Here is a 115,343-nt window from a genome sequence, read left to right as displayed (position 1 = left end):
GGGCGCCGGTTTCTTCGATGGAACAATGTCGCCGGCACCAATGACGTCAAACCAGTCAATTGATTCTTCACCTAATGTGGATTTAAGCAGGGAAGTGACATTTTCCATAGTTGTTGTGGTTGCGATTGCAAATTTTATTTTTTTCTGCCGTAATTCTTGAATTAACCGTGCAACACCGGGACGCAATGGAATATTGCCAGTTTCCATCAGTGATTCAAAGTATTTGGTTTTAGCTTTGTGCAGACTGGCAATCCAATTCGTCAGATCGTTTTTATTGAGCTCGGAAGGGACAAAATTTTCCATGAAATAGCGAATTCGTTCTTTTCCGCCAGTAATTTCTAATAGCTTACCATAAAGATCAATATCCCAATTCCAATCGAGATTAAATTGTTGAAATGCGGCATTGAAAGCAACGCGATGGCCATCTTGCTCAGTATCTGCAAGCGTGCCATCAACATCAAATAGTACAGCTTGCAACTTTTTTTGATTTTTCATTTTCTTGGTTAATTTCAGTTGTTGTCAGGTGAATGGTAACTGGCACGTTGCAAACGGTCCGCTATGGCTAACCAGTTGGGATGATCAGGAGGTGATTCTATCAGCATATAATCAAATTCTGCTTGATCAAACTGGCGTAATTTAGCATAAAGTTGTCGACCATAAGCGACCGGATCTTCCGGCATGGAGAATTGCTCGATAAATTGATTTGAGAATTCCGGTTTATTGGTATTCGACCAGGTGATGACCATGACGCGTAAATTCTTTTCAGCCAGTATAAAAGCCTGCTGCCATATTTGTGTATTCGAATACACCCTTAATGGTGTCATTGGCGCATAGTGGGCTGGTAATGACCCAGAAGTTCGGATTGACTGATTATTGATATGATGTGCAAGAATGACAGAGTTATTTAAGGCTGCTTCAAGTTCTAATAATGTAATACTGCCTGGCCGCAGTATTTGCGGTATTTCATCGTGAAAGCTGACAATGGTGCTTTCCAAGCCTACATTACAAGCTCCGCCATCGAGAATCATATCAACAGTGCTGCCTAATTCTTGATGCACATGCGCTGCCAAGGTTGGACTAATGCGTCCAAAACGGTTAGCAGAAGGTGCTGCCAAGGCTTTTTCCGGTCCTAATGCGCGTAATAAAGCCAATGCAACAGGATGCGCTGGGAATCTGATCCCAACGGTGCCTTGCCCGCCGGTAACACTATCAGGAATGCGATTGCTGCGCGGTAGAATTAATGTTAAAGGTCCGGGCCAGAAGTGATTGGCTAATTTCCATGCTGAGTCCGATATAGCTTGTGCCCAATAGTGAAGATGGGAAATATTGCCAATATGAACGATCAGCGGATGATCGATAGGGCGTTGCTTTATTTTGTAAATCTTCTCTATGGCGACTGGATTTGTCACGTCGGCGCCAAGTCCATATACAGTCTCAGTCGGAAAGGCTACTATGCCCCCTGTACGCAAAATTTGAGCGGCTGCAGTAATTTGATCCAGTTGTACTGGAGATAAGTCAGATTGTGTGAATGCGTACTGTGTATGTTTCATTCGTGTGATTTGATTGTTAGATGCAAATGAGAGCTGATGGGATTGATAAGGAATTATAGTTTGCTGTCATGCCGATCATAACCTAGCATACCTTGCAACAAGCGTACGATATAGAAACATAACCAATTTACTGCATAATTCCATCTGGAAAAAATTTTTTTGTCTGTTGATGTGATTAAGGTGGATTCTTGTGAAATTGCAGTTCTTAGGCTGGTTCGCAGCTTGCTGGCGAACTGAGGGTCTGCAATGAAAACATTGGCCTCGCGTGCAAGAAGTAAACTGAAGGGATCAATATTGGATGAACCTACTATTGCCCAATATTGATCAATAACGGCTACTTTGGCGTGTAGATAGCTGCGATTATATTCATAAATTTTTATGCCGGCTTGCAATAGATCCTCATATAACGCCTGAGTGGCATAATGTTGCAGAGGGTATTCAATTCTACCTTGCAATAAGAGTTCGACATTGACACCTCTTCGAGCAGCATTTTTCAACGCATTACTGAATTTTCTTCCAGGCAGGAAATAGGCGTTGGCAATAATAATTTCATTATTTGCTTGATTAATACCTTCCAGATAAGCGTGCTCAATATCATGGCGATGGCGCCAATTATCGCGGATAACAAACGCAGCTTTCTGGTTTCCGCAAGAATTGTTTGCCGGTTTTATAGTGTTGGGAGTGATCCAGCGTTTCTTAAAGTGTGCCCATGCAACTAGGATCCATAAATGTTTCACAGCCTTATGGATCTGAATCAATAACGGCCCTTTAATAACAACTGCATAATCGAAGCGTGGTGTCAATTTCTCGGGATTGTCCTGATCGTCAATGATGTTAATCCCACCGATATAGGCGATTTGAGCGTCGATAAGTGTCAATTTGCGGTGCATTCGACGCAGACGGTAACGACGTGGCATTGAGAATATAAATTCTGGACGGAATATGAGTACCTTAATACCGGCTTGCAGCATAGGTTTTATTTCTGCCGTGGGAAAGTTTTGTGAGCCAAATCCGTCAAATAACAGATGTACAGATACGTCACGTTGTGCTGCGCGTTTTAAAGCAGCTATGATCTTTCTGCCAACGGCATCGTATTCCAAAATATACGTTTCAATATGTATTTCAAATTGCGCCTTTTCGATTGCGGCCTCTAGCTCAGGAAAATATTCCTCACCATTATGCAAAAGAGTAATGAGGTTGCCTTCAACAAAATCAATATCTTTCATTGATGAATAAGCTTCGTTGTGAATGCAACAATCGGGTTTCCAGATTTATACTACCGATATTGGGACGCACGATTATGAAATCTTCAACATTCTATCCAATGCTAATCTTGCTTGCTTTGCTTCTTCCAGAGGTACTTTGATCTGATTCACGATATTGCCATTGACCAGATTCTCTAACGTCCAGGCCAGATGCTGCGGATCAATTCGTGCCATGGTTGAGCACATACATACCATGGGTGACATAAATTGAACGATCTTACCTTGGGATTTGAATTCTTCTGTAATCCGGCTGACCAGATTCAATTCGGTGCCAACCAGCCAGCGCGTCCCGCTTTTTGCTGCAGCGATGGTTTTAATAATATACTCGGTTGAGCCGACATAATCCGAAGCTTTGCAAACTTCATAATTGCATTCCGGATGCGAAATGACAATGCCGTCGGGGTATTGATTGCGAAAACGGATAATATGCTGTGGTTGAAACATCTGGTGAACGGAACAATGTCCCTTCCACAAAAAAATCTTTGCCTTAGTAATTTGCTCTGGAGTTAATCCACCCATAGGTTCATCAAAATTCCACACGGGCATTTCTTCTAATGGAATGCCTAACTGATGTCCACTCCAGCGGCCCAGATGCTGATCAGGAAAGAACAGCACCTTTTCTCGCTGTTTAAAAGACCATTGCAATACTTTGCTGGCGTTGCTGGATGTGCAAACAATACCATTGTGTTCGCCGCAAAAGGCTTTAAGATCGGCGGCAGAATTGATATAGGTGACGGGGGTAATTGTTTCGTCAGGATTTATAATTTCTGAGATTTCCCGCCATGCTCGTTCGACATTCGAGAGATTGGCCATATCTGCCATTGAGCAGCCGGCCGCCAAGTCGGGTAAAATTGCAACTTGTTCTGGGCTTGAGAGTATATCCGCAACTTCAGCCATAAAATGAACCCCGCAAAATACCAGATAATCGGCATCGGTCTGAGCGGCCAGAAAAGAAAGTTTCAAGGAATCGCCCGTCAGATCGGCATGTCGATATACATCCGCACGCTGATAGTGATGAGCCAGGATCACGGCACGCTTACCTAGATTCTTTTTGGCTGCGATAATGCGCTGCGCGCACATTTCGTCCTCTAATTGATCATATTGCTCAAATTCAAATACTCTTTTGGGCATTGTCATGTGGTATTTTCCTAAAGATTTATTAAGTAATGTACAGCATTCTATTTGAATATGTGGATCCATCGATCAAATTAGAGGGTTTCTAGCGTAAAAGTTTCTAGAGTCAATACATTAAATGAGAATTAGCGTTCTGATATAATTTTGCAAGAGTATGTTATTAAAATTAATAATAGAGATAATCCATATTCAGAATTCTGGAACTAAGCGCGAGTAATTTTTAATGAGTAAGCAACCCTATTTTAGCTCACCCTTAATTTTTTTCATTATCCTGATTTTGCTGACATTATGGTTAGATGTATTAACCAGGCCGCCTGAGAAAAATAAAAATGATAATACTTACTTCAATCCAGACTATATTGTAGAAGATTTGTCGGGTATTCGAGTGGATCATAATGAAGGCATTCAACGTGAATTTTCAGCGCAAAAACTGCTTCATTATCTGGATGAAAAAGTTACTCAATTGGAGCAAACAAATTTTATTAATATTGATCCGGGAAATCCTCTCATGCGCTTGCATGCTGATCAAGCTGAGATAAAAAATAAAGGAGCAGATATTTACTTGACAGGAAATGTATCAGCAACGAGAGGTGCTGATGACGACAAAAATAAAATAACGTTGAGTACCGATTTTTTATACCTCATGCCGGATGAAAATTTGGTAAAGACAGATCGGGCGGTGACCATTACAAAATTGAATACTATAATTCATGCGACTGGCTTGGAGTTCAACAATCGCATTGGAAAGATACAACTACTGTCGAAAGTAAGCGCTGTTAATAACTAATTGATAAAATTATGAAACTGCTGATAACTATGTGTTTTTGGGGTGTATTCTCTATTTCTGCTGCTTGGGCTGAGCGCGGTGACCGTGAGAAGCCCATTCATTTGGAAGCGGATCGTGCAACCGTAGAGGATGTGAATCGCAAAGAGGGAACACGGATCAGTATTTTTACCGGAAATGTAATCCTGACGCAGGGAACCTTACGTATTAATGCTGATAAAGTAATTATGAAAGAAGATTCGCAAGGGTTTCGGCATGCAACCGCCACGGGGAGTCTTGTCAGCTTCCGTCAAAAACGTGATCGGATGAATGAGTATGTAGAGGGTTGGAGTGAGCGGGCTGAATACGATAGTAAAACAGAAAAAATCGAATTATTTCGTCAAGCGCGATTAATACGCGGTGAAGATGAAGTGCTGGGCGATTATATTTCCTACGATATGAATAGTGAGTTTTTTCAGGTGATTGGCAGTAAAGAACGGGGTGTTGAGACAGGACCCGATAAACGGGTGCGGATAATCATTCAGCCTAAAAATAAACCCGAATAGTTTAAGCTGCCCAGTTAAATACGGATGTAATTGCATGGTATGAGCGAGTTAAAGGCAAATAATTTAAAAAAACGGTATAAGTCGCGTACGGTCGTGGAGGATGTTTCCTTTTCACTCAGTAGCGGAGAGGTGATTGGTTTGCTTGGGCCCAATGGTGCTGGAAAAACAACCTGTTTTTATATGATTGTTGGGCTATTGCCTCTTGATGGCGGTGGAATCTATTTGGATGATCAGGATTTAAGCCTGTTGCAGATTCATCAGCGGGCAAAGCTGGGATTAAGTTATTTGCCACAGGAAGCATCTATTTTTCGGCGCTTGACGGTGGAAGAGAATGTTCTCGCAGTATTAGAGTTGCAAAGCCTGGATGAAGATACAAAACAGAGGCATTTAGATGACTTATTACACGATTTGCATATCAGTCATTTGCGTAATAATCCTGCTATTAGTTTATCGGGAGGTGAGCGCCGCCGAGTTGAGATAGCTCGTGCTTTGGCATCGCAACCTCGTTTTATTTTGCTCGATGAGCCTTTTGCTGGGGTTGATCCCATTGCGGTTCTGGATATCCAGAAAGTGATAGCCTTTCTTAAGGAGCGAAAAATCGGTGTGCTGATTACCGATCATAATGTCCGCGAAACATTAGGGATTTGCGATCGGGCTTATATCATTAGTGAAGGGCATGTGCTGGCAAAAGGTCGATCGGAAGAAATCATAGATAATGAAAAGGTCAGAGAAGTTTATTTGGGAGAGCATTTCCGATTATAAGAAAAAGGTGGGATTGATGTTGCATCAATTAGTAACAGTTGTTTTTTCGGGATTATGAAGCCAACACTCCAACTCAAGCTGACTCAGCAACTGAAACTAACTCCTCAGTTACAGCAATCCATCCGACTGCTACAGTTATCAACACTTGAGCTGAATCAAGAAATCGAGCGTATTGTGCAGGAAAATCCATTGTTGGAATTGCGCGATGACTGGAGTTCATCTGAGGCGAATAATTCATCTGAATCTGTAGAATCTCCCCGTTCCGTAGATTCTGAAAGTGCTTCAATCGAAGGGAGCGAATCTGAAGCCGATATTGTATCGGAAGAAAATTTTGAACCGGATTCTGAATGGTTACAAGAAAATAGTTCTGCTCATAATACCTTTGAGAATGATGATTGGGAAGCATTGCAGGTTCCTGATAAGCCACTAAGTTTGCGAGGACATTTGAATTTTCAAGTGTCCTTAAGCTCAATCTCCGAGTATGAAAGAAAAATTATTGGGTTGTTGATTGACAGTTTGAATGACGATGGTTATTTATTGCAGGACTTGGGTGAACTGGTGGATTTGCTACCAGCAGAACTGGGGATTGATTTGCAGGATTTGGAAAGTGCGCTCATGCACTTGCAGCAATATGATCCACCTGGTGTGGGTGCGCGTGATCTAAAGGAGTGCTTAGTATTGCAGCTGCAGGCATTACCAGGTGAAGTGACATACCGCGCCCAGGCTATAAAAGTTGTACAAGAATATTTAGGGATTCTGGCGTCACATGATTTCGCGCAAGTCAAAAAGTTATTAGGATGTGATGATCTAACCCTAAAAGCTATCCAGAAACTGATTACCAATTTGAATCCTAAGCCTGGTATTCAGTTTAATTTCCAGAGTGAACGCTACATTATTCCTGATATTACAGTTGTAAAAAGAAATGGAGTTTGGTTGGCGAATCTTAATATGAGCGCAATTCCACGTCTCAATATTAATCATCTATATGCTAATATATTGAAACAAGAACATCATTCTGCACGTGGTCTCATAAGTCAGTTGAATGAAGCGAAATGGCTTATTAAAAATGTTCAGCAACGTTCAAGCACTATCCTTAAAGTTGCTGGTGTAATTGTAGAACGTCAGCAGCAGTTTTTTGAACATGGAGAAGTTGCGATGCGCCCGCTTGTGCTAAGGGAAATTGCAGAAACATTAAATTTGCATGAATCAACAGTATCCCGGGTAACGACGCAAAAATATATGTATACTCCGCGGGGTATTTTTGAGCTTAAATATTTTTTTGGAAGTCATGTTTCCACCGATTCAGGAGGAGCTTGTTCAGCTACGGCCATTCGTGCATTAATCAAGCAATTGATACAGGAAGAGAATTCAAAAAAACCACTCAGCGATAATAAAATTTCAACTATTCTTGAACAACAAGGGATCGTTGTTGCGCGTCGTACCATTGCGAAGTACCGGGAATCATTACAGATTCCTGCAGCCAATCTTCGTAAATCAATTTAATTCGAATAAAGGAAAAATATGAACCTTAAACTTACTGGTAACCATGTAGAAATTACTGATGCAATGCGAGATTATGTGACCTCAAAAATCAGCAAGGTTACACGTCATTTTGATCATGTGATCGATGTCAGCGTCATTCTATCGGTAGAAAAGCTTAAACAAAAAGCTGAAGCAAATGTACATGTGCGCGGTAAAGATATTTTTGTTGAAACCGACAGTGAGGATATGTATGCATCTATAGACAGTTTGGTGGATAAATTGGACCGGCAAATTCTCAAGCATAAGGAAAAGAACCTTGAACGACGGAATCATGGTTCATTGAAAGATCAAGATTTCGGATAATTCGAGCTGATTCAGGTATCCAGTTTCTCCAGATAGAATTAATGTATTTTCGTGAACACTATTAATTGCGTTCAAACCTTGCATTCTGTGCTACCGTTTGGATGAAATGACTCTATTCCCTATGAATCAAATTTCACAACTGTTATCCGTTTCAAATGTTATTGTCGATTTAGATGTTACTAGTAAAAAACGTGTTTTTGAGCAAGCTGGTTTATTGTTTGAGAATACAAATCAGATTGCCCGTAGTCAGGTTTTTGATAGTTTGTTTGCACGCGAGAAACTTGGTTCAACTGGCCTGGGGCAAGGTGTAGCTATTCCGCATGGACGTATAAAGGGATTGCGTGAAGCGGTAGCGGCTTTGGTGACGATGAAAGAAGGGGTGCCTTTTGATGCACCTGATGGTCTACCGGTTAATATCGCATGTATTTTACTGGTTCCGGAAAAAGCGACTGACAAGCATCTGCAGATTTTAAGCGAGCTGGCGCAAATGTTTAGTGATAAGTCATTTCGTGAAAGTATCTTACATTGCAGAGACGCTGCAGCAATTCATAAACTTATTGTTGATTGGGAGCCGAATGTCGCGAATTAGTATTGCTCAACTCTTTGACGATAAGAAAGAAAAGCTTAAGTTGACCTGGATCGCAGGACAAAATGGCGGCGCTATTGAATTGAGTGATGAGAAGATTGCGCAATCGGGTCAGGGTATGATTGGCCATTTGAATTTTATTCATCCGGACTGGATTCAAGTAATTAGCATCGATGAGATTCATTATTTAAAAAAACTGGAAGCCGCTTCTCTGGAGAAAAAGATTAATCAACTTACTCAACAGAGTAACGTGGCTTGTATTATTGTCGCGGATAATGCCGAAGTGCCTGCACCTATTTTCAATATGGCCAGCACATTCAATATTCCGCTGCTACATTCACCTTTTCCCGGCTTGGAAGTAATCTGGTTAATACGTACTTATCTAAGTAGCGTGTTGGCACCGTCCTGTAGTTTGCACGGTGTGTTTCTAGACGTACTGGGCGTGGGGGTGCTGATAACAGGGGAAAGTGGCGTCGGTAAAAGTGAATTGGCTCTGGAATTGATTAGTCGTGGCCACGGCTTGGTAGCGGATGATGTCGTTGAATTACGACGCATTGCCCCGGAAACATTGGAAGGCCTCTGTCCCCCAATGTTGAGAGATTATTTGGAAGTGCGCGGATTAGGTATGCTGAATATCCGTACAATTTTCGGTGAAACCGCAGTGCGACGGCGGAAAAATATGAAACTGATTGTACATTTGCAAAATTGTGGCGGAGCCGGTTCTGGTTTATTGGAGCGATTGCCGATTAGTGATCTTACTGAAAAAATCATGAATGTTGATATCCCTAAGGTAATTATTCCTGTTGCAGCGGGTCGTAATTTGGCTGTTCTGGTGGAAGCAGCAGTGCGAAATTATGTCTTGCAATTACGTGGAATAGACGGTACGAAAGAGTTTATCGAACGGCATGAACGAGAAATGAATCACCAATTAGAGAATAAGGATCCGCATTAAGTACCTTTTTCTTTAGTTTTTTGTAGCTCGTCCAGTTTTTCAAATCCATGTACATTTCGATGAAAAATCCTCACACGATTACCTTGGCATTGACCGGAGCATCTGGAATGCCTTACGGGATTCGTTTGCTCGAGATGTTGTTGCAAAAGGGTAAGCAGGTTAATCTGCTGTACTCAAAAGTGGCACAGATTGTTGCGCAACAGGAGATGAATTTTACGCTGCCTGCCAGTGCCAAAGAAGCAGAGGCTTTTTTTAGTCGTCAATTCCATGCGCAAGATGGACAGTTGCGCGTTTTTGGGCGTGAAGAATGGTTTGCGCCAGTCGCTTCGGGATCAAATCCGGCTGATGCAATGGTTATTTGTCCTTGTACCATGGGAACTTTAGCTGCCATAGCTGCAGGTATGAGTCAGAATTTGATTGAGCGTGCTGCTGATGTTGCGTTAAAGGAAAACCGGTTACTTATCATCGTTCCCAGGGAGATGCCGTTTTCAGTAATTCATCTGGAAAATATGCTCAAGTTGGCACGGGCAGGCACAGTAATTCTGCCGGCTAACCCGGGTTTTTACCATCATCCGGAAACGATACAGGATATGGTGGATTTTGTTGTGGCCCGAATTCTTGATCATCTAGGGGTCGATCATGCTTTGATTACCCGTTGGGGAGCAGAAAGATAAAATCTTCGTTACTCTACAGGATTATCGATTAGCATTCTGAAGTGTTGCAACGCGTGATAATCAATAGTGTTTGGTTTGAAAGCTTCCCGCCTCTGTAATTACATAATGCATTGCGATATCATGCGCTTGCGGATAAGTATCTTCTAATCGTTGTATTTCAAAAGCCACGCCAAGACTGAGAGGTTGTCGCTGATAACTAGCTAGTGTGCGATCGAAAAAGCCACTGCCATAACCTAACCGATAGCCTCGCTGATCAAATCCCACCATGGGTATTATCACTGCATCCGGCCGGACAATTTGGGTGTCTACTGGTATCGGAATACCGTAAGCACCATTTTTCATCGGTGTATCCATCGACCATTCGCGGAAGCATAGGGGTGTATCCTTGTCGATGATTTCCGGCAATGCAAGTGTAGCGCCATTCTGGATAAAATATCGGGCTATGGATCGCGGATCGTATTCACCACGGAATGGACAATATATCCCGATAATCATTTTATGCGGGTTGGGCAATTTTTGCATAAGATTACCTGAAATTGCCTGACTCCATTTCCAATGCGTTTTTCCCGGAATATTTTCACGAGCAGAGATCAATCGCTTTCGTTGATGTTTTTTCCATTCAAATAAGTTTTCCACAGTTTCTAATTTAAATCCCAGGCGAAGAGTGACCAGACAAGAAAGTTTGTTTAATTAATTTTCTGACAGGTGCCGGAATACCTTTCGCAAGCGCATTCATTGGTTTGGTCCAAATAAATTTGGATAGTGTAATCAACGAGTCTGAGGAGGTTACCTGTAGTAATTGCGGGTGTATGCGTAATTTGAAATGTGTGAATTGATGGTCTAATGTTGGCAATTTAATCGGTGCTTTTACTTCAATATTTAAATTGCGTTGACAATGATTGATGACATCTATTCCGACGCCAATTTCAGGCGGACACCATAATCCTCCCCAGATACCTGGAGATGGCCTTTGTTCCAGCAGTATATTGTGTCGTTCCATCAACAGCAAAAAAATGGCTTCTTTCTGTGGTAATGGTCTGCGAGGTTTTGCGGTAGGGACTTGATTCACGCGGTCTTCTTTTAATGCTACACATTCCGATTGCAGTGGGCAAATTTTACACCGTGGAGCATGCCGAGTACAAACGCTAGCGCCTAAATCCATCAATGCTTGAGTATAGGCTTCGATTTTGCCGTTATGATAATGAACGGGTAATGATTCTTCGGCTTTCTTCCATAGCAAATTCTGTGTTTTGTTTTCTCCCGGGTAACCGGAAATACCATAATAACGTGCAAAGATTCGTTTAACATTGCCATCCAAGATTGCTTCTCTCTGACCAAAGGAAAAAACTGCTATTGCGGCTGCTGTTGAGCGTCCAATTCCCGGTAATTTTTGAATAGTCTCCCGTGTGCAGGGAAATTGTCCTTGATAGTAGTGCATTACTTCGCGGGCTGTTATGTGTAGATTACGTGCGCGCGAATAATAGCCAAGACCACTCCAAAGACTTAGTACAGTGTCAAGCGAAGCTTGTGCGAGGCTATCAATTGTCGGGAATTCCTGCATGAATCGCGCATAATATGGAATGACCGTATTGACCTGGGTTTGTTGTAACATAATTTCTGATAGCCAGATTGCATAAGGATCACGACTTTTTTGCCACGGTAAATGATGACGGCCATGTTGACCATGCCAGATAATTAAGCGTTCTGAAACGATTGACATAATGGCAAAGATAGTTTTCTTCGATAAGTTGGGTTTTGGAAATAAGGAAATAAAAGTTCTTTTGCAATATTCTACTCGAAGATAACTTCACGAAACTTGGCGTTAGGGGTCAGTACTTCCATGCTGACGAGCTGTGTTAACTCGATTTGTATTCTTGAGTCGTTATCGATAACAAGACATTCCTGTTTTTCTGAAGAATTGACTATATCAATTGCTGTACCTTCGATTATTAGTCGGTTTTTTAAAACGAGCCTGAGCCGGTAACGATACATACAAGCAACTTCCACGAAATCATGTTGCTCACACGAGATTGCATTCTCAGTCATATTACTAATCCTTTTAGTGGCTTTAAGACAGCATAATATACTCGACTAATTGCAAAAATAATTAGCCTTATACAATGTTGGATTTGTACCCTAAACGGCATCTTCAGAAGTGGATCATAAAGTTATTGTGTTACATATGGTTATCATTCATTCATATAGATTTATCAGAAAAATATTACAGAATCATTGACATGGGATTTTTTCCCACGTATAGTTCATTTGTGTGTGGGAAATGGTTACACATAGATCTGCTCGGTGTAACCAGGATTTATGTTCTCTGACACATCAAGTAAGAAAACAGCCCTAAGGCATTTTTATCCCTCTCAATGCCTTCTGGGCTGTTGATACGTAATAAGAATTTTAAGAAAAGTTAAGTTGAGAATCAGTTTATTTTTTTATCACTAAAACTTTTGTGCTGATAAGGGGAATTAACATGCCAGATACTGGTTACTTTTTCTCTTATGGAGCATGTGTGTATTAACTATTAAGGGTATTTTACTTATTCGTTTATATACGCGAGTTTGTCTTTATTGCACAGAAAAAGTTGTAGTGTCATAAAACTCTTTAAAGGCAAAGATCAATGAATAAAAAAACAGAATCGGCATTGGAGAGAATTTCTCATAACAAAATAGAAGTTCCGCGGGTTTTAATCCTAATTCACGATTATATTTCTGGCGGGAACCTGGAATATATAGTTAAAGGGTGGGAATACGACATCACCGGCATCTACAATTCAAATAAAGCAGCCTTGTTCAGAGTAAAAATTGATAAGCCGGATCTTATTTTGACCGATATGGAGCTGGATGATGATAGCTTGTGTGTAAGTCATCAGCTCAACCTATCAATCGGAAACTCCAAACTTTGTGTTTATTTTACAAGCTATACCACTCAATCAATCATGCAGCGCACCATGACATTAGTTTCAGTCTTGGGCAATAGAGTCCGGGAATGTAATAATGAAAGGAACTGCCAAAATGCTGAGTCTGATTTTAATCGACATGATGCTGGGATCAGCAAGTCGTTAAGACCGGCAAAACAATCTTCTTCTTCTCTCAACCCAATCCGGGTATTGTTAGTTGATGATCAGCAAATAGTGCTTTGGGGATTGGAAAAACTGATTAATGGTCAGAAACCAAGAATGGAAGTTGTTGGATCAGCAGAAAATATTTTTCTTGCCAAACGACTGATTAAGGAAAAACGGCCAGATGTTTTGATACTTAATATCTATTTGGGTGATATTAATTGTGTAAATTATATTTCTGAGTTTGCCAATAACGGAGATACAAAGATCGTAATTTTTTGCAGAATACGCGATCAAGAAGTAATCGAACAAGCAGTACTTTCAGGTGCCCGAGGGATCGTATATCAGAAGGAATCCATTCAAACGATACTTAAAGTGATTGAGAAGGTTCATGACGGAGAACTGTGGTTTGATCGGGAAACGACCAGCCGTGCCTTTCTACAAAACTTCCATATGAGAAAGACAGCTTCTCCTTCTATTAATACTAGAAAGATCAGTGCACTTACACGGAAAGAATGCGAAATTCTTAAAGTGTTCTCTCAAGCCAGTGGTAGCGAGCAAAATAAACAAATTGCAGCACACTTACAAATGAGCGAATATACATTACGGAATCATTTATCCGCAATTTTCAAGAAATTAGGTATAAATAACCGATTTGGTCTTTTCATGTATGCCAGACGACATTTTCGGCGATCTGGATCCTCTATCAATAAAGTCCTTCAGTGATTGAACGTTAAAATCTACCGGTTCATTTTTGGGACATACAGAGTATACCGCGTGATCTGAATAATCGATCGAATCGAGTTGTGATTGGTTAGTCTACTCAGAGATTATTTCAGTAATTTTAGCTTCGATGACTGCTGTCAATGTAATTCCCAGTATTTCCAATGCGCTTTTAACAACAAGCTTCTAAGCCCTGGCTTATTTGCCGGATAAATACACTTTTGTCTGACACCATAGTGATTTCTTGATTCATGGCAAGATTTTTGAGATCAAGTTACAATCTTTTTCGCTTGTTATGTTTTAGAAATAATTGCCTTTATTTGGATAGTAGTAATGGAAATCATAAAAACAATGGGTTTATTTGTTGTGACTGCTTTGGCGGAGATAATCGGTTGTTATTTACCCTATCTTTGGTTGAAAGAAGGTAAGCCTCTTTGGCTGCTTTTCCCCGCAGTTATCAGTTTGGCATTGTTTGTTTGGTTGCTCACACTTCATCCTCAGGCTGCAGGACGTGTTTATGCAGCGTATGGCGGTGTCTATATTTGTGTGGCATTGATGTGGTTGTGGGGGATAGATGCAGTTCGTCCAGCCATCACTGATTGGATTGGTGTAGGCATTTGTTTGACTGGGGTAATTGTCATTATGTTTGGAGCACAGGTTATCAAGCCTGCCTAGCTTGCTGTCAGATTTTACTGATCTTTTGCTCAAGGTTTGCATCAACAATCTCCAATAATGAATTCGATAAAGCAGTCTTAGCGATCTTCGTTTCTCTAAGGGACGTGCTAATCCACCGCAGCGTATCTTAGGATTCCAGGAAACGGAATTATCGAGTCTGGGCGGCTGGGTATTGCTTCCATATAAAGGTGAGTACCAAGGAAGAATATGCGCTGGGGTGCATGAAGTGTTACGAGTACAGGCGTTTTGATGCAGGAATATAGAGTTCTCGATTTATTCATCTTACTCATGAAATAAGAACAATATTACCGCCGGTGGCAAGCTGAAGGCGGTAAAATGATATGTAGTCTCCGCATATTCGTATATTGAGAAATGTTTTCAAGTCAATTGCCCGGTCAGGAATCTCAGGGCGCTTTTTAATTATAAAACTTAGGGCAACTGGAGCTAAAGTTAATTGAATTTCACCTGCAACAAACCGGTAACAGCAGTCATCGTCAACTATAATAGCGGTCCGCTTCTGGCAAGTTGTGTTCACGCAGTATTGCAACAGGTTCGGCAAGTTGTTGTGGTTGATAATGCATCTTCTGATACGAGTTTGACAGAATTGGAAAATAAGCTTTCATCCGAGAAACTATTACACATTGTCCGTCTGCATAATAATGTAGGATTCGCTGCAGGTTGCAATGCCGGTCTTAAATTGTCCACTCAGTCGCTTATTCTTTTCCTAAACCCTGATTGTATTTTGCAGGGAAATTCAATGCAGCGTATGGTTCAGGTAATAGAATCAGATACTCATATTGGTATGGTCGGTGGTTTTCTGGTTAATCCTGATGGGTCCGAACAAGGAGGGGGGCGGAGAGCCATACCGACTCCTTGGCGTGCTTTTGTACGTGCTTTTGGATTGTATCGCTTAGAGAAATTTTGGCCCCATTTGTTTTTTGATTTTCACCTTAATAACAAGCCATTGCCCCTTGTACCCATTGAAGTCGAAGCAATTTCCGGTGCACTGATGCTGGTAAAGCGTGAAGCCATCGATGATGTGGGTCTGTGGGATGAAGATTATTTTCTACATTGCGAAGATTTAGATCTTTGTATGCGGTTCAAGCAAAAGAAATGGAAAATTGTTTTCATACCGGATGCTCCGGTTGTCCATTTTCAAGGAACCTGCAGCCACTCCCGACCTTTCTTTGTTACATGGCATAAGCATAAAGGAATGTTACGTTTTTATCGGAAATTTTTTCAGCGACAATATCCGCCGATGTTGATGGGATTAGTTTCTTTGGCAGTATGGTCTCGCTTTGGAGTTGCCGTGATGTTTCTTTCTGCACAATACTGTTACAGATTATTAAAAATAAAAATATGAATGAACAGAGTGTCGGATTGCTGGGTGCAACCAGCTTGGTTGGCCAATGTTTACTACGCCAATTAGTACATAACGATTATCGTATTTCCGCCTTCTCACGTCGTTTATTCACAGAAAATCATCCACAAATCATTTGGCGGCAGCTTGATAGGAAAGATTATTTTAGCGATCCTACAGAAAATAAAACTATTCCTCTTTGGTTATGCGTCGCTCCCATCTGGATATTACCAGAGCATTTTGATCTCTTATTAGCCTATGGCGCTCGCCGGATTGTTGTATTATCTTCCACCAGTCGTTTCACTAAAAACTTATCTACGGATTCCAATGAGCGAGAGATCGCAATGCGACTGATCAAAAGCGAAGAGAGGGTGCAGGCATGGATGACTGCGCATAAAATAGAATGGATATTTCTGCGGCCAACAATGATTTACGGGTATGGACGGGATAAAAATATTACTGAAATGATGCATTTTATTCGTAGGTTTGGATTCTTTCCGCTATTAGGATCAGCTCAGGGTTTGCGGCAGCCAATTCATGCCGAAGATGTCGCGACTGCATGTTTTAAGGCACTTACCACTTTTAGTTTAGCAAATCGTTCTTACAATTTGGGAGGAGGGGAGACTTTAACGTACCGTGCAATGGTAAATCGCATTTTTGCGGTATTGCATCAACCACAGCGCATATTGACGATACCACTGTGGCTTTTTCAGAGCGCTACATGGGTGATTCGATGGCTACCCCGTTATCGTCATTGGACGTCAGCGATGGCCGAAAGAATGAATCAGAATTTAAATTTTGATTGCTCAGACTTACAACAGGATCTGAATTTTTTTCCTAAAGCATTTGAGTTGACTGCAAAAGATTTGCCTGGTCAAGAATGATCATCAACAATTATAATTTATTCAATAAATTGCATATTTGTAATCGGGTAACACTTAATCATGGCGTTATATAGATGAAATTCAAATTTCGAGCTCCTCAGAATGAGGTTGCACAAGTATTGGTTAGTTTTAAGAAAGCTTTTAGAAACATTGGAGTTTTCAGTGCGGTCATTAATATGCTCATGCTTATGCCGGCCATTTACATGTTGCAGCTTTATGACAGTGTCCTTACCAGTCGCAACGAAACAACTTTGTTAATGCTAACGTTGATTATGCTAGGTGCTTATATTTTTATGGGTGCATTAGAATATATACGCAGCTTTGTTTTAATCCGGGTCGGTGCGCAACTCGATATGAAGTTGAATAAACGTGTCTATACTGCCGCTTTTGAAGAAAGCTTGAAACAGGGCGATGGCAATGCCGGGCAAGCTTTGAAAGATTTGACGAATTTACGGCAATTTCTAACGGGTAATGCCTTATTCGCTTTTTTTGATGCGCCGTGGTTTCCGATTTATTTGTTCGTGATATTCATGTTCCATCCCGGTTTGGGCATTTTTGCATTATGCGGCACGGCTATATTAATCGCACTTGCTTACATTAATGAAAAAATATCACATAAACCTTTGGCCGAGGCCAATTCAATGGCTGTAGCATCTACCAATGTGGCATCAAATAATTTACGTAATGCTGAAGTAATCGAAGCTATGGGTATGTTGCCCAATATACAATCCCGTTGGTATAAATTACACAGCCGTTTTCTTAATTTACAAGCTGAAGCCAGTGAAAAGGCAGGTGTTATGACTGCACTGTCCAAATCTTTCACTGTAGCATTGCAGTCGCTTATGTTGGGATTGGGCGCGTTACTGGTTTTAGAGAATAGCATTACTCCCGGAATGATGATTGCAGGCTCGATACTATTAGGTCGAGCTATCGCACCGGTTCAGTTATTAATCAGCGTGTGGAAGCAAATAGGGAGTACACGCAGTGCTTATGAGCGCCTCACTCAATTACTTGAACATAATCCGGCGCGTGAAGCGGGAATGGCATTGCCGAAACCAGTAGGTATCATTAACGTCGAAAGTGTTACTGCAGCTCCGCCTGGTGGGAAAGTTCCTGTTATTAAAGGGCTTTCGTTCTCTCTGAATGCCGGTGAGGTTCTCGGAATTATTGGCCCCAGTGGATCGGGGAAATCCACGCTAGCCCGGTTATTGGTTGGAGTATGGCCGGCTGCTTCGGGAAAAGTAAGATTGGATGGCGCAGATGTTTATCTTTGGAATAAAGATGAATTAGGTCCGCACATTGGGTATTTGCCTCAAGATATTGAGCTATTTGCAGGCACCGTCTCAGAAAATATTGCGCGTTTTGGAGAAATTCAAGCAGAGAAGGTTATTCTCGCAGCTAAACGAGCAGGTGTTCATGAGATGATTCTGAATATGCCTGAAGGTTACGATACAGTACTGGGCGGTGGTGGTGCGGGACTTTCCGGCGGACAAAAGCAACGCATTGGTTTAGCGCGTGCAATGTATGATGATCCATCATTAATCGTTCTGGATGAGCCAAATTCAAATCTGGATGACGTAGGTGAACAAGCGCTCCTGGCTGCCATCATTGATTTGCGTAAACGTGGGAAAACTATTGTCTTGATTACACACCGAACCAGTATTCTTGGTGCGACCAGCAAGTTATTACTATTGCAAGATGGCATGGTAAAAATGTTTGGTCCTACCAAAGAAGTGATCGAGACTTTGACAAAACAACAGCAAACTCAGCAGGCATTACTGGCACAAAAGAAAGCTGAAAATCAGACTGCCAACCAAGGTACTCAAACTGCTGATGTAACTGATACGAAAACTAGTTAAACGGAGTGTCACTCCGTTCTATCACGTATTGAGAATACTTCGATCAACGAATAGGAATAATGATGAAGCTTGTTGCTGAAGAAAAAGAATCAATTATTGAGAGTGTTCCAATGGTTGATCTATCTACTCAAGTCAAAACAGATGAAACAACTTATACAAAACTTGGCTGGTGGATTGTTTTGGCAGGGTTCTGTGGATTTATTCTGTGGTCATCTATTGCCCCTTTGGATAAAGGGGTGCCTGTTATGGGTACGGTTACTGTGGCGAGTCACCTTCAGGCAGTGCAGCATCAAACTGGCGGTATTATCGATGATATTCTGGTTAAAGAAGGCGATCATGTAAAACTAGGGCAGATCCTGGTACGCATGAATGACGTTCAAATCAAAGCTCAAGCTGAAATAACTCGTAGTCAGCTCTATGCGGCGCGTGCAATCGAAGCAAGATTATTGGCCGAACGTGACGGAGCTAATGAAATCACCTTTCCAAAAGAATTGCTTGCGTCTCAGGATGATCCGCGTGTTGCAAATAATATCAGCATTCAGAATCAGTTATTCTCATCACGTAAGCTTGCTTTACAGCATGAGATCGCTGCAATTGATGAAAGTACTGCCGGCCTGAAATTACAGCTGCGGGGATTAGAGGCATCAATGACGAGTAAAAAACAGCAGCTCAAATTTCTTGAAGAACAACTTTTTAGTTTGCGTGATCTTGCAATGGATGGTTTCGTTCCCCACAATCGCGTTCTGGAGCTTGAGCGAGCTTATACGCAACTTACAGGAGATATTTCTTCCGCCACTGGAGATATTGGACGTACGCAACGCCAGATTACAGAGCTCGAACAACGCCGCATTCACCGGTTGCAGGAATATCAGAAAGAAGTTAGGCAAACACTGTCCGATGTGCAGCGCGAAGCTGAAGCTTTAAGTAGTCGCTTGATCGGGCAGGATTTTGAATTGGCAAACGTAGAAGTTAAAGCTCCCGTTGACGGCATTGTTGTCGGTATGAACGTGTTTACAAAAGGGGGTGTAATCAGCCCAGGATTCAAACTGATGGATATCGTTCCAAGCGATGATATGCTGATCATTACAGGCCAGGTGCCTGTGCATTTAATTGACAAAATTCATGTTGACCTTCCGGTAGATCTGATTTTTTCTGCTTTGAACCAAAAGAAAACACCCAATATCCCCGGTATCGTCACTCAGGTTTCAGCAGATCGTCTTGTTGATGAGCACAGTGGGTTTCCATTTTATAGTATTAAAGCTAAGGTAACGCCAGAAGGTATGAAACAATTGGCCGATGAACAAATACGGGCAGGCATGCCGGTAGAAATTTTCATTAAAACAGGCGAGCGTTCACTTATGAATTATTTATTTAAACCCATTCTTGATCGTGTGCATTCATCTCTAAGTGAAGAGTAGCTGCGATGATTACTTTTTATTCTAAGATCGTAATAATTGTTTTTTTACTTTTCTTTAATGTAACTAATTTCGCTCATGCTATGAGCCTTTTGGATGCTTATGAGGCAGCATTGCAGCACGATCCCATCTATCGTTCTGCGTTGCACGAAAATGAGGCGGGACAGCAGGCGGAAATCATCGGGCGTGCCAGTCTTTTGCCTAGTTTGACTGTAACGCATGCCCAAAACAAGAATTCAGGTACATTGGATACCGGTACGGGTACCCAGCCGCTGAATTTTGATGGGCAGGTGAGTACCTTAACCTTACGTCAACCCTTATTCAATCTTGAAGCAATAGCCGGCTATCAGCAAGGGAAAGCCAGAGCTGATTCTAGCCGTGCAAAATTTCTTGGGCATGGTCAGCAACTTCTCGTTCGAGTTGTAGAGGCTTATGTCGAAACTTTGCTAGCACAAGACCGTGTAAGAATTGCCGAAACAGAGCTTGCAGCCCTTGAAGAACTGAAGCGTGTTAATGAACGCATGTTGCAAAAAGGAGAAGGAACGACTACCGATGTTTTGGAAACACAATCTAAGCACGCGTTAGCACAAGCGAAAATAATTGAAGCAAAAGATGAACTGGAAATTGCACAACTTAAGTTGGAAGCACTGATCGGGCAGAAAATTACACAACTGGTCCGTCTAGCTGATACTTTCAGTTCACATACAATACAGCATCCGGATGGCTATGATACCTGGCAAGCTTTGGCCTTGGAACAGAATGCTGAGTTGGTCACGCAACGTCATAATGTAGTTTCCGGGAAAGAAGAAATTAAGAAAAACCACGCAGGTCATTTACCTCGAGTTGATTTAGTTGCCAGTTTACAAAAGAATAAAAGAGGTTCTTTTGTTACGCAAGGTTTGGATGCAGAGTTCGGAACGATTGGAATTGAAGTTAATATGCCGATATATTCAGGGGGGCGCGTAAATGCTCTAACTACACAAGCAGTTGCAAACCACGCGCGCGCTGAGGCTGAGTTAGATGCAGCGACTGATAAAGTTTTGGTCGAGCTACGCAAGCAATACAATCTGTTAATCAGTAGCGTAAAAAGAATTGAATCCTTGGAACTGGCAGTAAAATCAGCAGAGTTGCTTGTGGAAGCCACGCAGAAAAGCATTCGTGGCGGTATTCGTATTAATTTAAATCTTTTGGATGCTCAACAGCAATTGCATACATCACGGCGTGATCTTGCTCAGGCACGATATAATTATCTGTTGGCTTATCTTCGATTGCAGCTCGCTGCTGGCACATTGGCATTTGATGATTTGAGGAAAGTCGCAAGTTACTTCACATCGTACCGGAATTAATTTTTCTCACTCACAATTGACATGAATCAGTAAAAGCCTGCAAGATTCAATAAATACAATTCATAACCAATCAATACAGTATAACCAAAAAGAATCAAATACTTGATATGCCACACGCGTATTTTTTCGGTTAATCGCACATTATGATGAATAATCAGTAGCATCAGCGCCGTTGACGTCAGTGCCAGCTTAAAACTGATAAATTTTTGTGTGCTATCTTCAATCAGTTGTGCCATGATCCAATTAAGTTCCTCTCCACCTCTGGCTAGAATATTGAGTGTAAAAAAAGCATCTAATACACCTAATAACAAAATAGCAATCGCACAAAACATCAGATGCCCGGCATAACGATCTACATATTCCGGTTTTCCTTTCTCAGGAATTCTACGTTCACCTAATCTTCTGCCAGTTTTAATTCCCATGTGATAGATGCAAAAGAAGGGCATAGCCTGACGACGATTCTGGTTTCTCATGTTTGGAATTGAGATTACTTGGGTCATGAAATGCTCCTTCTGTTTTTGTTTTAAATAATAGAGAAGTTTATTTTTATTTGTATAAGATAGCAGTTAATTTTATTTTTTTCTATAAGTCTCAGCGCACATCTATTTTTGTGTTCTTAAAATCAATTGCTTGTTGAGATATGAAATGAAATTGAAGAGGGCGCATTTTCAATTAATGAGATACAGCATGGATTGGATGAAGCAGAGCTGGAAGCGGTGGTTCTAATTAAATGTTCCTGAAAGATACACCGAAAATTGTATTTTTGGTTTTAAGGCCGGGTATGGTAATTCTTTTAACACCCTGATGGATGCATTTCATTGATAATTTCCGGTATAGCAATCAACGTAGATACCGGAGGGAAGAAGCATTCCGCGAGCATATTCCTTTGGGTAAGCAATCATAAGACGTCATTTTAACTGTTCATGCAATAGTTTCAGGATACGATTGGATGTAGCAGAATTTACCGCTGATCCGTCATCATTTAAGAAGGTTACTTTGCATGCATTGGCTCCGGTATTATGAACTTGAATGCGGAATTTTGCCGCTTTGGCGGCATCCTTGTCATCGCTGCGCCAGAACATTATATTTGATAAAATGCCTTTATCGTCGTCTTTCTTCTTGCTATCAATATCGGGATTAACATAACGTACAAAATAAATGCCTTCTTCACGATTCCGATCTTCAACGGTAAAGCCGATTCGATCAAGGGCCAAGCCAACACGTCGCCAGGACCGGTCGAATGCCTCATTAATAACAAGAGTTGTTCCTTCTTGATCGATATAAGCCCGTTCAATAGAAGTATTATTTTTGCTGGTGGCTAATTCCAGTTTGGCCTTTTGCTCCTCAACGCCGAAGCGCATCATTAAACGCGAGAGCATTTCAGCTTCCAGATCAGGGTCTGCTGGGCGTGGTTGCCAGATGGTGCGGTTCAGAGGACCACCCTCCATGACTTCGATCATGCCGCGATGACTGATATACACTTCCGTGTTTCCTGTCTCGTTTCGCTCTAGGCGGGTACGAAATTTATCGCGCTCGGCAGTAGAATAAATGCTATCGAGAACGGTGGAGAGTAAAGTGCGCACAATATCTTGTGGAATCTTGGCTCGATTCTCAGCCCAATCCGTTTCCATAATTCCAGCCTCCGGAATTTCTGTTTTGATTAGAAAACCGAGTTCTTGCCAAAATTCTTTAATTACCGGCCATACAGTTTCAGGTTTTTGGGGAATAACTAACCAGCGCTGTGTTCCTGAACGTTCAATATGCACATTCTGAAAGGAGGACGGTAATAAAGACGATGAGCCGCTATTTTGTTGTCCTCCCCGCTCATTGCTATAACTGGAAAACGTTGTACTTCCGGGTGCGCTTAGTTCAGGAATGGAGTAGCGCTCATCAATGTCAGGCTGAACCAAATCAGGCGGTACATCCAGGGCGGGTACCTTACCGGCCGACTTATAATCGATATTCTTGGTTTCAGGAAACATAGTGCAACCTGCGTTTGCCATCAAAAATATTAGCATCAGGCACGACAAGATTATTTTTCGCCACTTCATGGTTGATGTTTTACCTCTTTAAGTCGTGGATATCCGCTAATTGCATTGCTTCGCGTATAAGTTCATGGTACTGAGCGGATAATGGTGTTAGTGGCAAACGGATTCCGGAATTTATTAAACCCATTTGTGTAACGGCCCATTTCACGGGAATAGGATTGGCTTCGACAAATAAGTCTGTATGTAAGCGCAGAAGTTTATTATTTAACGATCTTGCAGTATTTATCTCACCCGAAAGTGCAGCCATGCACATTTCATGCATCATTCTGGGGGCCACATTTGCAGTAACTGAAATAACACCGTGACCTCCTAACAGTAACAGTGCCAATGCGCTAATATCGTCTCCACTATAGATGAAAAATTCGGAAGGTGCGCGCAACAAAAGATCGCAACCTCGCCCAATATCGCCTGTTGCATCTTTAATACCGACAATATTAGGAACCTGTGCTAAGCGAAGTGCGGTATCGTTGTGAATATCGGCAACGGTTCTTCCAGGGACATTATATAGAATATGCGGAATGTCAACAGCTTCAGCAATTGTTTTAAAGTGTTGGTATAACCCTTCTTGGGTGGGTTTATTGTAATAAGGAGCGACTGAGAGACACGCATCCACGCCTGAATTCTTGGCAAAAATGGATAGATCGATAGCTTCGCGCGTCGAGTTTGCGCCGGTTCCTGCAATTACCGGTATGCGTCCTGCGACATGATCGACTGCTGTGCGCATTAACAGATGATGCTCATCAAAATCCACTGTTGGAGATTCACCCGTGGTGCCAACAACCACAACGCCATCAGTACCCTGATTGATATGAAAATCTAAAAGAGAGCGGAAGCGATCCAAATCTAACCCGCCTTCTTCATCCATGGGAGTGACGATAGCAACCAAGCTACCTTTGAACATGACGATCTACCCAGTAAAAAAGTCTTATTTTACCTCAAACTAATATTGATTATTGAGTTTCGCGATGGACTGCAGCATATTTTGCCTTTGCCGTATGCATGACGAATAGGATTCATTGACATACATACGGAAAGATTATTTCTACTTTTTGCTAAAGCTGATCATGCCATCACTGTAGTCGACCTGAATGATATCTTTTGCAACAAATTTACCTTCCAAAATTTCTTTGGCCAGAGGATTTTCAATTTGTGTTTGGATAGCTCGTTTTAAAGGGCGTGCACCAAATATCGGATCGAATCCTGCTTGAGAAAGGGCGGTGAGTGCTGCTTCACTAACTATCAGCTGCATTTCCAGTTTAGCTAGCCTTGCTTCAAGGTAATGCAATTGTATCCGGGCAATCGAGTGAATGTGTTTCTCACCCAAAGTATGGAATACAACGACTTCATCAATGCGATTAATAAACTCGGGACGAAAATATGTTTTCACTTCATTCATGACGGCCTGTTTGATCGCCTGATACTCATTTCCTGACATTTCCTGGATCATTTGGGATCCCAAATTGGATGTCATGACGATCACTGTATTTTTGAAATCGACAGTGCGTCCCTGACCATCCGTCATTCGTCCGTCGTCCAGAACTTGCAGCAAAACATTAAATACATCCGGGTGTGCTTTCTCAACTTCATCCAGCAAAATAACCGCATAAGGTTTTCTGCGCACGAGCTCGGTTAAGTAACCGCCTTCTTCATAACCGACATAGCCCGGTGGAGCGCCAATCAGTCGTGCGACAGAATGTTTTTCCATGAATTCAGACATGTCGACGCGAATGAGATGGTCCTCGGAATCAAACAGAAAACCAGCCAGTGCTTTGCATAATTCCGTTTTCCCTACCCCGGTTGGCCCCAGAAACAAGAACGATCCATAAGGACGATTGGGATCAGCCAATCCGGCACGGGAACGTCGGATCGCATCCGAAACCAGGCGTACGGCTTCATCCTGACCAACGACCCGATCATGAAGTTTTTGTTCCATGAGAAGCAATTTTTCCCGTTCACCTTGCATCATTTTCGATACAGGGATACCGGTGGCGCGAGATACCACTTCTGCAATTTCTTCAGCGCCTACTTGAGTCCGCAACAATCTAGGCGTAGGTGCAGAATTTGATTCATTTCCTGCAGTTTGCTGCAATTGTGCTTCCAGCTGCGGTAGGCGGCCATATTGCAATTCTGAAACTTTTTGCCAATCTCCTTTACGAGTGGCGGCTTCTATTTCCAGTTTAAGTTTTTCCATTGCTTCCTTGAGTTGCTGAGAGCCGTGTACCTGAAATTTCTCAGCTTTCCAGATCTCCGCTAAATCGTCATATTCGCGTTCTTTCTGTTTGATTTCCTCTTCCAATAATTGAAGGCGTTTTTGTGACGCTTCATCTTTTTCCTTTTTAATTGCTTCACGCTCAATCTTAAGCTGTATCAATCGCCGATCCAGCTTATCCAATATTTCGGGTTTAGAATCTATTTCCATGCGAATTCTTGCCGCAGCTTCGTCTATCAGATCAATGGCTTTGTCAGGCAGGAAACGGTCGGTAATATACCGATTGGATAATTCCGCAGCAGCAACAATGGCGGGATCAGTAATATCAACACCATGATGTACTTCGTACTTTTCCTGTAAGCCGCGCAATATTGCAATGGTAGCTTCCACAGTGGGTTCTTCTACAAGGACTTTCTGAAAACGCCGTTCTAGCGCAGCATCTTTTTCAATGTACTTGCGATATTCATCGAGGGTTGTTGCGCCAACGCAATGTAATTCTCCGCGTGCTAAGGCTGGCTTTAACATATTGCCCGCATCCATGGCGCCTTCCGCCTTGCCAGCACCTACCATAGTATGCAGCTCGTCGATGAATACAATGGTTTTCCCTTCGTCTTGTGCCAGTTCTTTCAGCACTGATTTGAGGCGTTCTTCAAATTCACCGCGATATTTTGCACCGGCCAGTAACGCCGCCATATCCAGGACAAGAACACGCTTGTCTTTCAAACTTTCAGGTACTTCTCCATTGATGATGCGTTGTGCCAAACCTTCCACAATCGCGGTTTTACCCACTCCTGGTTCACCAATCAGAACGGGATTATTTTTGGTGCGCCGTTGCAACACCTGAATTGCCCGACGGATCTCATCATCACGTCCTATAACCGGATCCAGTTTGCCTTGGCGCGCACGTTCGGTAAGATCCAAGGTATATTTTTTCAATGCTTCACGGCTACCTTCAGCTTCAGCGCTACCAACCTGTTCGCCTCCCCGTACTGCATTAATTGCTTTCTCCAAAGCTGCGGTATTGGCGCCATACTGTTTTAACAATGCGCCTATTTCGCCTTTATCTTGCAACATTGCCAAAAGAAACATCTCAGATGCAATAAACTGATCATTGCGTTTTTGCGCTTCTTTATCAGCTACGTTGAGCAGATTATTCAAGCTACGGGAAATCGTCACCTCACCACCGGAATTCTCAACCTTCGGCAAGCGGTGAATACTTTGCTTGATACTATCCAGCAAGGGAGTGGTATTAACACCAGAGCGTTGCAATAGCGAAAGCGTACTGCCATCACCCTGCTGCAATAATGCCAGTAATAAGTGTTGGGGTTCTATGGTTGGATTGTCCTGGCCGACAGCGATGCTTTGTGCATCAGCAAAAGCTTGTTGGAATTTGGTGGTCAGTTTGTCAAAACGCATGAAATTCTCCTATCATAGGTTATTAAATGCCTACGTGGGGGAGAGGTGGCAATTTTCAAGAGTAGATTATTTTGCCGAACCGATAGCGCGAATCTTGTTCGACTGAGCTACCGAGTTCATTAGCATCAGCTCAATTTCAGAAACAGTTACCGGTTTGCTGAAGTAATAGCCTTGATAGTGATTGCATTTTTGTGTTACCAGGAAATTTAATTGCTCTTCTATTTCAATGCCTTCCGCAATGACTTCCATTTCCAGGCTGTGCGCCATTGCAATTATTGCGGCTACAATGGTGCGGTCATTTTTGTCGGTTACGAGGTCACGCACGAAGGAACGATCTATTTTAAGTGTGTGAATGGGGAATTGTTTTAGATAACTAAGGCTCGAGTAGCCTGTTCCGAAATCATCAATCGAGATGTGTAAGCCCATTGCATCGAGGCGATTAAGCGTTTCCACCACTTTTTCAATATTGTCGATCAGCATGCTTTCGGTTATTTCCAAAGCGATATATTTGGCTTTAACGCCGGTTTCGCTCAATATACGTGAGATATTCTTGATTAGGTCCTTGTCGCGAAATTGCCGCGCAGACAAGTTAATGGCGACTCTCGGCACATAGAAACCTTGATCTTGCCAAGCTTTTATTTGCATGCAGACTGTCCTTATAACCCATTCACCGATAGGAATAATCAACCCTGTTTCTTCTGCCAAGTTAATGAACTTATCGGGAGTAATCAGTTTCTGCTCAGGGTGCCGCCAGCGTAATAGTGCTTCCACGCCATATAAATTATGATTGGGCATATCCATGACAGGCTGATAATATAAAAGCAATTCATTTCGTTCCAATGCATAACGTAAATCAAGGCCAAGGATATGTCTTTCGTATGCTGATTTATTCAGTTCATCGGTGAAGAATTGATAATTATTGCGCCCGTTCTTCTTGGCATGGTACATAGCATTATCGCTGTTTTTAAGTAGTGTTTCAGCATTAACACCATCGTCAGGAAACACTGCGATACCAATGCTGCCGTCAATATGTAACTCATTGTTATGAATATAGAAAGGTAGTGCAAGTGAATCCAGAATTTTTTGGGACACTTTTGCGGCATCGAGTGATTCTGCGATAGAATTGAGCACTACAATGAATTCATCGCCTCCTTGACGGGCGACAGTATCTTCGTTGCGAACGCATGATTTTAGTCTATTTGCCACGGCTTTTAACAGCAAATCACCCATTTCATGGCCGAGTGAATCATTAATGGTTTTAAAATGATCCAGATCAATAAACAGTACGGCCATTTGTTTTTGTAGGCGCGTATCATGAACCAATACTTGCTCGATACGATCACGCAGTAAGTATCGATTGGGAAGGCCTGTTAATGCATCGTGCGTTGCCATTTCAATAATGCGTTTTTCCGCTTCTTTTCCTTCATACCATCGACCCAGGTCGTGCGCAATGGTATCAACCAGATTTTGCTGATAGGTTAATGTCGATGGGAAGTTACGAATGTAAGCCACTTGTAGCAAACCGCATTGTTGTCCATTAGAGATAATGGCTGAGCTTATGCAATTGGATAAGTTTTCTTGATATTTGGGAGTGAAGTATTGTTTATCTTCAAGCTTAATCTTGGCGACGGCCATTTCTTGAAATTCAAAAACTGGCAGCAAGAATTTTAAAATATTTTTGCATGTATCTTCGGTGCTTTGATCCAGTGCCAGATAGCTTCTGATTTTCTGTAAGCAGGTATTCTCTTTTAAACGCTCATTCAGATAAGATTCTTTTTGGTTAATTAATTTCTGGATCAGTGGTAATGTAAGCCAGCTTATAATTGCAATGCCAAAGAAAAGGATCAAGATCAGATAAAAAATAATTGTTCTGATCTGATCGGTTGAATAATTATTTAACTCATCCTTATTTATTTTAAGAACCGCTCCAAGATCATAAACCACAGGGGAATGGGCGGCAACAACCTCGATTTGCCGATAATCCTTGGTAAATTTAACCCCGGTTTGGCCTTCTAATGCAAAATGTACCGGCAGTGGTTGATTGTTCATGATGCGCTGGATACGCTTAAGCTGATTATCGTCAAAGTTACGCAGGAAGCAATCCATTTCATGGTTATTGCCTTTGACAGGTGCGCAAAGTAGGAAATCGCTGGTATTACCGATGAGAGTTGCCTCTGTAAAAATCCTTGTGAGATTGGGCATGCGTTCTTCTGTGATGACACGACCAATAGGCTTGCCGTATTCATTTACAAGCTGAATTGAATTTCGAACGATAAAGTCATGATTCCAAAATAAGATCGTATTGATACCCGATCCAGTATTCAACTCAACAGCAAGTTTCCTGTGCTTGGAAAGATTACCTGCACTTAAAATCAATTGATCATCAATATCATAAATCTCAATACCCGAGAAATAAGTCGACAGTATTCTTTCTATTGATTGCGCAATCCCTTCAATACCTTCCTTTTGCGAGTGATCTGAATAAAATTTTTCCAGGCTTTGCGTGAGAAAGATGCGAGTTGATATTGCTCGGGTATTCGTCACGGAATGCATGATCTGTTTTTGAATATGTTTGACCGTATTTTCTAATGCAACTTCGAGGCCTGAAGTGGCGATTGCTTCGATCTGTCTCTGCATCACGCTATATACCGAAAGACTTGTAAACAGGATCAGCATAATCAGAGTCAGGCTGCTGATTAATAGTATCTTTCTGTTATATTGATTGATCACGGAACGAAGCATTATTTGTCTTTGGCTACATGCGATTATGAAATTTCCAGTTCATGCATTATCGACAATAGAATACTTTGTTGAAATATATATCTAAGAGGTTTTTCTCCCTTAATTCTTAGGATGATGCAACATCATGGATTTTCTCATTAGTGGCTGGAATTCGAGAAAATGATGAAAATAGTTTGTCAATACGAAGTGATCCTTGGATTGATTAATCCAAATTTATTTTTCTGGGTACCTCAGGGTAGGGGTAAAGAATGTTTAAAGCCACGCTTTTCCCGGCGGTCTCAACAATACGTACATGCTCGCGTTTAAACTGACGGGCGTGGTGTAGACCGCATGAATGAGCGATCATGTTAATTTCTTTATTAACATTTCTGGCATAGTTCGCAACCCGCAGATATTTTTCTTCCACCACCAATCCATTCTGCAAACGCTCATCATGCGTTGTGACACCAGTAGGGCAAGTGTTGAGATGACAACGCATTGCCTGAATGCAACCCAATGAAAACATGAAGCCACGTGCTGTATTGACAAAATCTGCGCCAGCACAGAGTGCCCAAGCGCCCTCCGCAGAAGTTACCAATTTCCCCGCAGCCACAACATAAATTCGATTTTTCAAGCCGGATTGTAATAAGGCATCCACTACGCGTGGCAGGGCTTCCGAGATTGGCAAGCTGACGTGATCCATCAGTGTTTGAGGCGCTGCGCCGCTTCCACCTTCGCCACCGTCAATAGTAAGAAAATCCGGCGCATACTCCAATCCGCGCCGGTTGATGTGGTCGCATACTTCATTAATGAAATTCCATCCGCCAATGGCTGTTTTAATACCAACGGGTCGTCCCGTCAGCTCGCGGATAAAATGGATCTTGTCGAGCAGCTCATCAATATTGTTAATATCTTTATGGCGATTCGGGCTGATCGAGTTCTGATTTTCCGGAATGCCACGGATTGCAGCAATCTCGCTATGTACTTTATTAGCCGGTAGTAATCCACCTTTACCGGGTTTGGCACCCTGTGATAGCTTGATTTCAAAAGCTTTGACCACCTTACTCAATTCTTTTGCACGTTGCGGTGAAAAATTGCCATGTTCATCCCGGATGCCATACTTGGCGGTACCGATTTGCATGATCAAATCACAACCACCCTCGAGGTGATAGGGAGATAGACCACCTTCACCCGTATTTAACCAGCAATCAGCTTGTGCGGCACCCAGAGATAATGCACGCACTGCTGGTTTGGAGATGGCACCGTAGCTCATTCCGCTAATATTGATAATTGATTTGGCTTCGAATGGGTGCTCGCAGTATCCTTTGCCAATCTGCAGCGAAGGGGTTGGTAACTGATCTTCCTCCTGAATGGGGAAAGCGGCATTGACAAAAATAACCGAGCCTGGTTGTCGCAAATCATGGGTGGAGCCGAAGCCGACGAGGCTCCCTTTGTTTTTGGCGTTTTTGTAAATCCAACCACGCGTTGCGCGATTAAACGGCATTTCATCACGATCATTGGTAAAAAAATACTGCCGAAAGTATTTACCTTGTCGTTCGAAAATATACCGCAATCGACCAATGACAGGATAATTGCGTAGCACGGAATGCTTTTTCTGCGTGATATCCTGAATAAACCAAGTAACGACAATGCCGATGAAGGCAACACCCAACATCGCAGCAATACTGTAGCTAAATAGATCGATTACACTGGACATACAACCCCCTTATCCTGTATCGCAATGAGCCTGAAAATCTGCCGAACTTAAAAATTGATTGATTGTATCAATGAGAATAGCAGCTCATTACAATTGTTTTATATCTGATAGATAGATTGTAAGACTTATCCCGGGTGGATGTATTCCAGCAATTGTCCGCAAGTTACTTTGTCGCAGAGCGTGCGAATTTTTTATTCCACATCAATAAGTGGATTGATGTCGGAACGAATTACCGATTCACTTAACGTGGGCATACATAACTCAATAAACCGGTAAGCATAACCCCGCAGAAAATGATTACGACGAACTGAAATAAAGGTTGTATTCTTTTCGAACAAGTATTCGCTATCCAGTTTAATGAGCGTTGTATCCCGTTCGGGTGAAAAAGCGACGGAAGCAATGATTCCGATACCTAATCCCAACTTTACATAGGTTTTGATGACATCTGCATCCAGTGCAGACATGGCAACATCCGGAATCAGCCCCATTTTGGCGAAAACTTGATCGATTCTAAACCGGCCCGTCATTCCATGGTGATAGGTAATGATCGGAAACTCTGCAATAGCCTCGAGTGTGAGGGGATAGACAGACTGCAAGGGATGCCCCGCAGGAACGATAACTGCATGTTGCCAGGTATAATAGGGAAAAGACACCAGGTCCACCGCGCCTTCCAATGCTTCAGTCGCAATACCGATATCGGCCTCGCCATCAATCAGCATGGATAAAATTTCATCCGGCCTGGATTCATGCAGGATCAGCTGAACTTTTGGAAATATCTTTTTAAACTCCGCCACCACAGGGGGTAACGTGTACTGCGCTTGCGTATGCGTTGTCGCTAGGGTTAAGTGTCCTTGATCATGATTACTAAATTGCTCGGCTAAGCGTTTGATATTTTTCGTGTCAAATAAAATGCGCTCGACAATTTTGACCAGCTCTTTTCCCGGTTCGGTCAAGCCGATAAATCGTTTACCCTTACGAATGAATAATTCGATATTCAGCTCATCCTCCAGGTCTTTGATATGTTTGCTGACGCCGGATTGCGATGTGAATAAGGCATTGGCAACCTCGGTCAAATTATAATTCCGCTTTACGGTTTCATTGATAATGCGCAATTGTTGAAAATTCATTGCCTTTCCTCAGATATTTAACCTAATAAAATGACTGTAATCTACTTATTCGAATCCATTGTCACATTGATTGTCGAGCTTCATCATAAGCATCTTAGATGATCCGTAATCAGCTTGTCGTAATAGTCACCTTGTACCAGGTCAAATTTTGCAGAAGCGGCAATATCAGCCTGTTTCTCATTTTTAACTTGTTGTAGAATGGTTTTTCCTCCCTGTATATTTTGTAGCTCTGTCAACGGCTTAAGCGTTTCTGGCCAACTCATGTCTGAATACTGGTTTGTTGCTGTATCAGGTGCATTAATGCGCAAAAAATCGGCTGATAATTTTGTGATTATTTCCCGAATCCCGTCAGCAACGTATAACGAGCCGATATTTAGCGCGATCTGATAGCTACGCTGACGATAATTGTTTAACCCATCCAGCAATTGAGTATGATGTAAAGCATAAAAATTATTGATTGCCATTGAAATAACCACATTCTGTGTCGCCAATCCGCATTTGATTATACTTTCCTCAAAGTAAGCTCCATGACCCTGTTGAACGCCAAGGATATGCCTAGGATCAACATCCAGAAAAAGCACGCCACCGTTTTCAGAGTAGTTGAGGTAGTTCAACATGTGAACCGTGCGGCACAGACGATCCAGGTTGATAATGGATTGAAAGTCGGCGGGTTGCGTAATAACTTCGGTGAGCAGGTTCCCGATTTCTATAAGCTGTTCGCTGGGTTGATTGTGAGTATAGGGTGTGACCGATATCTGTGCGATATGACCGACAAGTTTTTCGTTATCATGTGTCTGCCGAACAGATTCGAACACGCTACTGATCTGAATGGGTCCAAAAATACCGCTCACAAGATCAATTTTTATCGTGAATGGTCGAATATTGGAATGGTGCTCGGTTGCAAAGCGATCGTTAAAATAATCCACCAGTGGTTGTAAATGCATACTTATTTCCTTTTTTTATCTTTTACGGGTTTAATTCCTCGTTTTCTTGTCGCGATTGCAGTGTCTCAGGTTGCTTGTACTGTATTATTTGCGCTATTTTTCTGACTTGGAAACAAATCAAGACGACGAGGTTTGATAAATACTTCATCGCCTTTTGTCAGCTGTAACTCGCGAAAGCGCTCCTTGCTGATTTCGACTTGGATCGGGGTTTTGTCCTCATCATTGTTGCGGACCAACTCCAATCGGACAATTGGGCCCACCGAGAGTACGTGAATCACACGTGCCGCCATTGCTGCTTCGCCTTTATAAGCACGTTCCACCTCGATCTCGTGCGGACGTACATAGGCAATTGCGGCAAGTTCGTTAGCATCCGCGTGCTCTGGTGCAGCGACTTCAATATCGCCAATCCAGGCGCGCCCGTGATGCAGTCGGCTATGGAATAGATTCACATTTCCAAGAAATTCATAGACAAATGGACTGGAAGGCTGTTCATACACTTCATCCGGGGTGCCGATTTGTTCAATTTTGCCTTCATTCATGACAACCACCCGATCAGCAACTTCAAGCGCTTCTTCCTGATCATGTGTGACGAATACGCTGGTAATGTGCATATCGTCATGCAAGCGTCTGAGCCACGAACGCAGCTCCTTGCGTACTTTGGCATCCAGGGCGCCAAAAGGCTCATCCAGCAATAATACTTTGGGTTCTACAGCAAGTGCACGTGCCAATGCAATACGTTGGCGCTGACCGCCCGAGAGTTGGTGCGGGTAGCGATCCGCCAACCAATCCAGCTGCACCAGGTGTAATAATTTCATCACACGATCACGGATTTCTTGTTGGGTAGGGCGGAATTTCTTCGGGCGCACGTTTAAACCAAAAGCCACATTCTCAAAAATAGTCATGTTGCGAAATAGCGCATAGTGCTGAAATACAAATCCCACTTGACGTTCGCGTACGTGTTGATCGGTTGCGTCTTCGCCGTGAAATAGCACCTGACCGCTATCAGCTGTTTCAAGCCCTGCAATTACACGCAGTAACGTAGTTTTGCCGGAGCCTGACGGTCCCAGTAGCGCCAGTAATTCGCCGGAGTGTACTTGCAGGCTGACATTATGTAGCGCAGTAAACGTTCCGAATTGTTTGGAAAGACTAATAACTTCAATGCTCATTCATCACCTCGTTGTGTCTGATGTTGTTTGTTGCGAAATTCAATTAGCGTTTTTAGCGCCAGTGTGACTAAAGCCAGTAAAGCTAGCAAAGAAGCTACTGCAAATGCAGCGGCAAAGTTGTATTCGTTGTAGAGAATCTCGACATGCAACGGCATGGTATTGGTACTGCCGCGAATATGTCCTGAAACAACCGATACTGCGCCAAATTCACCCATCGCCCGCGCATTACAAAGAATGGCGCCATACAATAGTCCCCATTTGATATTGGGTAAGGTAATTTTGCAAAAGGTTTGCCAGCCGCTTGCACCCAATACCACGGCCGCTTCCTCCTCTTCGGTTCCTTGTGCTTGCATTAATGGAATTAATTCCCGCGCGATAAACGGTACCGTAACGAAGACAGTCGCTAATACGATGCCTGGAACAGCAAAAATAATTTTGATGTCATGCTCTGCCAACCAAGGCCCCAGCCACCCTTGCAATCCAAACACAAGCACATAAATGAGCCCGGAAACCACCGGAGAGACAGAAAAAGGCAAATCAATCAACGTGATTAGCAGGTTTTTGCCGCGAAACTCGAATTTGGCGATTGCCCAGGCAGCAGCGATACCAAACACTAAATTCAGTGGTACCGCTATCGCTGCCACGGTTAGGGTCAGTTTGATAGCGGAAACCGCATCAGGATCGGTGATTGCCGCCAGATAAACATCTACCCCTTTCTTGAAAGCTTCATAAAAAACTGAAATCAATGGCACGAAAAGGAATAATGTTAAGAATGCCAACGCCAATCCAATCAAGAAACAACGTACCCAGGAGGGCTCTTGCGTAGCGCGTTGCTGGAAAGTTTTACCGGATAAAGGAAATGTAATGGTAGTCGTCATAATTGTTCTCAGGCCCGTGCACTGCGGCGCCGGCTCCACCATTGCAGCAGATTAATAATCAATAACAGAATGAAAGAAATTACCAACATCACAACCGACAATGCTGTGGCGCCCGCATAATCGTACTGTTCCAGCTTGGTGACAATCAGTAGCGGCGTAATTTCAGAAACCATCGGCATGTTTCCGGCAATAAAAATAACCGATCCGTATTCACCGATTGCACGCGCGAAGGCCAGTGCAAAACCGGTCATCAAGGCGGGAAATAAGATAGGAAAGATCACATGCGCGAAGGTTTGCCAGCGATTGGCGCCAAGCGTAGCCGCTGCTTCTTCTAATTCGGCCTCAATATCTTCGAGTACCGGTTGTACGGTACGCACGACAAACGGCAATCCAATAAACGTCAGTGCTACAAAAATTCCTAACGGCGTGAAAGCCACTTTGATTCCCAATGGCTCGAGATACTGACCGATCCAGCCATTACGGGAATACAGCGCGGTTAGAGCAATTCCGGCCACGGCGGTCGGCAGTGCGAAGGGGAGATCGACTAAAGCATCGATTATTTTTTTACCGGGAAAATGATAACGCACCAATACCCACGCCACTAACAGACCAAAAAATGCATTGACAAGAGCAGCCGCAAACGAAACACCGAAAGTCAGTCGATAGGAGGCCACCACTCGCGGTGTCGTAACGATGGTCCAGAACTCGGACCAGGTCAGTTCGGCGGTACGGATGAATGCCGCTGAAAGCGGTATCAAAACGATTAAACTCAAATACAGCAGCGTAAATCCGAGCGCCAGATTAAAACCCGGCAAAATGCTGTGTTGCTTAAAATTGTTCAAATCGGACTCCTTTGTAGGTTATTCCATTTGCAAGGGTTAACTGTTTCTATTTGCTGCATTAGATACGATGTAAAAGATCGCGCGTGTTGATGGCCTGCTCAGGTTGGCGGAGTAAATTTCCCTGCAAATAATCCGCGTTGGCTTTGAGGGCAGTCGCAAATTGAATCGATGTTTCGATTTCTCGCACCAGTAAGCTGGCACCCGCATTATGAATGGCGTCCACCAGTGAGGGGATGTCTTCCTGCTGAATCAGATCATTGGCAGTAATGCGCACGATATTGGGATACAGGCTCCCTAGTTTTATCATCCAGTCACTGCAACCAATGCTGTAATTGGCTGCAATCAAATAACTGCGGGAGCGATAGTTGGCGATCACATGCCGGAGTAATTTCCAGTTGCGATTAACCGTGACGGGAATCTCGATCACTACCCGGGAAGTTCTTACGCCGATCAAGTCAAGAAAGTTTTCAAATGCCTGTCCGTGGTCGTCTTTGACACTCTCGAGCAAACGCGGATGAACTTCGACAAACAAGTTATCCGATGGGTAAGGATGATTGAAATAATAATTCGATGCATGAATTGCGCGGCACAAACGATCCAGCTCAACCAATTGCTCATCTTTCGAGGCTAATGAAAATATCTGCCAGGGCCAGAGCACTATTTCTCCATCCGCTTTTGCACGGATATACGCTGCATGACCCATCGTCTGGCCTTGGGAAACGCTAAAAACGGGTTGAAAAATACTGATCAGCTCGTGTTGAAAGAAACGTCCGCTGATCCACCCTTTTTCATCGCGTTGAAGATAATAGTCGGTGGCGGATTGGATGAGCTCAAACTCATCTTTGATGGTATGAGGATGTTTTACCGATGCATTCATGGAATTTTCTCTCTACAAATTTAAGTAGCGCGCTACAATGTGATCACTTCAAGTAAATCTGATCGAAATGTGCGCCATCGGCGAAATGGATTTTGTGTGCATTCTTCCAGCCGCCAAAAGCGTCATCGATTTTGAACAATTCAATTTTTGGAAACTTCTGGGCATATTTCTCCGCTATCTTTGCATGAGTAGGCCGGTAGAAATGTTTGGCGGCGATTTCCTGCCCTTCTTCCGAATAGAGGAACTGCAAATAAGCTTCGGCAATCTGGCGTGTGCCACGCTTGTCGACCACTTTGTCCACCACTGCAACGGGTGGTTCCGCCAGAATACTCAAAGAAGGAATAACAGTTTCAAATTTGTCTGCCCCATATTCCTTGAGGGCGAGGAATGCTTCGTTTTCCCATGTAATCAGAACATCACCCACACCTCGTTCCACAAATGTTGTCGTTGAGCCACGTGCACCGGAGTCCAGCACCGGTACATTTTTATAGATATTGCCGACAAAATCTTTGGCTTTATCTTCACCGTAGCGTTGTTTGCCATACTCCCATGCCGCGAGGTAATTCCATTGGGCGCCACCGGAAGTTTTTGGATTGGGCGTAATGACGGCTACGCCGGAACGCGCAAGATCATCCCAATCTTTAATGCCTTTGGGATTGCCTTTACGTACCAGGAAAATGATTGTTGAGGTATAGGGGGTGCTATTCAGGGATAAACGCTGCTGCCAATTTTCCGGCAATAATTTGGCAATTTCTGCGATGGCATTGATGTCGTTGGCCAGGGCCAGCGTCACGACATCGGCTTCCAGTCCATCGATGACAGAACGGGCCTGTTTGCCGGAGCCGCCGTGAGATTGCCGGATGACTACTTTCTCGTGGTTTTTTGCCTGCCAATGCTTGACAAAAGCTGCATTGAATTCCTGGTACAGTTCACGCGTCGGGTCATAGGAAACATTTAAGAGTGTTTTTTCCGCCAGCACGCTGCCGCTGATGATGAGACTTGTTGCCAGAATGCTTGTTGCCAGCCATGTTTTAGTCTTCATGATTTTTTCTCCAGAGTAGAAATTTAAAATGGTTTATAAGAGACTGATGAGTACTTCAAAGTACAAGAAATCCGTATCTCCTGAGCGATGATCCACGCAAGGATGGGAATGCCCGTTAGCGCAAGACGGGCTTGCTGCAATGCGGTTCCTTACGAATTCACCCGCAGTAAAATGGGTATATCCCAGTATGGTGTTGATTCTCGGGGTAGGTTGGTAGCGTATGCGTCCTTCAAAGGCATGGCCGCCGAAATCACCACTTTGCCCGGTACGGTCACGATTGAATCCGGGATCCCTGACGGTATTACTGATATTGCCATCGAGAATATCGAACATGCGATCGGTTTTACTGGCCAGCCAGTAGGCACCATAACCCAGCTCAAACCCGAGTTTCTGGGTCGGAGTAAATTCAAATCTGATTTTTGGAGCCTTAAGATTCTCATAAATTACGTAGTGATCCGCTGACCAAGGCCGTGCAAATCCAAAGAAACGATCAAAACGGTTGTCGACATTGTCAGTAGGATCTTTGTCACCGCTGGCATACCCATAAAATAAGCCAACACGGGGTTTCCAAGAATGCTCAAATGTTCGTCCTACTTCGATGGTATATCCATTCGCATCCACGCGATTGGGGCCGGAGAAACCCAGCTGGTGGTTGTAGCTGACATCGAAATCAACAATATTGCCTGCCTTGCCATAAACACGGAACCCTGGCATATGAATTTCCCGATCCAGCCGATTGGTGGCTGTAAAACCATTTGGATCACCTTGCTGCTTCTGCCCCATGTAGTATGTCTGGATGGTAGCGATGTCAGACCACTTGCGCCAAGTGCCGATCCCGCCAAAAAACCACAGATTGCTATTAGCCTCGTCAAATTTGGTTTGCAAGCGTCTAACCGGTTGCATGCCAAACAGATCAAGTTCCCAGTCATTGGCTTCACGCCCCAGATTCAGCCGGAAACCTTCAAACGTATTCGTGGTGTTGCGCCATTCATTACGTGCGATAAATCGCCGATCGGTGGTCTCGTAAGCCATGCGTCCAACCCGGAATCGGATTGGGCGATCGTTACCCCGGTCATCGGCACCGAGTGCTTTTTTGAAATTTAATTCGCCATAAGCATTGAGCAGATCGAACTCATTTCTTTCCTGATCAGTAATGGCATGCTTATTGTTATAGACCCTCGAATCTTGAAACTCCACCGCAAACCGGAAAGGATCCAATATATTCTTTATTCCAATCCATGCTCGGTTACGCAAGAAGAATGGATTATCTTCTCCTCCTTCAACCCGGCGTATGTCATTGTTGCGCCACTCATAGCGCGTGCGATGTTCCAAACCGACGTCCAGCCAGGTAATATCTTTAAAAGCCGGAATGCCGATATCGCTTAATTGCCGCACATACCGTGGCGGATCGGAATCCGGATTGGTGGCATAGCTATTGGAACGCTGATGATAGCTGGTTGATTGCGCGGCAACCGGTGTTGTTGGTGGGGATTTAACTTGTGGCTCGATCGTTGGCAAAGTTTTTTCAACTTCGGATGCTTTTCCCGTTGGTTTGGATTGGTCCGGTGTGTTATTTCCCAACGGCCTGCCCATATCCACCGCAATTTGTTGCGCCAGCTGAACGATAGTTTGCTGCATGGTTTCAAAGTTTATTGAGGGCTTATTATCCGAAGCTGCGTATGCCGGACGGATAATCAAGGTGCTAAGAAACGCAGCCTGTAGAAAAAAATGAAATGATTTCAAGGTATTCTCCTGAGTGCACCTTCCGAAACTTCGGCTAGGTCACTGATTTTGTTTTTACGTTCTCACCTCCTTGTGTGGGGTCGGTGTTATTTTTATTTGTTTGGATTTAACTCGCTATTGCCCGCACAAACCCGGGAGTTGTCCGGCTTAGTCATGGTTCCAGCGTTTTCCGGGTAGGCTTGCTTTGACTTAAACGAATTTTCTTACGGCATTCTATTTGCACAACCTTGCCATCGTGAATCACAACCTCAACTGATCCATATTCGATACTGGTTACAGCGCCCAGGATTTCTTCGATAACATCCGTATTAAGTTGATTACTCTTGTGTGTTGTTGTTAGTTGTGTCATTGCTGAAATAATCGTTGTTGCGAGAGCCGTGAATTTACTAGTCTTACTTTATTCTTGGAACTAATAAAAATTCATTTACTTATCATTTTTTTGCATATGGCAATATTGGCGGTACTGAAGGTATGCATGTCATAGAGGAGTCAATATGATATTTTTCATTCCTGATTAACAATTAGGGAAAAGAAATTGCAAGATTTACATAATGAAATACACGCTAACGTGCAATGTGCATTGAAAGAAGATATAGGTGCCGGTGACTTAACGGCATCACTGATTCCTCGTGAAAGTGTATTGAGTGCTGCGATAATCAGTAGGGAAAATGCCGTATTGTGCGGAGTACAGTGGTTTGAGGCTTGTTTCCTGGCATTATCGCCTGAAACGCTCATCACATGGTTTGCCAATGATGGGGATCTTGTTCAGTCTGAACAAAAGCTTTGTGAGATTCAGGGAAAATCCCGCGATTTGCTGACTGCAGAACGTTCTGCGCTGAATTTTTTGCAAATGTTATCCGCCGTAGCGACACAAACAAAACGTTTTGTCGATGCCATTGCGGATACTGAAACTGTCATTGTGGATACGCGTAAAACACTTCCCGGATTGCGGTTGGCGCAAAAATATGCCGTGACATGCGGCGGCGGCGTTAATCATCGCTTAGGTCTGTATGATGGGATTTTGATCAAAGAAAATCATATCATTGCGGCAGGCAGTATCCGATCCGCCTTAAGCAGAGCATTGGCGATTGCCCCTCCGGGAGCTGTTATCCAAATTGAAGTGGAATCCCTGTCGGAATTACAAGAAGCGCTGACGGCCGGAGCTGCCATGGTGCTGCTGGATAATTTTACGTTGAAGCAGTTATCGGAGGCAGTTATTCTGACGCATCAGCAATCTGAAAAGCGGGTAATTCTGGAAGCATCCGGTAACATAACACTGGATAACGTGCGTCAGGTGGCCGAAACCGGTATTGACCGAATTTCAATCGGTAGTTTAACTAAAAATATTCAGGCGATTGACTTGTCGATGAGATTCAAGGCATCGAAGTAATATACTAATAAATCAGTGCCATTTTCTTATTTAACCATTTGATTCCATATCAATCAAATGGGTCTTAGAATTTTCAAGTGCTGGCTCAAACCATGCAAGATTTTTGTGCAGTTTGACAACTTCTCCAACAATAATCAGCGTGGGAGGGGACAAATGCGCCGTTGCGGCCAAGTTAGGTAGTGTTTGCAAGGTTCCGATCACGATCTCTTGTTGTTGCGTCGTACCTTGTTGAATGATTGCTGCGGGCATAGAACTCGGCAAGCCGTGGGAGATCAGTTGCCGGGATAACACGGGTAATCCAAGCAATCCCATATAAACCACAATGGTCTGGTTGGGGCAGGCGAGGCGTGGCCAATCGAGATCAATCGTATTATTTTTTAGATGACCGGTCACAAAAATGCATGATTGCGCGTAATCACGGTGTGTCAGCGGAATTCCTGCATATGCGGAAACACCCGATGCAGCCGTAATACCTGGTACAACTTGAAAAGGAATATGGTTTAAAGCCAGAGTTTCAATTTCTTCACCACCCCGGCCAAAAATAAAAGGATCCCCCCCCTTAAGTCGCAACACTCGTTTACCTTCCTGCGCCAACCGTACCAGCAGTTGATTGATCGATTCCTGTTTCAGTGTGTGGCGGTTACGTTCCTTGCCAGCGTAAATACGTGTGGCGTCACGGCGCACCATATCCAGAATTGCAGTTGAGACCAGACGGTCATAAACGACTACATCGGCCTGCTGCATCAGACGCATAGCACGAAAAGTCAGTAAATCAGGATTACCCGGTCCGGCACCGACCAAGTAAACCTCACCTTGCGGCGGTTCATTTTTTTCCTGTTGCAGCGATTGCAGCAAATAATTTTGAGCAGTTTTATCTTTACCAGCCAATATCATTTCAGTAAACGGACCTTGTAGGATTGTTTCCCAGAAAATGCGCCGTTTCGCCGGGTGGGTGAAGTGTTGTTTTACGCGCTTACGAAACTTTCCTGCAATGGTAGCGATGCGTGCGTAAGCGACAGGTATCATGGTTTCCAGTTGTGCACGCAGCAATCGCGCCAAGACCGGTGATTGCCCGCCGCTGGAGACCGCGATTAGGAGTGGGGAGCGGTCGACGATGGATGGCATGATGAAAGTGCATAATGCCGGGTTATCAACGACATTAACCGGAATCCGTCTCTCTTGCGCCGCTTCGGAAACTTGCTGATTAATAGCATGATCATTTGTTGCAGCGATTACCAGGGCAATATTGTGCAGATGTTCGGGTTGAAAGCACTTAGCCCGATGATTGATAGTGCCGTGAGCAGCGTACTCATCTAAAACACTCTCCAGTTCAGGTGCTACCACTGATACTTGCGCACCGGCCTGGAGCAACAGCATAACCTTGCGGGTGGCGACTTGACCACCACCTACGATCAGACAAGTTTTGTTTTTAATATCTAAAAAGATTGGCAGGTAATCCATTACTTACGCAGTTTATCCCATTTATGAATGGCAAAGAAGTGCTGTTCAATTCTAAGCCAAATAATGGCTTATACTTTGAACAGCACTTCCTTGTGCGCATTAATTACAACAGGTATCGCTGAAAATAGAATATCTTATGGCAAGTAGCGGTTTATAAACTAGATTCCAATTTAAGGATGTCTTCCAGTTTTATGTTGGTTCCGGTGCCTTTGAACACAGTACCTACTTTTTTCTTGTTTAAGTGTTCGAGATTAAGATCATATACTTCTTTGGAGAGTGGGAAATATTTCACTTCTGTAACCAGCTCTGTTGCGTTCTGCATATAGAAATTAATAAATTCATTCACTGCCGGTTTTTCTGTGGATTTAGCATTAACGTAAATGAATATCGGGCGCGATAATGGTTTATAGCTGTTGTTTTCTACGGTTGCCGCAGAAGGAAGTACACCGCCATCCCCACTATCAATTGCAACGGCATTAATTTTTTTACTATTTTCGATGTAATAGGCAAAACCGAAGAATCCTAATGCATAGAGATCACTTGCAACGCCTTGCACCAGGACGTTATCATCCTCTGATGCCGTAAAATCGCCACGGCTTGATTTGGCCTTACCAACAATAGCTTCCGTAAAGTACTCAAAGGTACCAGAATCCGCTCCTGGACCATAAAGTTTGATTTTTTTGTCCGGCCATGCCGGGTTTATTTGATTCCAGCTGGTGATTTTGCCTTGTGCGGAAGGTTCCCATATTTTTTGCAATTCTTCGACTGTGATGGTTTTGCTCCACGTGTTTTTTGGGTTAACAACCACAGTTAAAGCGTCAAAAGCGATGGGCATTTCAACAAATTGCACACCTTCTTTCTTACACGCTTCCATTTCCAACTCAGTAATGGGGCGGGATGCATTCACGATATCGATTTCATTCCGGCAGAATTTCTTGAATCCGCCGCCTGTTCCAGAAATGCCGACAGTGACTCGAATTGCGCCGCGTTTGGCTATTTGAAAATCTTCCGCAACGGCCTCAGTAATGGGAAAAACAGTGCTTGAGCCATCAATTTTCACGATCGGCGTGGCGCTGGCGAAGCCTGCATAGAAGAGCGCACTCAGGAAAGCTGCTGCAATGGGAGCTCTGAAGTTCAAAGAATTCAACATATTTATACGTGCTCCAAATGAATAAAGTAGAGGATGAGCGTTTTAAAAAACTACGCGCTATACTATTTCAGAATTGTTACAGGATTATGACAATTTTTATGTTTTGTTGCTAAACCTGATCCTGCAGCGCGTATAGATTGTTCATCGTATCAGCATGCGAAAAATGATCACGCGTTATGCGCTGGCAATTTGAACGACTTTAGCGATGCGCTCAGTCCAGTAATTAACTTTTTGTTTGGATTGACTCTCGACCATTACACGAATAAGGGGCTCCGTTCCCGAGGCCCGAATGAGTAGACGCCCGTTACCGTTTAGATCAGCTTCGGCTTCTTTGCGCACAGTATTAATCGCTTTATTGCTGGTAAAATTAAATGGCTTGGGGATTTTTACATTGATCAGTCGTTGCGGGTATAGAGAGATGCCACGCATAAATTCTGCCAATGTCTTATCGGCATCCCGAAGTGCATATAGAACTTGCAAAGCGGATATTATGCCATCACCGGTTGTATGTTTGTCCATGCAAATGATATGCCCGGAATTTTCGCCGCCAAGGTGCCACCCTTGCTCTTGCAGCAATTCGAGTATATAGCGGTCACCGACATTGGTTCGGAGAAAAGGAATGTGCAGTTTCTTAAATTGATTTTCAATTGCTAGATTTGTCATTAGGGTGCCTACGACACCTCCAGTGAGTATTTTTCTCTGTTTCCGATGCTTAGCGATAATATAAATCAGTTGATCGCCATTGTAAGATCTACCTTGTTTATCCACCATCATGACCCGATCACCATCGCCATCCAACGCAATGCCCAAATCAGCATGATAGTGTTTAACCGCTTTTTGCAATGTGGCGCCATGAGTAGCGCCGCATTCAAGATTGATATTTAATCCGTTGGGTTGTACGCCAATGGTAACGACATCGGCGCCCAATTCATGCATAACGTGACCGGCAATATGATATGCAGCCCCATGCGCACAGTCGATTACAATGCGAAGTCCGCGCAGATCCAGGTTATAGGGGAAAGTACTTTTACAGAATTCGATATAGCGACCAGCGGCATCGTCAATTCGTTGAACCTTACCTAACTGTGCGGAAGGCTTGGTTACTATGGGTGTATTTAACTCAGCCTCGATTTTGTGCTCCATTTCATCCGGAAGTTTGCAGCCGACTGCGGAGAAGAACTTTACGCCATTATCTTCAAACAGATTATGTGAAGCTGAAATAACAATACCAGCCTGCAGCCGCAATGCACGAATCAGATAGGCAATGGCTGGAGTCGGCATTGGTCCTGACAGGAGAACATCCACGCCCGCTGCACATAATCCGGCTTCCAGAGCAGATTCCAGCATATAACCGGATACTCGCGTGTCTTTGCCGATTAGAACTGTGGGACGTTTTCCTTCCATGAGATGCCAGTCGGCGGCTGCCAAGACTTTTCCGGCCGAATAGCCTAAGTGCATAATAAAATCAGGCGTAATAGGAAATTGTCCTACCCGGCCTCGTATGCCATCTGTTCCAAAATATTTTTTAGTCAATTTATGAAGTTATGATTGAGAATAAACAAAACGCCACATACAGTTTACTGATCAAACTGGCTATCGCAATCTCGCAGGGCATTGTAGATAGCAAGAGCTGCTTTACTTGCTTTGACATCATGCACGCGCACAATTTTGGCACCTTTGATTACGGCAAGCAAGGCTGCGGCAACACTCTCATGCAGCCGCTGATCTATATTGTTTCCGGTAATTGCGCCCAGCATGGATTTGCGGGACAAGCCTGCCAATATTGGAGTACCAAATGTGGTGAATTCATTGAGCTGATTAAGTAATGAAAGATTATGTTGCAATGTTTTGCCAAACCCAAAACCGGGATCGACAACCAGCCGGTTAAGTGCAATACCTGCTGCGTTTGCCGCTTGGATTCGCTGTTGTAAAAAATATTTTACCTCAGAGACCACATCTTTGTATTGCGGATTGGTTTGCATCCTTTGGGGCGTGCCTTGCATATGCATCAAACAAACCTGCACATGCCTATGCGGTGCTATAGCTTCCAGCGCTCCCGGGTTGCGCAGTGCATTGACATCATTAATCATAAAAGCTCCCGCTTCGATTGCATGCTTCATCACCTCAGGTTTGGAAGTATCTATGGAAATAGGAATACCGGTGTCTGCAAGAGCCTCCAGTACGGGTATAACGCGCATTAATTCTTCATCGGTATTGACATACTGGCTTCCGGGTCGCGTTGATTCTCCACCTATATCAAGAATATCAGCGCCTTCGTCAATGAGGTTTTTTGCATGCGCAATGGCTTTCCGGGTGGACAAAAAGAGCCCGCCATCTGAAAAGGAATCAGGGGTTACGTTAATTATACCCATTATCAACGGTTGATTGGATGAAGCGATAAAATCGATAAAATCGTGAGGAAATGAAGGCACAGTAAGAAATGAACGAGTAATTAAAAACGGGATACGATTTTATAAAATCGTATCCCGTTAGTTAAAAAAATTAGCAATGGTTAATCAGTTTCTTTGGCGACCTCTCGCGGTGCCTGGGATTCGCTTTTCTCTTCAGTCTCTTCTGTTGAAGACTCATCACTCGCAGTTGAAGATATGATTTGCGGTGGTTTGGGCGGGCGAGGTGGGCGACCTTCCATAATATCTTTGATCTGATCGCTATCAATCGTTTCCCATTCCAGTAAAGCTTGGGTCATGGCCTCAATTTTGTCTTTGTTTTCTTCAATGAGTTTGCGTGCAATAGCATATTGTTCATCGACTATGCGGCGAACCTCTGCATCAACTTTTTGCATGGTTGCTTCACTCATGTTTTTATGAGTAGTTACTGAGCGACCAAGAAAAACTTCGCCTTCATTTTCACCATAAACCATTGGGCCAAGCTCGTCAGACATCCCCCACTGGGTTACCATTTGACGTGCTAAGTCTGTCGCGCGCTCAAAATCATTCGATGCACCAGTGGTCATTTGCTTCATGAAAACTTCTTCAGCTATACGCCCGCCAAACATTACCGAAATCCTTTGTAGTATTTCCTCACGTTCCATGCTGAAACGATCTTCTGTCGGCAGTTGCATGGTTACACCCAAAGCGCGGCCCCTTGGGATGATTGTTACTTTATGTACGGGGTCAGTTTTGGGTAGTAATTGAGCTACTACTGCGTGCCCTGATTCATGATAAGCAGTATTTCTACGTTCATGTTCCGGCATAACCATTGAGCGTCGTTCTGCACCCATAAATATTTTGTCTTTAGCACGTTCAAAGTCATCCATATCTACCAGACGTTTGTTACTTCGAGCCGCAAACAGCGCTGCTTCATTGACTAGGTTCGCCAAATCAGCGCCCGACATACCGGGCGTACCACGCGCAAGAATATCTGCTTTTACATCAGGTGACAGCGGAACCTTGCGCATATGGACATGCAGAATTTGTTCGCGTCCCCGTATATCAGGTAATGGCACCGTTACTTGACGGTCAAAACGACCGGGGCGTAACAAAGCTGGATCCAATACATCGGGGCGGTTGGTTGCAGCGATTACAATCACGCCCATGGCACCTTCAAATCCATCCATTTCTACCAATAACTGATTAAGTGTTTGTTCGCGTTCATCGTTTCCGCCACCTAGGCCAGCACCACGCTGACGACCTACTGCATCAATCTCATCGATAAAGATAATGCAGGGCGCATGTTTTTTGGCTTGCTCAAACATATCACGAACTCTGGATGCGCCTACGCCGACAAACATTTCAACGAAATCTGAGCCGGAAATGCTAAAGAACGGTACCTGAGCCTCTCCAGCAATAGCCCGAGCAAGCAACGTTTTTCCGGTTCCCGGACTACCTACCATCAATACACCGCGTGGGATTCGTCCCCCAAGTTTCTGGAATTTTGTAGGGTCGCGTAGGAATTCAACCAGTTCAGCAACTTCTTCTTTAGCTTCCTCGCAACCGGCAACATCATTAAAGGTTACGGTATTGGTTGATTTGTCGAGCATGCGTGCTTTACTTTTGCCAAATGAGAATGCACCACCATTACGCCCGCCACCTTGCATCTGGCGCATGAAAAATATCCATACGGCTATCAGCAGAAGCATTGGAAACCATGAAATAAAGATACTCATCAACATAGAGGGTTCTTCTTCCGGTTTTGCTTCAACAATAACACCAGCTTTCAACAGATCACTTACCATCCAAGGATCGGATGGCGCATATGTGGTGAAACGCCGCCCATCAGACTTTGTCCCTTTAAGTGTGCGTCCTTCGATAATAACTTTAGCGATTCTGCCTTGATTCAATTCGGTTATAAATTGCGAGTATTCCATAGGCACTTGCGTCGGTTGACGAACGCTGAATTGATTAAATACAGTCATCAACACTAGTGCAATTACCAGCCAAATGGCCATGTTTTTAATTAAGTTATTCAAGATAGCTCCTTGGTTTGCACCTAAAAATCATCAATTAGTTACTCTAACTTCTCTTTACTATAACAGAATAGTTCGTTTTTAATAATAAATGTGCTATCGGATTCTCATCCTACTACTAACTTTTATTGTAATCACTGGGGGGATCCATTCATTTCTGATCGATTTTACTGATTATTTTTTCCCTAACCCCAATAAATACAATTCATTGCTGCGATCACGCGATGCTTTAGGTTTTCGTATAATTACGTTTTTAAATCCAGCACGCATATCGAAAAGGAATTGATCAAAATCCCTGCCTTGAAAAACTTTGACTAGAAAATTTCCGCCATAGTTCAGTTGTTCCATTGAGAAAGCTAACGCCAGTTCTGCTAAATACATACTTCTGGCTTGGTCGCTGATAACGATTCCACTCATATTGGGTGACATATCCGAAATGACAAGATCGAGTTGATCATTTCCTAAATTTTTTTTTAATTCAACGATGACATATTCTTCTCTAAAATCACCTTGAATAAATTCTACACCGGGTAACGACGTCATCTCAAGAATATCAACCGCAATAACTTTGCCACCGCGACCTATTTTATGGCTGGCTACTTGAGACCAGCTGCCGGGTGCTGCGCCTAAATCAACAACAGTCAATCCTGGTTTTAGGATTTGATCTTTTTCAGTAATTTCAAGCAACTTATACGCAGCACGTGAACGATATCCCTCTTTCTTTGCTTGTTTGACAAAAAAATCATTGACATGCTCTTTCATCCAAGCTTTACTGGTTTTGGCCCGTTTCATCAAGTAGAATAATGCGTTTTAAGAGAATTTATGTTAACACTAACTATTGCTCATCGGCGTGAATTAAAGGCACAAGCGCATGCGTTGAATCCGGTTGTGATGATTGGAAAATCAGGATTATCCCCTAGTGTTATAGAAGAATTAAATCGTGGGCTTTCAAGCCATGAATTGATTAAAATCAGGGTATTGATAGATGATCGGATTGCCAGAAATGAATTGTTTGAAAAGATATGCCAGCTGTTAAATGCTGCACCTGTGCAGCATATTGGTAAAATTTTTATTATTTATCGACCTCGGCCAGAAGAGGCTGAAAAACAGCAGGAGCGTTCATCACAAAAAAAGACCAGAACACCTTTTCGCACCAAGCGAAGTTTCCAGAACTAAATTTGATAGCAACATTTAGATGTATTTGACATCCAATATTTCGTATTCACGAATACCGCTAGGCGCATGAACTTCTGCAATATCCCCTGCATATTTACCAATAAGTGCACGTGAAATGGGAGAGCTGATGGATATTTTTCCATCCTTAATGTTAGCTTCATCATCTCCTACGATTTGATAAGTCACCACCTCGCTACTTTGCAAATCTTCCAATTCAACTGTGGCACCGAAAACACAAGCACCATCCGCATTGATGAGAGCCGGATTAATGATCTGTGCGCTAGAAAGTTTACTTTCCAGTTCGGCGATGCGCCCTTCAATAAATCCCTGTTTTTCCTTGGCAGCATCATATTCAGCATTTTCTGAAAGGTCGCCATGAGCACGTGCTTCTGCAATTGCGGCAATAACGGCAGGGCGGTGAATCGTTTTCATATCATGCAATTCTTTACGCAATGCTTCAGCTCCAGCCACGGTTAACGGAATAGTACTCATTGTAATTTTTTACCTTTCATTTTTATCCTGTTTCAAAAAGTCGAATCCAATTTCATCTACGCTTGGAGTTGTATATGCAATTTCTGCAGATTATAAACCTGCAATTCACGTTTGTTAGTGATGCCTACACAGGCAGCACGTGCACCGGCTAAAGTTGTATAGTAAGTTACTTTCGCCTGGAGTGCAGCATGGCGAATTGAATATGAATCCCGTATTGCACTACGCTGATTTTTTACAGTGTTAATGATCAAACTGATTTCACCATTTTTAATCATGTCAACAATGTGCGGTCGCCCCTCAGCAACCTTATTGATGATAATCACCTCTATTCCAGCTTCTGTAATGGCAGCAGCAGTGCCTCGCGTCGCATAAAGCGTGAAGCCGAGTTCTGCAAGGTTGCGTGCGATTTCGACCGCATGCAATTTATCCGAGCGCCGCACGCTAATAAAAATTTTTCCGGAAGCAGGCAGGCGAACATCGGTTGCTAATTGGGATTTAACAAAAGCTTCCGCAAAAGTGGATCCCATACCCATTACTTCTCCGGTAGACTTCATTTCCGGACCTAATATCGTATCAACACCGGGAAGTTTTATAAAGGGAAAAACAGCTTCTTTGACAGAATAATAAGACGGAATCACTTCTTGGGTAACATTTTGCTCGATTAAAGATTTTCCCGTCATACAGCGTGCCGAAATTTTGGCGAGTTGAATGCCGGTTGCTTTGGAAATGAAAGGTACAGTACGCGAGGCCCGGGGATTGACTTCAAGTACATAAACCGTATCATCTTGAATCGCAAATTGTACATTCATCAGTCCAACGACATTTAGCATGCGTGCCATTTCAGCAGTTTGCCGACGTAACTCATCCAGTATCTCAGGTTGTAAATTAAATGTTGGCAGCGAACACGCAGAATCACCGGAATGTACGCCTGCCTGTTCAATATGTTCCATGATGCCGCCAATAAGAACTGTTTCGCCGTCACAAATCGCATCGACATCGACCTCGGTAGCGTGCGTGAGAAAATGATCTAACAATACCGGTGAGTCATTGGAAACTTTAACGGCTTCACGCATATAGCGTTCCAGATCGGCTCGCTCATGCACGATTTCCATAGCGCGTCCGCCTAATACATAACTGGGTCGTACCACTAATGGATAGCCAATTTCTTCCGCGGCGATCAGAGCCGCTTCGGGATTGCGTACGGTGCGGTTAGGGGGTTGGATTAAACCTAATTGCTGGAGCATTTTCTGAAAGCGCTCGCGATCTTCGGCGCAATCGATCATGTCCGGGCTGGTGCCAATAATCGGTACGCCATTGGCTTCCAGGTCGCGGGCGAGCTTAAGAGGCGTTTGCCCGCCATACTGTACAATTACGCCATCAGGTTTTTCCACGGCGACGATCTCGAGTACATCTTCTAATGTCAGTGGTTCAAAATATAATCGATCTGAGGTGTCATAATCGGTTGAGACGGTCTCCGGATTACAGTTAACCATGATGGTTTCAAATCCGTCCTCTCGTAACGCTAAGGCGGCGTGAACGCAACAATAATCAAATTCTATCCCCTGGCCGATACGATTAGGGCCGCCACCCAAGACCATAATTTTCTTTTTATCCGTGGGGTAAGATTCGCATTCATCCTCGTAGGTTGAGTACAGATAAGCTGTACTGGTAGCAAATTCGGCCGCACAAGTATCAACGCGTTTGTAGACCGGATGCAAATTAAACTGATGCCGTTGTTTACGAACTGCGGTTTGATCAGTGCAGAGTAATTTTGCCAATCGCCGATCGGAAAAACCGCTGCGCTTTAGTTTACGTAACGCCTGTTTATCGAGTGTTTCCAGCTGAATTTTTGTCAATGCTTGCTCTTGTTTAATCAGGTCTTCGATTTGTGCCAGAAACCAAATATCGATATGCGTCAACTGATGAATTTCTTCCAGTGAAAGATTTTGACGAAAAGCATCGGCGACATACCAGATTCGTTCTGGGCCAGGGTTGGCCAGCTCAGTTTGGATGGTTTCCAGGTTGTCGGTTTTTTCATCTAATCCGTCAACACCGGTTTCCAGTCCGCGTAAGGCTTTTTGTAGGGATTCCTGGAATGTTCGGCCGATTGCCATGACTTCACCGACGGATTTCATTTGTGTTGTCAGGCGATCATTGGTTTGTGGGAATTTCTCAAAAGCAAAGCGTGGTACTTTGGTAACCACGTAATCAATCGTCGGTTCAAACGAGGCGGGTGTAATTCCCCCAGTAATGTCATTACCCAACTCGTTCAGAGTATAGCCAACCGCGAGCTTGGCTGCGATTTTGGCGATCGGAAACCCGGTTGCTTTAGATGCCAAGGCGGAAGAACGTGAAACCCGTGGATTCATCTCTATTACCAGCATGCGACCATTGTCAGGATTGATGGCAAACTGCACATTGGAACCACCGGTTTCGACGCCAATTTCACGCAATACTGCAATCGAAGCATTGCGCATCAATTGATATTCTTTATCCGTCAGTGTTTGTGCGGGCGCTACTGTAATCGAGTCACCGGTATGCACACCCATCGGGTCGATGTTTTCAATGGAGCAGACAATAATGCAATTATCGTTCTTGTCCCGTACTACTTCCATTTCAAACTCTTTCCAGCCGATCACGGATTCTTCGATCAGTAATTCCTTGGTAGGGGAGGTTTTCAACCCACGTTCGCAGATATCGAGAAATTCTTCTCGATTATAGGCAATGCCGCCGCCACTGCCACCCATGGTGAAGGAAGGGCGAATAATCGCTGGATAACCCAGCATAGCCTGAACTTGCAACGCCTCTTCCATACTGTGCGCCACCGCAGAGCGGGCGGAGCCTAAGCCGATGCGAGTCATGGCTTGCTTGAATTTTTCGCGATCTTCTGCCATATCAATGGCTTCACGCGAAGCGCCGATCAGTTCAACATCATATTTTTCCAATACACCGTGCTTGACCAGATCCAGCGCACAATTCAGCGCAGTCTGGCCACCCATCGTGGGTAATAAAGCCTGTGGTCGTTCAATTGCAATGATTTTTTCGATCATGTTCCAGGTAATGGGCTCGATATACGTGGCGTCGGCCATTTCAGGATCAGTCATGATGGTGGCAGGATTGGAATTGACCAGAATGATACGATAACCTTCCTCTCGCAAAGCCTTGCAGGCTTGCACGCCGGAATAATCAAACTCACAGGCCTGGCCGATAATGATGGGGCCGGCGCCGATGATGAGTATGGATTGAATGTCGGTACGTTTAGGCATGCTTTCTAACGTGGTATCAGGTAGTGGTTATTGGGGGTTATTTTTATGACGCTGCATCATATTGATGAATTTATCAAACAGATAATCAGCCTCGTGCGGACCTGGGCTGGCTTCCGGGTGTCCCTGAAAACAAAACGCCGGCTTGTCGATTAACTCAAAGCCTTGCAAACTGCCATCGAACAGGGATACATGCGTGATACGTGCCGTGGCGGGCAACGTATCAGCATCGACTGAAAATCCATGATTCTGACTGGTAATGATAACTTTCCCGCTGACGATATCCTGTACCGGGTGATTAGCGCCATGATGGCCAAATTTCATTTTTACGGTGCGTGCGCCGCTAGCCAATCCCAATAATTGGTGACCCAGGCAGATGCCAAAGATCGGGATATTGCTTTTCAATAGGGACTGGGTTGCAGAAATGGCGTAATCGCAGGGTTCAGGGTCGCCGGGGCCATTAGAGAGAAATACGCCATCAGGTTGCGTTGCCAGAATTTCATCGGCGGATGTTTGCGCGGGGAAAACCGTTACCTTGCAGCCACGTTGCGCCAACTTGCGCAAAATCGTGCGCTTGATACCAAAATCAAAAGCTGCAACGTGAAACTGGAAATTTTCCGGAGTCTGAAAACCGGATTCTAACGACCATTCACCTTCTGTCCAGGTATACGATTGATGGCAACTGACCACTTTGGCGAGATCCATGCCGGACAATCCGGGAAACTCTCTTGCAGTTTGTAATGCTTTTTCCTCATCTATCTCTCCCGTCATGATGCAGCCTGATTGTGCGCCTTTTTCGCGCAAGATGCGCGTCAGCTTGCGGGTATCAATTTCAGCAATGGCAACGACCCCTTGTTCATGAAGAAACTCGGATAAATTATGGGTTTTGCGAAAACTGCTTGCCATCAACGGAAGATCGCGAATCACCAAACCTGCCGCATGAACCTTGTTGACATTGCCGGATTCGAAATCTTCTGGATTGATCCCGGTATTGCCGATGTGTGGATATGTTAAGGTGATAATTTGCTGACAATAAGACGGATCAGTCAATATTTCCTGATAACCGGTTATGGCGGTATTAAACGCCACCTCGCCTGCTTTGATGCCGTCAATGCCAATAGACACGCCACGAAAAATTGTTCCATCGGCGAGCGCTAGGATGGCATGCGGTCGTTGTGACACAGAAAAACTCCTTGGAAACTGACAAAATCTGGAAAACAGAACCAGGACTGACTCGTTTAGATGCCTTGGTTATTGAAGAAAGGATTATACGTGAAAAAGGTTTATTTTTCTATTTGTGAAACTTATGCTGCCGGATTAATTCTCAAAAGGGATGTGATGAGAAATTGAAATAAATAGATACTTATAATCGATATATTGCTGTATCAAGAAGCCTGGATGTGTAATTCCCCTCCGCAGCGCAAAACATCCACAGATAATTTCCCCATAGTTTTTACTGTTGATAAATGATGTCCGGAGTGAAAAAGATGCGGCAACACTGGAGTCCGTAAGAATCCTTGGTTTTCCCACGCAGATTGCGGACCTCGTATTCGATATTCTTGTTTCCGGTTCCAGCTATGCAGTGTTTGGCAAAGCTTCAGGTTTAAATGCTGCAACAGATATATCCAGTCTCAATTGGTAATAACGGTTTTCGTTTAGATGGTGTGTTAGGAGGGAGTTACTCGAGCTTCTCGGTCAACAGAGCGGGAAACATCAATGGAAATGAGTTTGATGATGTGATTGCGGGAGTTCCTGGCACCGACCCGAATGGTAATAGTTGGGGCTCCAGTTATGTGATCTTTGGCCGCGCAGCAGCTAAGTCGATAAAGTATATTTTCAAGGTACGTCTGGAGATGATAATTTTATTGGCACCAAAGCTCCAGAGTGCTTCAGTGGCGAGGCAGGCAATGGCCGGATGATCGGTCGAGGCGGTGCAGATTCGTTTGATGGTGGTGCCGGTAACGATTACATTCGCATATCGAGTGGTGATTTCGAGCTTGTCGACGGTGGTACAGGTACCGATACTTTAGGATTGACCGGAAGCAACTTTAATTTGGATCTATCGGGTGTGATCGACAAAATTCACGGAATTGAGGCCATCGCCTTGTATGGTAATGGCGACAACACCTTGACGCTGATGGCGCAGGATGTCATCGATTTATCAGATAACGCAAACACTCTAAGGAACATCTGGACAAGGTTCTGCAGGATGCATGAATTGACTCTTATGCCGTGCTCAACTGCCCGTCAAAGATCATCACCATACGCATCAAATTGTAAAATATTAGCGTGAAGAAGCACCTTCACCTTCGAGAACGCCAAGCTGACCAAGTTCCACCTCGGCAATGCTGGCAAGCAAGGCAGTACAGAACTATTAATAAGTAAAATTTTTGGATTGAATTTAACCTGATAATCACGCAAAGTGAAAACGGGGTATTTTCACTTGCTTAATCCATGTGCAACGCGTTGAACAAAGAGGGAATTCTGTTGCTGGCCTGCCTGAGTTTTCATTAGAATGGACCGGATCGATATAAGTACAAGTACATAAAGAGGATGAACTGATGAAACATAAACCACAAATGATGAAAATGTGTTGGTTGGGCGCGGTAGTGATGTTGGCCCTGCATGCCTCGTCGGCTTGGGCCTTTACCATCGATGATGTCGCAAAACAGGCTCAATCACTAGCCGAAAAAAGCTATGAAGCGCCGAAAAGCAACTTGCCTTCCCTTTTCCGCAATATGAAATATGCGGATTATCAGCAGATTCAGTTTAATCATGATAAAGCTTACTGGAGTAATCTGAAGACTCCATTCAAGCTTGAGTTTTACCACCAGGGCATGTACTTCGATACGCCCGTCGAAATTAATGAAGTAACCGCCACGTCGGTACATAAAATCAAATACAGTTCTGATTATTTCAATTTCGGCAATGTCGAGTATGACAAAGACACGGTGCAAGATCTTGGTTTTGCCGGCTTCAAAGTGCTGTATCCGATCAATAGCAAAGATAAAAACGACGAAATTCTCAGTATGCTCGGCGCCAGTTATTTCCGCGTGATTGGCGCAGGCCAGTTTTATGGTCTTTCCGCACGCGGCCTCGCTATCGATACCGCTCTGCCTTCCGGCGAAGAGTTTCCCCGATTCCGAGAATTCTGGATCGAGCGGCCTAAACCGACTGACAAGCACTTGACAATCTATGCGCTACTCGACTCTCCGCGTGCGACGGGCGCTTACCGCTTTGTCATGATTCTGGATCGCGATATCGTGGTCGACGTCCAGTCGAAAGTTTATCTGCGCGACAGGGTCGGCAAGCTGGGCGTTGCGCCGTTGACGAGCATGTTCCTGTTTGGCTCTAACCAGCCTTCTCCGACGACAAACTTCCGTCCTGAGTTACATGATTCTAACGGCCTCTCCATTCACGCCGGCAATGGAGAGTGGATCTGGCGTCCGCTGAACAACCCGAAATATCTGGCCATCAGCAGTTTCTCCATGGAAAATCCGCAAGGCTTTGGTCTGCTGCAACGTGGCCGCCAATTCTCACGTTTTGAGGATCTGGATGACCGTTACGATCTACGTCCGAGCGCGTGGATAACGCCGAAAGGGGAATGGGGCAAAGGTAGAGTCGAGCTGGTGGAAATTCCGACCAACGACGAAACCAATGACAACATTGTCGCTTTCTGGACGCCGGATCAACTGCCGGAAGCTGGTAAAGAGATGAACTTCAACTACACCATCACTTTCAGCCGTGACGAAGACAAACTGCATGAGCCGGGTAACGCGTATGTCATGCAGACCCGTCGTTCAACGGGTGATGTAAAACAGTCCAATCTTATTCGTCGACCTGATGGCACGATCGCCTTCGTCGTCGATTTCACTGGCGCGGAGATGAAGAAGCTACCGCAGAATACTCCTGTTACGGTTCAGGCCAGTATTGATGACAACGGTGAGATCGTCGAGAGCAGCGCACGTTACAACCCGGTCATTAAAGGCTGGCGCCTGATGTTGCGCATACAAGTGAAAGATGTGAAGAAAATCACTGAGATGCGCGCTGCGCTAGTCAACGGTGATCAGACGCTAAGTGAAACCTGGAGCTATCAGCTACCTGCCGATGAATAAGGCAACTGAGTATATAGACGCGCTACTGCTGACTGAAGCTGAGAAAGCGGCGCTGCCGGCAATGGATATCCGCACCCTTCATGAGGCGCTGGATCCTGATCATCATCACTATGCGCGTGAAGATGATTCGCCGCTAGAGTCTGTGAAAGCGCGACTAGAACAGAGCTGGCCTGATTCTCTGGTTGACGGGCAGCTGATTAAAGACGACGAAGAGCGCACGCAACTGAAGGCGATGCCCAAAGCAACGCGTTCATCGATGTCACCGGAACCGTGGCGCACCAATCCGATTGGGCGATTCTGGGATCATCTGCGTGGGCGTGATATCACGCCGAGCTATGTGTCGCGACTGACAAAGGAAGAGCAGACTCACGAACAGCAATGGCGCACCGTCGGCACCATTCGCCGCTACATTTTGCTGCTGCTGACGTTGTCGCAAACCGTGATTGCGACCTGGTATATGAAAACCATCCTTCCTTACCAGGGTTGGGCGCTGATCAATCCGGTCGATATGATTGGCCAGGATGCGTGGGTATCGTTTATGCAGTTGCTGCCTTATATACTGCAAAGCGGCATTCTGATCCTATTCGCTATTCTCTTCTGCTGGATATCCGCCGGTTTCTGGACGGCGCTGATGGGTTTCCTGCAACTACTGATCGGTAAAGATAAGTACAGTATTTCCGCATTGACGACAGGGGATGTGCCCCTCAATCCCGAGCACTGTACTGCGTTGATTATGCCTATCTGCAACGAAGACGTGAATCGCGTATTCGCCGGATTGCGTGCGACCTGGGAATCTGTGAAGGCGACGGGTCAACAACAACACTTCGATGTCTATATTCTGAGCGACAGCTACAACCCTGATATCTGTGTTGCGGAACAGAAAGCGTGGATGGAGCTGATTGCAGAGGTTCAAGGTGAAGGCCGGATCTTCTATCGCCGCCGCCGCCGCCGTGTGAAGCGTAAGAGCGGCAATATTGACGATTTCTGCCGCCGTTGGGGTAACCAGTACTCCTACATGGTGGTGCTGGACGCGGACTCGGTGATGTCAGGAGAGTGCCTGACCAATCTGGTACGCCTGATGGAGGCTAATCCGAATGCCGGCATCATTCAGTCATCGCCGAAAGCCTCAGGCATGGATACCCTTTACGCGCGTTGCCAGCAGTTTGCGACACGCGTTTACGGGCCGCTGTTTACTGCCGGCCTGCACTTCTGGCAATTAGGGGAATCACACTACTGGGGGCACAACGCCATCATCCGTGTGAAACCGTTTATTGAACACTGTGCGCTGGCGCCTCTGCCGGGTGAAGGTACTTTCGCGGGCTCCATTCTCTCTCATGACTTCGTGGAAGCGGCATTAATGCGCCGTGCAGGGTGGGGGGTGTGGATCGCTTACGATCTGTCGGGTTCATATGAGGAACTGCCGCCGAATCTGCTGGATGAGCTTAAGCGCGACCGCCGCTGGTGTCACGGTAACCTGATGAACTTCCGCCTGTTCCTGGTAAAAGGCATGCATCCGGTACACCGTGCGGTGTTCCTGACCGGCGTCATGTCCTATCTTTCCGCGCCCTTGTGGTTTATGTTCCTTGCGCTTTCCACCGCGCTGCAGGTGGTGCATACGCTCACGGAACCGCAATATTTCCTGCAACCGCACCAGCTGTTTCCGGTGTGGCCGCAGTGGCGACCGGAACTGGCGATCGCGCTGCTAGCCTCCACCATGGTGTTACTGTTCCTGCCCAAGCTGTTGAGTATTCTGCTTATCTGGTGTAAGGGGACGAAAGAGTACGGTGGGTTCGTTCGCGTCACGATCTCCCTGTTGCTGGAGGTGCTTTTCTCGGTGCTGCTGGCACCGGTGCGTATGCTATTCCACACCGTATTCGTGGTCAGCGCGTTCCTTGGCTGGGAGGTGGTGTGGAACTCGCCACAACGTGACGATGATTCCACGCCGTGGAGTGAAGCCTTTATGCGCCATGGTTCTCAGTTGTTGCTGGGGCTGGTATGGGCCCTAGGGATGGCGTGGCTTGATCTGCGCTTCTTGTTCTGGTTGGCGCCTATTGTCTTCTCGTTGATTCTGTCACCGCTCGTGTCGGTCGTTTCCAGCCGCGCGTCTGTTGGCCTGCGCGCTAAGCGCTGGAAGTTGTTCATGATTCCGGAAGAGTATTCGCCGCCTCAGGTACTGGTGGATACAGACAACTATCTGGTGATGAATCGCAACCGCACGCTGGCCGACGGCTTTATGCACGCCGTGTTTCATCCATCTTTCAACGCACTGGCGACAGCGATGGCCACCGCGCGCCACCGCGAAAGTGCAGTGCTTGAGATTGCCCGCGATCGTCATGTTGAGCAGGCGCTGAATGAAACCCCGGATAAACTCAATCTCGATCGCCGTCTGGTACTGTTGAGCGATCCCGTCACCATGTCTCGTCTGCATTACCGCGTATGGGCGGCGCCGGAGAAATACTCTTCATGGGTGAATTACTATCAGCAACTGACGCTAAATCCGTTAGCGTTGAAAGCGAAATAAGCCGGGAATTAACGAAACGCTGAATAGTTAACGGCTTTTATATTTTTCGGTACTGCTGCTGTTTTTTCTGAACACGGATTCCCGGTTATTCCTAATTTGCATTTTGCCATTTTCTTTTCAGGTCCGGAGGAGCACTGATTTACGAAGTTACACAGGCGCGGGTGCGGCTGTATCGTGATGAAACGGATGGAGGAGATGCGGGTTATTGGTGTGTTGAAAAGCGTGAAGAAACTCTTGGATTGCTTGCGACGACCGACATTCGCATCAAGATTAAGCAAATTACATGCGCTATTTTGCTAAGAATCTTCAAAGTACTTTCTGGCATGCCGATATCATATTTTTTCATGTACAGCCAATGCTCAGTTATGAACATTATTACAATTTTTACCAAGACATTTACATTATTTAAATTTCGCCACAAGTCTAAACATTTTAAATATGAATCTCTCGAGGAAATTCTTTCCAGTACCGAGTATTCTTTTTTTCTGGCATTGAAAGAATCTCTATCCAAAGACTATGAAATATTTGCGAAGGTGCGTATTAATGACGTGCTTACGCCTGATGAGATTTTTACGATACAAAATTGTAAGGCTGCGATATACCGGATACCTCCTAAGCATTTTGATTACATTCTATGTGAGAAGCGTACACTTTCAGTGGTTGCGGTTATAGTACTGGACGATCGAAATCATATTCGGCGCATAGCACGTGCCAAAAGCAGTTTTGTGGAGAAAGTATGCATAACTGCCGGGTTTAAGTTGTTGCGCTTCCCAAGCCGGGCGAATTATTGCTCTAAAGCGGTCAGAGAAGTGATATTAAATTCCCTGAATACCTCATCCATCTGATTTTATATTCGTTTTTTGAAGATGGTTGGTTCTTCCTGTGCAGTGATTCTAGCTTTCTATTTTTCAGTTGGTAGAAGCGGGACGTTATTTTTCATACTGTGTGCAAACCCACGCACGGGATAAGTCAATCATTGCGTTCTTGCCGCGAAACATTGATAGACACCAAAACTGCGCCTTCCCTCAGTAATTTCTGAAATGGGCACAATCGTATCGCCTCCCATCAAAGCTGCTTCGTTACGTGCAAGGTCCGCAAGTTCAGCTGAAACTTTATCTGCATCGCGGTTAAACACTATTACTTTACTTTCAACTTTGGTATTAACTTGTCCTAATTTTTTGCAGGATTCGACTGTCCTGACTGATTGCACCAGACGTACACCTTCACCTTTTGAAGTAACCTTGACCCATGTACAAGAAGACAGTATTAAGCCACCGCAAATCGCAATAAAGATTTTTTTCATTGGATAATTCCGTTGTTGAAGGATATTGCCTGCATACAATACAACGACTTAGTCATAAAAGGAGTGCTGCTTATTTCTTCGATTGGATTTCTGGGAAATATCGAAGAAATAAATTTTGTCGCTAACAATATGAAAATAATTAGCATTATTTTCTAAAGAAAAAAGATTAGTGTGTCAGATTCATCAGGCTGCCACATAAAAACCATAAATATCCCAAGGCAGATAGATCATCATGGCTGCTTTACCTTGCGCAGGTAGGGCTTTACTGTTTCCCAGCCTTGCGGATAAATCTTCTGTGCTTCCTCATTGCTGATTGAAGGGACAATGATGACATCGTCGCCTTGTTGCCAGTTCACGGGTGTCGCGACTTTGTGTTTTGCGGTTAGCTGCATTGAATCAATAACGCGCAAGATTTCGTTGAAGTTACGACCCGTAGTCATGGGATAAGTCATCATGAGCTTGATGTTTTTATCAGGGCCGATGATAAATACTGAGCGGACGGTTGCATTCGTGAGGGCCGTTCGTCCTTCCGCTGAACCTGTTTCGTCGGCAGGAAACATATTATAAAGTTTGGCTACATGCAGATCCGTGTCTGCAATCACCGGGTAACGAACCGATGAACCGCCGACATCTTCAACGTCTTTTAGCCATTTCTCATGATCATGAAGCGGATCAATACTCAGCCCGATAAGTTTGGTATCGCGCTTGTCAAACTCGGCTTGAATACTGGCCATATATCCCAGTTCCGTTGTGCAAACCGGGGTGAAATCCTTGGGGTGAGAAAATAATACCGCCCATTTATCGCCGATCCACTGATGGAAATCGATTTTTCCATGAGTGGTTTCTGCCTGAAAATTAGGTGCTTGATCATTTATACGCAGTGACATGGTATCTCCTTAGCTTAATTTATTTTTATATTTTTGCATGAAATGACTACAACAGGGAAACTATGTGTCTGCTAACCGAAGATTGATCAGTTAATCACCCCATTCTTAATGGGAGCATGTAGTAGAGGATTCAGTTTAAAAGCCTCTGCCAGCTTCAGAACTGGCAGAATTTTCTGACGCTTTCGGCGCATCCTCGCCGATCATTACCGGTTTGCCATCCTGCCAGATCACGGCATAATGGCCCAATCGACGTTTTCTTTCAAGCGCCAGCGTTACAGCTTTTTGCAACGAATCCAGGATTACCTGACCTTTTTCTGAGAGCTTTGCTTTTGAGGTTATCTTCATTTCGTAACTTCCATTAATAACTGCTGATAATAAACTTCGTGAAGAATATCACGGTTATCGCTCGTTTGTTCAAACACGGGAATCGGCATTTGACCATTATTCATAAAACAAATGCAGCGATCAACCTTTTGGCTGAATACATTGAGTAAATTAGCTAAACTACGAGTGAAACGCCGCTTAATATCGCACAACGGAATATTGTGACCACCATGTGCGACCCTTTCCGCTACACGCATTTCCGATATTCTGACACTGGGCAAGGCAAGATAGATTAATTCCACTTGCCAGCCATCGCTCTGCAGCCGATCGATCAGGCGTAAATAACTACGACCTGAAAGCGTGGTTTCGAATGCAAAATTTTCTTGGCGCTTGATGTTTTCTTCGATCTCGTTCAGAAAGATACGGCTTGCCACAATAAGTTCCCGTTCCGGTGCCAGCGGAGACAGGCCTGCCGCGATCAGATCGGCATTAACAAAATGAGTACACTCCGCCACCTTGGACAGATATTCCAGAGCGAATGTGGTTTTGCCTGCGCCGTTGGGGCCTCTTGATACACCTGAAGCGAATTTTTCACCAGACACGCATAATCTCAAACTCCCGGACATGTGCTGGATGCTGAGAAGGTAAAGCCCGAATTAAATACAAGAGCCAAGAGAAGAAATGGGGTTATCGCATGGGGTTAACGTGCAAGCTTAGGCCGCGGCCCAACAGGGTCGTCGCGCCTGCAGCGAATTGTTATGGCGCACCGTACGGGCCTAGAAACCGTTCACCATTGAAGTGAATGAGATGCGTGGGATCGCTTGCGCACCATACTTCAGTTTCCCAAGCGACTACGGACAGGAATTTTCTGAATACTTCTCTGCGGTCTGGAAAGGCAGTGACATAGACAAGCCCAGCATCTGAGCTCTCGAACAATTCCGACAACTCAACGTGACGTCCGGCATCTACGGGACCGCTGCTTGCAACGGCCTCAACCAAAACTAACCAATGCCTCTCACGATCATAGATGACGACATCCGGCATTTTTCCATGTTGTCCGACTTGTACGCCCAATGCAGTCAGCAACTCACGGTCAAAGTACCTCCACTTAGCGCCTGTATCTCCGACATAGACCAACTCACCACCTGGAACGTAGTTGACACCAAACTCTTCAATGATTGCCCTAATGAGATCTGAATGAGGCCCTGCACTGAGAGTGATTTCATGACCCTCCCGCACTCTCAGGGAGATTCGATGCCTATCACGTGCGCGTGCGTATTGTGCCGCCAATGTTTCTCGTGTTGCTAGATATGCCGAAAGTAGCTCTGTCCACTGTGGGGTGCCATGATGTTTAAGCAGATTAAGCGCTAATGTTTCGATTTGATAGCAATTGTCTGAGCTATTGACCGGTCGATCCGGTTTGTCTGGGTTATGCAGCAATATTCCAGCAGAAACAAGCTGCTTCACGCTGTACTTGCGAACGCTTTCGCGCGTATTTTCAGCGTAATTTACGGCCAGCTTCTCACGTGCAAAGTCCAAAATGTCTCGAATTCCCAACATCGGGCTCTCAGCCTGATTCCATCGCTTTTCTGGTGACAGGTTGAGAAGAGCAAGAAGGCAGATTGCCGTTCTGCCGTTCAATTGCTCGGTGGGCATGCCAAGCTGGCGAAGCACTTGCAGCGCTTCTGAAATCCGTTGCTCTGCGGCTGTCATTGTTTAAGCACCTTCAATACGGCTAAATCAATTTGTTCTTGTGAATTTCCAATATCACTTGCCACTTCTCCGAGTGCAGTCAGCTTTTCACGGCTAGGATACTTCATGAGCTTTAGGTCAGTAGCATTGACTTGGGTATGTCCGCTGAACTGCCGGAAGTGCTCATCAACCATGGTGGTGTTCAGGTATAGCGATAAGCCCTTTGCCAACTGCTCAGACATTCCGCGGCGTCCCTCATGAAACACATTGAGGTGATTCTCAAATCCAATGACCTGTGAACTACCAAACTCTGATGGATTGACCACGCAAGCCACAATTCGACGCTTCTCCTCTTTAGAGGAGAATCTACGAATAACACAGTAATTTCCGCTCGGGTAGAACCATTTTTCTGTTTTAGAATTGAGAACCATTGCATTGGGCTTCTTTATCCCGTCTTTTGGCCATTCAACGTGAGTAGATGAGAAATGTGCGGGATAAAGCAATGGCGCCGTACCCTCACCAGGCATGGCACGCAAATATTCTTTCAACCTAAAATCAACCACTGGGCCAGTAGACACCGCAATTCCCACCTCAGCCAGTGAACAGTGCGCGATGCTATTTATTTCATCACGCTGCTCAGGCGATGGAATATGAATAAATTTCTCTTGGTCATTCGGGGGGACGATTCTTTCAAACGGGTAGTTTCGAGATACCAGATCATTGAATTTGTCATCGGTTGATGTTGTTACCTCTACACTTCCCTGAACGCCGCAAACCTCTAGGTGAAAGATAACGTTTTCCTGAAGAACGCCATCATCTTTGAAGGCAGTGCCGCGAGACTCAAATAAATGTATTTTTCTGATCGCACTATTAGAAAGCAGAATCTCACGAAATGGTTTGTAATATGGGCCGTTGCAGAAGCTTCTCGGTATGATAGCTACGATCTGGCCACCTTTTGCCATGAGTAGGACAGCCAAGGCGACAAATGCCGAATATAGATTCACTGTTTCAATGCCAACGTTTTTCAACATGAAACGATAGCGTGATGAGCTAGATATTTTTTTGTACGGTGGGTTGAGGATGGCGTGAGTGAACCCGGCTTCTGATTCAAACTGAATTCGATTCACTGAACTTTCAATAAAGTCTTCGCTCTTTATTTCATAGCTTAGGTTGATGCTCTTGGCGTACCTTGAAAGCGTTCTATTCAGTTCAGAATGAAGCGCTGGATCAATCTCATACGCGATCAACGAGATATTCTTGAAGGCCAGATCGCCCGGCGCGATCCGCTCAAAGAATGCGCAGGATAGTGAACCAATTCCTGCCCCGGCGTCCAATAGGCGGCATTCGGTATGGCTAGCGCTTGTAAACATGCCAGCCATGAACCGGGCTGTAGTTTCAGGTGTCAGGAACTGACCGAGCTGCGATTTGTGTTTCGCATCAGTTGTCCCAGACACTCGAAGCCTAGATTTTTCGATTTCTTTCAGCAAAGCATCAACTCCTGCTGTGCGCTAAACGTAATATATAAGACATTTTGTCGAATAATTTTGCCGATTTTGTCGTGTAGTCACAAAAAAGATTATCTATCATCATGCATTTAAGAATGAATTAATAAATTGATTAAAGTCAGCATGATCGTTTAAGCATGTAAAAGCTAATATTTCATAGGGTAACACCCTATTATTTTTGATGACAAGCTTTCTTGGGCGACTCGGTTGCAGCTTCGACAATTCCAATCGATTCGGATTCAGCAATTAGGCTGCTACCGTTCCACCAACACCACTTCAGCCACCATTACCGCATCATCTCTCCGAAACTGCAATTCTACTTTCTCCCCCGCCTTCAACGTGCGCAAAATCGCCGTATATGACGCCAAATCGCTGATCGGTTGCCCGGCCAGTTGAATCAGAATATCGCCGGTTTGTAGTCCGGCTTGTTGTGCCGGGGAGCTGGGGAGGGTGTTGTCGATGCGCACACCTTCGCCTGGGTAGGAGAAATCCGGGACGGTGCCGAGGCTGGCGGTGCGTTTTTCTTTGGATTCTTTTGTTGGTGCGGGAGTTGATGATAACGTGACCGTGAGCGGTTCGATACGGTTGGCGAGGTATTCGGTGGCTTCCTTGAGAATTGCGGCGACTTTGACCAATCCTGCGGAATCAATCTTATCGGCGGTGTCGCCGGGGGCGTGGTAGTCCTCGTGCGCGCTGGCGAAGAATTGCACCGCCGGGATGCCGGCTTGGATGAATGCGGCTTGGTCGCTGGAGCCGAAGTCGTCTTGCACGGCGTTGACCGGGACGCCGGTAAAAAACCCGGCGCCGCGGAAAACATGCACTAGTTCGCGTGCGGTTCCGGTGCCAAATATCGTGACCGGATTATTCTCAAGCCGTCCGACGGTATCCAGATTAAGCATGGCGATAATTTTTTCGGCCGGGAATGATTCGTTGTTACGGACGTAATGTTTGGAGCCGAGCAGATTCGCTTCTTCTCCGGTGAATGCGACGAAAATGATGGTGCGCTCCGGTTGCCATTTGCCGACCACTTGACGCGCCAGCTCCAGCATCACCGCGATGCCGCTGGCGTTGTCGTCCGCGCCGTGATGGATTTTGCCCTGATGCGCGGCGCGTACATCGGGCCAGCCGGTGCCGAGATGATCGTAGTGTGCGCCGATCACTAGGCTTTGTCCGGCGAGCTGCGGGTTGGTGCCGGGTAGAATACCGACGACGTTACGCAAGGTGATGTTGCCTTTCGGTAGGCCGACATCCTGTTGCCAGGTCTGGAAAAAACTGCCGCTATCGCTGCCCGGCAGCAGGCCGATTTGCTGGAATTGTTTGGCGATATAGGTGGCTGCTTCGTCCAATTCCGGGGTGCCGAGTTCGCGGCCTTTGTACGATTCATGCGCCAGATGATGAATATCCGCCATCATGCGGTTTTCGGAAAAGGCCGGCGGCAGTTCCGCCAATGCGCGGCGTGGCTTGGTAATGCCGGCATGTGTGGTATGTGCGTTATGAAGAACGTAGCCGTCTTTTTGCTGCACTGGTAGTGATAGCGGCGATTGCGTGATCGGCCATTGTCCCTTGTCAATATTGACCAGTTCGTCGCCTTTAAACACCAAATAGCTGTATTTGCGGTAGTGCGGCAATTTATTGGCCAATTCGGCAATTGCCTTGGGATTATCGGCAGCGACCCATAGCAGTGTTTTATCCGCATTGGACGGTTGCCGGGTTGTCAGCACTACAGCATGATCCGTCAGCGGATAGTTTTTTTGATTCAGCTGCAATTGTTTGTTCTGATAGGTAACACCGCGATCCGCCAAGGTTTGGGTAACGGAATCGGTAAACTTATTTTGCCACCCCATGATCCAGATGGTACGGTTTGCAGGTAACGTTCGCAGTTTATCGTCAGTGATGACTTCCAGGGGGCTCGATTGCGTTTTCTGCCAGTTTGTGGCCAGGCTGCGGTACGCTGCCAAAATAGACGGATGCTCCCGTGCGGGCAAAATCAGCAAGGGTTTTTGCGCACCAAAACCTTGAGATAACGCCGAGGGAATTTCGCGGCTATCCAGACGGCGGAATACATCGAAATGCGGATCAAGGTCGATTCGCACCGGACGGTGAGCGAATTCCAGGACGACGGTTTGAGTGCGCTGGTCGACGAGAATATGCGATTCCACTGCCATGTCATCATTTTCCAGCGTGATGGAGAGCGGTATTTTCAATCGATATGGGTTGCCCGCTTGGGTTTGTTGGATCGTTAGAATAAGCTTGAATCCTTGCGCAGTAGGTTCGGTTTCCGCATGGCGCAGCACCAGATCCGGTGCACCGGCGCGGTGTACCCACTGGTCGAATTGCTGCGAAAAATCCTGATCGGTAGTTGCATTGAATGTTGCGAGCAAATCTGCAAAAGTTGCCTGTTTGAATTTGAACTGCTTATAAAATTGCCGCAATACGCGCGTGAAAGCTTCGTCGCCCAATTCCTGGCGCAGCATGTGGAAAAACATCATGGTTTTTCCATATCCCACCGCTTCCGAGCTGGCGCTATGGCGCGATACAAAACGGATGATCGGAAAATCTTTCTCCTTGCTGACAAAATCCGCGTACTTTTGCAGCACATCACGGCGGTATTCATCGCCTTTGCCGCGTTGTTCGTTAATCAGATGGTCGGCGAGGTAAGCGGTCAATCCTTCCGCCCAATTGCCTTTGGCGTAATCGACGAACACACCGTTGCCCCAGTAGTTGTGCAGAATTTCATGCGGATACGACGAATGCAAAATGAACGGAAAGCGAATCACCTTGGAGCCGAGCAGCGTGAACGACGGCATGCCGTAGCCGCTTTCCCAGAAATTTTCGACCAGCGCGAATTTGCTGTAAGGATACGGACCGATCAGTTTGTTGTACATGGCAATGTATTGCGCCGTTGCATCCAGATATTTTTGCGCCAATGCTTGATCGGGGTTGCGCAAATAAACCAGGGCATTCACCGCGCCGGCGGATTGCGTGTAACGCTGATAGCGTCCGGCGACGAGATAGATATCATCTTGCGGCTGTTTTTCCTCCCACACGACATTTTGCATCGCATTCGTTTGCTGCTCGCGCAATAACGTGCCTTGGCTTACCACATCCCAGTCGGCCGGCAGTTGAATATCCAATTGAAACGATACCAATGCATCGCCAAACCGCGGATACCATGCGCTGGAATTGGCCAGAAATACACCTTCCGGTGAAATCACACCCGGTGTGGAGCCGAAACTACGCGAATACTCTTGCCCTGGCCCTTGAAGCGCGTGATGGATCTTGCCATTGAATTGCAGCGTGAATGTCTGTTGATCCGGCGGTAATGTGACCGTGTAATGGCGGATTGAAATGGAACGGGATTTCAGCGCGACTGGATTTCCATTTGTCCTGATGGTCGCACCCTGCACATCAGTAATCGTCAAGCTCGCATGAAGAAAGAATTCAAGCTGCACCGGGTCTTTTGCATTGCGTACCTGATCAGGGATTTGAATCCGATCTTTGACACGGATCTCGGAAGTATCCGGCGACAATTGGATTTTCATCTGGTGATGGAAAGTTGAGGCGCTAGCGGATGCGATCATGCTGCAAAACAGGTAACCAACAATAAAAATACATGCGATGCCGAAGTTAATTGATTTTTGCATTCTTTATTTAAATCTATGGGGTGGTTTATAAATTTGAGCTTTGGATAAAGCGATGTGTTACCGCTCATTGCATTCTATCGCATTGAGGGTTTACTTTCCTTTTGTGCCTATGTTTAAATGTTTTCTATTTATTCGGTTACAAGGTATTTTTAATTTTATGAGAAATTTTATACAAATTACATTTTATAGTTTGTTGTTATTCTTGTTTTTTTTGACAACAGCCCATGCCGGTGTATTTGATTTCATCACCAATGAACACCAGCTTTCCGTCAAGGAGAAACGCGCCGGGGAGGCATACTACCGCGCGGACTCGAAGTGGATGATTTACCAAGCGGAAGTGGCGGATGATAATCCGTTTTATCAGATTTTTCTGAAAAATATTAACAGCGGTGCAGTACAACAGGTATCTCCAGGCACGGGCAAAACCACGTGTGCGTGGGTACATCCGGTGCAGGAGAAAGTATTGTTCTCATCGACTCACGAGGATGCGGAGGCCAAAGCTAAGATGGTTGCGGAGATTGAACGCCGCAAATCCGGCGAGCAGAGGTCTTATTCGTGGGATTATGATGAATTTTACGATATTTACGAGACCGATTTTTCCGGGAAAAACATGCGGAATCTGACCAACACGCTGGGTTACGATGCCGAAGCGTCATGGTCGCCGGACGGTAAATTGATCGCGTTTGCTTCTAATCGCCGCGCCTATAGCGGCGAGTTATCCGACGAGGAAGCTGCGTTGTTTAAAGCCAATCCAGCTTCGATGATCGATATTTACATAATGAACGCCGATGGTTCCAACGTCAAAAGGCTGACGCACACACAAAGTTACGATGGTGGTCCGTTCTTCAGTCCCGATGGAAAACGGATTGTATGGCGGCGTTTCTCGGAAAGCGGTCGCGAAGCGGAGATATTCACCATGAATATCGATGGTACCGATCAGAAGCAAATCACGCGTCTGAATGTCATGTCGTGGGCGCCTTTTTATCACCCATCCAGCAAGTACATTATTTTTGCGACCAATTTACACGGGCATCGCAATTTTGAATTGTATATTGTCGATATCGACGGACAGAAAGAACCTGTTCGCGTGACCGATAAGGAAGGTTTCGACGGTCTGCCGGTGTTCACGCCGGATGGCAATCATATCACCTGGACCAGTGATCGCACCCCGGAGAAAAAGGGATTGTTGTTTCACGGCCAATGGAATCACGCAAGAGCATTGGAAAGTTTATTGTTGAAATAGTCAGTGCTCAGAGCTTCGTAAGAAAATAGTATACGGACCCGGTACAGTGAGAAGTCTTTGGAATCAGTGCTACAGATTTTCTTACTGTGCTTTTAACAGGCCGTTGAAAAATTATCTGCGTTGCCGCTGCGGTGTTAAAGATAGGCTCAAAATGCTCATTTATTAAGCATACACTACGCTTTTAGCCTGTTTTTGCCTTGCATCAGCTGCCTCGAGAACGTTTCTCAACGGCCTGTTAACTGGCTTCTGATGTATCAGAGAAAAACTTTTCTCGGCGTTTTTGTTCATCAAAATAAAGCGATTCATTAGGTTCGAGCCGATTTCCGAGGGTCTGAATTTGCCGCCATATGTCAGGAAATATTTTCATTCTCTTGAAGCGCCGTGCGTTTTTCTTGAAATCCCGTTTATTGTTTGATTTGTACAGTACTTCGAATAACATCAACCAGGTAGGTATGTCATGTTGATTGGTTGCCAATTGTTTTTGTAATAATTCAATAGTAACCTCGGGTGTTTCCTGCTCGGTGAATGCATGTGCCGCAGATGCTGTCTGATCGCGCGTATCAGGAGAATTTTCTGCGGATTGAATAATTTTTTCTGTATGCTGCAGTAAAACTTCTGCATAACGATGCCGTGCGCTAGTCAATGATTCATCCGGGGAGGGCATAAATCTTTCTTTAATCTTTTTATGACTGCGTAACATCATAAGGATGATCAATAAAGTTAGTAAAACCCCAAAAAGGAAAGTGGTGTCCGAAAATAAATCCACATCTAATGAAACCGCATTGAAGTCATTCGAGGGTACTGAATTTTCAATCGGCTGCACGATGTCTTCCGCCGTGACAATGACGGGATTTATCTGAGATGTGTTGTCTTCGGGTTGTATTATTGCAATTATTTGGGGTTCTTGCTCGGTCTCCGCAATAAACTCAACGTTTTCGATTTGCTTTTCTTGCGCGCTCGCGACTTTCAATAACAACAAAGATTGTATTGCGGCAATCTGCGTTTCCATTGATTCAACGTGCCGGGTCAGCAGATTGAGTTGATTGACTTCGCCATCAGCAATTCGTTCTAATTGGGTAATCAGAGTGAGGGTCAATTGGTGATCTTTGTGTTGGTACTGAGCGGATTCTTGGGTTGTTTCTTGCGATTCGCGTTGGGTTGGATTTTTTTTCGATCCACTTTGTCGTGATTGAGTTGCAGGTTTGGCATAGGCGCTGATCGTTCTTAAATCCGGGATGTGGAGTGTCGTTCCGGCTGGTATGGCTCGATATACACCGCCCGGAAAATGTTCCGGATTGTTCTGTATAATAGCGTGGACAAGGTTCTTGCGGGCCTGGGTAGCGTCAGGAAATATCAGACGTGCAATCTGTAAAATATCTTCGCCAGGCCGAATTTGCCATAGCATTCCGGGCCTTGAGCTTTCTTGCTTGGAGACACCAGTGTTGCTGGACGAATAGCTGCCCGATCCAGAATATGAAACAGGTACTTCAGCCGGAACTGAAGTACCTGTTAGCAAGAAAAGTAAAACAGCAATTAGTTTGCCAATAGTTGCAACCATTTAATTTAAGAGTATTGATTATCTACAGAATGTGGCGATTGCTTTATTCGCGTCATCAATCCTCCTTTGCCGCAGATCATCGTCCACATAGACAATTCCACCCGCACCGTCGGGAATCGTTAAGCGGGGTGAGTCGGCGTACATTCTAAGTTGAGTCTGAGCCTCCGTGCATTTTTTTTTGTTTATTTCAGCTTGTGCCTGGTCTTTCGCTTCGTTCTCTTGTCTTTGCTTCCTGCGTTTCTCAAATTCTTCCCGTTCATCAGATAAGGCATTTGATGGGTTGCCTGGGTGGCTGCCGGCCGCCGGTGCTGTGTTGATGTTTAATTGCTGTTCTTTTGTATTCACATGAGGAGGAGGGGGTTGGTCGGTGTAATGTATTTTGCCGGTTTCATCCACCCATTTGTAAATCTGCGCACTGACGGAAGCGCTAAATAGCAAGGCAGTCACAGTAAATACAACAATTCTCATTGCATGCTCCAGAAAAATAATAGATCTGAAATACATCGATTTCGTATTTAGGCAACTTAAGGAAGTTCCGAGCGAACGCCATTTCGAGTAGGGCGAAAAATCTATAACAGCGATGATTAAGATTCCTCAGGGTGTTCGAAATAGCAGATACAAGTTTCTTAGAGCATCCTTAAAGATTTCGTGCATTAAAACATATTAACTGGAAATATGCTGTATTCTTGGGCGAATTGGCACGAAAATTGTTGCCGTTTTTGGCTATAATGTCGCTTTGCAAAGGATTGTCATTATGCAATTGACTCAAAAAGCGCTTACCTTTGATGATGTTCTCTTGATTCCGGCTCATTCGACGGTTCTGCCGCGCGATGTCAGTTTGGCGACACAATTGACACGCACCATCAGCTTGAATATCCCACTCATATCCGCCGCCATGGATACCGTGACAGAAGCGCCTTTGGCGATTGCTTTGGCGCAAGAAGGCGGTATCGGTATCATCCACAAAAACATGTCTATCGAAGCCCAGGCAGCGCATGTGGCGCAGGTTAAACGGTTTGAAAGCGGCGTAGTCAAAGATCCGATCACGATTCATCCGAATATGACTGTGCGCGAAGTGCTTGAACTGATACGGCGGCACAAAATATCCGGATTGCCGGTGGTGAATGGCAAAAAAGTCGTCGGTATCGTTACTAACCGGGATTTACGCTTTGAAACCAATCTTGATCAAGCCATCAAGCACATCATGACACCGAAAAAACGCTTGGTGACGGTCAAAGAAGATACAACGCGCGAAGCTGTGCGGGAATTGTTGCATAAACACCGTCTGGAACGCGTTTTGGTCGTCGATGACAATTTTGATTTGTGCGGGCTGATTACGGTGAAGGATATCATCAAAACTTCGGAATATCCGCTTGCCAGTAAGGATGAACAGGAGCAGTTGCGAGTGGGCGCGGCTATCGGCGTCGGAGAGGGTAGTGAAGAACGCGCGTTAGCATTGGCGGAAGCCGGTGTCGATGTCATTGTCGTTGATACTGCGCATGGTCATTCACAAAGCGTTCTGGATCGCATTGCCTGGGTTAAAAAGAATCTATCGTCGATCCAGGTGATCGGTGGAAATGTCGCGACAGCGGCGGCTGCCAGAGCGATGGCTGATCATGGGGCGGATGCGGTGAAAGTGGGTATCGGCCCCGGTTCCATTTGCACCACGCGCATTGTCGCGGGCGTGGGCATTCCGCAAATAACCGCTATTCATGACGTATCCGAAGCATTAAAAGGGAGTGGGGTGCCGATGATCGCCGATGGCGGTATCCGCTATTCGGGTGATATTGCCAAGGCATTGGCGGCCGGAGCAGACTCAGTGATGCTCGGTGGGCTGTTTGCCGGAACTGCGGAGGCGCCGGGCGAAATTGAATTGTTTCAAGGCCGCTCTTATAAAAGCTATCGCGGTATGGGTTCACTTTCAGCCATGCAGCAGGGCTCCAGCGATCGCTATTTCCAGGATCAGGAACATAAGAATAACGACAAACTGGTTCCTGAAGGCGTGGAAGGGCGTGTTCCATTCAAAGGCAATATTGCTGCAGTCATTCATCAGTTGATGGGGGGCGTGCGTTCGAGCATGGGCTATCTGGGGTGTGAAACGATTGCAGTGATGCACGACAAAGCGGAATTTGTCGAAATTACCTCAGCCGGCATCCGTGAATCCCATGTGCACGATGTTCAGATTACCAAAGAAGCGCCCAATTATCACGTTAAATAACGGTCCGCCATAATGCATCAAAAAATCCTGATTCTCGACTTTGGTTCCCAATATACACAACTGATCGCTCGTCGTGTCCGCGAAACGAATGTGTATTGCGAATTGCATCCCTATGATGTCGATGCGAAATTTATCAAGGCTTTTGCCCCCAAAGGCATCATTCTTTCGGGTGGGCCCGCTTCGGTTTTCGAAGACGAAACGCCGCGTGCGCCCCAAATTGTATTTGAACTGGGGGTGCCGGTGCTGGGCATCTGTTATGGTATGCAAACCATGGCGGCACAGTTGGGCGGTTCGGTGGAGAGTGCCCCGGTGCGCGAATTCGGTTATGCGGAAATACAGACAACGCAGCATGGCCTATTGTTTCAGGATATTAAAGATCGAGTCAGCGTGGACGGAAGCAATATTTTGGATGCTTGGATGAGCCATGGCGATGCTGTGATTACGTTACCGAAAGGGTTTGAGGTCATAGCATATAACGCTGTTACGCCTATTGCCGCCATGGCGGACGATAAGCGTCGCTTCTACGGCATTCAATTTCATCCCGAAGTTACGCATACGCCGCAAGGCAAAACGATGATTGACCGGTTTGTGCATGACATTTGCGGCCTGGGGCGCGACTGGAACATGCCGGACTATGTCGAGGAAGCGATTGGCAGAATCCGTACTGCGGTTGGCAGTGACCAGGTTATTCTGGGATTGTCCGGCGGTGTCGATTCATCGGTGGCAGCGGCGCTAATTCATCGTGCCATTGGCGATCAATTGACTTGTGTATTTGTCGACAATGGCTTGTTGCGTGTTAATGAAGCCCGGCAGGTGAGAGAAACCTTTGCCGGTAATCTGGCGGTTAAAGTAATTCACGTCGATGCCAGCCGTGATTTCTATCGCAGTCTTACCGGTATCAGCGATCCGGAAGCCAAACGCAAGATTATCGGACGCGAATTTGTCGAGGTATTTCAGCGTGAATCGGCAAAAATCAATGATGCCAAGTGGCTGGCACAAGGCACGATTTATCCCGATGTGATCGAATCAGCCGGTGGCAAAACCAAGAAAGCGCATACGATCAAATCACATCACAATGTCGGAGGATTGCCGGAGACATTGCATCTGAAACTGCTCGAGCCGTTGCGGGAATTATTTAAGGATGAAGTGCGCGAACTCGGATTGGTACTGGGTTTGCCGCGTGATATGGTATTTCGCCATCCATTCCCAGGGCCTGGGTTGGGCGTGCGCATTTTGGGCGAAGTCAAATACGAGTATGCTGAACTGCTCAGACAAGCCGATCAGATCTTTATTGAAGAATTGCAACATTCTGGCTGGTACGAGAAAACCTCGCAAGCTTTTGCAGTTTTTCTGCCGGTTAAATCCGTCGGTGTGATGGGGGACGGACGCACTTACGAATACGTGATCGCACTGCGAGCTGTGCAAACTCAGGATTTTATGACCGCCAACTGGGCGGAATTGCCGTATTCGTTACTCAGCAAGGTTTCCAATCGTATTATCAATGAAATTCGCGGCATTAATCGTGTCGTTTACGACATCTCCGGTAAACCACCGGCAACGATTGAATGGGAATAAAGCGCAAATTCAAACGGCCGGTGAGTTGGTTGGCAGGCAGGGAGCTTCTAGCCAGCCTTGAAAGTATTCTAAATTATCTATTAAATGGCAAAAAGCAGGATTCCAGGGATTGGATGTTTGCGCAAGCCATTACACCTCCTCACTGCAATGATACTCAACAAGAATACTGGTTTGACTATATTGCCGATACCGGAGATGGATCGCGCGCAGTCTATAACGTTGCCTATTTGTGCATGAGCGGATTGTGGCTTAAGGATGGAAAGATAACACCGGGACATCCCATTTCATTAAGTCAGACTGGCGAATTTAATCAGCAGCTGCCGCGTGGTGAGTTTTTATTCGTCGGTGGAGATACAGCCTATCATGCAGCGGATATTGCTGCCTTGAAAGAACGCTTTCAGACACCTTTCAATTGGGCTTATGAAGATATTGCAGTTACTACCGGAGAAAAGATAGACCAACGCCCAATTTATGGCATCCCTGCTAATCATGATTATTACGATGCATTGGATGGCTTCAATCGGCAATTCTGTCGCCCGATTGTGCAAGATATTCATCCTCTTGTGCGCGAACAAGAAGATCTTACAGATCCTCAATTGGGATTGCATGGTTTTAGACGTGAACAAAAATCAAGCTATGTTTGGTTAAATTTGCCTTTTGGCTGGAGGCTATGGGGGCTTGATTCACAAGCAGGCAAGATGGATAAGCGTCAACAGGCTTTCTTTGTCAGTCAGTTTTGTGACAAACTTACCCAGGATGGAAGCTTGTTTGATGAAAACAAAAAAAGAGAAGTGCAGGAAACGCTTCGCAATGCAATTCCCGATAAATTAATTGTTGCCACACCTGAGCCCAGCACTGTATTTGGAAAGTGCGCAGCAAGCCATGCTGCCATGGCGGAATTATTTTTACGATTGGGATTAGAACCCGGTTTTCTGCATGACGGCAGGCTGAGCCATAACAAGTGTCGTCTGGATATTTCAGGTGACGTTCATCATTATGAGCGTTATTGGGGCAATGCCCATGAGAATGGAGAATCCGGCAATTATGCTTCCGTGGTGGCAGGCGGTGGTGGCGCTTTTCTGCATCCAAGTCATACTGATGCTGGCGAAATCAAGAAACAAAGCGTGTATCCGGCTGAGATGGATTCGCATCGCGAAGTGACACAGCGGATTCTCAATCCATGGCAGATCTTTCTGGGGGGGTATGCGTGGTTAATTGGTGCAATGGTTGGTTTCATCACCTATTTTGCAGTGACCGTTCCACAAAGCACGTGGTCTTTATTTAAGCTCATTCCCGACAATTTACGCCCGGATTGGAGAAGTCAGGACTTTCTGGCGCGCATTCAGATAGCACTGACTCCTCCGGATGCCGATGCAACTCACAGCGGATATTGGATCGATTTGATTTACCTCCTTTTGTTTGTTGCATTTCTGGTCGCATGGCGGCTCATGAGTATCCCGGAGTTATTGAAAGTTAAATATAGTGATTCACGGGATATCTGGAACAGGCGTCTGGCAACATTTCTCATCCCTGTTGTATTGTGGCTTATTCCCTTGTTAATTCTGATCCTTGAGTCGGGAGAGTCGAATCCTCCATCATTCCTGGCGGCTATTTTGATTGGTTTGTCGTGTGTGGCAGGGCTACTGATATTCAGTCTTATCCGATGTTACAGTGATATTTTATTCGAACGCTCCAGGATCAGAAAAGAAATCTGGTTGGATTTTATTCCCTTATGGGTATTGAGCGGGATGGGAATCTTTTATATGGCTGTGGGTTTTCTGCATTATGGCATATACAAGACATCGATCATGAGTTTTGATTTGTTGGTCATCGTTGTCTGGTCATTAGTAATTCTTGGCTTAGCCGCATTTCCGTTTTTTGCACCGGATAAACTCGGAGTGGCTAAAGCCAATATAGGAAAATTTCTGGCTATAGGTCTTTGGCATGCCATCCTGCAAATCTCAATACCGGTGTGTTTGGCTTTGTATGTCGATTGGACAAGCTGGCTGATTATTTGCGGTATTGCGATAGCAATAACATTGATTGCTGGACACTTGTTTACGTCTCAATATTTTTTCAGGGAATTTTCAGCTGATGTTCAGAAAAAAATTGGCCAAGGGTTATTGATTGCCTGGATTGTGATCGGAATAGTCGTATTTTTTGCAACTATGCAAGGCGAGCTTGTTGTTGTCGACGCATCGCGTTTGCTAATGGCTTTTTTGTCGGGTGCCATATTTGGTTGTATTTGGCTAGGCTGGTATTTGGCGGTATCCTTGGCGTTTAATTGCCATAATAATGAAGCTGGGGGCGGTGCGCGATCCGAGAAATTTCGCCACATGGTTCGCATCAAACTGACAGAAGATACCTTAACCGGGTATGTGATTGGGATTGATGCGCCAGAAAAAGACATCAGCAAGACCAAGATCTGCCTCGTTGATGTATTTACCCTGCAGGCAAAAAAATAAAGTTTTTCTGCGTATATATCTGTTCATGGTTAGCTCATCAAATCTCTCAGTACATAAGGCAGAATACCGCCATGCTTATAATAATCCACCTCAATAGCAGTATCAATGCGGCACAACAGCTGCACTGATTGACTGCTGCCGTCTTTTTTGTGTATTACCAGGGTGACATCTTTCTGCGGTTGAAGATTGTCCAATCCTAAAATATCAAATCGTTCATCACCCTTAATTCCAAGGGCTTCGATGTTGTCATTGTCTTTGAATTGCAGGGGCAGAACGCCCATGCCGATCAGGTTGCTGCGGTGAATGCGTTCAAAACTGGCTGCAATCACTGCTTTGATTCCCAGAAGTTGCGTGCCTTTGGCGGCCCAATCGCGGCTTGAGCCAGTGCCATATTCCTTGCCGCCGAAAACAACGGTGGGGATGCCTTGCGAACGATATTTCATTGCGGCATCATAAATGCACATTTGCTCGGGTGCAGCGCCGATTGTACCCTGATAGAGTGTGACGCCGCCTTCACTGCCGGGGATCATCAGGTTCTTGATACGTACATTTGCAAAGGTGCCTCGCATCATCACTTCATGGTTGCCGCGGCGGGCGCCGTAGCTGTTAAAGTCTGCTTTAGTGACATCGTGTTCCAGCAGATACTGGCCAGCCGGGGAAATATCCTTGATTGAGCCAGCCGGACTAATATGATCGGTGGTTACGGAATCACCGAAGATGCCCAATGCAAAGGCGTGTTTGATGTCGTTGCTGTTGCTGGAGGTTGCTGATTGCAGCGAAAAATTCTCAAAAAAAGGTGGTTCAGCGATGTAAGTGGATTGAGGCCAACTGTAGGTTTGTCCGGTGACGGTAGTGACGTTATTCCACAATTCGTGATCTTTGGTGAGGTTGCTGTAGAGTTGGCGGAAAGTATCCGCATTCGTAGCAAATTTCATCAGCGCATGAATTTCCGCACTGCTGGGCCAGATGTCTTTTAGCCATACCGGTTGATTGTTTTTACCGATGCCGATGGGTTCGGCGGTCAAGTCTTTCAGCATCGAGCCTGCAATGGCATAAGCAACCACTAGTGGTGGAGATGCTAGAAAATTGGCACGGATATTCGAATGAATGCGTGCTTCAAAATTGCGGTTTCCTGACAGCACCGCTGCACAAATCAAATCATTCTTGACGATGGCTTCTTCAATCGGCTCGGCTAAAGGTCCGGCATTGCCGATACAGGTAGTGCAGCCGTAACCGACCAGACTAAAGCCCAGTTGTTCCAGATAAGGTAACAATCCGGTAACGGTCAAGTAATCGGTAACTACGCGTGAACCCGGGGCCAGTGAGGTTTTGATATGATGCCTGACCGACAATCCTTTCTCGACAGCCTTTTTGGCCAGTAACCCTGCGGCGAGCAACACGCTGGGGTTAGAGGTGTTGGTGCAGGATGTGATGGCGGCAATCAGGACATCTCCGTGACCTAATTCGATCGAGAAGCCATTCAATTTGTGCGTGGATAATTCGAGCGGATCGGGTGTGGGTCGATTACTGGTCATTTCGGCGACGTTGCGCGATGCCATTCGCCGTTCGACAGGTACCGCACGGTTTGCTGTTGAAGGGCTGTTCTCTTTTGTTATTTTATGGGGAACTGGTGATGACAGTCGGCTCTCATCCGCGTCACCGGAATCGATATGGGTGCATACCTCGGGATCCTGAGCTCGGTTAGTACGTGTCAAGTATCGTTGATCGAGATCCTCGTCTTGTTTGCCATAACCGCTTTCATTAACGGGTTTGTTGAAGAGCTCGGTAAATTTGGATTTAATCGCGCTCAACTCAATACGATCCTGTGGTCGTTTGGGGCCTGCCATAGATGGTGCAACCGAGCTTAGATCAAGAGTCAGTTCGCTGCTATAGTCGATGTCGCCTTGGCGGGGAATGCCATACATCTGCTGCGCCTGGAAATAGGTTTGAAATGCTTTGATTTCTCCATCGCTGCGTCCTGTGCCTTTGAAGTATTCGACGGTGACATCATCAATCGGGAAGAATCCCATCGTGGCGCCATATTCCGGTGCCATATTAGCGATGGTGGCGCGATCGGGTAACGTCAATGAGGCCGTCCCTTCGCCGTAAAACTCAACGAATTTACCGACTACATTGGATCTGCGCAGCATTTCTGTGATTGTCAGAACCAGATCGGTTGCAGTGACGCCTTCGCGCAACTGCCCCGTGAGATTTACACCCACTACATCAGGCGTAAGGAAATAAACCGGCTGTCCCAGCATGCCGGCTTCTGCCTCAATGCCGCCGACACCCCAACCCACCACGCCGATACCGTTGATCATCGTGGTATGCGAGTCGGTACCGACCAAGGTATCGGGATATATTAATCCGTCTTTTTGATGAACGCCGCGCGCGAGATATTCCAGATTGACCTGATGCACAATACCGATTCCTGGCGGAATGACCTTGAAAGTGTCAAATGCCTGCATGCCCCACTTGATGAACTGGTAGCGTTCGTTATTGCGGGAAAACTCAATTTCCATGTTGTGATTCAGCGCATCTTTACTGCCATAATAATCAACCTGGATCGAGTGATCCACCACCAGATCGACCGGTACCAATGGTTCGATCAGCTTTGGGTTTTTCCCAAGTCTGACTGCCGTACTACGCATGGCGGCGAGATCCACCAGTAACGGTACGCCGGTAAAGTCTTGCAATACAATGCGCGAAACAACAAACGGTATTTCGTCCACCCGGGGAGCATCCGGTTTCCACTTCGCCAATTGACGGATGTGCGCTTCGGTGATTTTTTTATTGTCATAGTTGCGTAATACTGATTCCAGAACAATGCGAATCGAAATCGGCAGGCGGGAGATTTTCCCGGCACCGTTTTTCTCCAGCGCGGGAAGTGAGTAATATTTCACGCGATTTCCATGAGGAAGATTTAATTCATGCAGGCTGTTGAATAAATTGTGATTCATGGCAATATTCCTGAAGATAAGCGCGATTGGGCAGATAAATAAACGATTCTGGCCATAATATATAATTTTGATCCAACAAAGTCACGTACAGGCAATAATGTTTTTCCTGTCTGTAGGGGTAAATGAAACACAATTCATCGGCAATATGGCAATTTTGGTACCCAGCCCTGCTTAATTAACGGTAATTGAGAAAATAGAATTTATTGTGGTGAGTATGATTTCTCGTGTCGTAGTGATTGCATACTTAAAACAAAACAGGTTAAGGTATAATCTGCGGTTTCTCAATTTTGGATTGTTGGAGGTCTCTATGCCTATTTATGAATATCTTTGCAATTCATGCGGTGCCGAGAAAGAACATTTGCAAAAGATTAACGATGCACCCATAGCTGTATGTCCCGTGTGCGGCAGTAATAATTATACTAAACTGATTTCTGCTGCAGGATTTCAATTAAAGGGCAGTGGTTGGTACGTAACTGATTTTAAAAACAAGACGAAACCAGCGGAGACTAAACCTGCTGCGAAGGAAAATACCGAAAGTACGCCATCAGCAATACCTGTAGCTGCGGATATAGCTGCGAAAAAGGAGAGCAGTCCGACAACGACTGCGGCAGCCGTTGATTGATTGACCTGAGCGTCATCATATCGCGGTGATCAAACCAGAAATTATCGATCTCATTACTCAGACCCTTGAAACAATTATGCGTACAAATTACTGTGGCGCCATTAACACCGAATATCTAGATAAAACAGTAACTCTCTTTGGTTGGGTGCACCGGCGCAGAGATCACGGAGGCGTGATATTCATTGATCTACGTGATCGCGAAGGCCTGGTGCAAGTGGTATGCGATCCCGATAATGTGGAAACATTTCAGACAGCAGAAAAAATACGCAATGAATATGTACTGAAAATTACCGGCAAGGTACGAAGACGACCTGAAGGAACGCTCAACACGTCTTTGATCAGCGGTGAAATCGAGATCCTGGTAGCCGCTATTGAGGTTTTGAACACTTCATTGACACCGCCATTTTTGATGGATGACGATAATATCAGTGAAGTCGTGCGGCTGGAGCATCGTTATCTGGATCTGCGTCGTCCGGCGATGCAATCGAATCTCCGGCTACGTCATAAGGTTGCCATGGCGGTTCGCATATTTCTGGATCAACATGGGTTTCTGGATATTGAAACGCCGATGCTGACCAAATCCACACCGGAAGGTGCACGGGATTATCTAGTACCATCACGGGTAAATGCCGGACATTTTTTTGCTTTGCCGCAATCACCGCAGTTGTTCAAGCAGCTTCTAATGGTGTCAGGTTTTGATCGCTATTATCAGATTACCCGCTGTTTTCGTGATGAAGATTTACGCGCGGACCGGCAGCCTGAATTCACCCAGATCGATATTGAAACTTCATTCCTGTCAGAGAATGAAATCATGTCTTTGATGGAAGAGATGATGCGCGGACTATTCAAGAATGTGAGTAATGTGGATTTACCCAATCCATTTCCGCGATTGACCTATGCCGAGGCTATGTTCAAATATGGTTCTGATAAACCCGACTTGCGCATTCCACTGGAATTTACCGAACTGACCGACATCATGAAAGAAGTTCCTTTCAAGGTATTCCGTGAGGCGGCGGAAAAACCGGATGGCCGGGTGGCCGCCTTACGTGTGCCTAAGGGTGGTGAATTGTCACGCAAGGAGATTGATGATTATGCGGCTTTTGTTGCTATCTACGGCGCCAAGGGCTTGGCTTATATCAAGGTCAATCGCCTCTCCGATGGTTTGGAAGGATTGCAGTCGCCGATTCTTAAATTTTTACCGGAAGCTACAATTCAATCTATTCTTGCTCGTACCAAGGCTCAAGACGGCGACTTAATTTTTTTTGGCGCGGACAAAGCCAAAATCGTCAATGAATCTTTGGGCGCATTGCGCATTAAGGTTGGTCATCAGCATGGCCATGCCGAATCTGAATGGAAGCCGTTATGGGTAGTTGATTTTCCGATGTTCGAGAGGGATGAGGAAGAAAATCGCTGGCAGGCGTTGCACCATCCTTTTACATCACCGGCTGATGGGCATGAGGATTTGCTCGAAACCGATCCCGGCCAGGCGCTTTCCAAGGCTTATGATATGGTTCTGAATGGTTCCGAAATTGGTGGCGGATCAGTACGTATTCATCGCCAGGATGTCCAGTCCAAGGTATTTCGTGCTTTAAATATTTCCGAACAAGAAGCGCAAGAAAAATTTGGCTTTCTGCTAGAGGCACTTCAGTACGGCGCTCCGCCCCATGGCGGTATTGCGTTTGGCTTGGATCGTATTTTAACCATGATGACCGGCTCAGAATCGATTCGCGACGTTATTGCGTTTCCTAAAACCCAGCGTGCGCAATGCCTGTTGACTCATGCCCCCAGCACTGTTGATGAAAAGCAATTGAAGGAACTTAATATTCGCTTACGTCAAGTGGATACTAAATCAAGTAGCGGATAATCGTTGTTTTAATGTACAAGACTCCGATTTCCGTGCTAGTTGTTATTCATACAATTGATTTGCAAGTATTATTGTTGGAGCGCGCAGATCATCCAGGTTACTGGCAGTCGGTTACAGGTAGTCAGGATCCCGGAGAGACACTACTTCAGACTGCGATGCGGGAAGTATCTGAAGAAACAGGGCTTCGTTCCGCAGATTATGAATTGACCGATTGGCAGATTGAAAACCGATATGAAATTTACCAAGAATGGCGCTGGCGTTATGGACCTGATGTAAGATTCAACACTGAGCATGTATTTGGTTTATGTTTGCCGGACATGACGCCGATTAAAATCTCGGCCAGAGAACATTTGAGTTATACCTGGCTGCCTTGGCAGCAGGCAGCGGAACAAGTATTTTCAAGCAGTAATGCCGACGCTATTTTAAATTTGCTCGCGCGTGCGCAATTTGCTCAAACCAACACCTGATCCATACCGTCTGTGTCGTACAAATGTTTGAAGTAACTTCTTAAAATCGCTTGTATCTTGATTCTGAGATTGACAAACGGATAAAATACAAAAGGAAGTAATATCAACAACGCACAGTTCCCCGTGGGTCTGCCACGGGGGTGATTCGAGATAGAATTCGTCCCGATATTGATTTACAAACGCGAGTTATGCGATTGGGATAATGGGTAAAGAGCCATGACCCAGAATGGAGGCAGTGGCTACGTTTTGCAGGGTGATAGCTTTGGCGATGCGTTGTTCATCTTCCTCATTAGTGGTTGAATTGATATCCTTTGCCGCATTGCCGAATGCCCAAGCATCAACTACAAACACGTCGTATTGTGGTCCGTATTTCGAACGAATTGCAGAACGATCCACAGTTGTACCCACACGTGTATTCAAAGCAATACCTAATTCATTGTGTTGCCCTACTAACTCTTCATAGGATGCGCCTGTATCTTGCGCGGCTTGGATTATGGATGCCCTGTTTTCAGCGAAGAAACCCGCCTGATTTAAGCGATTCTTGGCTTGCTGAACAATGGATTCTTTTTCTGATCCGGTGATATTAATACCCAGTTGACTAGTCAGTGAAGCAAGATCATTGATGCGCTCGGTGATATGTTGATATATTGTCGGCGCTTTGGAACATGCGCCGCAGCCGCAGTCACTATGATCGTCGCCATGCACGCCAGCCTGACGCCCCTTTTCTTTAAGTTTGTTGATGGTTTGTGTGGTTAACTGTACTTCAGTGATATCAGTGGCGGCTGAATTGCTTCCAAGATCACCACCGTACACTATGCTTAATGTGCCTCCGGCTGCACAAGGAGCACTTTTGCGATAACCACTTTTATTGGTACGACCATCAACACATATTTCTGGTACTGAACCGTTTACTGGAACATTAAACAAACCGGATGCGATGGCTTGATACATTTCATTCAAAACTTTCCGATCAATATCGTTGCGATTGTCAGGCCCAATAGACCCTATACCTAAATTGAATTGACCCAGGGTAATGTGTTGAGCATTACTTTCTTCATCGGTAGCTGATGAGGTTGTTGTTTCATGCTGAGTGTTGGTGCCTGGAGTAGCTGAGGCTGATTCTTGACTGCCTGTAAAATGTTTTAACAGATTTTTTAAACTTTCAAACATTTTATATATCCTTTGTAGTAATTGGTCAGTTGATCATAATTTCTATTTCATACTTGCCATATTCAAAGAAATGCGAGGAAAGGGCAAATCTCGTCAAAGCCGCATAACCGGTATGTCATGATTAAAACAGGGTTAATTGACTAGACGACAGAATTCTAACACTACTTTTTCAGGTAATAGATAGTTATTCTGCATTTTCTGCATCAGGAGCGACGAATTTATAGTATTTCTCAACTTATTTATTTGATTGTTTTGAAGGAATGTTTAAATAGTGCTGTGGTTTGATGTAATTTTCCTTATTTTTTATGCAACGCTCTGAATTGATAGAATTTATCTTGATGGCCACATGAGCAAAGTTATCCTTGTTTTATTGTGCAAGCGACCGGCTCCCGGGGTAGGTAAGCAAAGATTGGCTGCGAGCTTAGGTGTGGAAGCAGCTCGGCAAGTTGCTGATGCATTATTGGCCTGTGCACTGGAAGATGCATGTGCATGGCCGGGTCCGGTAGTAATTGCCCCCGCCGATCAAGGTGATGTGGAGTGGGTGCAGGCCTTATTATTGCCAACTCATTTTCCGGTAACTGTTATGCCGCAGGTGATGGGAAATCTGGGGCAGCGGCTCAATGCGCTAGATCGGGCATTGCGTGTGCAAGGCGGGGAGCAATTAATATTTATCGGCAGTGACGCACCGGGATTGACTACGCTAGACTATGAGGCGGCCTGTGCCGCATTGCAGCATCATGATATCGTGTTGATCCCAGCCCTGGATGGCGGTGTTGTGCTGATGGCAAATCGATGTGCATGGCCAAACTTGAGTGTTTTGCCATGGAGCAGCGATCGTTTGGGCATCTCTTTGATAGACAATTGCCGCAATGCAGGAAAATCCGTGACGACGATAAAACAAGGTCAGGATGTCGATGAGTTGAAAGATCTGATAAAGTTGAGCAGTTTGCTGCGACAGGATAAACGGCCTGCACGCCGTATGTTGCTGGAACTTGTTGATACGATTGTTTCATTTCCAGAAATACCTTATGGTTAAGTGTAGTGTCATTATTCCTTGCTACCATGATGATGGGAAATTAGCGCGTTTATTGGGACAATTGCAGCAATTACCGAATAAACCGAGCGAAATTATTGTGATTGATGCTGCCAATAGCGCCTGCTGCTTAAATATTTGTAAACAGTTCAGGGTGCAGCGGTTGGTGAGTGAGCCTTGCCGCGGACAGCAATTGCGCATTGGCGCAATTCAGGCCACGGGTGATGTACTGTGGTTTCTGCACGCGGATGCGCAACTATCAACAGATTCAATCCGAGCGATATCAAGCGCGTTAGCACGAGGCGCGATCGGTGGGTATTTTCATTTCCGCTTTGCCAAACCGCGTGGCTGGCAAGCTTTTATCCTGGAGTCCGCGATTGCGCTGCGATGCCGTTTCGGTGTTCCTTATGGTGATCAAGGAATTTTTATCAAGCGTTCAGTTTATCAACAAACCGGCGGGCATGCGCCTTGGCCGTTATTCGAGGAAGTGCCTTTGGTGCGATCAGCCCGCCGTTGTGGTAAGTTTGTGCCTTTGTCCGAACCTATTTTTATAGATTCGCGTCGTTGGCAGCGTGATGGCTGGTGGCGGCGTACCTGGCATAATCGTAAATTGGCCTGGAATTTTATGTGTGGCGCCAGACCGCAGGAACTTGCCGCAAGATATCGTTCTAAAATTGGTTCGTGAATGACATAATGGTACAAATCATTCAATGCGAGGGAATATCATGCAAGAGAGCGTGCAAAAATATTATGGCGAAACGCTCAAGGGTACTCAGGATTTATTGACGAATGCATGTTGCACTGATGCAGGGCTGCCGTATTTTGTAAAACCACTGCTGAACCGGGTGCATGCTGAAGTGCGAGCACGCTATTATGGCTGCGGCTTGGTGCTGCCTGAATTACTGGAGGGATTAGCCATTCTGGATTTGGGGTGTGGTGCCGGGAGAGATGTATATGTGCTATCGCAGTTGGTCGGAGAGAAAGGACGAATTGTCGGCGTGGATATGACTGAGGAGCAATTGGCAGTTGCACGTCAGCATGAAAAATATCATCAGAAAGCCTTTGGTTACAAACGCAGCAATGTGCGTTTCCTGCAGGGCTATATCGAACGGTTGCACGAACTTGAATTGGCGGATGCCAGCATGGATTTGATCGTATCGAATTGCGTTATTAATCTGGCGTCGGATAAGGCGGCGGTATTACGTGAAGCCTTTCGTGTATTGAAGCCCGGAGGCGAATTGTATTTTTCCGATGTCTACAGTGATCGGCGAATTCCAGCGGTATTGACGCATGATCCGGTACTGTATGGCGAATGCTTGAGCGGTGCGCTATATTGGAATGACTTTTTGCAACTGGCGCGTGCGAATGGTTTCTCTGATCCGCGTCTGGTCGATGATCGATCAATTGACATTAATAATCCTGAATTATCAGACAAGATCGGCAATATTCATTTTTACTCCGCAACGTATAGACTATTCAAATTGCGCGATCTGGAACCGGCTTGTGAGGATCATGGGCAATCGGTGGTATATCGAGGCACGATTCCTCATTATCCTCATGCCTTCCGGTTGGATAAGCATCATTTCATTGAAACAGATAAGCAATTTCCAGTATGTGGCAATACCTGGCGCATGCTGCATGACACGCGATTCAGGGAGCATTTCGATTTTTATGGCAGCTTTGACCGGCACTTCGGTATTTTTCCAGGTTGTGGCATGGGCATTCCGTTTTCTGATGCAACTACTGGTGAGCAGATCAGCGGGTGCTGTTGAACATGAGTGCTACCGTCTTATCCGCATCTGAAAAGCTCCATGCCCGTTCCAAGTTATGGTACGTCACCCACGATGATAAGCCGCGTGGCTTTATCCGTTCCCATGCTTTAGAGGAACTATGGTTTCATACCGGTACCGCATGTAATCTGGCTTGCCCTTTTTGCCTGGAAGGATCAAAACCGGGTGATGATCGTTTGCAGCTTATGCGTTTCGATGATGTTAAACCGTTCATTGACGAAGCGATAGCTTTGGGTGTTAAGCAATTTTCCTTTACCGGAGGGGAGCCGTTCATTAATAAAGACATAGTGCGCATACTTGATTATGCATTACAGTATCGCCCTTGCATGGTATTGACCAACGCTACGGAACCACTGATTAAGCGTTTACCGCAATTGGAATCATTGCGTGAACATTCTCATACTGTGCATTTCCGGGTTAGTTTGGATCATTTCTTGGCGCATCAGCACGATAAAGGCCGTGGTGAAGGAATGTTTTCGATGGCATTAGACGGTTTATGTGCTTTGAGCGATATGGGATTCAGTGTGTCCGTGGCTAATCAGAAAATTGCCGGCTTGCCAGCAAGTAAAGTGAACAAGTGTTTTGCCGAGGTTTTTCGCGGTGCGGGCTTACCGGAAGATTTGCCACGGATTGAGTTTCCTGAATTCTATCCTCCCAATACCACAATTACTGCTCCTCAGATTACACAAAGCTGTATGGTGGATTATCAGACTGAATCGACCCGGCGTAAATTCATGTGCGCTTTCAGCCGTATGGTGGTAAAAAATGCCGACGAGTGCAAGGTCTATGCGTGTACGCTGGTTGATGATGATGCCGATTATGCGTTGGGGAAAACATTGATTGAGAGTCTGCAAGAACCGATCAGTATGAAGCATCATCGCTGCTACAGTTGTTTCCGGTTTGGTGCTTCATGCAGCGAGATGAAATGATAACCGATGGGATGCTTGGATCGGTTGAGTCAATGAGTCCTGACAGGTCCAATCCTGGTGTTTGAGCGTACTTGAGATCTCTGAATGATTGCCATTCTGTGCCGGATTTCAAATGCTCCCAATTCTTTAACTTCTATTTTTCCCTATAGAACCCATAAGGTACTGCACTTTTTCTCAAGGGGATTTAACTGAGACGGACCAAGGTTTTTTTCGCTAAAACATCCTTATAGCATGAGAAAAGAAGGTGATTTAACTACATCGCGAAAATCTCGGGGACTTACTCTCGAAAAAAGAAAAAATATATCAGCTCGAAAATTTTTCCGTATTTGGCCAGAGATAAAAAGAAAGTATTCTTGGGGGAAGCGGTAAACGCAAATCTATTTTGTTGCAACTATACGAGGAAGCTATTCGTCAGTATGTACAAAATCAGCTCAAAGCGATGGATGAGGAGCAAGGAAAGTTTGAGCAGCTATATCTCTTCCAAACGTCGGTCGATTGCGGTCGATTTTTTCTAAGTTTAACCGAAATGAAAAACGATCATGCAAATTAACTGGATCAAATGTAGAGAACAGATGCCGCAGGATGATGATTCAGACATAATTGTTTCAGATCAGGGAACTTATTACATATTGCCAAGCTACATGATCAGCAGAATGCGTAGATCAGCAATTATGAATGCTTATGAATGGACACCCTACACAGAAGAAGCTTGGAAGGAGTTAACCAAGAAATGAAAGAGATCGTTTTCGTTCATGTATACGAAACTGAGGCATTTGGATAGGGAGCAGGTTCAAAGATTGCAAGTTTGTTAACCGAAGCCCAAGCCAGAAATATGAAGAAACCACTAATATTTTATTAAACAAGTAGTGTGCGCACAGGAATGGGTGTCAAGCAAGGGCAACGGAATTGTCCCCGCACGCACATAATTAATGACGATTAATGTGAGTGAAAATTTAATGGCTGATTACAGAGAAAGCATGGTAGCAGTTGATTTCTAATTTATCCGAATTGTATGGAACTAGATAAAATCAATAGGTTATATGGATATCAACAATATTTGAAGTACCTATTAAATGTTGGTGAAGGTGCAACAGTTGTAGAGTTTATAGAGACTGGGAGTCGGTAGAAGAAAAAGTTTAAATAAACTGAAATCCAACAGCTTTGTAACTGTGGATAAAAACCACCGAGTTCATTTAACAGATATTGGGAAAGTGATGGTATCAACATAATATTCAATGAGGTACCCAAATGAGATACGATATTCTTATTTGGAAAATAATGTGTTAAATGTAGGGAGGTTATTTAATGGCTGACTGGAAAGCATGGATTGGAACTAAAGAACAACTTCAAGAAATGACGATGTCTGAAGATGGATTCATCGTGAAGAATATTCTTGGAACCGAATCGCCGGTTCTAAAAGTAACTGACTTTGATTCTGATGAGCATGTTCTGGAATATATTAATAATAATGATTCAACTCATTATTTAATAATTGAATGTGATTCATTACGTAATATAAAAATCAGACAGGCAGAAACGGGGCAGCCCATTTGGTATCGCTCCATATTTTCTCCCAAGGGATCCCCTGGAACACAGACTTGCTTTCCTAATTGGTATATGAAAGATGTTGAATACTCACTAAAACCGTTCGACGTAACAACCGACTCGCTAGAATAAGAAATCTTGCTGCTTGCGGCGGAGTTCTTTGTTCGACTTGTAGGAATCATCCTGAAGTAATTGAAAATATGAGATTCTTTTTCAATTAATAATTTTGAAGCAAAGCCATCTGCTGAACAATACTAAAACAGTAAATAGAAGTAAGTATAGTTCATCCCATATTTGTAGCCGTGTTTTGTTCACTTGGAGTGGTGCGGACGGATAATAAGTCATGAGCTACACTAAACACCTAGCATATCTCAGATGCCGAAATTTCGATATTTCAACCTGCAGCCCTACTTAGCTTTTGCGCCAGCTGGTTTGTAGAAAAGAAAATCTTCAATCTCAACCGTCTTCATATATTCATTAGACCAAGATGGGACTACTTTACGGTGGTGAAAATATAAGGCCCCATTTGTTCTGTCTTTGAGCTGACGATTTAGAGCCTTGCGGGTTATATCCTTTGCAGTGGTATAGGATTCATCCTCTTTTGCGTCATCTGGACGACCGTCACACCACCACGAAAATTGGCAAGCACCTTGCTCCTGACCTTGTTTAACCACTCCACACACCGTTTCCGGAAATCCCTCATGACCGACTCGATTCATCACAACGTTTGCCACTACTTCCATTCCTGTAGTGCTCGTGCCTCTTGCTTCCCAGTAAATAGTGCGTGCAAGGCAAGTAATCGCATCGTCCATCGGCTCATCGCCTGTTGGATCGACGGACTGAGCTTGTAGTTTTGTAATAAGTTCAGTCGGACCAGGAGGGGTTTTGCTTCCTTCAGACGAAGCTTTTTCTTCTAGAATCTCAGCTTTTTCTTTCGCTACCTCAGCCTTCTGTTTCTGATCTTCAGCCGTTGCTGAAGACAACATTAAGGACAGTACCGCAAAACATGTTATAGATAATATTCTTGTCATTTTAAAGTGTATTTAATTCAAATTGTTATTACCCATATTCTTTATATGGCTTAGGCGATCATACTTCCTAATAGAAAGAAATTAAATAGGACAATCGGCCTATGACATCCGCAACGAAATTCAATAACCTACTATAAATTTGGTGAAAGGTGAGGGAGGCAGGAAAAAACACGTAAAAATTTGCGGAATTAAATTCATCAAAAGACAAAGAATCGGCTTTTGCAAATTTTCCAGAAAGCAAATAATTCAGTAATTTACTCGCTCACAATCATAATATCTCAGCAATGTTATTTATCGCACTGATAGCCCTTCTGTAAACAGGCATAATTACAAAGCACCATTTGTGCATGTTTTAAATTATGGAGATATATTGAAATGAAACTATTAAATTTATTATTGATAGTGGCGGTATGCTTATTTTTATCAACCGCGCATTCAGCCGAAACAATGTCAGAAAAAGCTCAAGCAACTAAAGATGATATTAAACGCGATGCTAATAAAGCAGTTAATCGTGTGGAGGAATCAACTTGTATGGGCACGGATGCTGAATGTGCGAAACAAAAAATTGGTAACCGGGCGGAAGAAGCCAAAGACGCAATTAAAGACAAATCTTCTGAAATTAAAAATAACCTAGACTAGTTTATTTTTTACAAGGGGTTATAAATAGGCCAGCATACTTTTAATGCTGGCCTATTGACCTGGTCAAGTAAAAGCGGACAACCCAGTTAAGCGATTTTTTCAATATTTCTGTTTCCGCTTCATATTGATTGGGGCTTTTGTACCCCAGGTATGAATGTGGTCGATGGCTGCTATAAAACATGGAAATATAGTGCAGCACATCTTGCTGTGCTGCATGACGGGTTTGGTAATGCCGCCAGTGGATTCGCTCCTGTTTGAGGCTGCCGAAAAAGCTTTCAGCCGCTGAATTATCCCAACAATTTTCCAAACAACTCATGCTACCGGTAAAGCCATGTATTTTTAGAAGTCGTCGGTATTCTTTACTGGCATATGCGATCCGCGATCCGACTGTACTATCAGTCCTGCTTGTGGCTGGTGTTGCCAGATAGCCATTCTCAATGCATCACAGACTAACCTCGCTTTCATTCTTGAGTTCATGCTCCAGCCAACTACTTTCCTGGAAAACAAATCAATGACGACAGGCAGACACAGCCAGCCTTCCCGGGTCCAAATGTAGGTTATGTCGCCAACGTAGACTTGATTCGGGGCTTTAACATCAAACTGTCGATTCAGCTTGTTCTCGAACACCGACTGTTTGTCATTACTGTTGGTTGTCACTTTGTATTTCTTCCGATGTTTGAACTGCACACCGGCTTCCCGCATTAGGCTCCGAGCCTTCCAACGACCAACCGAATAACCCAACGCATTCAGCGCTTTTGCGCTTTTGCGCTTTTGCACCTTTGCGCTTCTGCGGCTGCCGTAGCTATGATTGCTCGATTTCGCTATGCCTCGAACCGTTTCAAGTATTTCCTCGTGACATTGTTTTTCAGAATAATTGTCAGTGCGCCGGACATAATCATAGTAAGCGCTGCGACTCACACCCATAAGTTGGCACATCAAGCCAACCCGATAGATCTTCTTCCTTTGGGTGATGAACGAATATTTCACTTCGTTTCTTCGCTTCAATCCCCGTCGCTTCCTTTAGTATTTGCCTTTCCAGCTTGAGCTGCCTGATTTGCACCTTCAACTGCCGGATTTCTTCCTGCTCCGGTGTCAGTTTCCCATTACTCCGGAATGACTGATCAGCTTCACCTGCCTGGTATTCCCTAATCCACCTCCTCAGCATATTGGCACTGATTTCCAGGCTCCGAGATACTTCCGATGTCGTATGGCCCTGATCCAATACCAGACTGATTGCATCTAATTTGTATTCCTTTGTATATTGCTTTCTCTTATCATTTCTTCCTCCACTTAAGCTATTTTCTCTTAACTGGAATGTCCGGTTTCATTAAACCAAGTCAATGTACGGTTATTAACAATCTTCATGATTAAGCCTCCTTTGTAATATGAACACCACGTTTGCTACCAACCGGAAAGGTTAATGTTTTGCTCCTAGCAAGAGATTCACCAAGTAAGCGGTGGATTTCCTTTAATGCCTGTTTAAGTGCATGCTCTTCGATCATTAAGGACGTAAACTGGGTTGATTGTGGAACTGCTTTAGATTTTCCGAGTGTGTGTGTTTTGACGATGCGGATGAAACTTTATATTTTTTGTCGATGGTGTTGCTTACGATTTCAAGTCCAATGATATGTGGTGGAATGGTAATTATAGTGATCCTTCTCAGTTTCTAAGCATAAACTCTTTGAATCTTGCTACTGGTAATCACACATTAAACATATACGGTCTAGAAGTTTGCTGCGATTGATATCAACAAGTTCAGTTCAGCTTCGAAGGTGGCCCTTTCACAACCTTTGGCACAACTGATAATTTATCTCCAATCCCAGAACCAGAAACTTACGCCATGTTGCTTGCTGGTTTAGGGTTGATCGGATTTATGGCTCGTCGTAGAAAAGAATCGGCGATTTAATTTAGAAATTGATTTAATCTATAATGGGAGCTTAGGCTTCCGTTTTTGTTTCTTAATTGAGATTTAAAAGTAAAAAAACTCGCCATAAAGACGGGCTCGGTAAATGACTACTATTTCGCGGTATAGATGAGATCTTTGAAAATAGGAAAGCGGTGTTTGCATACTATCCGCTTTCTCTACCGCTTCATTTAGCGTCGCACGAGGAAACAAGCTGCTATCTATCCGGCTTACGTTGACGATACACATCGGACAAATATTTGATATCTCCTTGAGTGGAATAAACTAGGACAGATATTTTACTGCGGTACTGTTAAGATTAGCTAAGATCGATGCTCCAAAATAATTAAAAATTATTTATAGAGGAATTATTAGGTATTCCCTGTATGAAAGATTGTTGCTTGAGTAACCCTGGAGGTTTTAATGATAAAAAGCCTGTTACAGATTTTGCACCAGAATTACATAAACCATAAGACGTCAAGATTGATAGGAATTCTCAGTCTTTTATTCTTATTCAACGGTTGTCAAACGACATTAAGCCCTGAACAAACCACTACAGCATTCTGGAAGGCGATGGTAAATGGCGAACTCGAAACCGCCAGAAAATACACAACCCGAGAGACCCAGGATCTTGTGATTAAACAAGAAAATATTATGGGAGCGTCACTAGAAAAAACCGGCGTGATCGTCATCGACGGTCCCGATGCGAAGGTTGCAACTATGATTATGCTGAAAAATCACGAAAGCAATAAGCCTTTAACTTTCGATACTGTTTTATTGAAAGAAGACGATGTATGGAAAGTAGATTATCAGAAAACCCTTACCAATCTCTCAATCCTGCCTTTCGGAGAGGTTATTAATAGTTTACGGGCAATTGGCGATGTTATTAACAAGAAACTGGAGCAGCAAATACCGCTTTTTGAAAACCAGGTTAAATCTTTGAGTGATGAACTAATACGGCAATTGAATGAATTTCGTCATCAATTGGAGAAAGCTAACCCTACTGAAAGAAAGTAGCCTTTTCCTCGTAGAACCGCTATGCAGCTATTTCTATATTTTATAACACTCATCGCCTGCATTCCTATCCGGGATGCAAAAGTAAAAATCAATATAAGCTGAAAACAGAAAATTGGAGAAAATTTCTTAACTGGTTTTCCCAGAATTAGTTGATCACGTCACTGATTGTTGACACCGGTCGAAACTTGACCATAAAAGCCTAGTTGTACCGATTGAAAACTGACCAGGTAATGCACGTATCTTGCCGAGATTTTAGGCGGGAGAATATAAGAAAGACCTCTGCACAACCGCAAGAATTTTGCTGTAGTGACAGAGAAAATTTTCCAAGTGACACTTGTTGCACGTCACTTTAATAGAAAGTGGAGTTTTTTCCTTTTTTTAGGTGAATTTTTCCCCCTTATGTAATATTTGGACGGATCGCTCCCCTTAATGGTTGGTCTACGAAGATTTTGTTGGCTGCTTTTTTTAGATTCATGCAGATACTTTTCAGTATGACTTGGGCGTTGACTTTTGTCGTACCGAAGTAGCTGGCGCGTCCCATTCTGAATAAGCGTTTGATTGTGCCGAAACACTGTTCGACAATATAGCGTTTTTTACTGATCAATTGATTCGCCAGCTTCTGGCGTGACGAGAGGGGTTTATTCTTGTACGCGCGATGCATGATTGCGCTCTTGATCTTTTGCTTTCTTAGAAATTGCCGATTGGCATTGCTGGCGGATCCCTTGTCGGCATACACCCGATTCGCCTCGATATGCGCACCATCGATAGCGGCTTCGAAATGCATCATTTCGCTCTGGTTGGCAGGGGCGGTGTGAACCCCGCGCACATAATAGCCGTCTTGTGCGTCCACCACCAGGTAACTGCGGTAGCCAAACTGCGACTTCCTGCCTTTCTTTAGCCAGGTCGCATCCGGATCCGCGCTTTGTTCTTCGATACAGTTGATTCCAGGCTGACTACCATCTTCAAACTGAACAACCTTACCTTCTTCGGCATCCACTTCCAGTGTGATGGTCTTTTTAGGGCGTGCCGCTGACTCAATCAGCGTGGCATCAATGACCGCTCCTGTCGCACCCTTGATCATCAATCCGTGGGATTGAAGCTGTTCATTAATAGTGGCCAGCAGATCATCTAGCCGGTCGTTGGTTATTAGCCGGTTACGGAACCGGCACAAAGTGGTTTCGTCCGGTATCGCATCCGACAAGGACAGTCCGCAAAATTGCAGAAAATCAATGCGTACACACAGTGCTTGCTCCAACGCAGCGTCCGATAAACTATGTCACTGACCTAGCAGGATCGCTTTGAACATCAACAACCCATCAAACGGCTCTTGGCCTCCACCATGCGATAACTCGCGCTTGTATAAACCCGTAAGTTTCGGACGTAATTCCTCCCACTCAATTAAGCCTTCAATCTTCAACAGAACATTATCTCGATTCAATCGCTCTGCTAATTCCAGTGTTCCAAAACTCATCTGCATCTTTTGCTCCAGCTGTCTTTTAACCCCCTCTATTTTAGTTGGTTATTGCACTGGCAGGCAAGGTTGTGCAGGAATCTTTAAGAAGTGATTACCATGGTTATGTATGTAAAGATAAGACGGATGTATTACCGTGAATATCTGTCAATTAATGAGATTCAGCGGCAAACTAGTCTGTCACGGAATACGATAAAGAAGTGGTTGAAAGCGCCAAACGACAGCGCGGTTAAATATCAGAGAGCGAAGAAGCATGGCAAGACTGACACTATTTGAATCCAAGTTGCTGTTGGCGTTAGAAGCGGATGTACGTCGTCCGAAGAAGGATCGGTGCACAGCATTGATGTTGTTTAAATAGATATTGAACGATGGTTATACTGGCGGTTTTAGCATTGTTTGCGATTTGAATCGCCCCGAGTTTTCCGGAGATAAAATGATTTGAGAGGAGCAGAAGATGAAGAATCAAATGAGTTATTCATCGGAATTGCGAGAACGAGCGGTAAGATGAGTATTCGAGCAGCAAAAGGAGCACCATTCGCAATGGTCGGTAGTGAAATCGATTGCATCAAAGATTGGCTGTACAGCGGAGACCATTGCGCACTTGGGTAAGGCGAACAGAAATGATCAGGGGATTCGGGGTGGCCTGTCGAGTACGGATCGTGAGCGGCTCAAGGAATTGGAACGGGAGAATTGGGAATTAAAGCGGGCCAACGAGATATTGCGTAAGGCAGCGGCATATTTCGTGCGAGGAGGCTGACCGCCGACCGAAATGATGGGTGGTGTTTGTCGATAAGAACAAAGCGGGATACCGGGTCGAGCCAATCTGCAGGCAAATATGGATTGCCTCGTCGAGTTATTACGGACACAAAGGGCGCGAGCGAGGTCCGGATCGATTGCCCGATCGCATCAAACGAGACATGAGGCTGGAACTTGATACACACCGAGTATGGGAAGGCAACTTCCGGGTTTATGGTGCTCGCAAAGTATGGCGGCAGTTGCTGCGAGAAGGCATTGGCGTTGCTCGCTGCACAGTCGAGTGGTTGATGAAGAAGCTTGGGATGCAAGGTATTCGGCGTGGCACGAAGTATTGGACAACCATTGCGGATGACTTACTTGCCCGCCCAACAGATAAGGTTAACCGACAATTTGTAGCAACCCGGCCAAATCAATTGTGGGTTGCAGACATTACCTTTGCTGCAACGTGGACGGGATTTGTTTATGTGGCTTTTATTATCGATGTTTTTGCCCGGTATATTGTTGGTTGGCGAGTCAGCCCGTCATTGCATACCTATATGGTGCTCGATGCATTGGAACAGGCGTTGTGGGCACGGCGAGACATTAAGGGATTGATTCACCATAGTGATTGAGGTAGTCAATATCTATCAATTCGTTACACGGAACGCCTGGAGCAAGCCAATATTGATGCTTCTGTCGGTAGTGATGGCGATTCTTATGACAATGCACTAGCCGAAACGATTAACGGATTATACAAGACTGAAGTCATAAGGCATCGTGGCCCCTGGTGCAACATTGACAATGTCGAATTTGCTACTTTGGAATGGATGGGGTGGTTCAATAATCGCTCGCTTACTCGAGCCGATTGGAAATATTCCACCGGCAGAATTTGAAATGGCCTATCATCGCCAATTAAAGGAGTCAGCTGATGCAGCTTGACTCAAACCAAACAGCCTCCAGAAAATCCGGGGCGATTCGGTTTTTGAACGACTCCAAATTCTGGCGCAGCCACACCGAACGGACACAGGATGGAGAAACGAAGATTCCGCGTTTGCGCAGTTCGTGGAAAACCCGAACTTGACTAAAAGGAGGCTATTCCGGGGCAAAAGCTGTAAAGCTGTCTCCGTCGCCTCTTCGACGCGGTTCTTGATGCTGTGGGGGGGGGGTGCGTCGAGTTAGCGTCAATCAAGGCATCTACGCCACCTGTTTCCACGGCAGCCCGATAGCGATAGAAAGTATTACGAGAAAAAACCATCATCACCTTGCAAGCGCGCGATACATTAACAAGCTCGGCTGCCAGATTAAGCAAACCAATCTTGTATTTGATGACTTCCAATGATTTTCTGTTGAGCACTAATCAGGGGATTACTCCTTTGGACTTTCGCGCTGGGTTGATAAAGTTTCGCATCTCTATCAAATCGGATAATCCCACCCTTTGGCAAGACTTTGCTGTCAGATCAAGTCTGAACTACAGCAGATAAAGTTCATTAGTCTCACTTTTTGTTTATTGTAAATTTCTTAATATTTCCGCTCCGATGGTAATATCAGTTGTCTCGCATGTATGGGTTTGACCTACATTGTCAATTATAGGGATTTCTATTTCATTGGCACATTCTCGAAATGGAATAACTATCTTGGTAGATTTTTGTTGAAGAGCACTCGTGCCGCTCAAATTTATAAGATCCTGCGAACTAGCTGATACGATTCCATCTCCATCTTGAAAATCGACAATACTCGTTAAAGTAGGTTGTCCAGTTCCTATAATCGAAACATAAAGAACGCTAATTGGAAGCGGATGATTAATCAGGTCATTAAGTGTATTTATAGCGGCACTATCAGGTTGTAGTTCCTGAACTGCAATACTATCCGAGTCGATATCCCCAGGCAGAAGATCGCATATACCAACATTATTGATAATATCAAAAAGATCTAAGTTAGCATGGCATGCCTGTGCCCAGAAGCTTCCTTGATGAGGGGTACCAACAGTGATAAGTTTAGCAACATCTTCTCTATAGGGTATTGTTGATGTTGAATCCAATACTCGGGCTAATCCTTGAAGATACCCTCTCGCAGCAAGCCCACCTGAACTATGACCAATTAAAATCACTTTTGTTGTGCCAGGATTATTAGCTAAAACTGCTTTAACGATATCTGCAAGCTCTCCTCCCAAAACATCCAAAGTTAAATCCTGATTATTAGAAAAATTTAATGTATAGAAATTGCCAGCACCACCTGAACAAGCATTAGGAAAATCTAGATCTGATGGGCAATTAATGTTGACTGTCTTTGTTTCAGGATCATAGGTGGGTATCCCACCAAACAACCACCCTGCATTATTAATCAAATAATTACGATAAGATACCCATGTATCTGCAGAAGAATCTAATCCATGAATAAATATTACGGGATGCGTCGTTTGCCCGCATCCGGATTCATTCAGAAAAGTAGATAACTCACCAATATCTTTGGGGGATATACCATCTGGCCCCAGGTAGTAGACATGGTTGTCATCTGATGAAACCCCTAAATAAGAATTTGTTACAGGATAAAAACGATAAGTGAAGGGAGGTGATGATTGAACACCTGAAACTAGCGGAGAAAATAGATTAGGGTGAAATGTTTGTGCCCAGTTCAACAGACATTCTACATTGGATAATTCCACCGTACTAATATCCACTGACGAATCAGTATTTGCGTCAGCTGTATTCCAAATAGAAACAAAAAATATTATTGCAAAATACGGTACTATAAAGAAGTTATTTTTACGATGTTTTTTGACCATGATCTTCTCCAGTAAAAAATTTCTGTCAACAGCGTAAGCATTTAGTCACGGCCCAATTTAATGAACCGACTAAAATGCATCAAGACTCACATAATATAATGAGCAAATATAACAAAGTCGGTACGTTAATGTACTTAAGGCGTGGTTAAAATCTAAACTGGCTGTGGATCAAATTAAAAGGGTGCCCTAAGCGCCCTTCGATTTCCATAGTCATCAAAATTACAATCAATAAATTTTAGTAGTTCAGATTTAATCTGAGGGGCTTCTTCAAATCGAGTTACTGTCAGATCGGGTCAAAATTACTACACATTGTTACACCAGAGTAAACTGATTAATATTTTCATTCTTTCGCTTCTTTAAAATGTCTTAAAGCTTCACCAGCCGCGTGCCTTGCAGAGTCGGTAGCGCCCAATTTTCCTTTTTCAACGGCTTGGCCTAAACTAACTATTCCTGCCTCTATGTGATTTCGCCCCTCGTGCGAAAAATGCATTTCTTTTTGTGCTGCTAAAGCGAAAGGTTGGGCTTTCTCGGCGTACACCGCTAATTCTTTGTTATCTCTTGCTTTAAATGCCTCGTCAGCATGGCTAATCGCTTTGTCTAGTTGATTATTTTGGGCTATAACATTTATAGAAAAAAGTGATAATGTGAAAATAAATGCGATTAACTGAATGGGTTTCATATTAATTATTCCTATTGGAAATAGATAAAAAATTCATTCATACAAAATAATTATGTTCCATTTCAAATTATTTCTCTGTTTGGTACGCAACTTTATAGTTGATTAATAACATTTTCTTAATGCGGAAGGTACATAATCCAAATTTCCATATCATCGCGAGCTTTTTACACAATTCTATTTATTGAACTCAAGAGTTTTTGCGATTAGATCGAAACTAATACACCGATTATTCCACTTATGACTATATAATTAACCAAACCAGAATAAGGTCATGTGAATGTTATATGACCATTGATCCTCCAAGTAACGGCTTACGGATTTTTAGTACCGGATTCTTGAGCTTCTTCATAGCCTGATTTTTTATCAGAATTCTCAGAAGGAAGCACTACTTCAGAAGGATCCCGGTCTCGGGGACCAGAAGGATCATCACTCTCTATTAAATTTTTTTCTTTATCCGTTTGAGATATATCTTCTGATTCATTTACGGTGCTATTCTTGTCGGATGCGGCAATAGTATTAGTATTGGATAAGAAGAAAACTCCCATTACTAAAATTGCACTAAAAACATTCCACACATATTTATTATTAATAGCTTTCATTAAATTTTCCTTTATAGATTTTTTAAATATTTGGTTGAAATTATTTAAAGTTTTCATATATCTTTAACTTAATGCATCTATACCAAAGTTTAATAATTTCTTAATTCAATGTAATCAAAACAATAGATGTTACTAAGATTTTAATTATATTAGCTTCAATCTTATTACCCTAATTCAGAATAATCTGTTCGCTATCGCACACTAATCAATATTTCTTATTGATCGCACCTCCAAAATTCACTAGCTATAGCTAAAAAGGTGTATATAAGCAAGTTTCTGAAATGTATGGGTATTTGCGCGAAGGTTGTAAATCATTTGATGTAACGCAAGGAGCAAATGCTGGTTAAGACCCGTAGCCTGAAGATCTCTTTTAATATCTCGCTGATTGCAACGAGTTGGTTTATTTCTTCATTAAATTAATTGGTTATTTCCATAAGGAAGATCGGGTTCCATTATTAGCACTCCTAAGTGAGAACTATAATCTTCCATGTTTGTTTTCGCACAGATGAAATATTAGTAAAAAGTTGACGATGCCCTCAAGTATTATTGTTCAATTTTTTACTAAGGATTGACCTGGTCAAGTAAAAGCGGACAACTCCAGTCAAAAGGCAACATCCGATACCTACCTTGTGCTAATCATAATGTTCGTTTTTCTTATCTTGGTTACAAATGAATTCTCTAACCATCTCTTCATCAGGTGGGACTGTTGATACAAAATAATCTCGTACCCAGAAATTTTCACCTGTAAAGTTCTTTACTTTTCTCATAAGTCGGCGCGCTATCGAATGATGTATTATCAGTAGTGCCCGGCAATTTACCCAAGATGATTGTATAACAGATTGATCTGTAGAATGAAATGGTATGTTTGGGGGTGTCACCGATTTGAAAGTGAATTTTTTGCGAAACTGGAGGTTTCCCTACGTGGCTTCTTATCATGCATTCAGGCAAATTGGTATTCGCACAACTCATGGATTACTTGCCCCTTCACACATTCCGCCGCTGTGTACAGCGTTACCCTTCCAAATATCCCACCAAGACTCTTTCGCATCTCGATCAATTTCTTTGCATGGCTTTCGCGCAGCTGACTTACCGCGAGAGTCTGCGCAACATCGAAACCTGTCTGCGCGCTCACCAAGCTAAGCTTTATCACTTGGGCATACGAGGCAACATCGCCAAGAGTACGTTGGCCGATGCCAACGAGCAGCGCGATTGTCGCATCTACATGGATTTCGCGATGAGCTTGATCCAGATCGCCAGAAAGCTTTACTCCAGCGATAGCTTAGCGGTGGAGTTGGAACAGACAGTCTATGCACTCGATACCACGACCATCGATCTGTGTTTGAGCGTCTTTCCATGGGCGCGCTTTCGTCAGACCAAAGCTGCCGTCAAGATGCATACACTGCTTGATCTACGCGGCAACATTCCAACGTTCATCCATATCAGCGACGGCAAGATGCACGAAGTCAATGTGCTCGATTTCCTGATCCCCGAAGCTGGCAGCTTTTACATCATGGATCGGGGCTTTACCGACTTTGCTCGCTGGTTCACTATGCATCAAGCACAAGCATTTTTTGTAACGCGCGCTAAATCCAGTCTCCTTTTTCGCCGTGTCTACTCTCACTCAGTGGACAAATCCACGGGACTGCGATGCGATCAGACCATTGCATTGACCGCTACGAAGGCCAGCAAGGATTACCCGCAGCACCTACGACGTATTAAGTTCTATGATGCCGAACACGACAAGCATCTGGTATTTCTAACCAACAACTTCGATTTACCTGCACTGACCATCGCTCAGCTTTATCGTTGTCGCTGGCAGATCGAACTATTCTTCAAGTGGATCAAACAACATCTTCGTATCAAGCAATTCTACGGAACCACTGAAAACGCAGTCAAGACACAGATATGGATTGCCATCTCGGTTTATGTCTTGGTTGCCATCGTAAAAAAGCGACTCAATACCGAGACTTCACTTTACACAATCCTACAAATCCTGAGCCTAACTCTTTTCGAGAAAACTAACCTAGATCAATTACTTAAAAATACTGAGATGCAAATGATCACTCACCATAACAACAACCAACTGAATCTATTCAACTAAATTGCCGGACACTACTGATGTATTATAGCAATTTCAATATACTAAAGTTGACCCTGCCACTGCGTGGAATGATGGGATTGGGATATCATTAAAAAATGATCAGGCTTTGGAAAAATGAAAGCAAAAATTAGACCTACTCAGATTAAGTAACATTTGAATTTCTTAGTTAAGCTAATTTAATAGAGATTTGACATGCTATTGTAGTTACTTGTTTTTTTCGCCTTGAGCTACTTCATTTTGGATTTCAGCTTTTATCTTCTTGGTATCGGATTGACTTTGTAGTGATTCTTTATTTTCAATTTCAACTTCTTTAATAAAAACAGCATAGTCGCTGGGGTAGATTGTATATCCCGAGATTTGAGCAAAAACCCTTGTAAGAATAGCGCTGAAATATAAAATTATTGCTGAATAATAAACCCAAAGCATAATAATCACGATGGAGCCTGCTGCCCCGTAAGTTGAACTTACATCACTATTAGATAAGTAAAAAGTGATAACCGATTTACCTATCATAAAAAGTAAAGCAGTGGTTATAGCGCCAACTATTACATTTCTCCATCTAATCTTTGCATCCGGTAGGATCTTGAATATGCAAGAGAATATAAAAGTAATGACCACAAAAGTAAGAGTCAGATTAAGAGAGTAAGTGAGATAGATAGTAATAATCGGGAACATTTTCTGTAAACCTTGCATTAAAAATTCTAATGCAGCGTTTAATGTCAGAGATACTAAAAGAATAAATCCTAGAGAAATAACCATTGAAAAGCTCAGAAAGCGATTAACAATAAGTTTTACAAAACCTGTTTTGGGTTTTGCTTTTAGCCGCCAGATATAATTTATTGATTCCTGGATTTCAACAAATACACCGGTGGCCAAGAACAGGAGTATTACTACACTCCCCGTGGTTGATAATGTACTTTTTTCAGAGATTGCAACATTCTTAATCATTTCTTCTAGCTGAGTGGCTGCTTGCGAGCCTATCAATTCTGCAAGTTGAGGATAAAGATCTCCTTCTATCGCCTCTGCACCAAAGAAGAATTGAACGATTGTTATAATAATAATGAACATAGGTGCGAGAGCAAACAGGGTATAAAAAGCAAGTGATGCGCTCATTTTAAGTACATTGACTTCGACGAATTCAGAAATCACTTCTTTAAACACAGGCCATGCATTATTAAATGTTAATTTCATTAGCAGAAAAAATGGTGAGAAATTTAAAAGAAAAAATTAAAAATAACATGAATTATAACGATTCATAATTTTAAATCGGAAATTTAAAATTCCTTGATTTGTTGGAAAATTATTTATATTTACTAAATTGGTTTATTTTTAAATCTGCGGTTTTAAACCTCTTACCCTACGGAACAATGAAATTAACTCGGTAGAGATCAAAGGGTGATAGAGCTCCAAGCTCAGTGCTTACTTTTGGAATAAGCCTACATGGGACTAATACATTAATTGAAGTTCTATTCTTATGTAAGCTATTGATATTTATAGTTACAGTATCGAGATTTGAACCTGGAACCTGCGGATTAACAGTTTTTCCTTCCTAGGTTGGACTCCTACTTCAGATAGGATAGCTGATCTCAAGCGCGAGCAGAAGGCGTTTTAGACGATGAGGGAGATGTTTAGAAAGACCAAATAATTCTTTACGAAGTTATGACTATAGACTTTGATCAAATTTGGTGGCGTGAATTTACCAACAAGCTTGAGGTCAAATTCAAAAGAAGCCTAGATTTTGCCTCGCTGTTGTTATGTTTCAACGCTTTAAGCAGCCATCTTAATTTGTAGCACTCTTGCCAACTGCCTCTTAAATTTTCTTTTTTCCTAAACGTGCAGGACTTGAGAGGTACAAAGGTCACCCCCTCTTTTTTATTAACCTAGCTGATACGCACTTCGACTTCGCGCGATATTGAGTACCTTTTTACTTCGTCATTGACACATTAGCTTCAGTCAAACTGGCGGCATGCATAAACATTATGAATAGTGGATATGTTGACAATCGCAGTCATTGAGAAAAGCCCTACGATTGGGGAAACAAAAACAATATCTAGTCAAACATGCTCAGGAATTATTCGTAATAAAATCAATGACGAAGAAGGTATGAAGCAACTGCTGGAAGAATCACCAGCTATTGAGAACAGCTACATACAAAAACCCGGCGATTGCAAGAAGTATGCCGCAGTAAGATAAAGTATTTATTAATAGCAAACGACAATAAAATATTTTTATTTTAATTATGTAACCAATCGCACAGAGAAGTATGACTAAAAAAATAATAATGAGTACATGTTCTTCATTCTTTCTTGACGAGTTTGAAATGAATAACCCGCACCAGCCCGAGTGCCTCTTCACACTTAGTCGGAGGGCTGGAAAGTTGCCCTATCCAGTACGCACTCCCTTCTACCTTCTTCTCTGTGTACTGGATACCCTTATTATGGGCGAAATCGCGCAGCCGAATTTCTACGAAACCATACCTCGTTGGTTCGTGTGCTGTTTCGCCCACCCGCTTTAAATGACCTGGTCAAGTAAAACCGGACAACCCAGTTAAGCGACTTTTTTCAACATTTCTGTTTCTACTGATCTGTGATGTGCTTTTACATATCTGCCATCAATAAATTCCGATTCCCAATCCGGTTCAATAATCAGTGCGTTAAAAACCTGTCCCATATTACTATTGGATGACTACGCATTGAATCTTTTTGTAAATGGAATTCCAAATACCCCAAGCAATTCTCGCCACGCACAACCTACCCACATTCGATACAACATATCTTAAAGATTCCTGCACAACCTCGCCTGGCAGTGCAATAACCAACTAAAATAGAGGGGGTTAAAAGACAGTTGGAGCAAAAGATGCAGATGAGTTTTGGAACACTGGAAAGCAGAGCGATTGAATCGAGATAATGTTCTGTTGAAGATTGAAGCCCTAATTGAGTGGGAGGAATTACGTCCGAAACTTACGGGTTTATACAAGCGCGAGTTATCGCATGGTGGAGGCCAAGAGCCGTTTGATGGGTTGTTGATGTTCAAAGCGATCCTGCTAGGTCAGTGGCATAGTTTATCGGACGCTGCGTTGGAGCAAGCACTGTGTGTACGCATTGATTTTCTGCAATTTTGCGGACTGTCCTTGTCGGATGCGATACCGGACGAAACCACTTTATGCCGGTTCCGTAACCGGCTAATAACCAACGACCGGCTAGATGATCTGCTGGCCTCTATTAATGAACAGCTTCAATGCCACGGATTGATGATCAAGGGTGCGACAGGAGCGGTCATTGATGCCACGCTGATTGAGTCAGCGGCACGCCCTAAAAAGACCATCACACTGGAAGTGGATGCCGAAGAAGGTAAGGTTGTTCAGTTTGAAGATGGCAGTCAACCTGGAATCAACTGTATCGAAGAACAAAGCGCGGATCCGGATGCGACCTGGCTAAAGAAAGGCAGGAAGTCGCAGTTTGGCTACCGCAGTTACCTGGTGGTGGACGCACAAGACGGCTATGTGCGCGGGGTTCACACCGCCCCTGCCAACCAGAGCGAAATGATGCATTTCGAAGCCGCTATCGATGGTGCGCATATCGAGGCGAATCGGGTGTATGCCGACAAGGGATCCGCCAGCAATGCCAATCGGCAATTTCTAAGAAAGCAAAAGATCAAGAGCGCAATCATGCATCGCGCGTACAAGAATAAACCCCTCTCGTCACGCCAGAAGCTGGCGAATCAATTGATCAGTAAAAAACGCTATATTGTCGAACAGTGTTTCGGCACAATCAAACGCTTATTCAGAATGGGACGCGCCAGCTACTTCGGTACGACGAAAGTCAACGCCCAAGTCATACTGAAAAGTATCTGCATGAATCTAAAGAAAGCAGCCAACAAAATCTTCGTAGACCAACCATTAAGGGGAGCGATCCGTCCAAATATTACATAAAAGGGGAAAAATTCACCTAAAAAAAGGAAAAAACTTCACTTTCTATTAAAGTGACGTGCAACAAGTGTCACTTGGAAAATTTTCTCTGTCGCTACAGCAAAATTCTTGCGGTTGTGCAGAGGTCTTTCTTATACTGTCATGCGCAGATTTCGCTTGTTGTAAATCGCTTCTTGAAGCAGAATCTTCTCCAGCTTCGACCAGAACACATCACCGAGCATTAATCGAAACATCGCAAACTTGTTTTGTGGTGGAGATAGGAACCTCAATTTTATGAGGTTGTTATTATCTATAAACTTGCGATTCCCCGTGGTCTTGCCACGGGGATCTAATTAGGCTTTAGAATGATGGGATGCGAGATGTCGTAGAGAAGGCGAGCCACTGTGGGTGGCAGATACATTATCACATTGTATTTCCTGTGAAATACAGACGGGGACTGTTAGATGACGCAGTTGTAAAAATCATTATGATGACTGCGAAAGCGATAGAAGATCGATACGACATTGAGTTTGAGCAGATAGGTTGCGACGAAGACCACGTACATATACTTTGTACGGCACATCCGAAAATTGCACCGGGTCAGATTGTTAGGGTGTTCAAAAGCATAACAGCGCGGGAATTGTTTAAGTGGAAGCCGGATTTGAAACGAGATCTGTGGGGTGGTGAGTTTTGGACGGATGGCTATTATGTTGCAACTGTAGGGGAAAGAGCGGATTGGGGTGTGGTTGAGCGGTATGTAAAGAATCAAGGCAAACCAAAAGAAGAACTGCGTCAACTTGAGCTTTTCTAATACCCCGTGGTCTTGCCACGGGGTCGTTTAATTTTTAAGCAGCTTGTTTTAAATGAGTCACTGCTTGTCCCGCAGCTTTTTTTGCTAAATCTGTGGCACCGAGGTTACCCTGCTTAATGGCTTCATCCAAGCTTTTAATGCCTGCATCTAAATGCGAGCCTGCATTCTTCACAGAAGTTTTTTCGGATTTAGATGCATTTGCATGGGTTTTCGCTTCTCCGGCATGTTTAGCGATAGCTTTTCCATCAGCTGCACTGACCGCGGCTTCCGCATGTTTAATCGCTTGATCTAAATGACTTTCTGCTGCAATAGCACTAAATGAGCAGAGAGATAGGATTAGAATAATGCTATATAACACGTTGGTTTTGATGTTCATTCTGAAACTCCAGTTAAATAAGTATTAAAAATTATTTTATTGTGGCCATGTAGCAGCCCGGGAATATAGTGACTAGACTGCTATCAAGATTGAGGTAGTGATAGCATCTGTGTTTTGCTAGCAAGTCTTTTTTGCTTCTTTAATATCTTCTTTAACATCACCCACGCCCACTTGAGCCTTGCCGATATTTTTTTGGACATTGCCTTTGATTTCCATTTCCTTATTGTCCAGTATCTTGCCTGCAACTTCCTTGACTTTGCCTTTAGTTTCTTCGAAACGGCCTTGTACTTGATCTTTGTTCATGCTTGTCTCCTGACATTTAACTTCAAGTGATGACCAGAACATGAAATCATGTCTCTCTTCACTCTTTATCAGAATATATGTACTGCTAAACTTAATCTGTGCGCTAGCGAACTGATGTCAAAATAAATACTTTGTTGCGGATAAAATATATCCTGTGGAGGCGGCGCCAACAATTGTAGAGGTAGGGTCGATTTTATAAGCAGATAAGTTAATGATATTTTATTAACTGATTAGGAGAATACTATGCCCATGTCAGAATTTATTACAACAATTCGGCATGATTGCATTCATAAGTCGGAAAGGTAGCTGCTAAGATAATATCTTGATGAGAAGTTTCTGAAGGATACTTGGAACCGAACTGCTGCGTTATAAAGCAGGAAACTAAAGCAAGCACAAGCCATATAGGAGATTACCGAAATATCGAATCTTCTATAACCGACAGCCAAAATAGAAAAGATTGTATTATTTGTCGCCAGCACAATTTGTGCAGCGATTCTAAGTAAATCTGCTTGCCACTTAATCACATAGATTCCATATCTGACGATATCCCTACACAGAAAAACTCTAAAATACAATTATGCAGAGATCTCTTGAATATCACTTCAGCTCAAAGTAGGCATGCTAAAATCCAAACTCCAAAAGAATTGAAAATACTATGAATTTCCCTGTTATTACAGCGCTATCTCCACTGGATGGGCGCTACCATACAAAGGTTGATGCTTTACGATCTTATTTCAGCGAATTCGCTTTGATTCGTTTTCGTGTGCAGGTTGAGATTGCATGGCTTAAGGCGCTGAGCGAACAACCCGGGATCATCGAAGTACCGAACTTTTCCCCTCAAAGTTATGTGCAGCTGGACAATCTGGTGGAAAGTTTTTCGCTTGAAGATAGCGAAGCGATTAAAGCTATTGAGGCGACGACTAATCATGATGTAAAAGCTGTTGAGTATTGGTTAAAGCAGAAGCTGGAAAACAATGCCGAAGTGAGAAAAGTGAGTGAATTCATTCATTTTGCTTGTACTTCCGAGGATATTAATAACCTATCGCATGGTCTGATGCTTAGAACCAGTTTGCAGCAAGTGATGCTGCCTGCTCTGGATAAGATTATTAACCGATTAATCGAGCTTGCGCATCAGTTTGCTGATATTCCAATGCTGGCTCGTACTCACGGACAACCCGCTACGCCGACAACATTGGGTAAAGAACTTGCCAATACTGTATATCGCCTGCAACGCGGAAGAAAACAACTGGAATCTGTAGCCATTCTGGGAAAGATTAACGGCGCGGTAGGTAATTATAATGCGCACTTGTCTGCCTATCCGAATCTGGATTGGGAGAAATTTGCGCAGTCGTTTGTTGAAAAGCTGGGGCTGGAATTTAATCCCTATACGACTCAAATTGAACCCCATGACACCATGGCGGAGTTATTTGATGCGTATGCAAGAATTAATACGGTTTTGCTGAATTTGAATCGGGATATCTGGGGATATATCTCGCTGGGTTATTTCAAACAAAGAACCAAAGCGGATGAAATCGGATCTTCAACGATGCCGCATAAAGTCAACCCGATTGATTTTGAAAATTCGGAAGGTAATTTGGGTATTGCTAATGCGTTATTGCGTCATTTGAGCGAAAAGTTACCGATATCGCGCTGGCAAAGAGATTTAACTGATTCCACAGTACTTCGCAATATGGGCGTGGCGTTAGGGCACACCTTGTTAGCTTATGATTCATGTATCAAAGGATTAAATAAACTGGAAGTTAATACTTCTGCAATAAGGGTTGATCTGAGCAATGCTTGGGAGGTTCTGGCGGAGCCGATTCAAACCGTGATGCGGCGCTATGGTGTAGTTAATCCCTATGAACAGTTGAAAGCTTTAACTCGAGGTAAGGATGGAATTACACCAGAGACGCTGCATCAGTTTATCGACGCTTTGAATATTCCGGAACCCGAGAAGGTTCGTCTGTTGGCATTGACTCCACAGGATTATATCGGTATGGCCACTAGGCTAGCCCTAAGAATAAAGAATTAATCCCGATTCGGATGAAAATATGAGGCGAACTGACAGATTGATTCGAGTAAATTTGCTTGCGGGGTAAAAAAGTTTCGTTCAAGGCTTGAAATTTCATCTAGCAATCCCAATATCGCCTGCACACTCATAGGAGGCATGATGCAAAGCTCAGAAAATGCAAACAACCCGGAAAACAATCGGCCTGAAATGGCTGATATTAAGGAAGAAGTTAATGTCACTGGTATAACCAGCGATGCAACCATTCAAACAGGCGAAATTAAGAGTTCACAACCCAATCTCGAGGATTTGTTGAAGGAAGCTGAGAGCAAAGCGGCCGATCATCATGATGCTTGGATGCGCGCAAAAGCTGAAACTGAAAATATCCGTAAGCGTTCCCAAAATGATATTGCAAATGCACATAAATATGCCATTGAGAATTTTTCTACTGAATTACTAACCGTAATGGATAGTCTGGAGGCTGCGTTGGCAGTTGATAATGCCAGTGTAGAGAGTTTTAAGAATGGAGTTGAGTTGACCCAGAAACAGCTGATGAGTGTGTTTGATAAATTCAACATAAAGGTAATTGATCCAGCCGGAGAGAAATTTGACCCTCATCAACATCAGGCAATGTGTATAGTCGAATCGGAGTTGGCTCCCAATACGATTGTGCAAGTCATGCAGAAAGGCTATAAGTTGCATGAACGCATTATCCGTCCTGCACTTGTGTCGGTTTCGAAAGCTCAAGGTTCTTGAATTTTTATCAAGTATCTCCATTTCAAAACTAATTGATAAACAGAATAATCTCTTAAAAGGATCTAAATATGGCAAAAATTATCGGTATCGATTTAGGTACTACCAACTCCTGTGTTGCTGTGATGGAGAATGGCAAGCCAAAAGTTATTGAAAACTTGGAGGGCACGCGAACAACGCCTTCTATCGTTGCTTACACTGAAGACAATGAAGTGCTTGTGGGTGCTTCAGCCAAACGTCAGGCGATTACCAATCCCAAAAATACTTTGTTTGCTGTGAAACGGCTTATTGGGCGTCGTTTTGATGAAGAAATGGTTCAACGGGATATCAAGATGGTGCCATATAGCATTGTCAAAGCTGATAACAATGATGCATGGGTGGAAGTGCGCGGTAAGAAAATTGCACCTCCCGAGGTATCTGCGCAAGTGCTGATGAAAATGAAAAAAACCGCCGAGGATTATCTGGGTGAGACGGTGACCGAGGCGGTGATCACGGTGCCTGCTTATTTTAATGATTCGCAACGCCAGGCCACAAAAGATGCGGGAAGAATTGCCGGTCTGGAGGTGAAGAGAATTATTAATGAACCGACCGCTGCTGCGTTGGCATTCGGGTTGGATAAGAAAGAAGGCGACCGAAAGATTGCAGTGTACGACTTAGGCGGTGGTACTTTTGATATTTCTATTATTGAGATTGCTGAAGTCGAGGGAGAGCATCAGTTTGAAGTGTTGGCAACCAATGGTGATACATTTCTTGGGGGCGAAGATTTTGATTCACGTGTGATTGAATATCTGGTGGATGAATTCAAGAAAGAAAGTGGTATTGATTTGAAAAAGGATATGCTGGCATTGCAACGTTTAAAAGATGCCGCAGAAAAAACCAAAATCGAATTGTCCTCCAGCCAGCAAACTGAAGTCAATTTGCCTTATATCACTGCCGATGCATCAGGGCCGAAGCATCTGGCTGTCAAGATAACACGCGCCAAACTGGAAAGCTTGGTGGAAGAACTGATAGAACGCACGGTCGGGCCTTGCCGTACGGCAATTAAAGATGCGGGCCTGACTGCTTCCGATATTGATGATGTGATTTTGGTCGGTGGGCAGACTCGCATGCCGAAAGTTCAAGATAAGGTTAAGGAGATATTCGGTAAAGAGCCACGTAAGGATGTTAATCCTGATGAAGCAGTAGCTGTTGGCGCGGCTATTCAAGGTGGAGTATTGAAGGGCGACGTGAAGGATGTGCTATTGCTCGATGTGACGCCTTTGTCGTTGGGTATCGAAACATTGGGTGGCGTAATGACCAAGCTGATTCAGAAAAACACTACGATTCCAACCAAAGCGCAACAGGTATTCTCTACTGCGGAAGACAATCAGACTGCGGTAACGATTCATGTATTGCAGGGTGAGCGTGAGATGGCTTCCGGCAATAAAAGCCTGGGGCAATTTAATTTAAGCGATATTCCATCATCGCCACGGGGTATGCCGCAGATTGAAGTGACGTTTGATATTGATGCCAATGGCATTTTGCATGTATCGGCTAAAGACAAGGCTACCGGCAAAGAGAATAAGATTAAGATTCAGGCTAGCTCAGGCTTGTCGGATGATGAGATTGAACAGATGGTGAAGGATGCGGAGGCGCACGCTGAAGAAGATCACAAAGCTTTGGAGTTGGTTTCGAGCCGTAATCAGTGTGATGCGATGATCCACTCCGTTAAGAAATCCTTGAAGGAACATGGTGATCAGTTGAGTAGTGAGGAGAAAGCTAAAATTGAGGCTGCATTGAAAGATGCTGAAGATGTACTCAAAGCTGATAATAAAGACGAGATTGATGCAAAAACACAGGCTTTGACCGAAGCGGCGCATAAATTGGCTGAGAAGATGTATCAGCAAAAAGAGCCGCAGGAATCGCAAGCGCAATCTGGGTCTGACTCTACGTCTGGCCACAGTGAGAAACCAGTCGAAGGCGAAGTGGTTGATGCAGAATTTGAGGAAGTTAAGAACAAAAAATAGTTTTCTTCAAAACATATGGAGCGCAGAAGCGCATGAAGAGGATATTGAATCTCTTCTGCGCATTCTGCGCTTTAATATTTGATGCGGAATGAGAAACATCGTATAAACCTAAACCTCCATAAATTAATTACGGTAGTAGGAAATCAATATGAGTAAGCGCGATTACTATCATGTTCTCGGTGTCAGTCGTGAAGCTGACGAGAATACAATAAAAAAAGCTTATCGTAAGTTGGCAATGAAATATCATCCGGATCGGAATGCTGGCGATGTTAAATCGGAAGAGATGTTTAAAGAAGCTAAAGAAGCTTATGAAGTATTGACTGATCCGAATAAACGTGCAGCTTATGATCAATTTGGTCATGCGGGCGTCGATGCGAATGCGGCAGGTGGAGGCGCGCAAGGTTTCAGTGATGCATTCAGCGATATTTTCGGGGATATTTTTGGTGGCCGTAACTCTCGATCAAATATGCATCGTGGCTCGGATTTACGCTATAACCTGGAGATTACTCTGGAACAGGCTGCTCATGGAACCGAAACAAAAATTCGCATCCCTACAATGGAAAATTGTGAGACTTGTCATGGGAGCGGCTCCAAGCCGGGTAGTTCGCCCAAAACTTGTCCTACTTGTAATGGCCATGGACAGGTAAGAATGCAACAGGGTTTCTTCTCTATTCAACAAACTTGTCCTAAATGTCACGGAAGTGGAAAGGTAATAGTGAATCCTTGCACATCGTGTCATGGAAATGGGCGCATTAAGCAACAGAAAACACTCAATGTAAAAATTCCGGAAGGTGTCGACGATGGTGATCGCATTCGCATTTCTGGAGAGGGTGAGGTCGGCATTAATGGTGGTCCGCCGGGCGATCTCTATGTCGTGGTTCATTTGTCGGCGCATTCGGTTTTCCGGCGTGATGGTGATAATCTGCATTACGAAATACCTATCAGCTTTACCTTAGCTGCATTGGGAGGGGAAATAGAAGTGCCTACACTTGATGGGCACGCCAAGATTAAGGTGCCGGAAGAAACTCAAACGGGTAAGATTTTTCGTTTGCGGGGTAAAGGTATCAAAGGGGTGCGTAGCCATGATAAAGGTGATTTACTTTGCCATGTCGTTGTGGAAACCCCGGTTAAGTTGACCGCACGCCAAAAAGAATTGTTGGAAGAATTGGAGTTAATCAGTCTTAGAGATGGCCCTCGTCATAGTCCTCGCGCTAAATCATGGATGGATAAAGCACGAGAATTTTTCTCAGAATAACATGGAGCTATCCAGTTATCGAG

94 protein-coding genes and 5 pseudogenes (1 of these 99 cut by a window edge) are annotated in these 115,343 nt (G+C 44.3%); 47 read left to right on the top strand and 52 right to left on the bottom strand.

The annotated features are described in order from the left end of the window. From ATY38_RS15150 to nadA, 4 genes are all read right to left on the bottom strand, one after another. A protein-coding gene (locus ATY38_RS15150; RefSeq protein ID WP_062560023.1) for an HAD family hydrolase crosses the window boundary here: on the bottom strand, positions 1–495 show its 5' portion. It extends 276 nt beyond the left edge of the window; only the first 495 of its 771 coding nucleotides appear in the window; its start codon is at positions 493–495; its stop codon lies off the left edge, out of view. Between the two features lie 14 nt (positions 496–509). After that, positions 510–1,550 carry an L-threonylcarbamoyladenylate synthase gene (locus tag ATY38_RS15145; RefSeq protein ID WP_062560022.1) on the bottom strand — a complete coding sequence of 347 codons (1,041 nt, stop codon included), beginning with the start codon at positions 1,548–1,550 and terminating at the stop codon, positions 510–512. A gap of 53 nt (positions 1,551–1,603) precedes the next feature. After that, entirely contained in the window at positions 1,604–2,776 is a 1,173-nt protein-coding gene (gene clsB / locus ATY38_RS15140; protein ID WP_082633059.1) for a cardiolipin synthase ClsB, read from the bottom strand. A 72-nt stretch (positions 2,777–2,848) separates the two neighbouring features. After that, a complete protein-coding gene (gene nadA / locus ATY38_RS15135) occupies positions 2,849–3,952 on the bottom strand; it encodes a quinolinate synthase NadA (protein ID WP_418006927.1) in 1,104 nt (367 codons plus the stop codon). A gap of 220 nt (positions 3,953–4,172) precedes the next feature. On the opposite strand from nadA, the gene lptC reads away from it, so the two are divergent. The 8 genes from lptC (at position 4,173) to ATY38_RS15095 (ending at position 10,097) form a co-directional block, all read left to right on the top strand. Next, a complete protein-coding gene (gene lptC / locus ATY38_RS15130; RefSeq protein ID WP_062560021.1) occupies positions 4,173–4,736 on the top strand; it encodes an LPS export ABC transporter periplasmic protein LptC in 564 nt (187 codons plus the stop codon). 11 nt (positions 4,737–4,747) lie between these two features. Beyond that, positions 4,748–5,278 (top strand): lipopolysaccharide transport periplasmic protein LptA, encoded by a 531-nt coding sequence (lptA, locus tag ATY38_RS15125; RefSeq protein WP_062560020.1) that lies wholly within the window; start codon positions 4,748–4,750, stop codon positions 5,276–5,278. Between the two features lie 39 nt (positions 5,279–5,317). After that, entirely contained in the window at positions 5,318–6,040 is a 723-nt protein-coding gene (gene lptB, locus ATY38_RS15120) for an LPS export ABC transporter ATP-binding protein (RefSeq protein WP_062560019.1), read from the top strand. A 54-nt stretch (positions 6,041–6,094) separates the two neighbouring features. Next, the gene (locus ATY38_RS15115) at positions 6,095–7,543 is read left to right on the top strand and encodes an RNA polymerase factor sigma-54 (RefSeq protein ID WP_062560018.1); all 1,449 of its coding nucleotides are present in this window, start codon (positions 6,095–6,097) and stop codon (positions 7,541–7,543) included. 18 nt (positions 7,544–7,561) lie between these two features. Continuing rightward, on the top strand, positions 7,562–7,885 hold the full coding sequence (gene hpf, locus ATY38_RS15110) for a ribosome hibernation-promoting factor, HPF/YfiA family (RefSeq protein WP_013647966.1): 324 nt from the start codon (positions 7,562–7,564) through the stop codon (positions 7,883–7,885). Between the two features lie 121 nt (positions 7,886–8,006). Next, complete coding sequence (locus ATY38_RS15105) at positions 8,007–8,474, top strand: PTS sugar transporter subunit IIA (RefSeq protein ID WP_062560017.1); 468 nt, start codon at positions 8,007–8,009, stop codon at positions 8,472–8,474. Beyond that, the gene (gene hprK, locus ATY38_RS15100) at positions 8,461–9,423 is read left to right on the top strand and encodes an HPr(Ser) kinase/phosphatase (protein WP_062560016.1); all 963 of its coding nucleotides are present in this window, start codon (positions 8,461–8,463) and stop codon (positions 9,421–9,423) included. The genes ATY38_RS15105 and hprK overlap by 14 nt, the downstream gene beginning before the upstream one ends. Before the next feature lie 59 nt (positions 9,424–9,482). Further along, positions 9,483–10,097 carry a flavin prenyltransferase UbiX gene (locus tag ATY38_RS15095; protein ID WP_062560240.1) on the top strand — a complete coding sequence of 205 codons (615 nt, stop codon included), beginning with the start codon at positions 9,483–9,485 and terminating at the stop codon, positions 10,095–10,097. Positions 10,098–10,157: 60 nt separating this feature from the next. Here the strand turns inward: ATY38_RS15095 and ATY38_RS15090 are convergent, their stop codons facing one another. The 3 genes from ATY38_RS15090 to ATY38_RS15080 all read right to left on the bottom strand — a co-directional run bounded on the left by ATY38_RS15090 (position 10,158) and on the right by ATY38_RS15080 (position 12,143). Further along, positions 10,158–10,733 carry a 5-formyltetrahydrofolate cyclo-ligase gene (locus ATY38_RS15090; RefSeq protein WP_235590332.1) on the bottom strand — a complete coding sequence of 192 codons (576 nt, stop codon included), beginning with the start codon at positions 10,731–10,733 and terminating at the stop codon, positions 10,158–10,160. A gap of 10 nt (positions 10,734–10,743) precedes the next feature. After that, a complete protein-coding gene (mutY, locus tag ATY38_RS15085) occupies positions 10,744–11,817 on the bottom strand; it encodes an A/G-specific adenine glycosylase (protein ID WP_062560014.1) in 1,074 nt (357 codons plus the stop codon). A gap of 71 nt (positions 11,818–11,888) precedes the next feature. Then, the gene (locus ATY38_RS15080; RefSeq protein WP_062560013.1) at positions 11,889–12,143 is read right to left on the bottom strand and encodes a Rho-binding antiterminator; all 255 of its coding nucleotides are present in this window, start codon (positions 12,141–12,143) and stop codon (positions 11,889–11,891) included. A 580-nt stretch (positions 12,144–12,723) separates the two neighbouring features. Between ATY38_RS15080 and ATY38_RS15075 the strand changes: the two genes are divergently transcribed. The 7 genes from ATY38_RS15075 (at position 12,724) to ATY38_RS15045 (ending at position 21,426) form a co-directional block, all read left to right on the top strand. Continuing rightward, entirely contained in the window at positions 12,724–13,890 is a 1,167-nt protein-coding gene (locus ATY38_RS15075) for a response regulator transcription factor (RefSeq protein WP_062560012.1), read from the top strand. A gap of 330 nt (positions 13,891–14,220) precedes the next feature. Next, a complete protein-coding gene (locus ATY38_RS15070) occupies positions 14,221–14,562 on the top strand; it encodes a YnfA family protein (RefSeq protein WP_062560011.1) in 342 nt (113 codons plus the stop codon). A gap of 454 nt (positions 14,563–15,016) precedes the next feature. Next, positions 15,017–15,925, top strand: a complete 909-nt coding sequence (locus ATY38_RS15065; RefSeq protein ID WP_062560010.1) for a glycosyltransferase family 2 protein — start codon at positions 15,017–15,019, stop codon at positions 15,923–15,925. Continuing rightward, a complete protein-coding gene (locus ATY38_RS15060) occupies positions 15,922–16,806 on the top strand; it encodes an SDR family oxidoreductase (RefSeq protein WP_062560009.1) in 885 nt (294 codons plus the stop codon). The genes ATY38_RS15065 and ATY38_RS15060 overlap by 4 nt, the downstream gene beginning before the upstream one ends. Before the next feature lie 74 nt (positions 16,807–16,880). After that, on the top strand, positions 16,881–18,665 hold the full coding sequence (locus tag ATY38_RS15055) for a type I secretion system permease/ATPase (protein ID WP_062560008.1): 1,785 nt from the start codon (positions 16,881–16,883) through the stop codon (positions 18,663–18,665). A gap of 59 nt (positions 18,666–18,724) precedes the next feature. Then, a complete protein-coding gene (locus tag ATY38_RS15050) occupies positions 18,725–20,083 on the top strand; it encodes an HlyD family type I secretion periplasmic adaptor subunit (protein WP_235590331.1) in 1,359 nt (452 codons plus the stop codon). Positions 20,084–20,163: 80 nt separating this feature from the next. After that, the gene (locus ATY38_RS15045; RefSeq protein WP_235590330.1) at positions 20,164–21,426 is read left to right on the top strand and encodes a TolC family outer membrane protein; all 1,263 of its coding nucleotides are present in this window, start codon (positions 20,164–20,166) and stop codon (positions 21,424–21,426) included. A gap of 26 nt (positions 21,427–21,452) precedes the next feature. Here the strand turns inward: ATY38_RS15045 and ATY38_RS15040 are convergent, their stop codons facing one another. From ATY38_RS15040 to ATY38_RS14970, 15 genes are all read right to left on the bottom strand, one after another. After that, positions 21,453–21,926, bottom strand: coding sequence for a DUF5658 family protein (locus ATY38_RS15040; RefSeq protein ID WP_062560006.1), 474 nt, complete (start codon positions 21,924–21,926; stop codon positions 21,453–21,455). Positions 21,927–22,334: 408 nt separating this feature from the next. Further along, positions 22,335–23,477 carry an outer membrane protein assembly factor BamC gene (gene bamC / locus ATY38_RS15035; protein WP_062560005.1) on the bottom strand — a complete coding sequence of 381 codons (1,143 nt, stop codon included), beginning with the start codon at positions 23,475–23,477 and terminating at the stop codon, positions 22,335–22,337. 10 nt (positions 23,478–23,487) lie between these two features. Continuing rightward, on the bottom strand, positions 23,488–24,375 hold the full coding sequence (gene dapA, locus ATY38_RS15030; RefSeq protein ID WP_062560004.1) for a 4-hydroxy-tetrahydrodipicolinate synthase: 888 nt from the start codon (positions 24,373–24,375) through the stop codon (positions 23,488–23,490). Between the two features lie 141 nt (positions 24,376–24,516). Beyond that, complete coding sequence (gene clpB, locus ATY38_RS15025) at positions 24,517–27,099, bottom strand: ATP-dependent chaperone ClpB (protein WP_062560003.1); 2,583 nt, start codon at positions 27,097–27,099, stop codon at positions 24,517–24,519. A gap of 66 nt (positions 27,100–27,165) precedes the next feature. Continuing rightward, a complete protein-coding gene (locus ATY38_RS15020; protein WP_062560002.1) occupies positions 27,166–29,841 on the bottom strand; it encodes a putative bifunctional diguanylate cyclase/phosphodiesterase in 2,676 nt (891 codons plus the stop codon). Positions 29,842–30,043: 202 nt separating this feature from the next. Then, the gene (locus ATY38_RS15015) at positions 30,044–31,537 is read right to left on the bottom strand and encodes an FMN-binding glutamate synthase family protein (RefSeq protein ID WP_062560001.1); all 1,494 of its coding nucleotides are present in this window, start codon (positions 31,535–31,537) and stop codon (positions 30,044–30,046) included. Positions 31,538–31,728: 191 nt separating this feature from the next. After that, positions 31,729–32,664, bottom strand: coding sequence for a CysB family HTH-type transcriptional regulator (locus ATY38_RS15010; protein WP_062560000.1), 936 nt, complete (start codon positions 32,662–32,664; stop codon positions 31,729–31,731). An 83-nt stretch (positions 32,665–32,747) separates the two neighbouring features. Continuing rightward, positions 32,748–33,608 carry a hypothetical protein gene (locus ATY38_RS15005; protein WP_062559999.1) on the bottom strand — a complete coding sequence of 287 codons (861 nt, stop codon included), beginning with the start codon at positions 33,606–33,608 and terminating at the stop codon, positions 32,748–32,750. Between the two features lie 65 nt (positions 33,609–33,673). After that, complete coding sequence (locus ATY38_RS15000; protein WP_062559998.1) at positions 33,674–34,774, bottom strand: sulfate/molybdate ABC transporter ATP-binding protein; 1,101 nt, start codon at positions 34,772–34,774, stop codon at positions 33,674–33,676. After that, positions 34,771–35,652: a sulfate ABC transporter permease subunit CysW gene (gene cysW, locus ATY38_RS14995; RefSeq protein ID WP_062559997.1), complete on the bottom strand. Its 882-nt coding sequence runs from the start codon at positions 35,650–35,652 to the stop codon at positions 34,771–34,773. Before cysW ends, ATY38_RS15000 begins: the two co-directional genes overlap by 4 nt. A gap of 8 nt (positions 35,653–35,660) precedes the next feature. Beyond that, complete coding sequence (cysT, locus tag ATY38_RS14990) at positions 35,661–36,494, bottom strand: sulfate ABC transporter permease subunit CysT (RefSeq protein ID WP_062559996.1); 834 nt, start codon at positions 36,492–36,494, stop codon at positions 35,661–35,663. Between the two features lie 58 nt (positions 36,495–36,552). Then, complete coding sequence (locus tag ATY38_RS14985; protein ID WP_062559995.1) at positions 36,553–37,371, bottom strand: EAL domain-containing protein; 819 nt, start codon at positions 37,369–37,371, stop codon at positions 36,553–36,555. A 43-nt stretch (positions 37,372–37,414) separates the two neighbouring features. Continuing rightward, on the bottom strand, positions 37,415–38,413 hold the full coding sequence (locus ATY38_RS14980) for a sulfate ABC transporter substrate-binding protein (RefSeq protein ID WP_062559994.1): 999 nt from the start codon (positions 38,411–38,413) through the stop codon (positions 37,415–37,417). A 33-nt stretch (positions 38,414–38,446) separates the two neighbouring features. Further along, a complete protein-coding gene (locus ATY38_RS14975) occupies positions 38,447–40,156 on the bottom strand; it encodes an alginate export family protein (protein ID WP_062559993.1) in 1,710 nt (569 codons plus the stop codon). 151 nt (positions 40,157–40,307) lie between these two features. Beyond that, complete coding sequence (locus ATY38_RS14970) at positions 40,308–40,505, bottom strand: YezD family protein (protein WP_013647939.1); 198 nt, start codon at positions 40,503–40,505, stop codon at positions 40,308–40,310. A gap of 186 nt (positions 40,506–40,691) precedes the next feature. Between ATY38_RS14970 and nadC the strand changes: the two genes are divergently transcribed. Further along, entirely contained in the window at positions 40,692–41,546 is an 855-nt protein-coding gene (gene nadC / locus ATY38_RS14965) for a carboxylating nicotinate-nucleotide diphosphorylase (protein ID WP_062559992.1), read from the top strand. 30 nt (positions 41,547–41,576) lie between these two features. Here the strand turns inward: nadC and cysG are convergent, their stop codons facing one another. The 6 genes from cysG to ATY38_RS14935 form a co-directional block, all read right to left on the bottom strand. Then, positions 41,577–43,007, bottom strand: a complete 1,431-nt coding sequence (cysG, locus tag ATY38_RS14960; protein WP_062559991.1) for a siroheme synthase CysG — start codon at positions 43,005–43,007, stop codon at positions 41,577–41,579. Between the two features lie 151 nt (positions 43,008–43,158). After that, complete coding sequence (locus ATY38_RS14955; protein WP_062559990.1) at positions 43,159–44,157, bottom strand: PstS family phosphate ABC transporter substrate-binding protein; 999 nt, start codon at positions 44,155–44,157, stop codon at positions 43,159–43,161. Between the two features lie 174 nt (positions 44,158–44,331). Then, complete coding sequence (gene glmM / locus ATY38_RS14950; RefSeq protein ID WP_062559989.1) at positions 44,332–45,690, bottom strand: phosphoglucosamine mutase; 1,359 nt, start codon at positions 45,688–45,690, stop codon at positions 44,332–44,334. A 44-nt stretch (positions 45,691–45,734) separates the two neighbouring features. Beyond that, complete coding sequence (gene folP, locus ATY38_RS14945; protein WP_062560238.1) at positions 45,735–46,529, bottom strand: dihydropteroate synthase; 795 nt, start codon at positions 46,527–46,529, stop codon at positions 45,735–45,737. Between the two features lie 140 nt (positions 46,530–46,669). Continuing rightward, the gene (gene ftsH / locus ATY38_RS14940; RefSeq protein WP_062559988.1) at positions 46,670–48,586 is read right to left on the bottom strand and encodes an ATP-dependent zinc metalloprotease FtsH; all 1,917 of its coding nucleotides are present in this window, start codon (positions 48,584–48,586) and stop codon (positions 46,670–46,672) included. Between the two features lie 171 nt (positions 48,587–48,757). Then, the gene (locus tag ATY38_RS14935) at positions 48,758–49,375 is read right to left on the bottom strand and encodes an RlmE family RNA methyltransferase (RefSeq protein WP_062559987.1); all 618 of its coding nucleotides are present in this window, start codon (positions 49,373–49,375) and stop codon (positions 48,758–48,760) included. Between the two features lie 30 nt (positions 49,376–49,405). Between ATY38_RS14935 and ATY38_RS14930 the strand changes: the two genes are divergently transcribed. Continuing rightward, positions 49,406–49,759, top strand: coding sequence for a YhbY family RNA-binding protein (locus ATY38_RS14930; RefSeq protein WP_062559986.1), 354 nt, complete (start codon positions 49,406–49,408; stop codon positions 49,757–49,759). Between the two features lie 15 nt (positions 49,760–49,774). On the opposite strand, the gene greA is transcribed toward ATY38_RS14930, so the two are convergent. The 3 genes from greA to carA are packed head-to-tail and all read right to left on the bottom strand — an operon-like array spanning position 49,775 to position 54,696. Continuing rightward, entirely contained in the window at positions 49,775–50,251 is a 477-nt protein-coding gene (gene greA, locus ATY38_RS14925; RefSeq protein WP_062559985.1) for a transcription elongation factor GreA, read from the bottom strand. A gap of 56 nt (positions 50,252–50,307) precedes the next feature. Further along, positions 50,308–53,517, bottom strand: a complete 3,210-nt coding sequence (gene carB, locus ATY38_RS14920) for a carbamoyl-phosphate synthase large subunit (protein WP_062559984.1) — start codon at positions 53,515–53,517, stop codon at positions 50,308–50,310. A gap of 27 nt (positions 53,518–53,544) precedes the next feature. Continuing rightward, entirely contained in the window at positions 53,545–54,696 is a 1,152-nt protein-coding gene (carA, locus tag ATY38_RS14915) for a glutamine-hydrolyzing carbamoyl-phosphate synthase small subunit (protein WP_062559983.1), read from the bottom strand. A 425-nt stretch (positions 54,697–55,121) separates the two neighbouring features. Between carA and ATY38_RS16975 the strand changes: the two genes are divergently transcribed. The 5 genes from ATY38_RS16975 (at position 55,122) to ATY38_RS14890 (ending at position 60,995) form a co-directional block, all read left to right on the top strand. Continuing rightward, positions 55,122–55,433, top strand: a complete 312-nt coding sequence (locus tag ATY38_RS16975; protein ID WP_062559982.1) for an integrin alpha — start codon at positions 55,122–55,124, stop codon at positions 55,431–55,433. Continuing rightward, positions 55,430–55,807: a hypothetical protein gene (locus ATY38_RS16970; RefSeq protein WP_062559981.1), complete on the top strand. Its 378-nt coding sequence runs from the start codon at positions 55,430–55,432 to the stop codon at positions 55,805–55,807. Before ATY38_RS16975 ends, ATY38_RS16970 begins: the two co-directional genes overlap by 4 nt. A 286-nt stretch (positions 55,808–56,093) precedes the next feature. After that, the gene (gene mdoG / locus ATY38_RS14900; RefSeq protein WP_143023447.1) at positions 56,094–57,629 is read left to right on the top strand and encodes a glucans biosynthesis protein MdoG; all 1,536 of its coding nucleotides are present in this window, start codon (positions 56,094–56,096) and stop codon (positions 57,627–57,629) included. Beyond that, positions 57,592–60,150, top strand: a complete 2,559-nt coding sequence (gene mdoH / locus ATY38_RS14895; RefSeq protein WP_235590328.1) for a glucans biosynthesis glucosyltransferase MdoH — start codon at positions 57,592–57,594, stop codon at positions 60,148–60,150. Before mdoG ends, mdoH begins: the two co-directional genes overlap by 38 nt. Before the next feature lie 161 nt (positions 60,151–60,311). Further along, positions 60,312–60,995 carry a DUF2726 domain-containing protein gene (locus ATY38_RS14890; protein WP_062559978.1) on the top strand — a complete coding sequence of 228 codons (684 nt, stop codon included), beginning with the start codon at positions 60,312–60,314 and terminating at the stop codon, positions 60,993–60,995. Positions 60,996–61,123: 128 nt separating this feature from the next. On the opposite strand, the gene ATY38_RS14885 is transcribed toward ATY38_RS14890, so the two are convergent. From ATY38_RS14885 to ATY38_RS14855, 7 genes are all read right to left on the bottom strand, one after another. Next, entirely contained in the window at positions 61,124–61,453 is a 330-nt protein-coding gene (locus tag ATY38_RS14885; protein ID WP_062559977.1) for a DUF4156 domain-containing protein, read from the bottom strand. Positions 61,454–61,683: 230 nt separating this feature from the next. After that, positions 61,684–62,340 carry a peroxiredoxin gene (locus tag ATY38_RS14880; protein WP_062559976.1) on the bottom strand — a complete coding sequence of 219 codons (657 nt, stop codon included), beginning with the start codon at positions 62,338–62,340 and terminating at the stop codon, positions 61,684–61,686. Between the two features lie 135 nt (positions 62,341–62,475). After that, positions 62,476–62,685 carry a hypothetical protein gene (locus ATY38_RS14875; RefSeq protein ID WP_062559975.1) on the bottom strand — a complete coding sequence of 70 codons (210 nt, stop codon included), beginning with the start codon at positions 62,683–62,685 and terminating at the stop codon, positions 62,476–62,478. After that, positions 62,682–63,266 (bottom strand): ATPase, encoded by a 585-nt coding sequence (locus ATY38_RS14870; RefSeq protein WP_235590326.1) that lies wholly within the window; start codon positions 63,264–63,266, stop codon positions 62,682–62,684. The genes ATY38_RS14875 and ATY38_RS14870 overlap by 4 nt, the downstream gene beginning before the upstream one ends. A 154-nt stretch (positions 63,267–63,420) precedes the next feature. Further along, positions 63,421–64,377 carry a BsuBI/PstI family type II restriction endonuclease gene (locus ATY38_RS14865; protein WP_062559973.1) on the bottom strand — a complete coding sequence of 319 codons (957 nt, stop codon included), beginning with the start codon at positions 64,375–64,377 and terminating at the stop codon, positions 63,421–63,423. Further along, positions 64,374–65,843: an Eco57I restriction-modification methylase domain-containing protein gene (locus ATY38_RS14860; protein ID WP_062559972.1), complete on the bottom strand. Its 1,470-nt coding sequence runs from the start codon at positions 65,841–65,843 to the stop codon at positions 64,374–64,376. Before ATY38_RS14860 ends, ATY38_RS14865 begins: the two co-directional genes overlap by 4 nt. Positions 65,844–66,115: 272 nt before the next feature. After that, entirely contained in the window at positions 66,116–69,505 is a 3,390-nt protein-coding gene (locus tag ATY38_RS14855; protein ID WP_062559971.1) for a M20/M25/M40 family metallo-hydrolase, read from the bottom strand. A 157-nt stretch (positions 69,506–69,662) separates the two neighbouring features. Here ATY38_RS14855 and ATY38_RS14850 point away from each other — a divergent pair, with 157 nt between their 5' ends. Further along, positions 69,663–70,748, top strand: a complete 1,086-nt coding sequence (locus ATY38_RS14850; RefSeq protein WP_062560237.1) for a TolB family protein — start codon at positions 69,663–69,665, stop codon at positions 70,746–70,748. A gap of 235 nt (positions 70,749–70,983) precedes the next feature. On the opposite strand, the gene ATY38_RS14845 is transcribed toward ATY38_RS14850, so the two are convergent. Beyond that, on the bottom strand, positions 70,984–72,306 hold the full coding sequence (locus tag ATY38_RS14845; protein ID WP_062559970.1) for a type IV pilus assembly protein FimV: 1,323 nt from the start codon (positions 72,304–72,306) through the stop codon (positions 70,984–70,986). An 18-nt stretch (positions 72,307–72,324) separates the two neighbouring features. Next, complete coding sequence (locus tag ATY38_RS14840; protein ID WP_062559969.1) at positions 72,325–72,774, bottom strand: DUF4124 domain-containing protein; 450 nt, start codon at positions 72,772–72,774, stop codon at positions 72,325–72,327. Between the two features lie 286 nt (positions 72,775–73,060). On the opposite strand from ATY38_RS14840, the gene guaB reads away from it, so the two are divergent. The 3 genes from guaB to ATY38_RS14825 are packed head-to-tail and all read left to right on the top strand — an operon-like array spanning position 73,061 to position 78,564. Beyond that, positions 73,061–74,524: an IMP dehydrogenase gene (guaB, locus tag ATY38_RS14835; RefSeq protein ID WP_062559968.1), complete on the top strand. Its 1,464-nt coding sequence runs from the start codon at positions 73,061–73,063 to the stop codon at positions 74,522–74,524. A 12-nt stretch (positions 74,525–74,536) separates the two neighbouring features. Beyond that, complete coding sequence (gene guaA / locus ATY38_RS14830) at positions 74,537–76,099, top strand: glutamine-hydrolyzing GMP synthase (protein ID WP_062559967.1); 1,563 nt, start codon at positions 74,537–74,539, stop codon at positions 76,097–76,099. Further along, positions 76,090–78,564, top strand: a complete 2,475-nt coding sequence (locus ATY38_RS14825; protein WP_062559966.1) for a hypothetical protein — start codon at positions 76,090–76,092, stop codon at positions 78,562–78,564. The genes guaA and ATY38_RS14825 overlap by 10 nt, the downstream gene beginning before the upstream one ends. A 29-nt stretch (positions 78,565–78,593) precedes the next feature. Here ATY38_RS14825 and ATY38_RS14820 read toward each other — a convergent pair whose 3' ends face one another. Beyond that, positions 78,594–81,524: an aconitate hydratase gene (locus ATY38_RS14820; RefSeq protein WP_062559965.1), complete on the bottom strand. Its 2,931-nt coding sequence runs from the start codon at positions 81,522–81,524 to the stop codon at positions 78,594–78,596. Between the two features lie 307 nt (positions 81,525–81,831). Between ATY38_RS14820 and ATY38_RS14815 the strand changes: the two genes are divergently transcribed. The 3 genes from ATY38_RS14815 (at position 81,832) to nudB (ending at position 84,477) form a co-directional block, all read left to right on the top strand. Continuing rightward, complete coding sequence (locus ATY38_RS14815; protein WP_062559964.1) at positions 81,832–82,146, top strand: FmdB family zinc ribbon protein; 315 nt, start codon at positions 81,832–81,834, stop codon at positions 82,144–82,146. Positions 82,147–82,222: 76 nt separating this feature from the next. Next, positions 82,223–84,010 (top strand): aspartate--tRNA ligase, encoded by a 1,788-nt coding sequence (gene aspS / locus ATY38_RS14810; RefSeq protein WP_062560236.1) that lies wholly within the window; start codon positions 82,223–82,225, stop codon positions 84,008–84,010. 11 nt (positions 84,011–84,021) lie between these two features. Further along, a complete protein-coding gene (gene nudB, locus ATY38_RS14805) occupies positions 84,022–84,477 on the top strand; it encodes a dihydroneopterin triphosphate diphosphatase (protein WP_062559963.1) in 456 nt (151 codons plus the stop codon). Positions 84,478–84,663: 186 nt separating this feature from the next. Here nudB and ATY38_RS14800 read toward each other — a convergent pair whose 3' ends face one another. Next, positions 84,664–85,647 (bottom strand): cadmium-containing carbonic anhydrase, encoded by a 984-nt coding sequence (locus tag ATY38_RS14800; protein ID WP_062559962.1) that lies wholly within the window; start codon positions 85,645–85,647, stop codon positions 84,664–84,666. 346 nt (positions 85,648–85,993) lie between these two features. On the opposite strand from ATY38_RS14800, the gene ATY38_RS14795 reads away from it, so the two are divergent. From ATY38_RS14795 to ATY38_RS14770, 6 genes are all read left to right on the top strand, one after another. Beyond that, entirely contained in the window at positions 85,994–86,683 is a 690-nt protein-coding gene (locus ATY38_RS14795) for a TIGR04282 family arsenosugar biosynthesis glycosyltransferase (RefSeq protein ID WP_062559961.1), read from the top strand. Beyond that, the gene (locus tag ATY38_RS14790; RefSeq protein ID WP_062559960.1) at positions 86,676–87,365 is read left to right on the top strand and encodes a TIGR04283 family arsenosugar biosynthesis glycosyltransferase; all 690 of its coding nucleotides are present in this window, start codon (positions 86,676–86,678) and stop codon (positions 87,363–87,365) included. Before ATY38_RS14795 ends, ATY38_RS14790 begins: the two co-directional genes overlap by 8 nt. Positions 87,366–87,405: 40 nt before the next feature. Then, positions 87,406–88,452 (top strand): methyltransferase domain-containing protein, encoded by a 1,047-nt coding sequence (locus ATY38_RS14785; RefSeq protein WP_062559959.1) that lies wholly within the window; start codon positions 87,406–87,408, stop codon positions 88,450–88,452. A gap of 2 nt (positions 88,453–88,454) precedes the next feature. Next, positions 88,455–89,399, top strand: a complete 945-nt coding sequence (locus ATY38_RS14780) for a radical SAM protein (protein WP_062559958.1) — start codon at positions 88,455–88,457, stop codon at positions 89,397–89,399. A 539-nt stretch (positions 89,400–89,938) separates the two neighbouring features. Further along, the gene (locus tag ATY38_RS14775; protein ID WP_062559957.1) at positions 89,939–90,133 is read left to right on the top strand and encodes a hypothetical protein; all 195 of its coding nucleotides are present in this window, start codon (positions 89,939–89,941) and stop codon (positions 90,131–90,133) included. 571 nt (positions 90,134–90,704) lie between these two features. Continuing rightward, on the top strand, positions 90,705–91,076 hold the full coding sequence (locus tag ATY38_RS14770; RefSeq protein WP_062559956.1) for a hypothetical protein: 372 nt from the start codon (positions 90,705–90,707) through the stop codon (positions 91,074–91,076). A 275-nt stretch (positions 91,077–91,351) separates the two neighbouring features. On the opposite strand, the gene ATY38_RS14765 is transcribed toward ATY38_RS14770, so the two are convergent. After that, positions 91,352–91,975 carry a cell wall hydrolase gene (locus ATY38_RS14765; protein WP_062559955.1) on the bottom strand — a complete coding sequence of 208 codons (624 nt, stop codon included), beginning with the start codon at positions 91,973–91,975 and terminating at the stop codon, positions 91,352–91,354. Between the two features lie 375 nt (positions 91,976–92,350). Between ATY38_RS14765 and ATY38_RS14760 the strand changes: the two genes are divergently transcribed. Then, positions 92,351–92,614: a hypothetical protein gene (locus ATY38_RS14760; RefSeq protein WP_062559954.1), complete on the top strand. Its 264-nt coding sequence runs from the start codon at positions 92,351–92,353 to the stop codon at positions 92,612–92,614. A 40-nt stretch (positions 92,615–92,654) separates the two neighbouring features. Here the strand turns inward: ATY38_RS14760 and ATY38_RS14755 are convergent. Next, positions 92,655–93,884, bottom strand: a pseudogene (locus ATY38_RS14755) (IS3 family transposase); the annotation flags it as partial. A 504-nt stretch (positions 93,885–94,388) separates the two neighbouring features. Between ATY38_RS14755 and ATY38_RS15665 the strand changes: the two are divergent. Further along, positions 94,389–94,520, top strand: a pseudogene (locus tag ATY38_RS15665) (FxDxF family PEP-CTERM protein); the annotation flags it as partial. Between the two features lie 420 nt (positions 94,521–94,940). Next, entirely contained in the window at positions 94,941–95,534 is a 594-nt protein-coding gene (locus ATY38_RS14745) for a nuclear transport factor 2 family protein (RefSeq protein ID WP_062559953.1), read from the top strand. A 397-nt stretch (positions 95,535–95,931) separates the two neighbouring features. On the opposite strand, the pseudogene ATY38_RS14740 reads toward ATY38_RS14745, so the two are convergent. Beyond that, a pseudogene (locus tag ATY38_RS14740) lies at positions 95,932–97,005 on the bottom strand (IS5 family transposase). 550 nt (positions 97,006–97,555) lie between these two features. Here ATY38_RS14740 and ATY38_RS15660 point away from each other — a divergent pair. Next, positions 97,556–98,679, top strand: a pseudogene (locus ATY38_RS15660) (IS3 family transposase). A 33-nt stretch (positions 98,680–98,712) separates the two neighbouring features. Here the strand turns inward: ATY38_RS15660 and ATY38_RS15655 are convergent. The 4 genes and pseudogenes from ATY38_RS15655 to ATY38_RS14705 all read right to left on the bottom strand — a co-directional run. Then, positions 98,713–99,076 (bottom strand): annotated as a pseudogene (locus tag ATY38_RS15655) (helix-turn-helix domain-containing protein); the annotation flags it as partial. Between the two features lie 168 nt (positions 99,077–99,244). Further along, complete coding sequence (locus ATY38_RS14715) at positions 99,245–100,522, bottom strand: esterase/lipase family protein (RefSeq protein WP_062559949.1); 1,278 nt, start codon at positions 100,520–100,522, stop codon at positions 99,245–99,247. A gap of 340 nt (positions 100,523–100,862) precedes the next feature. Next, complete coding sequence (gene smbP / locus ATY38_RS14710) at positions 100,863–101,201, bottom strand: small metal-binding protein SmbP (protein ID WP_062559948.1); 339 nt, start codon at positions 101,199–101,201, stop codon at positions 100,863–100,865. Between the two features lie 311 nt (positions 101,202–101,512). Next, positions 101,513–101,800, bottom strand: a complete 288-nt coding sequence (locus tag ATY38_RS14705; RefSeq protein ID WP_062559947.1) for a hypothetical protein — start codon at positions 101,798–101,800, stop codon at positions 101,513–101,515. A gap of 934 nt (positions 101,801–102,734) precedes the next feature. On the opposite strand from ATY38_RS14705, the gene ATY38_RS14700 reads away from it, so the two are divergent. Then, entirely contained in the window at positions 102,735–103,901 is a 1,167-nt protein-coding gene (locus tag ATY38_RS14700; protein ID WP_062558265.1) for an IS4 family transposase, read from the top strand. A gap of 204 nt (positions 103,902–104,105) precedes the next feature. Here ATY38_RS14700 and ATY38_RS14695 read toward each other — a convergent pair whose 3' ends face one another. After that, positions 104,106–105,092 carry a YihY/virulence factor BrkB family protein gene (locus tag ATY38_RS14695; protein ID WP_062559946.1) on the bottom strand — a complete coding sequence of 329 codons (987 nt, stop codon included), beginning with the start codon at positions 105,090–105,092 and terminating at the stop codon, positions 104,106–104,108. 801 nt (positions 105,093–105,893) lie between these two features. On the opposite strand from ATY38_RS14695, the gene ATY38_RS14690 reads away from it, so the two are divergent. The 3 genes from ATY38_RS14690 (at position 105,894) to tnpA (ending at position 108,619) form a co-directional block, all read left to right on the top strand. Then, positions 105,894–106,094, top strand: coding sequence for a hypothetical protein (locus ATY38_RS14690; protein ID WP_062559945.1), 201 nt, complete (start codon positions 105,894–105,896; stop codon positions 106,092–106,094). A 676-nt stretch (positions 106,095–106,770) separates the two neighbouring features. Beyond that, on the top strand, positions 106,771–107,832 hold the full coding sequence (locus ATY38_RS14680) for an IS5 family transposase (RefSeq protein ID WP_062559943.1): 1,062 nt from the start codon (positions 106,771–106,773) through the stop codon (positions 107,830–107,832). Positions 107,833–108,181: 349 nt separating this feature from the next. Then, complete coding sequence (gene tnpA / locus ATY38_RS14675; protein ID WP_062559212.1) at positions 108,182–108,619, top strand: IS200/IS605 family transposase; 438 nt, start codon at positions 108,182–108,184, stop codon at positions 108,617–108,619. A gap of 34 nt (positions 108,620–108,653) precedes the next feature. Here the strand turns inward: tnpA and smbP (ATY38_RS14670) are convergent, their stop codons facing one another. Both smbP (ATY38_RS14670) and ATY38_RS14665 read right to left on the bottom strand, forming a co-directional pair. After that, complete coding sequence (gene smbP, locus ATY38_RS14670; RefSeq protein ID WP_062559942.1) at positions 108,654–108,995, bottom strand: small metal-binding protein SmbP; 342 nt, start codon at positions 108,993–108,995, stop codon at positions 108,654–108,656. A 117-nt stretch (positions 108,996–109,112) separates the two neighbouring features. Further along, positions 109,113–109,298 carry a CsbD family protein gene (locus tag ATY38_RS14665; RefSeq protein WP_062559941.1) on the bottom strand — a complete coding sequence of 62 codons (186 nt, stop codon included), beginning with the start codon at positions 109,296–109,298 and terminating at the stop codon, positions 109,113–109,115. A gap of 655 nt (positions 109,299–109,953) precedes the next feature. On the opposite strand from ATY38_RS14665, the gene purB reads away from it, so the two are divergent. The 4 genes from purB to dnaJ all read left to right on the top strand — a co-directional run bounded on the left by purB (position 109,954) and on the right by dnaJ (position 115,320). Then, complete coding sequence (gene purB / locus ATY38_RS14660; protein ID WP_062559940.1) at positions 109,954–111,330, top strand: adenylosuccinate lyase; 1,377 nt, start codon at positions 109,954–109,956, stop codon at positions 111,328–111,330. Positions 111,331–111,468: 138 nt separating this feature from the next. Beyond that, positions 111,469–112,062 carry a nucleotide exchange factor GrpE gene (gene grpE / locus ATY38_RS14655; RefSeq protein ID WP_062559939.1) on the top strand — a complete coding sequence of 198 codons (594 nt, stop codon included), beginning with the start codon at positions 111,469–111,471 and terminating at the stop codon, positions 112,060–112,062. Positions 112,063–112,130: 68 nt separating this feature from the next. Then, on the top strand, positions 112,131–114,065 hold the full coding sequence (gene dnaK / locus ATY38_RS14650) for a molecular chaperone DnaK (RefSeq protein ID WP_062559938.1): 1,935 nt from the start codon (positions 112,131–112,133) through the stop codon (positions 114,063–114,065). 148 nt (positions 114,066–114,213) lie between these two features. Further along, complete coding sequence (gene dnaJ, locus ATY38_RS14645; RefSeq protein WP_062559937.1) at positions 114,214–115,320, top strand: molecular chaperone DnaJ; 1,107 nt, start codon at positions 114,214–114,216, stop codon at positions 115,318–115,320. The last annotated feature ends 23 nt before the right edge of the window (positions 115,321–115,343 follow it).

The sequence above is a fragment of the Nitrosomonas ureae genome (assembly GCF_001455205.1).
Classification (GTDB): Bacteria; Pseudomonadota; Gammaproteobacteria; order Burkholderiales; family Nitrosomonadaceae; genus Nitrosomonas; species Nitrosomonas ureae.
This window is presented reverse-complemented; position numbering and strand designations above follow the sequence as displayed.

Bases quoted from the DNA above. Each gene is read 5' to 3' on its own strand.
- ATY38_RS15145 (WP_062560022.1), bottom strand. From the start codon at position 1,550: ATGAAACATACACAGTACGCATTCACACAATCTGACTTATCTCCAGTA.
- clsB (WP_082633059.1), bottom strand. From the start codon at position 2,776: ATGAAAGATATTGATTTTGTTGAAGGCAACCTCATTACTCTTTTGCAT.
- nadA (WP_418006927.1), bottom strand. From the start codon at position 3,952: ATGACAATGCCCAAAAGAGTATTTGAATTTGAGCAATATGATCAATTA.
- lptC (WP_062560021.1), top strand. From the start codon at position 4,173: ATGAGTAAGCAACCCTATTTTAGCTCACCCTTAATTTTTTTCATTATC.
- lptA (WP_062560020.1), top strand. From the start codon at position 4,748: ATGAAACTGCTGATAACTATGTGTTTTTGGGGTGTATTCTCTATTTCT.
- lptB (WP_062560019.1), top strand. From the start codon at position 5,318: ATGAGCGAGTTAAAGGCAAATAATTTAAAAAAACGGTATAAGTCGCGT.
- ATY38_RS15115 (WP_062560018.1), top strand. From the start codon at position 6,095: ATGAAGCCAACACTCCAACTCAAGCTGACTCAGCAACTGAAACTAACT.
- hpf (WP_013647966.1), top strand. From the start codon at position 7,562: ATGAACCTTAAACTTACTGGTAACCATGTAGAAATTACTGATGCAATG.
- ATY38_RS15105 (WP_062560017.1), top strand. From the start codon at position 8,007: ATGAATCAAATTTCACAACTGTTATCCGTTTCAAATGTTATTGTCGAT.
- hprK (WP_062560016.1), top strand. From the start codon at position 8,461: ATGTCGCGAATTAGTATTGCTCAACTCTTTGACGATAAGAAAGAAAAG.
- ATY38_RS15095 (WP_062560240.1), top strand. From the start codon at position 9,483: ATGAAAAATCCTCACACGATTACCTTGGCATTGACCGGAGCATCTGGA.
- mutY (WP_062560014.1), bottom strand. From the start codon at position 11,817: ATGTCAATCGTTTCAGAACGCTTAATTATCTGGCATGGTCAACATGGC.
- ATY38_RS15080 (WP_062560013.1), bottom strand. From the start codon at position 12,143: ATGACTGAGAATGCAATCTCGTGTGAGCAACATGATTTCGTGGAAGTT.
- ATY38_RS15075 (WP_062560012.1), top strand. From the start codon at position 12,724: ATGAATAAAAAAACAGAATCGGCATTGGAGAGAATTTCTCATAACAAA.
- ATY38_RS15070 (WP_062560011.1), top strand. From the start codon at position 14,221: ATGGAAATCATAAAAACAATGGGTTTATTTGTTGTGACTGCTTTGGCG.
- ATY38_RS15060 (WP_062560009.1), top strand. From the start codon at position 15,922: ATGAATGAACAGAGTGTCGGATTGCTGGGTGCAACCAGCTTGGTTGGC.
- ATY38_RS15055 (WP_062560008.1), top strand. From the start codon at position 16,881: ATGAAATTCAAATTTCGAGCTCCTCAGAATGAGGTTGCACAAGTATTG.
- ATY38_RS15050 (WP_235590331.1), top strand. From the start codon at position 18,725: ATGATGAAGCTTGTTGCTGAAGAAAAAGAATCAATTATTGAGAGTGTT.
- ATY38_RS15045 (WP_235590330.1), top strand. From the start codon at position 20,164: ATGAGCCTTTTGGATGCTTATGAGGCAGCATTGCAGCACGATCCCATC.
- ATY38_RS15040 (WP_062560006.1), bottom strand. From the start codon at position 21,926: ATGACCCAAGTAATCTCAATTCCAAACATGAGAAACCAGAATCGTCGT.
- bamC (WP_062560005.1), bottom strand. From the start codon at position 23,477: ATGAAGTGGCGAAAAATAATCTTGTCGTGCCTGATGCTAATATTTTTG.
- dapA (WP_062560004.1), bottom strand. From the start codon at position 24,375: ATGTTCAAAGGTAGCTTGGTTGCTATCGTCACTCCCATGGATGAAGAA.
- clpB (WP_062560003.1), bottom strand. From the start codon at position 27,099: ATGCGTTTTGACAAACTGACCACCAAATTCCAACAAGCTTTTGCTGAT.
- ATY38_RS15020 (WP_062560002.1), bottom strand. From the start codon at position 29,841: ATGCTTCGTTCCGTGATCAATCAATATAACAGAAAGATACTATTAATC.
- ATY38_RS15015 (WP_062560001.1), bottom strand. From the start codon at position 31,537: ATGTCCAGTGTAATCGATCTATTTAGCTACAGTATTGCTGCGATGTTG.
- ATY38_RS15010 (WP_062560000.1), bottom strand. From the start codon at position 32,664: ATGAATTTTCAACAATTGCGCATTATCAATGAAACCGTAAAGCGGAAT.
- ATY38_RS15005 (WP_062559999.1), bottom strand. From the start codon at position 33,608: ATGCATTTACAACCACTGGTGGATTATTTTAACGATCGCTTTGCAACC.
- ATY38_RS15000 (WP_062559998.1), bottom strand. From the start codon at position 34,774: ATGAGCATTGAAGTTATTAGTCTTTCCAAACAATTCGGAACGTTTACT.
- cysW (WP_062559997.1), bottom strand. From the start codon at position 35,652: ATGACGACTACCATTACATTTCCTTTATCCGGTAAAACTTTCCAGCAA.
- ATY38_RS14985 (WP_062559995.1), bottom strand. From the start codon at position 37,371: ATGAATGCATCGGTAAAACATCCTCATACCATCAAAGATGAGTTTGAG.
- ATY38_RS14980 (WP_062559994.1), bottom strand. From the start codon at position 38,413: ATGAAGACTAAAACATGGCTGGCAACAAGCATTCTGGCAACAAGTCTC.
- ATY38_RS14970 (WP_013647939.1), bottom strand. From the start codon at position 40,505: ATGACACAACTAACAACAACACACAAGAGTAATCAACTTAATACGGAT.
- cysG (WP_062559991.1), bottom strand. From the start codon at position 43,007: ATGGATTACCTGCCAATCTTTTTAGATATTAAAAACAAAACTTGTCTG.
- ATY38_RS14955 (WP_062559990.1), bottom strand. From the start codon at position 44,157: ATGTTGAATTCTTTGAACTTCAGAGCTCCCATTGCAGCAGCTTTCCTG.
- folP (WP_062560238.1), bottom strand. From the start codon at position 46,529: ATGGGTATAATTAACGTAACCCCTGATTCCTTTTCAGATGGCGGGCTC.
- ATY38_RS14935 (WP_062559987.1), bottom strand. From the start codon at position 49,375: ATGAAACGGGCCAAAACCAGTAAAGCTTGGATGAAAGAGCATGTCAAT.
- ATY38_RS14930 (WP_062559986.1), top strand. From the start codon at position 49,406: ATGTTAACACTAACTATTGCTCATCGGCGTGAATTAAAGGCACAAGCG.
- greA (WP_062559985.1), bottom strand. From the start codon at position 50,251: ATGAGTACTATTCCGTTAACCGTGGCTGGAGCTGAAGCATTGCGTAAA.
- carB (WP_062559984.1), bottom strand. From the start codon at position 53,517: ATGCCTAAACGTACCGACATTCAATCCATACTCATCATCGGCGCCGGC.
- ATY38_RS16975 (WP_062559982.1), top strand. From the start codon at position 55,122: ATGCTGCAACAGATATATCCAGTCTCAATTGGTAATAACGGTTTTCGT.
- ATY38_RS16970 (WP_062559981.1), top strand. From the start codon at position 55,430: ATGATCGGTCGAGGCGGTGCAGATTCGTTTGATGGTGGTGCCGGTAAC.
- mdoG (WP_143023447.1), top strand. From the start codon at position 56,094: ATGATGAAAATGTGTTGGTTGGGCGCGGTAGTGATGTTGGCCCTGCAT.
- ATY38_RS14885 (WP_062559977.1), bottom strand. From the start codon at position 61,453: ATGAAAAAAATCTTTATTGCGATTTGCGGTGGCTTAATACTGTCTTCT.
- ATY38_RS14880 (WP_062559976.1), bottom strand. From the start codon at position 62,340: ATGTCACTGCGTATAAATGATCAAGCACCTAATTTTCAGGCAGAAACC.
- ATY38_RS14875 (WP_062559975.1), bottom strand. From the start codon at position 62,685: ATGAAGATAACCTCAAAAGCAAAGCTCTCAGAAAAAGGTCAGGTAATC.
- ATY38_RS14865 (WP_062559973.1), bottom strand. From the start codon at position 64,377: ATGACAGCCGCAGAGCAACGGATTTCAGAAGCGCTGCAAGTGCTTCGC.
- ATY38_RS14855 (WP_062559971.1), bottom strand. From the start codon at position 69,505: ATGCAAAAATCAATTAACTTCGGCATCGCATGTATTTTTATTGTTGGT.
- ATY38_RS14850 (WP_062560237.1), top strand. From the start codon at position 69,663: ATGAGAAATTTTATACAAATTACATTTTATAGTTTGTTGTTATTCTTG.
- ATY38_RS14845 (WP_062559970.1), bottom strand. From the start codon at position 72,306: ATGGTTGCAACTATTGGCAAACTAATTGCTGTTTTACTTTTCTTGCTA.
- ATY38_RS14840 (WP_062559969.1), bottom strand. From the start codon at position 72,774: ATGAGAATTGTTGTATTTACTGTGACTGCCTTGCTATTTAGCGCTTCC.
- guaB (WP_062559968.1), top strand. From the start codon at position 73,061: ATGCAATTGACTCAAAAAGCGCTTACCTTTGATGATGTTCTCTTGATT.
- guaA (WP_062559967.1), top strand. From the start codon at position 74,537: ATGCATCAAAAAATCCTGATTCTCGACTTTGGTTCCCAATATACACAA.
- ATY38_RS14825 (WP_062559966.1), top strand. From the start codon at position 76,090: ATGGGAATAAAGCGCAAATTCAAACGGCCGGTGAGTTGGTTGGCAGGC.
- ATY38_RS14820 (WP_062559965.1), bottom strand. From the start codon at position 81,524: ATGAATCACAATTTATTCAACAGCCTGCATGAATTAAATCTTCCTCAT.
- ATY38_RS14815 (WP_062559964.1), top strand. From the start codon at position 81,832: ATGCCTATTTATGAATATCTTTGCAATTCATGCGGTGCCGAGAAAGAA.
- aspS (WP_062560236.1), top strand. From the start codon at position 82,223: ATGCGTACAAATTACTGTGGCGCCATTAACACCGAATATCTAGATAAA.
- nudB (WP_062559963.1), top strand. From the start codon at position 84,022: ATGTACAAGACTCCGATTTCCGTGCTAGTTGTTATTCATACAATTGAT.
- ATY38_RS14800 (WP_062559962.1), bottom strand. From the start codon at position 85,647: ATGTTTGAAAGTTTAAAAAATCTGTTAAAACATTTTACAGGCAGTCAA.
- ATY38_RS14795 (WP_062559961.1), top strand. From the start codon at position 85,994: ATGAGCAAAGTTATCCTTGTTTTATTGTGCAAGCGACCGGCTCCCGGG.
- ATY38_RS14790 (WP_062559960.1), top strand. From the start codon at position 86,676: ATGGTTAAGTGTAGTGTCATTATTCCTTGCTACCATGATGATGGGAAA.
- ATY38_RS14785 (WP_062559959.1), top strand. From the start codon at position 87,406: ATGCAAGAGAGCGTGCAAAAATATTATGGCGAAACGCTCAAGGGTACT.
- ATY38_RS14780 (WP_062559958.1), top strand. From the start codon at position 88,455: ATGAGTGCTACCGTCTTATCCGCATCTGAAAAGCTCCATGCCCGTTCC.
- ATY38_RS14775 (WP_062559957.1), top strand. From the start codon at position 89,939: ATGCAAATTAACTGGATCAAATGTAGAGAACAGATGCCGCAGGATGAT.
- ATY38_RS14770 (WP_062559956.1), top strand. From the start codon at position 90,705: ATGGCTGACTGGAAAGCATGGATTGGAACTAAAGAACAACTTCAAGAA.
- ATY38_RS14765 (WP_062559955.1), bottom strand. From the start codon at position 91,975: ATGACAAGAATATTATCTATAACATGTTTTGCGGTACTGTCCTTAATG.
- ATY38_RS14760 (WP_062559954.1), top strand. From the start codon at position 92,351: ATGAAACTATTAAATTTATTATTGATAGTGGCGGTATGCTTATTTTTA.
- ATY38_RS14745 (WP_062559953.1), top strand. From the start codon at position 94,941: ATGATAAAAAGCCTGTTACAGATTTTGCACCAGAATTACATAAACCAT.
- ATY38_RS14715 (WP_062559949.1), bottom strand. From the start codon at position 100,522: ATGGTCAAAAAACATCGTAAAAATAACTTCTTTATAGTACCGTATTTT.
- smbP (WP_062559948.1), bottom strand. From the start codon at position 101,201: ATGAAACCCATTCAGTTAATCGCATTTATTTTCACATTATCACTTTTT.
- ATY38_RS14705 (WP_062559947.1), bottom strand. From the start codon at position 101,800: ATGAAAGCTATTAATAATAAATATGTGTGGAATGTTTTTAGTGCAATT.
- ATY38_RS14700 (WP_062558265.1), top strand. From the start codon at position 102,735: ATGCATTCAGGCAAATTGGTATTCGCACAACTCATGGATTACTTGCCC.
- ATY38_RS14695 (WP_062559946.1), bottom strand. From the start codon at position 105,092: ATGAAATTAACATTTAATAATGCATGGCCTGTGTTTAAAGAAGTGATT.
- ATY38_RS14690 (WP_062559945.1), top strand. From the start codon at position 105,894: ATGTTGACAATCGCAGTCATTGAGAAAAGCCCTACGATTGGGGAAACA.
- tnpA (WP_062559212.1), top strand. From the start codon at position 108,182: ATGCGAGATGTCGTAGAGAAGGCGAGCCACTGTGGGTGGCAGATACAT.
- smbP (WP_062559942.1), bottom strand. From the start codon at position 108,995: ATGAACATCAAAACCAACGTGTTATATAGCATTATTCTAATCCTATCT.
- ATY38_RS14665 (WP_062559941.1), bottom strand. From the start codon at position 109,298: ATGAACAAAGATCAAGTACAAGGCCGTTTCGAAGAAACTAAAGGCAAA.
- purB (WP_062559940.1), top strand. From the start codon at position 109,954: ATGAATTTCCCTGTTATTACAGCGCTATCTCCACTGGATGGGCGCTAC.
- grpE (WP_062559939.1), top strand. From the start codon at position 111,469: ATGCAAAGCTCAGAAAATGCAAACAACCCGGAAAACAATCGGCCTGAA.
- dnaK (WP_062559938.1), top strand. From the start codon at position 112,131: ATGGCAAAAATTATCGGTATCGATTTAGGTACTACCAACTCCTGTGTT.
- dnaJ (WP_062559937.1), top strand. From the start codon at position 114,214: ATGAGTAAGCGCGATTACTATCATGTTCTCGGTGTCAGTCGTGAAGCT.